The sequence below is a fragment of the Streptomyces sp. NPDC048523 genome (genome assembly GCF_043199815.1).
Classification (GTDB): Bacteria; Actinomycetota; Actinomycetes; order Streptomycetales; family Streptomycetaceae; genus Streptomyces.
The window spans coordinates 111,365-226,707 of sequence record NZ_JBICWQ010000009.1 but is presented as its reverse complement, the minus strand read 5'-3'; the positions used below and the strand labels follow the sequence as shown (position 1 = coordinate 226,707).

The window sequence follows — 115,343 nt, the reverse complement described above, 5'->3', positions numbered from 1 at the left end:
TTCGGCCCGGAAGAGCTCACCACGTATTCCGCCGTGGTGGTGGCGGACATCCAGCACGAACCGACCGCGCGCTTCCTTCGTGACGTCGGCATTCCGGCCCGCCCCAATCCCTGGTTCGACCTGGTGGACGGGACTCCGGAGCAGGTGAGGACGCTCGGCGACTGCTACGCCGACCTGCGAGAGCGGTGGACCGACCTGCCCGAGGGCGCCGAGGGCTGGCTTCTCCTCGGTATGGTCCCGTACGACGACATCGCTCTCGACGGGGTCACCGGGACCGTTTACTGCCTCCCCGGCGACGAGTCCGAGATCTATCCGCTGAACAAGGACATTAATTCCTTCGCCCATTTCCTGTACCTGCTGGAGAAAGAGCGTCCCCATTACGACTTCGAGTCGGAACAGGATTCGCTCGATCCGGAGGGAGCGGCGCGACGGCTCACCGGACAGATGAGGGAAATCGATCCGGCCGCGCTGGAAGTGGGTCATTCCCGGTGGCACGACATCCTCGAATATGTCGCCGAACCCGAGGCGAGGTAGGGCGATGAACGACAGCGATATTCGGCAGTTCGGGACCGGTGCGGTCACCGACCCGGCCGGCGCCCCCGAGAGCGTCCGGCGGCTCGCGCACCTCGCCCTCCCCCTGGCGGTCGGACCGTACTTCGCGACGGCCGAGTCCGACCCCCTGCTGCTGCAGGAATTCGCGGAGTCCGTCGGCCGTACAGTCGTGCTGGACGAGTGCCGGCAGTGGGCGCGGCTCGGCTCCGACCGCGGGTTCGAGATCTGTGCCGACCACGAAGGGGTCGTACGGGCCGTACTCCTCGACTGGACCGAGGAGTCGAGGTTCGTGAACGCCACTCCGGAGGCGTTCGCCCAGTCCCTCGCCGCGCTCGACCAGGCCCTCGCCGCGATCCTCGGTACCGACGAGCCGCAGCAGGCGTCCGCCGCGTACGCGGAGCTGGAGCAGCGGCTGCGGACCCTCGATCCCCGGGCGTTCGAGGGGCGGGAGCACTGGTGGCCGCTCGTCCTGGACGACATCCGGGACACCGCGAGCGCGGAGTGGTTCACCGCCTTCGAGATCGTGAACGACCAGGGCGAGAAGCAGATCGTCACGCAGGCCGGCGACATCGGCGTCCACCCGGAGGAACGGTTGTGGGCCCGGCTGCGGGCCGCGGGCGTCGAGCCGGAGCAAGTGCTGCGTGTGCACACCGAGTTGGAGGCCTGCTTCCTGCCGGGCCACTACTGCGCGCTGTGGCTCGGACAGGTCTTCCCCGAGGCGCAGCTGACGCACAACTTCCCCTACGGGGAGACGGCGGAGTCCCGCGCGGAGGGCATCCGGCAGCTGCGCGAGGCAGCCGCCCAGGGCGCCCAGTAGCCACAGCAGAGCGAAGCGAGGTTCCTGGTAGAGGGGATTCAGCACGTCATGACCGTTGGTGCCGTCACTGCGGACATCGCCTCCTGGCCGCCGATCGACGAGGCCGGCCGACCCTTCGGGCAGCGACTGCTCGCCTGGGCGGCCGACGGCAGCGGGGCCCGGCCCCGGCTGTGTCTGGTGCGCGGCGCCGGCGGCAGCGGCAAGAGCCGCCTGCTCGCCTGGTTCCTGGCCGGGACGGTCGAGCGGCCGGGGATCACGGTCCATGCCACGGTCCCCTCCGAGGGGCTGACCGCCGAGACCTTCGCCTGGGAACTGGGGCGCCAGCTCGGTTACGGCCCGCAGTCCCCGGCCCGCCTGCTGGACCAAGTGGCCCTGGACGAGCGTCCGTTGCTGCTCCTCATACCCGACCTGCACCGGGCAGGGGCGGGCCCCTCGGATCTGCCGGCGGCGGCACCGGAGACCCTGGTCGCCGAGGTGCTGGAGCCGCTGCTGTCCCTGCCCCATGTGCGCGCGGCGGTCGAGGTGGGCGACCGCGAGCTGCTGCCGGCGGACGGTGCGGAGGTCATCGAGCTGGGCGGCGGGACGCCGTACACCGACCTCCAGGGCGGCGGAACCTCGTACACGGACCTCCAGGACGGCGAAACCCCGTACCCGGAGCTCCTCGCTGCGGTCCCGCACACCTCCGGCGGCCGCCCGGACTGGTCCCGTGCGCCCGACCAGGTCCGCCGCCACATCCTCGACGCGGCACTGCGCGCCGGGGACCAAGGGGCAGCCGTGCGCGACCTGTTGACCGACCCCGGCTTCCTGGTCCACGGCTCGGCCGCCGCGCTCACCGCCCTCCTCGCCGACGAGCGCATCCCCGTACCCGGGCGGCTGCGCGAGGTGTGGAGGCGGGCGGCACCCGAACTGACGGCGTATCACACCGACAGCGCCGAACGGGCCGCCCTGCTGCACACCGCCGCCGTGGACACGGACCCGGCCCTGGCCGAATACCTTCAGCCCCTCGCCGAGCGTCACTGGTGGACCACGGCGTGGGCCCGGCCCGGCCTCGCGGTGAGCGCGCTCGCCCTGGTGCCGGGCGAGGAGCGACGGGTGCTGGCGACCGATGCCGCAGGGCGGTCACGGACCTACGAGGTGGACAGCGGTGCGCCGGCCGGAGCCCACGGGGCGGTCCATGGGGCGGTACGTGGGGCGGTACGTGGGGACGCCGGTTTCCCGCCGTCCTTCGTACGGCCGGACTCCGTCGCCCCGCGCGACGCCGGTTCGGTGCTGCTGCTCGACCGGTCCGGCGCACTGCTGCCGCTCGTGCCCGAGGACGACCCGACCGCGGCGTTCGTGCTCGGGCACATCGCCGAGCACCATGGCGCGGCAGCCCTCGCCGACGAGGAGTCCCAGGTCAGCGCGCTCGGCAACGGTGGCCCGCAGGGGCCGTACGCCGTCGTCGGCGACCAGGGCGGCACGGTCCACGTGTGGTCCCTGCGCGATTATCAGGACACCCCGCGCACCTGCCAGGTGCACGAGCATCCGGTCACCGCCGCCACCTGCGTCGACACCGCCGACGGGCTGACCCTCACCTTCAGCGCCGCGTCGGACGGCTCGGTGCGGCTGTGGGAGGCGTCCTCCGCCGAGCCGATGCCCGTCCCGGTGCAGCAGCGCCGGTATCGGGTCACCGCCCTCGGCGCGGCCGACACCCCGGCCGGTCCGGTGCTCGCCGTGGCCTGGAGCGACGGCGAACTGCACCTGTGGCACGTGCTCTCCGGGACCCTGCGCGTCCTGCCCCTGCTGCGGCCGTGCACCGCCCTCTCTCTCACACCCGGGGGGCGGCTCCTCGTCGGTGACCCCGAGGGTCTGTACGCCGTACAGCTGCGGCCGGACGCGCTTCGGGAGCGGTGAGACACCGCCTGTCCGGTTCTGCCGCGTCGAAGACCTCGGTGGACGAGGGCGTGCGGCATTGACCGGAAGCGACGCCCTTATAGGGTGTCATGAGCATTACGGGGGAACTGTTGATCACTTGAGCGTCATGCTCCATTTCTCTGCGGGCCCCCACGCATCATCGAGACTCATGGGGGACCGAGTTCATGTCTTACCCTCCGCCGCCCGGAGGGCCGGGCGGCGCCTATCCACCGCAGCAGGGCGGGTGGCCGCCGCAACAGGCCGGCGTGCCGTACCCGCCCCAGGCCGCGCCAGGTCACTACGGCCATCCGCCGCAACCGCCCGCCACGGCTCAGGGTTGGCCGGGACCGCCCCACACGCCGTACCCGTACCCGCAGTCGCAGCCTCCCGGCGGAGGCGGCGGTGACCAGGGCGGGAACGGCCTGAAGAAGGCCGTCATCGCCGTGGTCGTCCTGGCAGTCCTCGCAGTGCTCGGCATCGGCGGACTTGCCGCCTACCAGGCCTTCGGCGGCGACGCGTTGCCCACCGCGGCGGGCAACGCGCAGGGCGAGCAGTTGCTGAGCCCCGACGACATCCAGGAGTTGCTGGACGGCCGGAGCCAGGCGTTGCGGAGCGGTGCGGAGGACACGTATCTCGCTCCCTTCACCGGCGAGGCCAGGGACACGCAGAAGAGCCTCTTCGAGAATCTGCGCAAGATCCCCTTCACGCAGGCCGAGTACTCGATCCTCGACACCACGGGCACGAGCACCGACGAGTACGGCGACGGGGCCTCGGTCGCCCTCGACGTCGCCTTCGTCCACAAGATCCAGGACGTGGACGTCCGGCCGGTGTCCGAGTGGTACCGGTGGATCATCAAGCGGGCGTCGAAGGACGCCGAGCCGCGGATCACCAAGGTGGGTCCCGCGCCCGGTGCCTTCGGTGCCAAGGGCTATGTGTTCTACCCGGCTCCCTGGGACCTCTACGAGGACATGCACGTCGTCAAGAAGGCCCACACGCTGACGATCTCGGACAAGAAGCACGCCGCCGACACGGACCGCTACGCGCCCTACATCGAGAAGGCGGCGAAGGACGACATCGAGCTGTGGAAGTCGAAGGGGCCCGAGGACACCGAGACCCCCACGGGCTTCGTGACCGTCCTCGAACCCGACCGCAAGACCTACTCCTCCCTGTACGGCTCGCGGTCCGTCGACTGGGAGGCCGGCCAGAGCGTGGCGATGCCCACCTTCGACGCCGGGTTCGGCGGCGACGAGAAGGACCTGGAATACGGCGGCGCCCGGGTCAAGATGGACATGTCCGGGAGCCGCTTCACCAACGCGACGTACTGGCCGAAGCTCGTCCAGGAGATCTCCCACCACGAGTTCGCCCATGCCGTCGTGCAACCGCTGGAGGCCGCCTCGGGCGGATTCGCCACCGAGTCCAACACCCGCTGGTGGGTCGTGGAGGGCTTCGCCGACTACGTGGCGTTCCGCTTCGACAGCGAGCTCGGCGCGTGGAACATCCGCAACGACGTCACCGGCAAGAAGTTCAGCGGCTCGCTGCCCGAGGATCCCGGGGCCGGGGACGAGGTCTCCACGAACTACACGGTCAGTTACCTGGCCATCCGGTTCATGGCCGCGAAGAACGGCGAGGCCGCGGCTCTCCGGTTCGTCACCGACCAGTACCGCCACCCGAGCCGTCTCGACCAGCAGTTGCGCAAGGCCACCGGCATGGGGGAGAGCGAGTTCGAGGCCGCCTGGGCGAGTTACGTGAGGAGCAACAGCTGATGAGCGCAGACGGCAGCCAGGGGGGCGCCGGGCCGTACGGGCAGCAGCCGCCGCCGGTTCCTCCGCCGGTTCCTCCTCAGGGGTACGGGTATCCGCAGCAGCCGCCGGCACCGGCGCAAGGGGCGCCACCGCAGGGTCCGCCGCCGCAGGGTCCGCCGTCTGGGCCGTACGGCTATGGGTACGGCGGGCCGCAGCAGGCGCCCCCGCCGGGGTACGGGGTCCCGCAGGGCTACGGCCATCTCCAGCAACCCGGGCCGCAGGGCTACGGGTTCCCGCCCCAGCCTCCGCAGCCGTACGGGTATCCCGGGCCAGGCGGCCCCGGCGGTCCGGCCCAGCCCGGGAACGCGCGGAAGAAGCCGGTCGGGATGATCGTGCTGCTCGTCATGGCCGCGCTCGTGCTGTGCGGGGCCGGTTTCGGGGCCTGGTACATGCTGGTGGGCTCGGCGAGCAACAACGTGCTGTGGAGCGTGACCGCCAAGCAGCGGGGCGAGGACGTCGACGCGGTCCTCGGGGCGAAGACGCGGGGCACCTGGTTCACCGACAAGGCGGTGGTCCAGACGCTGCCGAACGGCGTGAAGGCGTACGACCTCGACACCGGCAAGCAGGTGTGGGCCACGGCCCTGCCCGGCGACAGCAGCGAGGCGTGCGTAGCGCCCGAGAACTCCTCCGGTGACATCGGGATCGTCGCCTACGGCGAGGGCAAGGCCTGCGACCACCTCGTGGCCTACGACCTCGCCACCGGCAAGGAGCTCTGGAACAAGGACCTCAAGCCCGGTGACACCACATCGAAGGACAAGGTGTCGGTCGCCCGGGCCGGCGAGGTGGTCGTCGTCAACGCGGCGAAGGTGACGCTCGCTCTGAAGGCGGCCGACGGCACGACGGCCTGGGACCCGAAGAAGTTCGCGACGCAGGACTGCCCCAGCGGCGAGTTCACCGGCGGCAAGGCCCTGATCCGGGTCCGTGGCTGCCACATCAGCGACTTCGACGACCCCAACTGGGGCCAGAACTGGGACGAGGTCTCGCTGATCGACCCGGCCACCGGGCAGGCCCGCTGGACGTACCACCACAAGGTCCCCAAGGACAGCTTCGGCGAGATCGAGGGCCGCGACGTCATCTCGACCTCTCCCGTCGTCCTGCTCCGGCACGGCGACGACGGTGACGCCCTCTTCTCCCTCGACGACGCGACGGGGAAGGTGCGCAGCCGGTTCTCCCCCGCCACACCGTCCGAGTACGTCATGACCCACGACTCACTGGGCGGCCCCTGGTCGGAGGCGGGCGTCTTCGGTGACACCTTCGTCATCGGCGTGAGCGGCGAGAAGAGCAAGGAGCTGCTGGCCGCGTACGACCTCGACAGCGGCAAGGAGCTGTGGAAGACCGACGCGGTCGAGTTCAGGTCGTTCTATCCGTTGCCCGCCGGTGGTGATCGGATCCTGGCCTACAAGACCACCAACGACAACGACAAGGGCCCCGAGCTGGTGGAGTTCGGCGCGAAGGACGGTGCGATGAAGACCGTCGTCGAGTACCCGGTGGACGTCCGCACGGGCATGTCGACAGCGGCCCGGCCCTACTGGCACGAGGACCGCCTCTACGTGTCCGAGCCGAACCCTTCGGTCGTCTACGGGGAGACGCCGTACACGCTGGTGGCCCTCCCGACCACGGATTGACGGAGGGGCTGTTGTTGCGCAGTAGGTTCCCGTCGCCGGTACATGGGCGACGGGAACCTACTGAGAGGGTCAGGACGACGGGTCGGGTCGGGGGGTCGGGGGCGTTGTTCGTCCGGTCAGGGCCTGCCGGGGCCGGCTTTTCCTCCGGTGCGGCCGATGAGAGAGAGGCCTGTTCACCGTCGCCTCTCACCCCTCCGCCGTGTCTCCGTCTCCGTGGTCCATCCTCGCCACGGCCTGGACGGTGAGACCGGCAAGGGGCGCCAAGACGCCTGCCACCGCCGTCCACACCCGCCAAGCGCCACCGTCCGGGACGAGCAGCAGCGCGGTGAGGCACGCCAGGGCCACCGCGAACCCCACGACCACCGGCGCGGACGCGGTCACGAGCCAACCGGCGCCGAGGTCCAGGGTCTGGACCCGCCGCTCGGGGTCCGGTCGGGCGGGTTCCATGACACCCGCCTCCTCGACCCGCTCAGCCACCTGGACCGGGACAGCACCCGGCAACTGCCAGCCGTCGTCACCGACGAGTTCGGCCAACACGTCTTCGCCACGGCGCTGTTGGGGATGCCAGAGCAGCCACCCCTGTACGCCGGTCAGGGCGGCCCCGGCTGCGTCCAGTCCCATCGGGACGTGGAAGGGGATCTCCCGGCCACGGCCCTCCAGCACAAGACATGGCAACTTACGGGTGTTTTCCCGGCGCTTCTTCTCATCAGCCGCGTCCGGGCTTCCGGGCGGTGGCTCGTCGGTGTGCTCTCCGGTGCCGCTGACGGCGACTCGCAGGGACTGCCAGGCCGGGTCGACGGTTCGGGCGGGGCGACGCAGACTTCCAGTCGCCCACGAGCCGATGCCCATGGCGAGAGTAGCCAGAACCCAGACCGCGCCGATCAGCCACGCGCTGCCATGCTCCAGAGCCCGCCCGGCAAGTTGGCGCTCTACCTCGGCAAGCTGATCATCGCCGATGGCGCCAAGTTCGGGCTGCCCCGGTACAGACGCCACGTACAACTTGCTGCCGATGCCCTGGCGCCGGTGGGTGTCCGCCCGGAACGTCACCGGCACGACTTCCCCTCCGGAAGAAGGGGGAAGCAGGACGGTGTAGTCGGCCGTCGCTGAGGAGCGGAAGCTGCTGCCCGCGTCCTCTTTCTCGATCTTCACGACAGCACGCTGCTCGATCACCGCACCGGCATCAGCCAGCACCGCGCTTGTGCCCGTTCCACGCGCGTCGGCGACGATGAGCGTCGCCCAGAGAGCAACCAGGGTGGAGCCGGCGACCAGGAGACCCTCGGAGCGAACCAACATGCGGCGGGTTCCGCCCAGTCTCAACGGAATGGTGCCCGCGGCGGAGCCCGCTCGCACCGAGGCGGCCTGCACGGCCCACTGGTAGGTCTCGCTGCGCGACTTAGCGCCTGCGTGTTTGACCGCCACCGCCCAGATCACCACGCAGGCGGTGAGCAGTGCCAGCGAGCCCCACAGCACGGCTGTGCGAACCGGCGTGGCCCCCAGGAAGAGCCAGGCGGCAGTCAGGGCCACCAGGGCGAGTGGGGTGGCCACGGTGACGAACGTCCCGCAGCGCGGGAAGTACCGGGCACCGCTCACCCCCTTTTCCAACGTCCATTCCTGGCTCATCCGAACGCTCCGTACCGCTGGGGGTCAGGCCGTCCCCGCAAGGCCCTGGCATCCTGACTCGCACCGTGCCGTGCGTCAGTGACTGCGCCGGGCTTGTCTTCTTCCTTGTCCGCGTTGGGATCGCCGTTGACCGCTCCGTCGGCGGCCTTGGTGAGGTTGCCACTAGCGCCGAGTCCGAAGCCGATAGGGGCATTGGTGGCCACATCGCCCACGAGGTTGTGCGCGGTTGAGAACGTATGCCCGTCTGTGGCTCGATGCACGGCCGCGCTCCCGGCTCCGCCGCCGAGCCCTCCGGCGAGGGCTCCAAGCGCCATCTGAGAGCCGTCGAACCGCTCTCCACTCCAAAGGTTGTTCAGGGTGTCACCGGCGACCGAAGACCCAATGCCCACCGTGACGCCATCCGCAACGTTCGCGATCGCGCCCCCACCGAGCTGTGAGGTCAGCCGACCCGCCACGAACATCCCGCCAACGGCGCCGACCGCGCCGTTGAGGGCGTTGCCGGCGAACTCAGGCTTCTCCCCCGTGGCCAGGTTCGTCGCGACTCCGGAACCTGTCCCTGCGGCCCACTGCACACCCAGTTCGACGCTCAGGCTCAACCACTTCCTCAGACCCACGTATGTGCGGATGCTTCGGAAGACACGAGCGGCAGCGCCGAGCAACTGCCCCAGCTTCGACGCGGCATTCGCCGCCTGCGCCGCCAGCCGCATGGCATTCGCAGCTCCCGCCGCCGCCGAGAAGCCGACCGTGACGAAGGACAGCGCGACGGACGCCGCGATCGAGACACCGATCTCGAGGTAGATCTGATGAATCTCGTCATTGATCTCCTCGATGTTGTCGGCAGCCTCCTCAAGTCCCTTCGCCGCCTGCTCGAAAAGCGGCGCGGTCTCCTCGACCGCTCTCCCGACCTTCTCCCAGTACTCTCGGAACGCCCCGGCGGATTCCCCCCGCCAATGCTCACCGAGAACGCCCCGCACCCGCCTGTCGAGCGCGCCGTACGCCTCCTCCAGCTCCTCCCCCATCGTGCGCCACCCCTTGGCCGCCGCACGCAGCACATCGGGACGGCCGCCGGGATTGACCACCTCGATCCCGGCTTCGTAGATCTTCTCGGCGACGCTCTCCTCGCTCACGGCTTCCCACCCTTGAACAGCCCGGCAAGAGCCTCGTCCGCCGCTTCGGAATTCTTCGCGTTGTCCTTGAGAGCCTGGTTCAGCTCCTCAAAGCTGCGAGCCAGATTCCCCAACGATTCGACCATCCCGGCGGCCAAGTCCACGTACGCCGACGTGACCTCTTCGGACTCCGTCAGAAACCCGAAACCATCGTGGATCTGCTCCGCCCCCGTCGTACGCTCAAATGCCCTGACCGCACTCGCCAGGTCATAGCCCCGCGTCTCGAACGCGCTGGCCAGCCGCGTCACTTCCTGCGGATCCAAGTAGAAGTCACCAGACATGCGCCGCTCCCCACTCCCTCTCTCCACGAGACTTCGCCGTGCACTTCCGCAACACGAGAGCGAGCGAAGAGTCACGTGTCAGCACACGAAGGAGGGACGGCGTCAACCCGTCGGCATGAGGCGTCTGTCCGCCCCGATCCGGGGTGCGGACCATGGCACCGCGCAGGATCGAATCGGCAAGTGATCAACGGTGCATTCGACAGCGTCTCGGCGAGCAATCTGCCGCCGAGGGCGCCTCTCACCAGGAGTTGTGCGGAGTGACCGCCAACCGAGATGTGAGCGGCCATCCCGGTCACCTGCAGCGCGCTTGGGCAACACCGGGTCGGAGAAGTTCACCCAGGCCGCCGAGCACTTCATCTCGTCCTGGGGTTGCGATATGGGCGGACTCGTCAAGGATGCCGGCATCATCACGGACAAGCTCCAGCAGACCATCGACGGTTACAGCGGCACCGACCAACAGATCGCCGATTCGATGCGGGGCGGAACCACACCCGGCGAGCGCAGCGCTTCCCAGCGCCCGGTAATCGTCTGGGCGGAGGAGCACGTTATCGAACCGACCGGCATCGACCTCTCCACGACATTCGGGGACACATGGAAGTCGGTGTGCGGATAAACGGGGCGATTGCGGCCGACACCGATCTGGTCCGGGCTGGCTTCCGTAACACAATGCCCCCGGCGGTCTCGACGTCAACAAGACCACGCCGGACAGCCCGTCCCGTGATCGACGTCCGTACTCAAGAGGGCAGAGCCGCCGGTGCACCGCAGCCATGGCGGGCCGCCGACCACTCCGCGAAGTGCTCCAGATCCGCTCTCTCCTTCTGGGTGAGCGGGTCCGACGTGAACCTGCGGTCGCTGCCTTCGACCGGCGAAGCGTGGTAATAGCCGATGCCCAGGGCACCCAGGCAGGTTACTGACGTCCAGGCCGTGGACCTGTCGACCCCCGACGGCTTGTCATGCCCCCCGTACTTGCCGTTGACGACCGCTTCGGACGCGTCGCTGAAGGGGCCGTAAGCGGCGACGAGTCGCAGACTCCCCACCAGGACGCACTCCTCCACCGGCGCTTTCGCGGCGGCAGTCTCGCGCACCGTCGACGCGGAAGTCATCCCCTTACAGGTTCCAGTGGCGGCACCGGCCGACACCGTCCGAGCGACGGTCACGGGAGCGGTCAGCTTTCCTGTGTCTCCCGGCTCAGTGTCGCAGCCGGTCTTGTCCGCCGCGCGCTGTGCCGTCCCCGTGGCGGCCCGGGCGAGCTTGAGGCGTACCGCCTCGGTGACGTCGACGTCGTACGGCGAATCGACCGTCACCAGGATTCCGCTGCCCTGGTTCGGCGACCAGTTCTTGCAGCTCAGGAGGACCGACGTGGTGGCCTCGTCGTTCTTGGTGACCATGAGCCCCTGCCACCCGCCGCTCAGGGGCACGGGGGTGGTCTTTTCATCGTCCTGATAGGCGCCGTAGGCATTCTGGGCGCCGGCCGCGGTCTCGACGGCGATCTCGATGCCGTCGACCGTGCATCGCGTCGCCAGACCGACGGGCTCCGTCACATCGCCCGACACGTCGAACTGCCGACTGGAGACGTCGAATCCCAGACCGAGCAAGGAGAGTTTCGACTTTCCCGCGAGGTCCAGTACCGAGTCGACCGCGAGCATCCCACTACAGGCTCGTGCCGTCCTGGCAGCCGGGTACTGGGCCTGAAATCCGTAGTACCCGGCCCCCAGGACAGCCAGCGTCACTGCGGAACCGATCAGCCGACGTCTTCCCGTTCCTCGGAACAGAGCCTGAGAGTCCCACTTCATCCGACATGATCCCTGTCTTTGTGACGAACGACCGAACCTGCATGCACCGCCGCGACCGCCGGGCCGCCTCAGGCTTCCCGGTTCAGCCCTGGCCCGTGCCCCTCTTGTCCTGGCCGTAACCATTCAGGTTGCTCTCGGCCGACTGGAAGCCCTGCTCGACCTCGTTGGCCAGGATGTTGTTGTAGTCGGCGACGTCTCCCTTGCCCTGGGCCTCCGCCGAGTTCTGGTAGGCGTCCTGGAGCACAGCCGTGGTGGAGTGCTTCGAGTTCTCCCAGTCCGCGCCGCTGGAGTACACCGTGTCGCCCAGAGTGTCCCGCTCGGATCCCTGGACGATCTGGTTGATCAGGTCTCCGGTCACCGTCGTGGCGATACCGCCCACTCCGGCACCGACGGCGGGCGTGGCGATAAAGGAGGTGCCCACGCCGATGCCGGTGCCCACGATGCCCGCCGCGTAGCTGCCCGCGCGCCCCATGGCGTCGTTGTACGACTTGTCGGCCTCCACACCGGTGCCGATGTCCGACTCCCGTCGGCCGATCGCGATGCTGCCCTGGACCTCGCCGGAGGACCTGGCGATCTCCCTGAGCGCGGTGTCCGTGGAGCCCTTGAAAGCGTCCGGGTGCTGGAGGTGGTAGTCGATGAGATTCGACGTGTACGCGCTCTCGCCGAGGTTGACCGCCGCGTAGCCGTCCGGGTCCTTCCCCACAGTCATCAGGAAGCGGGAGGTGTCCCGCTCGTCAAACACGGCCCGGGTGCCGGAGAGGGGATAGAACTCGCCCTTATTGTCGGACTGGTCGTTCGTCAGGGACTGGTGGATGTCCGGCATGTACTCACCGGCCATGCGTCCCAGACTGTCCTGCATCCCGTCGTGGGCCAGCCCGTCGTCCTTGGAAACGTCGTGGACGACCTTCTCCATGAGCGCGGCCTGCTGCTCGTTGTGCGCCGGAGTCTCCGCCGAAGGACTGCTGTCGTACGAGTGTCCCGTCACGGCGGATTCCAGGGCGTGACCGAGGTTGTTGTAGCCGCTGGGGTTCTTGGGGTCACCCGTGTAGGCCCCACCATCCGGCCAGTGCCGGTCCTTCATCAGGTAATCGTAGTGATCGACCTTTTCGCCGTTGACCGAGGTCTCAGAGCCGAAGAACTCGGTGGAGGCCTCCGGGTTGTGCCCCAGGGCGTCCATGTACCCGGCCATCGGATCGAGCGCCCCGATGTTGGTCGTACCCAGCGTCCGCGGGTACCCCCAGTAGGCGTCCGGGTTCTGCCCCGCGTTGGCGCCGTTCTTGTCCGCGGTGATCAGCGCGTCGCCGTAGTCCTGGAGGAAGTCCTTGTCCCACTTGCCCTCGCTCATCAGGCTGCTGGTGAGCTGGTAGCCGCTGAGGCCGTACGGCGACTCGGTGGGGTTGGCGTTGAAGTCGCGCTGGCCCGCCTTGAGCAGGTCGTTCTGGAACTTGGTAATCTCCGGGTCGGGGCCGCCCTTGCGGTGATCGTCCGACGTGGTCGCCGTTCCGATGGTGGTGCCCAAGTTCGCCTTGAGCTCCTTGAGTTGGGTCAGCTGCGCTTTGGAGAGCGTGGTGCCGACCGGCGGGCTCATGAGCTCGTTGTACTTGCCCAGCATGTTCTCGCCACCGGTCTTGACCGCGAAGTCCCTCGAGAACTCGGGGTCGTTCTTGTTGGCGGAGAGGAGCAGGTTGAGCTTCGTGATCTCGGCGTCGGAGAGGCGGCCCTTCTTGTTCATCAGGGCGGCGGCCTGGTCGGCCTCGACGGCGTCGAGGGTGGTGTAGACGCTGGTGTTGAAGGACTGGCTGTCGCCGTTGGCATCGCGTTCCAGGGCCGAGCTTGCGGCCTCGTCCGCGGCGGTGGCCACCTCCAGGACGCGCGTCAGCCGGGAGACGAGCGAGTCCAGCTTCTTCTTGCGTTCTTCGGCGAAGCCCGGCGAGGCGGAGGCGGTCGGGCTGTCCCAGCGCGAGTCGACGTCCTCGACGCGGCCGTCGTCGTACACCTTGTAGTGGTCGGTGCGGGCCTCGTCGAGCAGGGCGTGCAACTGCTTCTGGGAGGCGGCGAATTCGCCGTGCGCGTCCAGCAGCAGCTTGGCGATGCGCTCCGCCTCGGTGGCGGCGTTCTCGTACTCCGTACGGGCCTTGCCCATGGTGACGAAGGCGGCCTCGGCGGCGTCACCCTCCCAGTGGCCCTTGAGGTGGTTGATGACCCGCTGCTCGAACTCCCGCTGCAACGCGTCGTACTTGGCCGGCAGCGCCTTCCAGGAGGCGGCGGCGTCGGCCAGCGGGCCGAGGTCGGCCTTGTCGAGGTAGGGGATGGACACCATGTGCGACTGCTCCTTGTGAGGGGATTCCGGTCCGACTCGATGGGCTCGCCCAGGGCGGTACTACGACAGCCGCCCGGGCGGCCCCGCTCACCCGAAGGGCGTGCCGAGCGAGCGCTGCCGGGCCTGCTCCTCCTGCTCGGTGCTGGTGTAGTGGCCGGAGGTGGTGTGGAGCTTGTCGCTGATGTCCTGGAGCAGGCGCTTGAGGTTGATGACCTGGGAGCCCCAACGGACGTCCATGGTCACCAGAGAACCGGCGGTGGCCCAGGAACCCGCCTCGGCCATGCCCCCGGCACTGTGCTTGTTCAGCCCCCGGGAGGCGCTCAGGCAGTCGTCGTCGGCGCCGTTGTCGGCGTTCTCGGTGGCACCGCGCAGCTCGACGAGCGCGTTGGCTGCCTCGTCGAGGCGCTGGGTGTCGACGTTGGTACCGCCACCGCCGCTTCCGCTACCGCCCTCTGCGGGCACGGAGTTCAGCCGCGTCCGAGTGGATCCGCTGTGCTGCGGCGTATCGAAGGGAGTACTCATCCCTTGTCCCATCCCCGTTGTGAAAGTGGTGGACATGCCCGGTTCGCTCACTCGACCACGGATTTCGTCGCATCCGTACGACGTGAGGTGCCCACTCCGGCCGAAGCTCGCGCTCGGCGCCCCAGGCAAGGACATGCCAATCAGCAGGCCGAAAGATACCGGATCTTCCTTTCGGGGGCCCACTGTCGGCCGCACTGTGGGACGGGAGAGTGGAAGCGAATGGCCCGGCGGGCACCTGCCCGCCGGGCCGTCAGCCGCTCACCGAAGATCAGACGGCCGGCGCCTCCACGACCGGTCCGGCCGGCGCCTTCGCACCCACGGACCCGCCGAAGTCGGAGTTCGTGCGGTCCTGCATGTCGTCACGGGTGCTGTCCACCTTGATGAAGTACGGCTTGCCGGTGGTTGCCACCTACCACGTAACGGACTCCCCCTTCTCCGCCAGCACGACCGGAATCGCCTGCTGACCGTCCACCGTGGTCACCTTGCCCTTGGTCGCCTTGCTGCCGGCATCGAGCGTGTCGGGGGCAGTGAACTGCTCCTGGTGACACCAGCTGACGAGCTTCGCCATCAACGCGTTGCCCGGTGTCCCATGGGTCCACTTGCCGGTGGAGAAAGCGGTCTTGCCGAGCGCCGAGTTCATTCCCTTGGCGAACGTCGAGTCGGCCTTGGCCCAGATGTCGTTGCCTTTGCGGATGATCTCGAAGGAACCCTTCTCCGAAATCTCGACGGTACCCACACATCGCAGTACGCACACGGACCGAGCAGGACCGCCCTTCTCCCCCCAGATCCAACTGACCGTCGAGTGCGATGTCATTCGAGTAAGTCAGGCCCTGCCCACTACCCCGCCGCCCTCGGTCCACTGTTCGGTGGGGCTATCCGGCGCGGGCGAGGTTGTGCATGCGGGCGATGCCGAGCTCGGCACGGCGGACTCCGTCACCAACGAGTCGGAAGTCGCGGAGGATCTTCCAGGTCTTGGCTTGGAGGCCCAATCGACAATGCGCCGCGCTCAATCGCCCGAGCCGAGGGGCCCTGCCGTGGTGCCGGGCCAGACGCACTGAATTCCGACAGCCACTCGTTCTCGATCCCCACATCTTGCTGGACATAAGAGTGAGCGCCTCGTGAACCCTGCTTCGCCAGACGCCCATCTAGGTGCAACGAGGTGCAGAAAAACGTTGGCAGCGCAAGCAGACTATCAACTGCCGATACCCGGGAATTCCGAACGAACCCATGAAGCCCATTGCGACCAGAAGTTGTTTTCGTCCAGTCCGAACAGAGTTACGTAAAGCTTCCCTTCGCTCGCTGGGTCCGCATAAGAGAGTGCAACAAAACGGAGCGCCTTTCCCTCACCGTATTTTTCTGCCATGTATTGGATCGCCAGCCGAGACAGCGTGTAATTTCCCGCCCTCTCGCGTCCGTCATCCGAGTAGAAATCCTCGCCGCCGGACGGCGGAAGCCCTCTAAAGGCGTACCCGTTCAGCGAACCGGCATCCAGTCGGGCAGCACTGGGATTTCCCCGAAGCTCCATGAACTCGGCGAAACCTTCAGCGAGCCAAGTAGAGGGGTGTGAAAAGTGAGCGAGCATCGCGTGCGCGATCTCATGACGGCTGATGCGCTCCACCCCGTCTCGCCACGCACTAGACGTAAACCTACGGAGCGAAGAGTCCATGATCACCCGCGACCCGAATTGAAGCCTCTCCCTGGCTTTCGATTCGTACGCCGGCACCGATACGGTAGAACCAGCTTCCAGGGAGTCATTTTCCTCATCCCTTGAAAAGAACTGATTGTAAACCTTTCGGTTCGGCTCCAGAATCACCAATGCGCCCTTGGTTACGGACACATCCGATGGCCCCTTTTGGTCCCAGAAGGAGAAGTCTTCAGCACCCCCGCGGAAGATGTAGGGAGCATAACGCCGGGTACTATCTGCGTACCTCTTGTCCGAGACAACCAGTACTCTGCCCTGCTTGACGACAGTCATGTCGTCGTAGACGTCCCAGGGCGCGGGATAGTACGTCGCATCCAACCCCATCCAGGGGTCATCACTTTCACGGACCTCACTGACGGAAAACGGAGACTCAGAGTTGTAATCAAACTTCAGCTTCCACGTGTACTGCTCATACACGGGGACGACATCGACGCCCTCGATCTGATGAACAAAGACGACATCCTCGTAGCCCGCTGCTGCCGCCTCCCTGAGCGGCTCAAATCGCGCCACCACGAAAGGGACCTTTACCAGATTACGAAAAACCTTGCGCTGCTTGTCTTTGGCTGCACCGTTGAAGTGGGAGACAAAAGACGTCTCACTCTTCTGTTTGAGAGCCTCGTTAAGATCGTCAAAGAGCCTACCTACGGACGAAGCGTACTTCTCATCGTCCGAAGGCGCTTGGTAAGTCATTTTTCCATAAACGAGCAGGCTCGTGAGTGCGAGAACCGTAAACGCAACTACTCCGGCACCAGCGATGAGAATCTTGCGTAGAAGACTCCGGCGGGGAGGTGGTGGGGGCTGCGGCGGAGATTGCCAGGACGACTGCAAGAAATATTGTCGCTGATCGTCCTGCTGGGGCGCCTGCCCCGGCCAGTGGTCGCTAGGCGGCTGCACGGATGACACAAAACTCCCTACGAGTCTCAAAGTGGGCACTCAAGCCAGTTACTCGCACATTCATATGTCCATATGTTGACAACTCGGAAAGACGCGTCTCCATAATTCGAGTTGCCTGAGTGTCCCCAGAAATGCAAAAGAGAGCGGGCGTGATGCGACTGAGCACCAGACTCACCCGGCAAGTACCAATCAGGGGATCCACGGTGGCGACCTGCGGCTACTGCTGCGGAGGCCACTGATCTTGATGTGGGGTGGGCTGCTGCTGGTAGGGATTCTGCTGCGGCGGGAGGGGCTGACCGTATTGCTGGTAGCCGGCCGGCCCCCCGGGCCCATCATTGTTGTTCTTGTTCCGTCGGGACCGCTTCACAATCAGGAGCACGATGAGGCCGATAACTACCAGGGCTGCAATACCCAGGGTGACGAGGAAGAGCATTTGCTTCGAGTCTTCCTTTTCGTTTTCTGTAGCGGAGCCGACGTCGGACTGATCAGTGCCCGGCGCAGCGGAAGAGCTCTCAGCCCCTGAAACCTTGAGCGGTCCGTCCTGAGAGCCTGCGGGAATATCCTTCGTCAACGCCTCCAGCGGGTTGACGATACCGTAGCCGTACTTCGGGTCCGGGAGGGAAATACCCTTGGCTGATGCGGGGATGACGGCGGTCTTCACCAGCCGGTTGGCAATCTGTCCCGCCGTGAGATCAGGGAACTTCGCTCGAATCAACGCTGCGGCAGCAGACACGTAGGCAGTAGCGTCTGAAGTTCCATCTCCGATACTGAGCTTACTATTCCCTGGCCACCCTGCGTGCACAATGCGAGTAGCTGGCGCAGTCAGAAGTACCTCAGGCCCGTAGTTGGATTTCTCCCAGACTTTTCCACCATTGTCCACACCCCCGACAGTCAGCACGCCGGGGTATTTCGCTGGAAAATTAATATTGGAGCTACCATTATTGCCCGAACTTGCAACAATCAAGACATTGTGCGCGAGCGCGTACGCCACAGCCTCTCGGTCTTGTGGGAGATCCTGCGTCTGAAATTCGGAGATATTGATGATCGAGGCATCCTGATCCACGGCGTATCGGATCGCATCCGCATATCCATCTGTGCCCGACCGAATAGGGAGGATCTTAGCGTCCGGGGCCAACCCCTTGACGCCATCATCTCCTTCTGAACCATGCCCATGACCAGCAATAATCGAAGCCATTGCCGTGCCATGCCCCGACGTCGAATTATTTCCTTCAGGGCTTGCATCGTCGTCGTTGTCCTCGAAGTCTCGCCCTTGGAGCACGTTGTTCTTCAGATCGATATGGTCAGCGTTAACGCCATCATCAACGAGGGCGACAGTAACGCCCTTGCCGGTGGAGACCTTCCAGACCGATTCGGCTTGCAATGCGTCCAGCGCCCACTGGTCATCTCTGGTCTGGTCGGCAAAGGAAGCCGGAGCCGCTGCCAGGACCAGAGCGCCAGTCAATGCTGTAACACTCAGCGCACGTGCCGTTCGCTTGAAGGCCATTCCGTTTTCCATCTCCCGTTACCGAACGTGGGCGTGGTCTTCTGACCACGCCCACGCATCCTGTCACTTGCCACTGGACCTCAGACGACTACTCGATGACTCGAGGGGCCGCGTTGGTCTGCGGGGTCCAGGTCTCCTCGTCCTCGACCAGGTAGTCGGGACGCTCGCCCTCGTGCTGTTCGTCTTCCTTGCGGCGGCCTGTGCGCGAACCGGGGGCGCCAGCGATGCCCCCCTTGCGAACGGCGCTGGCTCCTCCCTTGCCTGCGGCACCGCGGCTGCTGTGTAGGCCCGAACCGCCGGCAGTGCCCCTGCCCGCGCCTGTACCGGACTTGGGCGTGCCACCCACTACGCCACCACGAGCCGTGCCTCCTACCCGTCCGGCTGCACCCTTGGCAGCGCCTGCGCCGCCCACACCGCCAGCACCAGCACGACCTGCCATACCCCCAGCAGCGCCAGCACGACCGACCATGCCGCCGCGAGCGGCGCCGACGCCTCCAGCGGTTCCGCCGACCGCACCGCCGACGACGCCTGAACCACCACCACCGACGCCACCGCCGCCAGCGGTTCCGCCACCGACCGTACCGATGCCGCCAGTTGTGGGCGCACCCGTGTGACCGCCGGAAACGCCGTCAATCGCAGTACCGATCTGAGGCTGTGAGACCGAGGGTTTGTGGGCACCGCCCGTAATGTCCGACGGCTTATGGGCACCACCCGTAATGCCCGATGGCGGGGACACAGCCTTGGACGAGCCGATCGTGCTGGTCTGTCCACCACTGCGAGCAGCGCCCGCCGTTACCTTTTGCGGGCTTCTTGTTGCGGTCCCTGTGGGCATGATCACGGGAGCAGGGGCAACGCCGCCGCTGGGATCGCCAGGATAGTCCTGGGGATCTTCAAGACGGCCCTTCCACTTCCCCATCTCAAGGGCCCGACTGTTGTAAGCCGCCCCCAAAATCTCCATCTGCTCAGCCATCTTGAGCTGAGCCTCTCGCCCTGCAGACAGACTGCCCTCTTTATTGGCGAGAACATCCCCCGAACTGGCCCCACTCCTAAGGGCGTTGTCAGCAGCCGGACCCCCATCCCGATCGCCAAGATCTCCTACGAAGTCCGCCGCGCTGGAGAGCTTGCCCGGCTTCTCCATCGCCATGACCGTTTCCCTGACCCTGGAAAGGATCGCAGCCGCGCCTCGGAGGGACGCCGCGACGTTGTCCGCGTAGCCAGCGCTATCGGTGATCGTTTTACTGATCTCCTGCGCCCGCTGCCTGAACAGGTCCGCGCTCTGACCTTCCCAATGCGCCAGAACGTGCTGCACAGCGGTTTCAAGGCTCTCCTTGATACCGCCACCTCCGATGAGGTCATGGCTGAGGTCGGCCCAACCCTGCGCCACCGACTTCACGGTTCCTGCATCCGCGCTCTGAACCATTGCTTTCATCTGGTCCATGTCGCACTCAAGCCCGAACTTCGTGGTGGGCTTTGCCGCGAAGCACTGGTTGGCCGGAACGTATTCCAAACTTCCGATGCCCTTGTCTGCCATGGCTAGTGTCCCCTCATCTCCATGTAGCAGAACACTTGTTACTTCCCCCGGAATGCGGCGTAGTTATCCGCTTCGGCATCACTGAACGCATCGTGCGTCTTCTTCGTCTTCTGCCCGAAGTCATCCAACAGGTCTTCCAGATACTGGACAACACCCTCAAGGACTTCCTTCATCTGGGCATGAGCCGTGTACAGCGTCTCGGCCTCCCCGAAGCCAGTCCCAAGAGCCCCCTGCGGCAGGTACGTCTTGTTCTGAACACTCGCCTTGGACGCGGACATGTTCTTGAGGACCGCGTTCAGCTTGGTGATCGTGCCTTCGATCTCACTCAGATCGACCTTGTACTGCTCAGCCATAATGCTCAGCTCCCCGTTGACTCCACGTTGTTACCCACACCCTGCTTGCGCCGCCAGTCGCTGAGGACCCGTCCGCCCCCGAACAGCAGCAGCACCAACGCGAATCCCGTCGCCAGGACGTACAGCGCGTAGCGTTCCGTTCGTTGCTGCTCGGTCTCGCCGAGGACCAGTGTCGCGGCCTGGACGTCGGCGCCGCCCGCGGGGCCGCCGGCCGAGTCCGGCTTCGGGCCGGCGGCGGAGGGTTCCGTCGTGTCGTCGTTGACCGCTGCCGCCGGGTCGATGACGCCCCAGCCCACGAAGTCGTCGCGGCCCGCCTTGGTCCGGTCCGCCGTCTGCTCGATCTGGGTGATGACCTGCTTGTAGGTCCACTTCGGGTGCTTGGCGCGGATCAGCGCCGCGACACCCGAGACGTACGGCGCCGCGAAACTCGTACCCTGGTCGACGCAGTTGCCGCCCACCGGGACGGTCGAGACCATGTCGATGCCCGGTGCCGCGACGCCCACGAACGGCCCCGACTGGGAGAAGGGGGCGCGGGCGTTGTTGCGGTCGGAGGCGGCGACCGCGAGGACACCCGGGTACGCCGCCGGGTACGTCTCCTTGACCTTGCCGTCCGCACCGTCGTTGCCGGCCGCGGCCACGATCAGCGCGTCCTTCGACTGGGCGAACTTGATGGCCGAACGGAAGGCGTCGTCGACCGACGGGTCCATCTTCGAGGCGGTGTCCTGCGAGATGTTGATGACCTGGGCGCCCTGCTCGGCCGCCCACCTGATGGCCTGCATCATCGTGCCGACGTTGCCGCTGCCCTGGTCGTCGTTCTGGCGGATCGGAAGGATCGTCGCTTCCGGGGCGAGGCCGACGAAACCGGTGCCGTCGAGCTTTCTGGCCGCGATGATGCCCGCCACCTTGGTGCCGTGGCCCACCTTGTCGGACTTGCCGTTGCCGCCGGGGTGCAGGAAGTCCTTGCCGTTGGCGACCGCGCCGCTCTTGAGCTGCGCGTTGACGGTGTCGACACCGGTGTCGATGACGGCGACCTTGACGCCCTTGCCCTTGGTGGCCTGCCACAGCTGGTCCAGGACCACGCGCTGCAGCGACCAGGGCGTTCCCTTGATGACGTCGGACGGGAACGAGCAGCTGGTGTCGTCGACCTGGAAGCGCACGTCGTCGTCGGCCAAGGTGGTCCGCACGCGCTCGGCGGCGGTGCTCGGCGTGGCCCCCGCCAAGGGCAGCCCACAGGCCAGCACCGCCACGGCGGCGGTGCCTGCGGCGCTCCGACGCGCGACGCGCGATGCCCCGGATCCCACTGTGTTACGTCCTCCCGTTTTGTTTCTGTACGGGACGCATGAACCGGCTTTGAGCGGAAAGGTCCGTACGCCCCGTGAATCGCCGATGGGGGCGAGTGCGCGACAGCGCACCCGCCCCCATCAAGCGGTCACGTCAGCCGCCCCAGATCTGGGCGTTCTTCGACTCGGTCGCCTGGTAGTTCTGGGCGGCGCTGTCGAGGGCCTTGGCGATGGCCTCCAGCGTCTGCTGCATGGAGGCGGCGCGCTGGTCCCACTCGGCCTGCTTGGCGCGGTAGGACTCCTGCGCCGTGCCTTCCCAACTGGCGGAGATGCGCTTGACGCCGCTCTCCAGCTCGTCAAGCTGCGTACGGATCTTGCCCGCGGTGCTGCGGACGTCCTGCGCGGCCTGGGAGATAGTGGCGAAATTTACAAGAATCTGCCCGGACATCTCTTCTATGTCTCCTCGGATGTGTGGATGGTCGGTCACGGACGTGCGCCGCGGCGCACGGGTCCGATCATCCGAAGGGGGACGAGGCCGCGATGTTCTGGATGGACGCGCGCTGCTCCTCTTCCGAAGCCGCGTAGGCCTTGGTGCTCTGGTCGATCGCTTCCTTGATGTCGTTCAAGATCTGGTTGATCTTGTTGGCATCCTGGTTCACCTGCGACTGCAGGTTGTTGTACGCGGTGGCCGCCGAGCCCTTCCAGCCGCCCGTGATCGTGTCGATCACAGTCTGCAGGCGGGAGATTTCGCCCTGGATCGAGGAGTTGACCGAGGAGATCTTGCCGCTGAAAGCGACCATCTCCTCCTCGGTCATGGTGAACTGCTGTCCAGCCATGTTGTGTCCCCCATGAGACGTAGGAGTTCTGAGTAGACCCTCACTCGGAACGCCGACACCGAATGGTGGCAGGCGTATCCCGTCCGGTCTGGTTCCACTCTAGTCGCATCCGCTGACGGAGCGAACATCAGTTGGGACTTGTATCAAGATCGCGATGAAGTCAACTCACCACGTTCACAAGTGCGTTCGTGAAGAGTGAGTGACTCGGAACCCGATGCGCGGGCTACGACCCCTGCGCCTGCTCCGCGTTGCCGCTGCTCAGCTCCGGCCCCGCCGCCAGCAGGTCCGCCCATGTCGCCGGGACCGACGCCGCGCGGATCTTGCCGTAACCGAGCCGGACCTGAGAGGTGTTGGTCTGCTGCTGGGACTGGTTGTCGGCCTTCTCGCCGCCCGTCACCTCGCTGTCGTTGCGAGCGGGGATCGAGTAGCGCAGGCCGGTGTCGGTCACCAGGAAGGTGCTGCCGCCGCCGGCGTCGGTGCCGGTGATGCGCTTGAAGAGCAGGCCGCTGCCAGGTGAGACGTAGGTCCGCGAACCGCTCTGGGAGACGTCCTTCGGGAAGTCCTGGCCGGTCCACACGGACATCAGCGGCCTGCCGGTCTTCGGGTTCTTCTCACCGCCGTGCCAGATGCTGCACGAGGTCTTCTCGCCGCCCAGCTCCCAGACGGTGTTGGCCTGCTTGACCGACTCGGCGGGCCAGTTCTTCTCCTTCAGCCACTCGCCCGTCTCCGGCTGGATGTCGTTGAAGCTCACCTTCACCGGCTCCGGGTCGGTGGCCGCGTACACGGCGCTGATGAAGGGGTTGCGCAGCCACATCTGCGCCGTGAAGTCGGAGACGGCCTTGACGCCGTCCTTCAGCACGATGAACTTCTGCGTCGAACTGCCGGAAGGCGCCTCCAGGACGAGGCCCACCTTGGAGTACTGGGGCAGAAGGCCCTCGATGTGCGCCTCCGAGCCCGCCTGCGCCCCCAGGTCCTGCAGGGTGGGGAAGTCGAGGGTGCCCACGGGGTTCAGCGTCTTGACGAAGGCCGCGCTGACCTTCTGCGGCTGCTTTCCGTCACCGAACACGGCACGCTCGATGTCCTGCATCTGGTCGTCGGTCATCAGCCGCCACAGCTTGCCGCCGATCAGATAGGCGCTGCCGTCGGAGGTCACCATGAACCGCTGGCCGTGCCCGATCGTCGGGTCCGTCGGACCCTCGATGTACAGCACCTGGTCCTGCTTCAGCCGGCCGCCGCTCTTCTGGAACAGCTTGGTGTCGTCGCTCTTGTCCAGCACGTACGTCGCGCTGACGGGCTGTCCGTCCTCACCCGGTGCCTGGCACAGCGCCCAGGTCTTCGCCGTCTTCGCGTCCTCCGCGGACGGCAGCCGGTCCGGGGCGAAGGGGATGCCGACGGTGGCGCCCATCGGGTACTTGCTGTTGTCGAGCACCGACTCCTTGACCTTCAGTACCTGGGGGTTCTCGCCGTTCAGCAGCAGCTTGGCGGACGCCAGGTTGAGGACCGGGTGCAGGCTGAGCTTGTTCTCGCCCTTGGTCTTCACCAGCACATAGCGCGTCGTCGACTCGCTGCCGACGAGGATGTTCTTGCCCTGCTGGTCCCAGCCCTTCGGCGCGGTCGGGCTGAGCATGCCCCAGGCGCCGAATCCGATGAGCACCAGCGCCGCCACACCGAGACTCGGCAGGACGGTCTTCAGGGGGCGCGGTGCCGCCTCTTCCGAACCGTGCGGAGACGGCTGAAGAAACGCCGCCACCGTGCGCCTGCGCGCGAAGGAGTAAGCGTTCAGCTCATCCCGACGTGTCGCCATCGATGGGTCAACTCCCCGTTTTTTCGCTTTGATTCCGAATGCGGAACTCCCCAGGGCCGCCCGGTACTCCGTGGCGTTTGCTCCTGCAGGGGCCTCTACTATGCCGTGTGACGATCGCACCGTACGGTACGGGGTACGGTGATCCGCCGCCAGCTCGAGTCGCGGCCAGACAATGCAAAGGGGTTGTACCGGGGGATGAGCACTGCGACCAGGTCCCGGCGCCGCAACGGCAGCCGTCGTACCCAGGAGAACCAGGGGCCAGGGCAGGTGCCGGAACCGGCACAGCGGTCCGCTCCCCCGAGTCCGGCCTCGCCGTCGCTCGCCCGGCGCCCCGGCAGCATCGGCCCGATCCGGGTCCAGCAGCTGATCGGCTTCGAACTGGCCGCCGCCGTCCTGCTCATCGGCTGGCTGCTGCGCCCCATCGGTCTCACCGTCGGCATCGTGCTCGCCGTACCGCTGGTCCTCGCCGGACTGCTGCGCCGGCGAGGCCGCCCGCTGCCCGAGTGGTTCAGCACCGCCCGCGCGCTCCGCGACCGCCGCAGGCGCAACGCCGAGCCCGTGCCCCCCGGCACCGACCCCGGCTTCGCGCCGGCCGTCGAGTGCGACCCGGCGCTGCGCACCTACAGCTTCCAGGACCGCGAGCAGCGCGAGATCGGCATGCTCGGCGACGGCACCTTCCTCACCGCGCTGGTCCAGGTGCAGGCCGCGGACACCCCCCTGCGTCCCTCCTACGGCACCGGCGACATCCCCCTCGATCTGCTGCAGGGCCTGCTGGAGGTGGACGACATCCGGCTCGCCTCGGTCCAGGTCGTCCAGCACACCCAGCCCGCGCCCGCCCCGCACCTGCCCCCGCAGGCCATGGCGGTCCGTTCCTACGGGCCGTTGCAGGCCCAGAGCATGACGCCGGGGCTGCGCATCACCTGGGTCGCGCTCAAGCTCGACCCGGAGCTGTGCCCGGAGGCCGTGGCGGCCCGCGGCGGCGGCATGCAGGGCGCCCGGCGGGCGCTGCTGCGGGTCGCCGACCAGCTGGCCAGCCGGCTCATGGGGGCCGGCATGCAGGCCAAGGTGCTGAGCGAGTCGGACATCTGCGGCGCCGTCGCGACGTCCAGCTGTGTCAACCCGATGGCCACCACCGGCGGTGCCGCCCTGGACGGGAGCCGCTCGGGCCGCCGTACGGCCGAGACCACCCGTACCTGGCGCTGCGACGACCGACTGCACACCACGTACTGGATCTCCAAGTGGCCGCAGTTCGGCGGCGCCGGGCCGGCGTTCCCCCGGCTGGTCGGCGCGCTGACCTCCGCGCCCACGCTCGCCAGCACCTTCTCGCTCACCCTCAGCAGGCAGCGGGGCAAGGTCCTGGCCCTGTCCGGACACGTGCGCCTGACCGGCCGCGGTGAGAACGAACTGGGCGAGGCCGCCGAGCACTTGGAGCGGGCGGCGTCCGCGTTCAAGGTCGGTCTCGTACGGCTCGACCGTGAGCAGCTGCCCGGAGTTCTGGCCACCCTGCCGCTGGGAGGTACCCGCTGATGTCCGCTCCCACCGTCCGCCCCTCCGGGCGCTCCGGCTTCGGATCGTCGTCGACCCCGGGCTTCCCCGGGCAGCGTCCCGGGCATCTGCCCCGCTCCCCCGAGCCCGCCCGGCTCGGTCCGGAGCGGCGGCTGCGCGAGGCCTTCGGTCTGCTCGGTCCCCGGCGTGAGCGTCACCTCGTCGACGCCGACGTCCTGGCGCAGCTGACCCTGCCCGTCGGCGACGACGGTCTGATCCTCGGCATCGACCAGGACAGCCAGCCCGCGGTGCTGGGACTGTGCCGCCCCACCCGCCTGGACATGGTGCTGGTCGGGGGTACCTGGATGGCCCAGGTCATCGCCCTGCGCGCGGCGGCGATCGGCACGCGCGTGGCCGTGGAGACGGCCCGTCCGCAGCTGTGGGCGCCGATGGCGCAGGCGGCCGGCGGCGGCCAGCAGTGTGTGACGGTGCACCAGGTGGGGCGGATCGCCCCGCAGGGCCCGTCCCCTGCCAGCCCGGTGCTCATCATCCGCGACCTGGGCATCCGCCCGCCGCGCAGCCGTCTCACCACGGCGCCCTGGCAGTCGGTGCTGACCCTGCTCCCCTACCTCGGCCCGACCGCGCCGCGACTGCTGGCCAACGCGGACGTCGTCGGCGTCCAGCGGATCTCTCCGCAGGAGTCCCAGGTGGTCGGCAAGTCCATGCGGTTGCCCCAGGGCGACGCCGCGTCCCTGCCGTCCCTCGCCGACAACGTCGCCCTGTGGTGCACACAGAAGCACCGGCAGTACGTGATGACCCAGCCCACCGACGCGGAAACCGGTCTGCTCGGGGCGCCCCGCCGTATGGACTGACGGGCCTCCCCGTGGCGCGGCCAAGGTCTCGGCCCTTCACGCGAGTTGGTGACCGAACCGTTGCGCTGTGTGAGGGGACCCAGGCCAAGTAGGGTGCTCCTGCACGAGGTTCGCTCATGAGAAAGGGCCCGCCGACCATGTCTGACACGGACGACATCGCCGCAAAGACGCCGGACGAGGACGTCAAGGCACGAAAGGCGAGGGAACGGGACGAGCTGTACGCCCTGGACATCTCCGGCGTCGAGTGGCTCAGCGCACCCGGCACCGAGGAGCACGAGGAGCGCGTCGAGATCGCCTACCTCCCCGAGGGCGCGGTGGCCATGCGGTCCTCCCTGGACCCGGACACCGTGCTGCGGTACACGGAGGCGGAGTGGCGGGCCTTCGTACTGGGCGCCCGCGACGGCGAGTTCGACCTTGAGCCCACCTCGCACAACGGCGGCCCGACCGCGGAGCAGGCCGAGTAGCGCGGCAGCCGAGCAGGCACCGCGGCCCCGGGCTCAGGACACGGACAACCGTCACAAGGCCGACATCAGGGCAGGCACCGGCCCGTTGGGCGCGAGCGCACAGCGGACGGGCCTGCCCCGCCGACGCCTGTGGCGTTTACGCTTGATGCGGGTGCGACGTAGGAATCCACGGGTGGGTTGTTCGCGTCCAGGGGACTTCAGTCGGATCGGACAACAGGAACGGTCGCCCCCAGCCCGGCACATGAGTGCCCACCCGGCACGAGGGTGCTCGACCAACCAGGAGGAATTGTGCAGAGCGATCGGGACGGGCTGCGCGCGGGCTGGACCACGCCCAGCGACGACCAGTCCGACGCGGAGTCCGCCACGGAGATGACGGGCGAGTTCACCATCGACTACGCCGCACCTGCCTGGTACACGCAGAGCGCCGCGCCCGAGGCCGAGCCGGCGCCTCCCGCGCCCGCCCCTGCCCCCACCACGCCTGCACCCCACCCCGGTTACCCCGATACGTCCGGTTCCGCACCGTCGGCGCCCGTCCCCGGCCCGCAGTTCGACCCGTCCGCGGGTGCGGCCGGCGCGACTGCGCCGCCGCCTCCGCCGCCGTGGGCGGGAAACCCCGCGGCCCCGCAGCCGCCGGCTCCTCCGCACCCGCAGAGCGGTTACGGCTACCCGCAGCCCCCGGCACCCCCGAACCCCCAGAGCGGCTACGGCTACCCGCAGCCGCCCGCGGCACCCAACCCCCAGAGCGGTTACGGCTACCCGCAACCGCCGGCGGCCCAAGCACCCGCGGCCCCGGCGCCTCCCGCGCCTGCCATGGCGTCGCCGGCGCCCGCACCCCCGGTCGCCCCCACGCCGCCCGCCGCCCCCGTGGCCCCCGCACCCCCGGGGCCGCCCGCCGCCCAGGGCGCCGACACCGCCGTACCTTCGGCCGGCGGGGACGCGGAAGGCCGTGGCGACACCCCGTCCGCCGCCGCTCCGACGACGAGCGCCCCGCAGCCCCCGGCCGCCCCGTCGGCGGACGCGCCCACCGATCCCGAGCCGTCGGCCTCCGGCGAGGCTCCACAGGTTCCCCCGGAGTCGGGTGACACCGCACCGGCCGCCCCCGCCCCCGCCCCCGAGCCGAGCGAGGCGGCAGCCGCGTCCGGCGACGACGGCGAACCCGGCACCGCCGGCCAGGACGCGGACACCCCCCAAGGCCCGCCGAGCGCGGAGGCCCCAGAACCCCCGGCCGACACCGCCGCCGGTGACGCCGAGACCGGTGCGGAGCCGCAGGCCGCCGCACCGGACGCCCCGGCCGCGCAGACGGCTGTACCCGAGCAGCCCCCGGCTGCCCCGGAGCAGCCCCAGCCCGCGCAGCCCTCCGCCCCGGAGCAGCCCGAAGCCCAGCAGGACGGCTGGCGGCCCCCGCCGGCTCCGCAGGGTGCCGTCCCGCCGCTCCCACCGCAGTTCGCGTCGGCGGACTCCGGCGCGGCCCCGCCGTCGGCCCCGGAGTGGTCGACCGGCGGACAGCCGCAGCCGCCCGCCGCGTACCCCGGCACCCCGCCCCCGCACGCCCAGCCGGCGGCCCCCGCGGCCCCGCCGCAGGCACCGCAGCCGGCCCCCTCCGGCTGGCCGGCCCAGCCGCCGCAGCCCGACGGCCCGGCGGGGCAGGGCGGTTACGGCTACCCGCAACCCCCCGCTCCCCAGCACCCGCAGAGCGGCTACGGCTTCCCCCAGCCCCAGCCCCAGCCCCCGGCCCCGCAGCCCGGCCAGGGCGGCTACGGCTACCCCCAGCCGCCCGCCCCGCCGAACCCGCAGGCCGGTCAGGGGTTCCCGCAGCCCCCCGCGCCCCCGAACCCCCAGAGCGGCTACGGCTTCCCGCAGGCCCCCCAGCCCGCCCCGGGCGGGTACGGCTACCCGCAGCCGCCCGCCCCGGCCCAGCCCCAGCAGCAGGCCCCGGGCCACCCCGGTCAGCCCATGCCGCCGGCCCAGCCGGGACAGCAGCCGCCGCAGGCACCGCAGGCACCGCAGGCACCGCCGGCACCCCAGCCCAACCCCTACGCGGGCGCCCCCGGCCAGCCGGGGGTGGATCCGCGTACCGGTGCCGCCTGGCCCGCCGCCGTCCAGCACGACCAGCGTCAGCAGGTCGCCGGCGCGGGCGCGCCGCTCGGCTACAACGCCGCGGTCGAGCTGACCTCGGACCGGCTCGTCAACAGCAAGAAGCAGAAGGCCAAGAGCAGCCGCCCCACTCCCGGTGGGTCGAAGTTCAAGATCGGCGGCAAGAAGGAGGAGCAGGAGAGGCAGCGCAAGCTGGACCTCATCCGCACCCCGGTGCTGTCCTGCTACCGGATCGCGGTGATCAGCCTCAAGGGCGGCGTGGGCAAGACGACCACGACGACCGCCCTCGGCTCCACCCTCGCCACCGAGCGGCAGGACAAGATCCTCGCCATCGACGCCAACCCGGACGCCGGCACGCTCGGCCGCCGGGTGCGGCGCGAGACCGGCGCGACCATCCGCGACCTGGTCCAGGCGATCCCGTACCTGAACTCGTACATGGACATCCGCCGGTTCACCTCCCAGGCGGCGTCGGGCCTGGAGATCATCGCCAACGACGTCGACCCGGCCGTGTCCACGACGTTCAACGACGAGGACTACCGGCGCGCGATCGACGTGCTGGGCCGCCAGTACCCGATCATCCTCACGGACTCGGGCACGGGTCTGCTCTACAGCGCCATGCGCGGGGTCCTGGACCTCGCCGACCAGCTGATCATCATCTCGACGCCGTCGGTGGACGGTGCGAGCAGCGCCAGCACGACGCTGGACTGGTTGTCGGCGCACGGGTACGCGTCCCTGGTCTCCCGGTCCATCACCGTGATCTCGGGGGTGCGCGAGACCGGCAAGATGATCAAGGTGGAGGACATCGTCACCCACTTCGAGCAGCGCTGCCGTGGCGTCATCGTGGTGCCGTTCGACGAGCACCTGGCGGCCGGTGCCGAGGTCGACCTCGACATGATGCGGCCGAAGGTCCGGGAGGCGTACTTCGACCTCGCCGCGATGGTGGCCGAGGACTTCGTGCGGGCCCAGCAGGAGCAGGGCCTGTGGACCGGGCAGGGCGGCCACCAGCCGCCGACCATGGCTCCCCCGATGCCGGGTCACCAGCAGGCCCCGGCCGCGCAGCCGCAACAGCCCCAGCCGCCGTTCCAGGGCTTCCCGGGCGCCCAGCCCGGCCAGCCGTGGCAGACCGGTCAGCCGGGTCAGCCCGGTCAGCCGCAGCCGGGGTTCCCGCAGCCGCCGTACGACCCGAACGCGGGCCGGCCGCCGCAGCAGTAGCACAACGGAAAAGAGGGCCGGCACCGTGAAGGTGCCGGCCCTCTTGTCGTGTCGTCTGTCGTGTCGTCTGTCGTCCCGTCGGTCAGGCCTGCGCGCCCGCGATCAGCTCACGGCACCGCTGCACGTCGCCGGCCATCGCCTTGAGCAGCGCGTCCAGCGAGTCGAACTTCTGCTGCCCGCGCACATAGGCGAGGAAGTCCACCGCCACGTGCAGCCCGTACAGGTCGAGCCCGACGCGGTCGATGGCGTACGCCTCCACCGTGCGCTCGGTGCCGTCGAACTGCGGGTTGGTGCCGACGGAGATCGCGGCCGGCATCGCCTCGCCCTGGGTGTGCAGCCAGCCGGCGTAGACGCCGTCGGCGGGGATGGCGGTGTGCGGGAGGGTCTCGACGTTGGCGGTCGGGAAGCCGAGTTCACGGCCGCGCTGGGCGCCGCGCACGACCACGCCCTCGACCCGGTGCGGGCGGCCCAGGATCTCCCCGGCGCCCTCCACGTCGCCCTCGGCGACCAGACGCCGGGTCAGGGTGGACGAGAACGGCTCGCCACCGCCCGCCGCGCCGGTCACGTACAGGTCGACGACCTCGACCTCGAAGTCGTACGTCTTGCCCTGCTGGACGAGGAAGTCGACGTTGCCCGCGGCCTTGTGGCCGAAGCGGAAGTTGGGGCCCTCGACGACCGCCTTGGCGTGCAGCTTGTCGACAAGGACCTTGACGACGAACTCGGCGGGCGAGAGCTTCGAGAACTCCGTGGTGAAGGGGAGGATCAGGAGCGCGTCCACGCCCAGCTCGGCCATGAGCTCGGCGCGGCGGTGGTGCGGGGCCAGCAGCGGCGGGTGGCTGCCGGGGCGGACGACCTCGCTGGGGTGCGGATCGAAGGTGACGACCACGGAGGGCACGCCCAGCTCGCGCGCCCGGTCCACGGCATGCCGGATGATCAGCTGGTGCCCGCGGTGGACCCCGTCGTAGGAACCGATGGTGACGACGCTGCGCCCCCAGTCCTCGGGGATGTCCTCCAAGCCACGCCAGCGCTGCACTGTGACCGCTCCTCGTCGAACCCGTGTCCGTATTGACTCTTGCGACTTACGCAGGTCTAAGGGTGCCATGCCGCGCGCCCGTCGCTCGCATCGGCATGGGGGCTGTGACCCGACGCACGCGGACCCGAGGGCTCCGGGGCCCGCCGAACTCGGCGGACTCACGCGGGAACCCGTACCCCCGCCAGGTTCTCGATCATCCGCCGGGTGCCGGGGCCGACCACCGCCGCCCACTCCTGCGGGCGCTCGGCGAGCCAGCCTGCCACCAGCCCCGCGAACCCGGGGACATGCCGGCCGAGGTCGACGAGGCCGCGGTCGAAGCGGGTCGCGCCGTCCGGGGTGCGGACGAGGAGGAGACCGATGCGGTGGACGAGATCGCGGATGTCGGCGTCCGCGCGGGCGGCGGCCGCGGGCAGCAGGGCGACCAGGACCGCGGGCTCGCGTTCCTGGTCCATGAGGACGTCGAGGAGTTCCTTGCGCAGCGGGCGGGAGACGGGGGTGCCCGGCCCGGCGAGTACGGCCGCCAGCGCGGCCCGCACCTCCTGCGGGCCGCCGTCCAGCAGGCCGGTGACCAGCGGGAGGAGCAGGGCCCGGGCGGCGGGGCCCTGGTCGAGGCGCCGGTCGACGTACGCGGCCACGTCCCCGGCCGTCTCCGGGCGCCGCTGCACCGCCTCCCGCACCAGCGCGGCCACCCGGCGGGCCAGGGCGGGCGTGGTGACGTCGGCGAGCGTGCGCAGCACCTCCCCGGCGCCCGGTCTGCGCAGCCGCGCCCTGAAGGCGTCCAGGACCGGTTCGGGGTCGGTGGCGAGCGCGGGGACCAGCGCGCTCGGCGGGAACTGCGGGTCGCCGGCCGCGAAGTGACCGAGCGCCTGCGGAAGATGACGGGCACGCGTGTGTGGATCGCGGACCAGCAGGGCGAGCGCGCCCCCGTGCAGGGTGCAGTCCTCGGGACGGGCCAGCAGAGTAAGGGCCACGTAGCGCAAGAGCTCGCGGTCGGCCTCGGTGCGCACGTGCGGGGCGGCACGCAGTCCGTACGCCACCGCCGCGACCCGCCGGGCCGGCCGCTCGTCGTGCGCCCACCGGTCCACGGCCCGGCACACCGTCGACGGCTCCTCCTCGGCCAGCACGGCGAGCAGCTCGTCGGCCCGCGGGTGCGCACAGCCGACGAGCACCTCCGCGAGGTCGTCCAGGGCCCGCGTCCGGTGCGTGTGCAACAGCGCCTGGGCGGCCCTCGCCACGGTGGCGTGCGGCGTCGCGGGCAACGGCCGCTCGTCGTCGAACCAGCGGGTGAGCTGCGGCTGTACGGCGGTGGGGTCGGCGGCCAGCAGCTCCGCGACGGCGTCCAGGAACCGGGGGCCGGGTTCGTGCGGCGGCCCGTCGGCGAGGACGAGACGCCGGAGCAGGTCGAAGCGGGTGCCCTGCGAAAGGCGCAGGGCGGTCCAGAAGGCGGGCCCGAACGCGGCCGGGACCGATTCCCCCTCGCTGCGCCGGGCCACCAGACGGTCGGTGAGCTGCCGCAGGACACCGGTGTACGGCGTCGCGTCGGGCACGCGCAGCAGGGTCTCGGTGAGCAGTCGGGCCGCCCACCAGGAGTGCAGGTCGGCGTCGAGGGCGTGCAGCAACTCCTCGAGCCGGTACGCCAGTTGCGGTGCGCCGTGTTGGCGGGCGACGAGGAGCAGGGCCTGGACGACGGGTCCGATGCGGTGGTGCGGGACGGGGAGGGGGTGTCGTCGGCCGGTGCGGGGGCGGTGGACCAGGGCGCGCAGGGCCTCGTCCAGGTCCAGGTGCATTCCCTGGATCCAGTCGGCGAGCTCCTCGTGGGCGAAGCGGTAGCCGCTGCCGGCGGGGACGAGGAGGCCCTCGGTGAGGACGGCGGAGGCCCAGCCGGTGCCGCCGAGCCGCTTGGGGGCCTGGCCCCAGGGGAACACCGCCTCGAACGACTCCCGGTCGAGTTCGCCCTGGCCGGGGCCGAGGCTGCGGCGGGCGGCCTCGTGGACCTGGCCGGAGACCTTGGCGGCGAGCCTGCGGACGGCGGCGCCGCGCAGGCCGCCCGGGGTGGCCAGCCGTACCGCGATGCGCAGGCACATCAGGTCGAGGTGGGCCTCGAAGACCTGGTCGCGGTCCACGGGGGCGTGGGGCGCGTGCGGGAGGGCGGCGCGGACCTCGGAGAGGAGGCGCAGGGTGAGGGGGTGGCGGGCGTCGGAGGCGGCGAGCGTGCCCTCGGGGAGGGCGTAGCGGGCCCTGGCGCGGCGGGCCTCGTCGTCGGTGAGGTCACCGAGCCGTACGCAGGGCGGGAAGTCGCCCTCCGGGTCGCCGTGCAGCAGCTCCTTCGGGAAGGCCGCCCCCTCCCAGTACTCCGCCCGGCACGCCACCACCAGCCGCGCCCCCGTCTCCCCCAGCCACTTCGCCGTGCCCTCGGTCCACTCGGCGAGGCGGTGGGCCAGGACCGGGGGCATCTCCTCGGGGCCGTCGAGGAGGAGGAACAGGGGGCGGCCCGCGGTGCGGGAGAGCCGGGCCAGCCGCTCGGGGGTGAGGTCGCCCAGGTCGGCGGGGACGGTGTCGGCGGAGGCCGCCACGATCCGGGCGGCCCTGGTGAGCGCGCGGCGGGCCGCGTCGGCCACCGAGGTGTCGGTGTCCTCCAGGTCGGCGCCGCGCAGCCAGAGCGTGGGGGCCGGGGCGGGGCCGCGGTGGCGGTGGTCGGCGAGGGACGCGAGCTGTGTCGTACGGCCGCTGCCGGGCGGTCCGACGAGGCCGAGGACGAGTGCCGGACCTTCGGTGAACGCGGCGAACTCCCTGATGACCGCGGCTCGTTCGACCGGCGTTGTCCGGTCGTCCGGGGATCCGTGACCGGCCGGGCCGTCCTGACCCACCGAGGTGGCCGTCAGCTCCAGCACACCGGCGAGATTGAGGTCGGCGCCGTACGCCGGGACCGTCGCGGCGTTCTCAGCGAGCAGGTCGGCGAGGGGGCCGGTGCGCAGGGAGCCGATCGGGACCGCGTAGCCGCCGGCGCTGTGGGCGCTGTGCAGGGCGGTGCCGAGGACGGCGACCACCGCGCCGGTGGCGGCGTCGAGCACGGGCCCTCCGGCGGCCCCGCCGCCCGGCCGCAGCGCGTCCCGGCCCGCGGTGCCGATCGCCAACTCCAGTGCGCCCTCGAGGAGATGGCTGCGGTCGGTGGCCGTGTAGGTCACGGCGGCCGCACCGAGGACCCGGGCCTCGCGCCAGCAGCCGGCGGGAAGCCTCACATAGGCGCCGGTCTCGACGGTGTCGCGCACGGAGAAGGGCAGCGGGTCCAGGTCGAGGCCCTCGGTCCGCACGAGTGCCAGGTCCAGCCCGGGCAGCGGGGTCACCGCGTCGGCGCCCACCTCGCAACTGCGGTCACCGGCCCGCAGAACGAGCCGGGCCGGCCCGGCGACGCTCTCGTGACTGGTGACGACGGTGCCGTGATGGTCGGCGACGAAGCCGGTTCCGCGCAGCCGCCCCGCCGGGTCGTGGATCCGCACGAGTTCCACGGCTCCCTGGACGGAGTCACCCCCTGCCACCATGGCCGACCTCCCCGCCGTACGCACGTTCCTGTTGTCGACGGTAGGCGTGCGGTGATCAGCGGGACAGAACGCGTCGTGAACGCGCCCCCTTCCACACCCCCGGTTCACTCCGAGCGCCTGCCCGCGCGGGTGAATGGAAGGGGGACGGCGGATACACCCTAGGGGTGGGGGAACCGAGGGGGGACCGTGGAGCGGCGGCACAACCCCGTGATCGCCGCTCCACGGGCAGACGGCCTCGGTGCCCCACGGTCAGGCGTCAGCCGAAGACGGCCAGGCTCTTCGCCTTGCCCTTGTGTTCCTCGACCAGCGCCAGGAAGTGACCCTCCGGGTCGAAGACGGCCACCGTGCCGGCGCCCGCGTACTCGTCCGGCATGTCGAGCCGTACGCCGTTGGTGAGCAGCTTGGCCCGGCGGTCGTCGACGTCCCAGCGCCGGAAGGCGGCTGCCGCGGCCTCGGCGATCGGCATCACCGTCAGCTCCTGCTGGAGCTGGTCGAGGGTCCTGGCCGCGTCCAGCTTGTACGGGCCCACACGCGTGCGGCGCAGAGCCGTCAGATGACCGCCCACGCCCAGGCCCGCGCCCAAGTCACGGGCCAGCGCCCGGATGTAGGTGCCGGAGGAGCAGACCACCGACACGACCAGGTCCACGACGGCCGTGCCGTCCTCGGCGACCGCGTCCCGGACGTCGTGCACCGCGAAGGACGAGACGGTGACGGGGCGGGCCGGGATCTCGAAGTCCTCGCCCTCCCGTGCCCGCTTGTACGAGCGCACTCCGTCGATCTTGATGGCGCTGACCTTGGACGGCACCTGCATGATGGCGCCGGTCAGCTGGGCGATCCCGGCGTCGACGGCGTCGCGGGTGACCTTCGAGGCGTCGACCGACCCCGTGATCTCGCCCTCGGCGTCGTCGGTCAGGGTCGTCTGGCCGAGCCGGATCGTGCCCAGGTACTCCTTCTCGGTCAGCGCGAGGTGCCCGAGGAGCTTGGTGGCCTTCTCGACACCGAGGACCAGCACACCCGTCGCCATGGGGTCGAGGGTGCCGGCGTGTCCGACGCGGCGGGTCCTGGCGATCCCGCGCATCTTGGCGACCACGTCGTGCGAGGTGAAGCCCGACGGCTTGTCCACGATGACAAGGCCGTCGGGCGTCCGGTTCTTCTGCGTCATTCGGCGGCGTCGTCCGTCTCGTCCTCGTCGTCCGGCTTCCGGTACGGGTCGGCGTCGCCGGCGTACTTGGCGCCGGCCGAGACCTCGCGCACCTTCTCGTCGGACTGGCGCGCCTTGTCGAGGAGGTCGTCGATGGTCTTGGCGGTGTCGGGCAGCGCGTCGGCCACGAAGGTCAGCGTCGGGGTGAACTTCACGCCCGCCGCCGCACCGACCGCGCTGCGGAGCACGCCCTTGGCGCTCTCCAGTCCGGCGGCCGCGGCCGCCCGCTCCTCGTCCCCGCCGTACACCGTGTAGAAGACGGTCGCCTCCCGAAGGTCACCCGTGACCCGGGTGTCCGTGATGGTGACGTGTGAGCCGAGCCGCGGGTCCTTGATCCCGCGCAGCAGCTTCTGGGCCACCACCTCTCGGATGAGGTCCGCCAGCCTCTTGGCGCGCGCGTTGTCGGCCACTGGTCCGTCTCCTTAAGTACTTACTTCTTGCTTCAGTCTTCGTCGCTGTGGAGCCTGCGTCGAACCGAGAGCAGTTCCACCTCGGGCCGCGCCGCGACCAGCCGCTCGCAGCGGTCCAGCACGTCGCTGAGGTGTCCCGTGTCCCCCGAGACCACCGCGAGCCCGATCTCGGCCCTGCGGTGGAGGTTCTGGTTGCCCGTCTCCGCCGCGCTCACCGCGTACTTGCGCTGGAGCTCGGCCACGATCGGACGGACGAGAGAGCGTTTCTCCTTCAGCGAGTGCACGTCGCCGAGGAGCAGGTCGAAGGACAGAGTCCCCACATACATACGTGTCCGGATGTCCCGCCGGTTCGGGGTACGGGCGCCACGCTTCGACGCCGATACGGGAACCGTACACGCAACGGCCGGGGCCGATCGACGGATATTACGTCCGCCGACCGGCCCCGATCGCGTGCTGTGACGATCAGCCTCGCGGCTTCTCGCGCATCTCGTACGTCGCGATGACGTCGTCGACCTTGATGTCGTTGAAGTTGCCGAGGTTGATACCGCCCTCGAACCCTTCGCGGATCTCGGTGACGTCGTCCTTGAAGCGACGCAGACCGGAGATGGTGAGGCTCTCCGCGACCACCTTGCCGTCGCGGATGAGGCGCGCCTTGGTGTTGCGCTTGACCTCGCCGGAGCGGACCAGGACACCGGCGATGTTGCCCAGCTTGGACGACTTGAAGACCTCGCGGATCTCCGCCGTACCGAGCTCGACCTCTTCGTACTCCGGCTTGAGCATGCCCTTCAGGGCCGCCTCGATCTCCTCGATCGCCTGGTAGATGACCGAGTAGTAACGGACATCCACACCCTCGCGCTCGGCCATCTGCGCGGCACGCCCTGCGGCGCGCACGTTGAAGCCGATCACGATGGCGTCCGAGCCCATCGCCAGGTCCACGTCCGACTCCGTGACCGCACCGACACCGCGGTGCAGGATGCGGATGTCGACCTCTTCGCCGACGTCGAGCTGGAGCAGCGAGGACTCGAGAGCCTCCACCGAACCGGACGCGTCGCCCTTGATGATGAGGTTGAGTTCCTGCACCAGACCGGCCTTGAGGGCCTCGTCCAGGTTCTCCAGGGAGAACCTGACTCCGCGCCGGGCGAAGTTGGCGTTGCGCTCACGCGCCGCGCGCTTCTCGGCGATCTGGCGGGCCGTACGGTCCTCGTCGACGACGAGGAAGTTGTCGCCGGCGCCCGGGACGTTGGTGAGACCGAGGACGAGGACCGGAGTCGACGGACCCGCCTCTTCCAGGTTGTCGCCCTTGTCGTCGAGCATCGCGCGGACACGGCCGTACGCGTCGCCGACCACCATGGTGTCGCCGACCCGCAGGGTGCCTCGCTGGACCAGGACGGTCGCGACGGCACCGCGGCCACGGTCGAGACGGGACTCGATCGCAATACCCTGCGCGTCCTGCTCCGGGTTGGCCCGCAGGTCGAGCGAGGCGTCCGCGGTGAGGACCACGGCCTCCAGAAGAGCCTCGATGTTGAGGCCCTGCTTGGCGGAGATGTCGACGAACATGGTGTCGCCGCCGTACTCCTCGGCCACGAGGCCGTATTCGGTCAGCTGACCGCGCACCTTGGTCGGGTCGGCACCCTCGACGTCGATCTTGTTGACCGCGACCACGATCGGCACGTCGGCCGCCTTGGCGTGGTTCAGCGCCTCGATCGTCTGGGGCATCACACCGTCGTTGGCCGCCACCACGAGGATCGCGATGTCGGTCGACTTGGCACCACGGGCACGCATGGCGGTGAACGCCTCGTGACCCGGGGTGTCGATGAAGGTGATCTTGCGCTCTTCGTCGTTGACCTGAGTCGTGACCTGGTACGCACCGATGTGCTGCGTGATACCGCCGGCCTCGCCCGCGACGACGTTCGTCTTGCGGATGGTGTCGAGGAGGCGGGTCTTGCCGTGGTCGACGTGACCCATGACGGTCACGACCGGCGGACGCGCGACGAGGAACTCCTCGCCACCCTCGTCCTCGCCGAACTCGATGTCGAAGGACTCGAGCAGCTCGCGGTCCTCCTCCTCGGGGCTGACGATCTCGAGGACGAAGTTCATCTCGTCCGCGAGAAGCCTCAGCGTCTCGTCGGAGACGGACTGCGTGGCGGTGACCATCTCGCCGAGGTTCATCATCACGCCGACGAGCGACGCCGGGTTGGCGCCGATCTTCTCGGCGAAGTCGGTGAGGGAGGCACCGCGCGACAGGCGGACGGACTGTCCGTTGCCGCGAGGCAGCATCACGCCGCCGACCGACGGGGCCTGCATGGCCTCGTACTCCTGGCGCCTCTGCCGCTTCGACTTGCGACCGCGACGCGCGGGACCGCCGGGACGACCGAAGGCGCCCTGCGTGCCACCACGGCCACCGGGACCACCGGGACGACCGCCGAAGCCGGGACGACCGCCGCCGCCACCGCCGGGACCACCCGGACGGCCGGCGAAACCGCCGCCACCGCCACCGGGACCACCGGGACGACCGGCGAAACCGCCGCCACCGCCACCGGGACCGGCCGGACGGCCGGCGAAACCGCCGCCGCCGGGACGACCGCCGCCACCGCCACCGGGACGACCTGCGCCGCCCGGACCGCGACCCCCACCGGGGCCACCGCCGGGACGCGGGCCGGCAGCGGGACGCTGCGGCATCATGCCGGGGTTGGGACGAGCGCCGCCGGGACCGCCGCCGGGACGGGGACCGCCGCCCTGCGGACGGGGCATGCCGCCCGGGGTGGGACGGGCGCCGCCCGGAGACTGCGGACGGGGACCGCCCGCCGCGCCCTGGGGACGGGGACCGCCCTGGCCCTGGCCCTGCGGACGCGGGGCGCCGCCGGGACGCTCACCGGGGCCGCCGGGACGCGGGGCACCGCCCGGACGGGGCGCCTGCGGGCGCGCCATGCCGGTGGAGCCACCAGAGGTGAAGGGGTTGTTGCCCGGACGGGGACCGGCCGGACGAGCACCGGGACGTGCGCCCTGGCCGCCCTGACGCGGAGCGCCGGGACGGTCGCCGCGCTCAGTGCGGCCCTGGCCACCACCCTGACCGGGACCACCGGCCGGACGCGGGGCGCCCGGACGCGGGGCCTGGCCGGCCGGACGCGGAGCACCGGGACGCGGGCCGGAACCCTGGGCCTGGCCCTGGCTCTGTGCAGCCGGTGCGGCGGGAGCCGACGGCGGTGCCGTGAACTCGGGCGTGGTCGGAGCCGGGGACGCCGGGGCGGGCCGCGGCGCGGGCTTCGGGCCCGGGGTGGGACGGGGGCCGGACGAGGCCGGCGCGGCGGGAGCCGCGGGCGTCTCGGCGGCGGCCGGCTTCGGGGCCGGCGGGCGCGGGGCGGCCGGACGGGCGGCCTGCGCGGGAGAGGGGGCCGCCGGACGAGCCGGGGCGGCCTTGCGTGCGGAGGCGGGCTTGCCGCCTCCGTTGCCCTGCTGGAGGGCGTCCGTCAACTTACGGACAACGGGCGCTTCGATGGTCGAAGACGCCGAACGGACGAATTCACCGAGTTCTTGGAGCTTGGCCATGACGACCTTGCTCTCCACTCCGAACTCCTTGGCGAGTTCGTATACCCGGACCTTAGCCACTTCGCTCCTTTTAGGTCCGGGTTGCGTCCGGACCGTCGCTACTTCATGGGCGTACTCATCGCGTGCTCATCGAGTGCTCATCGCAATCTCGACCTACTTCCAACTCGCGGGGTACCAGGGCCGCACGGGGGTTCCGCGCGACGCTTCTTACGGTGTTGCCTGCTCAGCAACTGTCTGTCTGCTCGACGTACTGGCGCAACGCCTTTGTGTCGAGTGCTCCCGGGGCGCGCAACGCCCTCGTGAACACCCGGCGGCGTACCGCCTGGTCGAGACAGACCAGGGCGGGGTGGATGTACGCACCCCGGCCGGGCAGCGTACCGCGATGATCGGGGACGCATGCGTCCTTGATCGCCACGATGCGCAGCAGATCGGTCTTGGCCGCTCGCTGCCTGCAACCCACACAGGTGCGTTCAGGGCATGCTCGGGCGGGCGTCCGGCCAGACACTCTTAAGTCTACCTCCCCGTAGCGACCTCACCCCTTGGGGGCGGCGATCGAACGGTTGTTGTCGTGATCTAAGCCACGTACGGCTTGGATCTATTCCCCGCCGCCGGTCCCGGCGCTACTCGCCGGCCTGCTCGGTGTCCGGACGGATGTCGATCCGCCAGCCGGTGAGCCGGGCCGCGAGCCGGGCGTTCTGCCCCTCCTTGCCGATGGCGAGGGAGAGCTGGTAGTCGGGGACGGTCACCCGCGCGGAGCGGGCCGCCATGTCCACGACCTCGACCTTGGAGACGCGAGCCGGCGAGAGGGCGTTCGCCACCATCTCGGCCGGGTCGTCCGACCAGTCGACGATGTCGATCTTCTCACCGTTCAGCTCACCCATGACATTGCGCACACGGCCGCCCATGGGGCCGATGCAGGCGCCCTTGGCGTTCAGACCCGAACGGGTGGACCGTACGGCGATCTTTGTGCGGTGACCGGCCTCACGGGCGATCGCGGCGATCTCGACGGACCCGTCGGCGATCTCCGGCACCTCCAGGGCGAAGAGTTTCTTCACCAGATTGGGATGCGTGCGCGACAGGGTGACGGACGGACCGCGGACACCCCTCGCCACCCGTACGACGTACGACCGGAGCCGCATGCCGTGCGGATAGGTCTCACCGGGCACCTGCTCCTGCACCGGCAGGATGGCCTCCAGCTTGCCGATGTCCACGAGCACGTTCTTCGGGTCGCGGCCCTGCTGGACCATGCCCATGACGATGTCGCCCTCACGCCCCGCGTACTCGCCGAGCGTCGCGTCGTCCTCGGCGTCGCGCAGCCGCTGCAGGATGACCTGCTTGGCGGTGGTGGCGGCGATGCGGCCGAAGTCGGACGGGGTGTCGTCGAACTCCCGGGGCTCCTGGCCCTCTTCGAGGTCCTCGGGGTCCTCCTTCGCCCACACGACCACGTGCCCGGAGTCCCGGTCGAGTTTCACGCGCGCGTGGCGGTGGCTTCCCTCGGTGCGGTGGTAGGCGATGAGGAGGGCCGACTCGATCGCCTCGACCAACAGGTCGAAGGAGATCTCCTTCTCCCGAACCAAGCCCCGCAGGGCACTCATGTCGATGTCCACGGCTACGCCTCCTCTTCCTGCTCGTCCTGCTGCTCTTTGCTGTCCTTGCGGCTGAACTCGACCTGCACGCGCGCCTTGTCGACGTCGGAGAACGCGAGTCTGCGGGCGGTGGCCTTGCGGCCCTTCACACCGGGCACTTCGAGGTCGAGCCCGTCGTCGTCGACCTTCAGGATCCTGGCGACCAGCTCGTCGCCCCCGGTCAGCTGGAACTTCACCAGCCGGTCCACGGCGCGCACATAGTGCCGGTGCTCCTTGAGGAGGCGCTCCGCGCCCGGGGTGCCGACCTCGAGGGTGTACTCCCCCGCGCCCATCGCGTCGGTCTCGTCGAGCTTCGCCGAGAGCGCGCGGCTCACATCGGCGATCTGGTCCAGGTCGGCACCGGTGTCCGAGTCGACGACGACGCGCAGCACTCGCTTTCGTCCTACGGAGTCCACTGCGATCTCTTCGAGATCCAGACCCTGGGAGGTGACGAGCGGTTCCAGGAGCTCTCGCAGCCTCTCGCTCTGGGTGGTGCTCATCCGGGTGACTCCTCGGCCGCGTGTGCTGTTGTGGGTAGGTCGCGTGTCTGGTCAAAGGGTATCCGGTCGCGGAGGGTGTTGCCGTCCAGGTGACACCGGATGCGCGGGTACCGTGATCGCCGGCGGGCCCGACCTCCCGCCCGTGTGTTCGTACGAGCTTTTGAGGACGTCTGTCGTGTCGTACCCGCCTTCGCCGCGCGTCCCCTCGGGGCCCCGCAGAAGATCCCTGCTCGCCTCGGTCGCCGGGGGCGCCCTTCTCGTCGGGTGCTCCGACGGGACCGGAAGCGGCGAGGAGGGCACCGCCGGCAGCCCGTCCGTCGTCGAGCGGGCACGCGAGCGTGCGGCTCGGGACAGCCAGGGGATCGTCGGGCGGTACGACGCCGTCCTCGCCGCCCATCCGGCGCTGGCGCCACTGCTGGGGCCGTTGCGGTGGGAGGCCGCGCGGCACGCGGAGGCGTTCGGGGCCGGCACGGCCGCTCCCACAGCCACTGCTTCCCCGACCCCGTCCCAACCTCCGTCCTCGTCCCCGCCGATGACTGTTCCCACGGCCGAGAAGGACGCCCTCGCCCAGCTCGCCGCCGCCGAGCGGGCGCTCGCCGACCGGCGGGCCAAGACCCTGCTGGACATGCCGGGCGAGCTGGCCCGCCTGCTGGCCTCGGTGGCGGCGGCCGGCGCGGCGCACGCCTATCTGCTGACGGAGGGTGCCCGATGAGCGAGAAGAGCGAGAAGCAGGAGCTGGAGGCCCTCCAGAAGGCGCTGGCCGCCGAGCACGCCGCCGTCTACGGCTACGGCGTCGTCGGCGGCCGGATCCGCGAGGACCGGCGCGTGGAGGCCAGGGCCGCCTACGACGCCCACCGGGCCCGCCGCGACGCCCTGGTGCGCGAGGTGCGGGGCCTGGGCGGAACGCCGGTGGCCGCGGCGGCGGCGTACGCGCTGCCCTTCCCGGTGCCGGACTCGGCCGCGGCGGTACGGCTCGCCGCCGGCCTGGAGGACCGGGTGGCCGGGGTGTACTCCGACGTGGTGCGGGCAACCGGGGGCGGGCGGCGCAGCACGGCCGCCGAGGCGCTGCGGGAGGCCGCGGTGCGGGCCGTGCGCTGGCGCGGCGGGAGCGTAGCCTTCCCTGGGCTCGCCGAGCGGGCGACCACGGGCTCGCCCTCGTCCTCCGCCTCGGTTTCTTAGGAAGGGAACGACTCGCGCATGGCTTTCGAACCACCACAGCGGTTGGTGCGGGCGCTCGGCGAGAGCGTGCCGGACACCGACGACTGGGTGGACAAGCTGCCCGAGACCGCCGGACAGGCCGTCGCGCGGCGCGAGTTGACCGTGGAGCGGGTCCAGGTGCCCGGCGGGCGCAGCAGCCTCGTCGTGCTCGTACGGCGGCCCGACGGGACGCCGGCCGTGCTCAAGCTGGCCCCGCCCCGGGCCCGTCCGGAGAGCGAGCGGGCGGCTCTCGCGCACTGGGACGGGCGGGGGGCCGTACAGCTGCTGGAGCCGTTCGTCGCCGAGGGTGTGCTGCTGCTGGAGCGGCTGCATCCCGACGTCTCCGTGCGGTCGCTGCCGGAGGCGAAGGCGTTGCTGGAGGCGGCGGGGGCGCTGCGGCGGCTGTGGGTCCCGCCGCCCGAGGGGCCGGTCTTCGAGACGGTGGCCGAGCGGACCGGGCGGCAGGCCGCCGCCATGCGCGGCGCTCCCGCACAGGTGGCGGGACTGGTGGACGCGGCTCTCTCGGCCCGGGAGGAACTGCTGGCCGCACCGCCCGAACTGCGGCTGCTGCACGGGACGTTCCGGCAGAGCAAGGTACTCGCGGGCGAACGGTCTCCCTGGCTGGCCGTGGGACCGGATCCGGTCGTCGGGGAGTGCGCGTTCGACCTGGCCCGGCTCGTGCGGGACCGGGTGGAGGACCTGATCGCCACGCCGTCGGGGGCGGCGACGACCCGCCGACGGATCAAGCGGCTCGCGGAGTCGCTGGAGGTGGATCAGGAGCGGTTGCGGGGGTGGACGCTGTTCCGGGCCGTGGAGTCGGGGGTCCGGGCGCTACGGGTGGGGCGGCCGAAGGATGCCGAGCTGCTGCTGGAGTTCGCCGGCTGGCTCTGAGGCCGTGGAGCGGCGGCCGCCGGTGCGACCACCGCCCCACGCTGCTTCTCAGACGGTCAGGCGGGCGATCGCCTCGTCCACCGTCAGCTCCTCGCGCTCACCGGTACGGCGGTCCTTGAGCTCCAGGACCCCCTCGGCGGAACGACGGCCCGCGACCAGGATCTTCGGTACGCCGATCAGCTCGGAGTCGGTGAACTTCACGCCCGGGGAGACGCCGGCGCGGTCGTCGACGAGGACCCTGAGGCCCGCCTCGCGCAGCTTCTCGGAGACGTCGAGGGCCAGTTCGATCTGCAGGGCCTTGCCGGCGGCGACGACGTGCACGTCGGCCGGGGCGACCTCGGCGGGCCAGCACAGGCCCTTGTCGTCGGCGGTCTGCTCGGCGAGGGCGGCGACCGCGCGGGAGACGCCGATGCCGTAGGAGCCCATGGTCACGCGGACCGGCTTGCCGTTCTGGCCGAGGACGTCGAGCTTGAGGGCGTCGGCGTACTTGCGGCCCAGCTGGAAGATGTGGCCGATCTCGATGGCGCGGTCCAGCTTGAGGCCGGTGCCGCACTTCGGGCACGGGTCGCCCTCCTGGACGACCACGACGTCGACGTACTGGTCGACCTCGAAGTCACGGCCCGCGACGACGTTCTTCGCGTGCGTGTGCTCCTTGTTGGCGCCCGTGATCCAGGCGGTGCCGGGGGCCACGCGCGGGTCGGCGATGTACTTCACCTTCTCGCCCAGGCCCTGCGGACCGACGTAGCCGCGGACGAGGTCGGGGCGGCCGACGAAGTCCTCCGCCGTCACCAGCTCCACGGCGGCGGGCGCGAAGTGCGCCTCGACCTTGCCCAGGTCGACCTCGCGGTCACCGGGGACGCCGACGGCCACGATCTCGCCGTCGACCTTCACGAGGAGGTTCTTCAGGGTGGCGGAGGCCTCGACGCCGAGGTGGGCGGCGAGGGTCTCGATGGTCGGGGTGTCCGGGGTCGGGATCTCCTCGAGGACCGGGACGGAGGCGCCGTCCACGGGCTTCAACTCGTACGTGATCGCCTCGGTGTTGGCCGCGAAGTCGCAGTTCGGGCAGTCGGCGAAGGTGTCCTCGCCGGCCTCGGCGGGGGCGAGGAACTCCTCCGACTTGGAGCCGCCCATCGCGCCGGCGGTGGCGGCGCAGATGCGGTAGTCGAGGCCGAGGCGCTCGAAGACCTTCTGGTAGGCCTGGCGGTGCAGCGCGTAGGACCGGGCCAGGCCCTCGTCCTCGGTGTCGAAGGAGTACGAGTCCTTCATCAGGAACTCGCGGCCGCGCAGGATGCCGGCCCGGGGGCGTGCCTCGTCACGGTACTTGTGCTGGATCTGGTAGAGGATGACCGGCAGGTCCTTGTAGGAGGACGCCTGGTCCTTCACCAGCAGCGTGAAGATCTCCTCGTGGGTCGGGCCGAGGAGGTAGTCGCCGCCCTTGCGGTCCTGGAGCCGGAACAACTCGGGGCCGTACTCGTCCCAGCGGCCGGTCGCCTCGTAGGGCTCCCGGGGCAGGATGGCGGGGAGCAGCACCTCCTGGGCGCCGATCGCGTCCATCTCCTCGCGGACGATCCGCTCGACGTTGGCCAGCACCTTCTTGCCGAGCGGCAGCCAGCTCCAGATGCCGGCGGCGGTACGTCGGACGTACCCGGCGCGCACGAGCAGCTTGTGGCTGAGGACCTCGGCGTCCGCCGGGTCGTCGCGCAGCGTCTTCGCCATCAACTGGGACATGCGCTGGACCGGTGCGTTGGCCATGGTTCTCGTACTCCTGCCGGAAAAGGGTGATGGCTGGGGTGCCCGGCAGACTCCCGCCGTCCGCCCGGAGGGCGGCCCCGGCGGCGTCCGCTGCGAGCGTGCGTGCCGGGCGTCGCCGGGCAGGCGGGAATGTGTCGGGCACCCCCCAGGAGGTTAGCCGGGCGGGCTGTAGGGGTGGAAATCCGGTGTTCAGTGGCGGCGCAGCGGGAGGGGGGCGCCCATCACGGCGTACGGCTTCGGGGCGCTCGGGAAGAGGACCTGGCGGGCGAGGTCCTGGTAGCCGAGGGAGCGGTACAGGCCGCGGGCCGGGCTGTCGGTGTCGATCGCGGAGAGGATCGAGCGGGGCTCGGTGGCGCTGTCGGTGATGGTGGTGATCAGGGTGCGGCCGATGCCCCGGTTCTGGTGGTGCGGGTGGACGTGCAGCTCGGTGATCACGAAGGAGTCGTCGAGCCAGATGTCGTTGTGCTGGGCGCGCAGGTAGGGCTCGACGACGGTGGACCACCAGTGCGTGCGGTCGTTGGGCATGCCGTACACGAACCCCACGAGATGGCCGCCGACCGTCGCGCCGAGCGCTCTGGCTCCGGGGTAGGTCATGTGGCGGAGGACGATCTGGCGGCGGACCGCTACCTCGTCGGCGCCGAGGCCGAAGGCGATGGCCTGTACCGCGAGGGCCTCGTCCACGTGGGCGGACAGGTCCAGGGGGCCGATGACGAGGTCCATGCGGGGAGCGTACAGGGGAGTTCCGGTCGTGTGCCGGGTGCGGGTGGCTGCGGGCCGGCCGGTGACTGCGGGCCGGTTCAGAAGAGGACGCTCATGAACGCGCCCACTTCCCGGAAGCCCACCCTCTTGTACGTCCTTCTCGCCGCCGTGTTGAAGTCGTTGACGTAGAGACTGACCACCGGGGCCACGTCCGCGAGGGCGTAGCGCAGTACCGCGGCCATCCCCGGCGCGGCCACTCCCCTGCCGCGGTACTCGGGAGCCACCCACACGCCCTGGATCTGGCAGGCCCGGTCCGTCGCGGCGCCGATCTCCGCCTTGAAGACGACCTTGCCGTGTTCGTCGAGGCGGGCGAAGGAGCGGCCGGAACCGACCAGTTCGGCGACGCGGGCCTGGTAGAGGAGGCCGCCGTCACCGGCCAGCGGGGAGACTCCGACCTCTTCCGTGAACATCGCCACACACGCCGGCATGATCGTCTCCATCTCGTCCTTGCGGATGCGGCGGACGTACGGATCCGGGGCTGTGTCGGTGGGCATGCGGTCGGTGACCATGAGGGGCTGGTGGGCGCGGACGTCCCGGGCCGGGCCCCAACTGTGTTCCAGCAGGCGCCAGAGCTGGGCGGTGGGTTCGGCGGGACCGACGATGGAGGAGCACCGGCGCCCGGCCCTTCTCGCCCGGTCGGCGAAGGCACGGACGGCTCGCGGGGTCGCGCAGATCGGGACGAGGTTGGCGCCGGCGTAGCAGAGGGACGTGAGCATGCCGTCCTCGTACCAGCCCCACATCTCGCCGCCGAGTCGCCAGGGGTCGAGTCCGGCGACCTGGACCCTCGATGTCACGAAGGCGTTCGCGACCGGATCGCGGTCCAGGACGGCGAGCGCGGCGTCCAGGTCGCTCGGTTCGAGGACCCGGGAGGTCGTCTGGGTCAACACGGGCGGGCCTCACACTGGGGTCTGCTGATCTCCGCACTGTACCTGCGGAAGCCGAGCCGCGCCGCCCTGCGTTCGGTTACCGCTCGCACAGCGGTGGCCCAGGCGTGCCCTGCCCGTTGAGGGCTGTCGCCCCGGACGCTCGGATCAGCCCGCGACCGACACCGAGGGCTCCCCGGAGGTGACCCCCTCCGCCTCCATCTGCTCGGCCAGCTTCATGGCCTCCTCGATGAGGGTCTCCACGATCTTGGACTCGGGGACGGTCTTGATGACCTCGCCCTTGACGAAGATCTGGCCCTTGCCGTTGCCGGAGGCGACGCCGAGGTCGGCCTCGCGGGCCTCGCCCGGGCCGTTGACGACACACCCCATGACGGCGACGCGGAGCGGGACATCCATGCCGGTCAGGCCCGCCGTGACCTCCTCGGCCAGCTTGTAGACGTCCACCTGGGCACGGCCGCAGGACGGGCAGGAGACGATCTCCAGGCCGCGCTGCTTGAGGTTCAGGGACTCCAGGATCTGGTTGCCGACCTTGACCTCCTCGACGGGGGGTGCCGAGAGGGAGACGCGGATCGTGTCGCCGATGCCCTGGGAGAGCAGCGCGCCGAAGGCGACGGCCGACTTGATCGTGCCCTGGAAGGCGGGGCCGGCCTCCGTGACGCCCAGGTGGAGCGGGTAGTCGCACTGCGCGGCCAGCTGCTTGTACGCCTCGATCATGATGACCGGGTCGTTGTGCTTCACCGAGATCTTGATGTCCCGGAAGTCGTGCTCCTCGAAGAGCGACGCCTCCCACAGGGCCGACTCGACGAGCGCCTCCGGGGTCGCCTTGCCGTACTTCTGGAGCAGGCGGCGGTCCAGTGAGCCCGCGTTCACGCCGATGCGGATCGGGGTGCCGTGGTCGCGCGCGGCCTTCGCGATCTCCTTGACCTTGTCGTCGAACTGCTTGATGTTGCCGGGGTTCACCCGGACCGCCGCGCAGCCCGCCTCGATGGCGGCGAAGACGTACTTGGGCTGGAAGTGGATGTCGGCGATCACCGGGAGCTGCGACTTGCGGGCGATGGTGGCGAGGGCGTCGGCGTCGTCCTGGGTCGGGCAGGCCACGCGGACGATCTGGCAGCCGGAGGCCGTGAGCTCGGCGATCTGCTGGAGCGTGGCGCCGATGTCGGACGTACGGGTCGTCGTCATCGACTGGACCGAGACCGGGGCGTCACCGCCCACCGCGACCGTGCCGACCTGGATCTGCCGGCTCTTCCGGCGCTCGGCGAGCTTGGTCGGAACGGACGGCATGCCGAGAGAAATCGCAGTCATCTGCTGTGCAACCCCAAGTCGTGGATCAAGGTCCAGGTCCCGTCAGCGGCGGGCTCCAGGCTTCGAGATTACGGCACCGCCCGGGGCACGAGCACATCCCGGCCCTCAAACCCACCCAACGGATGGTGGCCCGCCATGAACCACACCGGGCCACCGCCAACGCCGTACGACCAGGAGTTCTCACCCGGTCAACGACACGGGCACCGAGTGAGGCACTCGACCGTGGCTCAGCGACAGGCCCCGAACTGTCGATGCACTTCCCGGGATCCCGTGCGTCTCCACGAACGTTCGAGTGGCCGTACGAATAAGCCTCGCCTTCCACTCGTGCGAGCTACCCGAGTGAAAGGCGAGGCGTCATTGCAACCGCAAATGACCGATTCTCAGCTGATTTTGACCGGATTAACGACGTCCGCGATCAGAACGAGGACTGTAAAGCAGATGAAGATCCCCGCCACCACATAGGCGACCGGCATCAGCTTCGCCACGTCGAACGGGCCCGGGTCCGGGCGCTTGAGGACCTTGGCGAGGTTGCGGCGCAGGGACTCCCACAGGGCGCCCGCGATGTGGCCGCCGTCCAGGGGCAGCAGCGGGAGCATGTTGAAGAGGAACAGGGAGAGGTTGAAGCCGGCGACCAGCATCAGGGCCATCGCCAGTTGCTGGGTCGGGGGGATGTCGAGGGTGAAGATCTCGCCGCCGACGCGGGCCGCGCCGACCACGCCCATCGGGGAGTCCGGCTCGCGCGGGGCGTCGCCGAAGGCCGCGTTCCACAGGGCCGGGATCTTGCCGGGCAGGGCGGCGAGGGAGTCGACGGCGTCGCCGACGCGTTCCCCCATCCACACCACGGAGTCGCCGAAGTCCTGCTTGACGATGCCGGTGGCGGCGCTGAAGCCGAGGAAGCCGGCGGTGACGTACTCGCCCTGGACGTACTGGCCGCTGGAGTCCTTCTTGGCGACCTGGTTGCTGGCGATCTTCGCGGTGAGGGTGACGTCCTTGCCGTCGCGCTCGACGACTATCGGGACCGTCTTGTCGGGGTTGGCGCGGATGAGGTCGGAGAGCCTGTTCCAGTCGTCGGTCTTCACGCCGTTGAACGCGATGATCTTGTCCCCCGCCTTGAGGCCGGCGGCCGCGGCCGGGGAGGCGGGGTCGGAGGCCTTGCAGTTCTCGCGGTTCTGGCTCTGGGCGATCACGCACTTGGAGACCGAGCTGACCGTGTTGGTCTGCTGGGAGATGCCGAAGCCCATGAGGACCGTGAGGAACAGGGCGACCGCGAGGATCAGGTTCGCGAAGGGGCCCGCGAACATCACGATGACGCGTTTCCAGGGCTTACGGGTGTAGAAGAGGCGTTTCTCGTCGCCGGGCTGGAGCTCCTCGAAGGCGGCCGAGCGGGCGTCCTCGATCATGCCGCGCCAGGGGGACGTCGAGCGGGCGCTGATACGGCCGTCGTCGCCGGGCGGGAACATGCCGATCATGCGGATGTAGCCGCCGAAGGGGATGGCCTTGACGCCGTACTCCGTCTCGCCCTTCTTCCGCGAGAAGACGGTCGGGCCGAAGCCGACCATGTACTGCGGCACGCGGATGCCGAAGAGCTTGGCGAAGGACAGGTGCCCCAGCTCGTGCCACGCGATCGACACCAGCAGGCCGAAGGCGAAGAGCCCTATGCCGAGGATGAACATCAGGGTCGTCATGCACGGGCCTCCGCCGTCTGTGCCGTCAGTTCCCGGGCCCGGGTCCGCGCCCAGGTCTCCGCTTCGAGGACGTCCGCGACGGTGAGCGAGGTTCCCCCGCGCGGGGTGCCGTGCTCGTCCACCACCCGGGTCACGGTCTCCATGATCCCGTTGAACGGCAGTGCGCCGGCCCGGAAGGCCTCGACGCACTCCTCGTTGGCGGCATTGAACACCGCCGGGGCCGTGCCCGCGAGCTGTCCCACGTGTCTCGCGAGGTTGACCGAAGGAAACGCGTCGTTGTCGAGCGGGAAGAACTCCCAGGTCGACGCCTTGCTCCAGTCGAAGGCGGGCGCCGCGTCGGGGACGCGCTCGGGCCAGCCGAGACCGATGGCGATCGGCCCCCGCATGTCGGGGGGCGTCGCCTGGGCGATCGTGGATCCGTCCGTGAACTCAACCATCGAGTGGACATACGACTGGGGATGCACGACCACCTCAATGCGGTCGAAGGGAATGTCGTAGAGGAGGTGTGCCTCGATGACCTCCAGACCCTTGTTGACGAGGGTCGCGGAGTTGATCGTGATGACCGGGCCCATGGCCCAGGTGGGGTGGGCGAGGGCGTCCTCGACGGTCACCTGGGCGAGGTCGGCTTTCGTACGGCCGCGGAAGGGGCCGCCGGACGCGGTGACGACCAGCTTGCGTACGTCGGCCCGGGTCCCGGAGGCCAGGGCCTGGAAGAGGGCCGCGTGCTCGGAGTCGACGGGGATGATCTGCCCGGGCTTGGCGAGGGCCTTGACCAGCGGGCCGCCCACGATGAGCGACTCCTTGTTGGCGAGCGCGAGGGTGCGGCCCGCCTCCAGGGCGGCGAGGGTGGGGGCGAGTCCGATGGAGCCGGTGATGCCGTTGAGGACGGTGTGCGCGTCGGAGGCGGCGAGCTGGGTGGCCGCGTCCGGGCCGGCGAGGATCTCGGGGAGCGGCTCGCCCGTGCCGTAGAGCCCGGTGAGCGCCTCGCGCAGCTGCGGTACGACGTCCTCGCGGGCGACCGCGACGGTCCGCGCCTTCAGCCGGTGCGCCTGCTCGGCGAGGAGCGCGACCCGGCCGCCGTTGGCGGAGAGCCCGGTCACCCGGAACCGGGCGGGGTTGCGCAGCACGAGGTCGATGGCCTGGGTGCCGATCGAGCCGGTGGAACCGAGGATCACCACGTCCTTGGGTCCGTCGCCCGCGACGGGGTCGTAGACCAGGTGGGGGTCGGCGAGGGGGGCTGGACTGTCGCTCATCCCTCCATTGTTGCCGTAAGGACGGTGTGTGGGGACAGCGCGTCCCCCTCTCGGGGGGCGCGCTGTCGTGAGGGGTCAGCGGACGGGCCGGTGGACGTTCTCCTTCTCGGAGGGGCCGGGGGTCGTGTCCGCGATCCAGACGCCCTCGCCGGAGGGGTCGACGATGCCGTCCTCCAGCCAGGTGTAGATGCCGGACATGACTCCCTTGACGACCTTGTGGTCCTGGTCGTCGGTGTTGTTCCACAGGCGGCCGAAGAGTTCCTCGACGCGCAGGCGGGACTGGTGGCAGAAGGCGTCGGCGAGCTGGTAGGCCTCGCGGCCGTGGGACTCGGTGGTGTAGAGGAGTTCGGCGCGTACGCAGGCCGCGCTCATCGCGAAGAGTTCGGCGCCGATGTCGACGATCCGGCCGAGGAAGCCCTGCTTGGTCTCCATGCGGCCCTGCCAGCGGGACATGGCGTAGAAGGTGGAGCGGGCGAGTTTGCGGGACGTTCGTTCGACGTAGCGCAGGTGCGGCGAGAGGTCCACCTCGCGTTTGAACTCGGCGTACGAGGTGGGGAGTTGTCCTGGTCCGGCGACCAGTTTCGGGAGCCACTTGGCGTAGAAGACGCCCGCGTTCGCGCCTGCCTTCGCCTTGTCGCCGAGGGACTTCTCGGGGTCGATGAGGTCGCCGGCGACGGAGAGGTGGGCGTCGACGGCCTCGCGGGCGATCAGCAGGTGCATGATCTCGGTCGAGCCCTCGAAGATGCGGTTGATGCGCAGGTCGCGCAGCACCTGTTCGGCGGGGACCGCCTTCTCGCCGCGGGCCCTGAGGGAGTCGGCGGTCTCGAAGCCGCGGCCGCCGCGGATCTGGACCAGTTCGTCGGCGACGAGCCAGGCCATCTCGGAGGCGTAGAGCTTGGCGAGGGCGCCCTCGATGCGGATGTCGTTGCGGTTCTCGTCGGCCATCTGGGAGGACAGGTCAAGGACGGCCTCCAGGGCGAAGGTCGTCGCCGCGATGAAGGAGATCTTGGAGCCGACGGCCTCGTGGTGGGCGATCGGCTTGCCCCACTGTTCGCGGGCCGCGGACCATTCGCGGGCGATCTTCAGGCACCACTTGCCGGCGGCCACGCAGGAGGCGGGCAGGGAGAGGCGGCCGGTGTTGAGGGTGGTCAGGGCGATCTTCAGGCCCGCGCCCTCGGGGCCGATGCGGTTCGCCACCGGGACCCGGACCTGGTGGAAGCGGGTGACGCCGTTCTCGATGCCGCGCAGGCCCATGAAGGCGTTGCGGTTCTCGACGGTGACGCCGGGCGAGTCGGCCTCCACGACGAAGGCGGTGATGCCGCCCTTGTGGCCCTCGGACTTCGGGACGCGGGCCATGACGACGAGCAGGTCGGCGACCACGCCGTTGGTCGTCCACAGCTTCACTCCGTCGAGGATGTAGTCGTCGCCGTCGGGCACCGCGCTGGTCGCGAGGCGGGCCGGGTCGGAGCCGACGTCCGGTTCGGTGAGGAGGAAGGCGCTGATGTCGGTGCGGGCGCACCGGGGCAGGAACTTCTCCTTCTGTTCCTGGGTGCCGAACAGCTTCAGCGGCTGCGGTACGCCGATCGACTGGTGGGCCGAGAGCAGCACGCCGATCGCGGGGCTCGCGGAACCCGCGAGGGCCAGTGCCTTGTTGTAGTACACCTGGGTGAGGCCGAGGCCGCCGTACTTGGTGTCGATCTTCATGCCGAGGGCGCCGAGCTCCTTGAGTCCGGCAACGACGTCGTCGGGGATCCGGGCCTCGCGTTCGATGAGGGCGCCGTCCACCTTGGTCTCGCAGAAGTCGCGGAGCTTGGCCAGGAAGTCCTCGCCGCGCTGGGCGTCCTCGTCGGGGGGCATCGGGTGGGGGTGGATGAGGTCGAGCCGGAAACGCCCGAGGAACAGTTCCTTGGCGAAGCTGGGCTTGCGCCAGTCCTGCTCCCGGGCGGCCTCCGCCACTTCGCGGGCCTCGCGCTCGGTGACGATCGGCTTGGTGGACGGTGCGGACATCAGGCTCACCTCGTCGTGAATCGGGATCATGGGGGCCGTATGGTTACCGACGGGTGCTACCCGATCGTATGTACCCGATCCCGGGCGAGGTCACCACCCCTCGCGCGGCCGTTCGGCCGATGTCGACGGAAGACGACCGGGTGTCCAGTGGGCCCCCGCCGCCCGTTCCCGCGGGCCGGACACCCGGCATGGACGCCCCCGGCCGCAGCCCGCCCACCGGCCTGGTCAGCTTCTTCTTCGCCGCCGACCCCACCGACGCCCTGCGCGGCCACAAGATCATCGCGGCCGCACGTCAACAACCCCGACGAGGGCCGGAGCGCCGACGACTTCACCCCCGAGCGCTGCGTCGACCTGGTCCGGGCCGCCGTCGGCATCCCCGACCTGCGCCCCCGCCGCGCGTCCGTGCGGGTCGGTCCACCGGCCGGGCTCCGCGTGCCCGGTCCATGGCCCCCCGGCGGCCGGCCGTGGTAGGCAAGAGGCCCGCGGTCCGCGGAGGCCGGGAACGGCCGGGCCGGCGTGGGTCTGTTGCCTGCGGATCCTCCTGCGTGCGGTGCGTACTCCGCAGTCCTTGTCGAAGCGCTTCGACAACCTATGGACACCCACTCCCGGGGGAGCTACTGTCGAACCACCCCCACCCACACCTGTTCGCACTGCGCACTGTCGAAGCGCTTCACAAAGCTTGGAGAGCTGGATGGTCACCCTCGCCGAGGTCGCCCAGCACGCCGGAGTCTCGGCGAGCACGGTGAGCTATGTCCTCAGTGGCAAGCGGTCCATCTCGACGAGCACCCGGCAGCGGGTCGAGGAGAGCATCCGCGAGCTCGGCTACCACCCGAACGCCGGTGCCCGCGCGCTCGCCAGCAGCAGGTCGAACATCATCGCGCTGATGATCCCGCTCCGCACCGACATGTACGTGCCGGTGATGATGGAGATCGCCATCGCGGTGGCCACCACCGCGCGGACGCACGGCTACGACGTCCTGCTGCTGACCGGCGAGGAGGGCCCCGACGCGGTGCGACGCGTCACCGGCAGCGGGCTCGCCGACGCGATGATCCTGATGGACGTCGAACTCGACGACGAGCGACTGCCGTTCCTGCGCGGCACCGACCAGCCCTCCGTGCTCATCGGCCTCCCCGCCGACACGTCCGGGCTCACCTGCGTCGACCTCGACTTCCGGGCCACCGGCGCCCTGTGCGTCGAGCATCTCGCGAAGCTCGGTCACCGCGACATCGCTGTCATCGGCGAGGCTCCAGCGGTCTACGAACGGCACACCGGTTTCGCCGAGCGCACTTTGGACGGACTCCGGTCGCGCGCCCAGGAGTTGGGCGTACGGCTGCTGCACCGGCCGTGCGAGGGCGGGTACGACGCGATGGCCGTGACCCTCGCCCGGATCCTCGACGAGCGTCCGTCCACCACGGGCTTCGTCGTGCAGAACGAGCAGGCCGTGGAGCCGCTGCTCGCGCTGTTGCGCCAGCAGGGCCGGGCCATTCCCGAGGACGTCTCGGTGGTCGCGATCTGCCCCGAACAGGTCGCCGTGCAGGCCTCGGTGCGGCTGACGTCGGTCGCCATCCCCGCCCAGGAGATGGGCCGGCACGCCCTGGAGCGGCTGGTCGCCAAGCTGGAGGGCCGCGGTGAGGACGAAGTCGTCCTGATCGAGCCCGAGTTGACGGTCCGGGCGAGCACGGGCCCGGCACCTTCGGTGTCCTGACACCTCACCCACCGGACCTCACACACCACGCATCGCGTGCCTGTGCGGCACGCCCCTGTCTGCATTCCCTCAGGAGCACTCCTCGTGAATCAGCCTGCCGAAATCCAGCCCAAGGTCAGTCTCGCGCAGTCGTCCCCCACCGTCGGCACGTTCCGGGAGCGGGACGGCGCGCTGGAGTGGAGCGGGCGCCAGGAGACCGTGCGCATCGAGCCCTGGGGCCCGGACGCCGTGCGGGTGCGTGCCCGGCTCGGCGGGCCGATCCTGGAGGGACTGCCGGGCGCCCTGCTCGACGAGCCGCCGGCCACCGAGAGCACGGTCAAGACCGGGGACGGGGAAGCCTGGTTGACGGTGGGCGCGCTGACCGTCCACGTCGACGCCGAGGGGCAGCTCCGCTTTGTGCGCAGCGCGGACTCGGCCGAGCTCCTCGCGGAGGCCCGCGCCCACTTCTGGTGGCCCGGCTCGCGTCTGTACACGGCGGTCGGCAACGGCCACCACCGTCTGGAGCAGCGCTTCGCCGCCTACGACGACGAGAAGCTGTACGGCCTCGGCCAGCACCAGCACGGCAAGCTGGACCAGAAGGGCCTGGTCCTCGATCTGATCCAGCGCAACGCCGAGGTCGGCATCCCGGTCCTCGCCTCCAGCCGCGGCTACACCCTCCTCTGGAACAACCCGGCGATCGGCCGCGTGGAGCTGGCCCGCAACGGCACGCGCTGGGTGGCCGACTCGGCCCGCCAGATCGACTACTGGATCACCGCGGGCACCCCGGCCGACGGCCAGCGCCGCTACAGCGCGGTGACCGGCCGTACGCCGATGCTGCCGGAGTGGGCGGCCGGTTTCTGGCAGTGCAAGCTGCGCTACCGCACCCAGGAGGAGCTCCTGTCGGTGGCGCGGGAGTACAAGCGGCGCGGGCTGCCGCTCTCCGCGATCGTCTGCGACTTCTTCCACTGGACGCACCTCGGCGAGTGGAAGTTCGACCCGGCCGAGTGGCCCGACCCGGCGGCGATGGTCCGTGAACTGGAGGAGCTGGGCGTCAAGTTGGTGGTGAGCGTGTGGCCGTCGGTGTCGCCGCTCAGCGAGAACCACGCCCTGATGGAGCAGCGCGGCCACTTCATCGGCACCCAGTACGGTCCGATGGCGCACGCCGACTGGCCCGACAAGGGGGTCGCCTCGACCGTCCAGGTCGCCTTCTACGACGCCACGAACCCGGAGGCCCGGGAGTTCATGTGGTCGAAGATCCGCGACAACTACCTTGCCCCGTACGGCATCACGGCCTTCTGGCTGGACGCCTGCGAGCCGGAGCTCAAGCCCGGTTTCCAGGAGAACCTGCGCTACTGGGCGGGTCCCGGTCTGGAGGTCGGCAACATGTACCCGGCCGAGAACTCCCGCACCTTCCACGAGGGCCTGACGGCCGCCGGCGAGGAGGTCATCACCCTCAACCGCTCCGCCTGGGCAGGCAGTCAGCGCTACGGCGCCGCCCTGTGGTCCGGTGACATCGGCACCGACTTCCCGACCCTGCGCGAGCAGATCGCGGCCGGCCTGAACACCGCGATGTCCGGCATCCCGTGGTGGAACACCGACATCGGCGGCTTCCACGGCGGCGACCCGGACGACCCGGCGTACCGCGAGGTCATGGTCCGCTGGTTCCAGTTCGGCGCGCTGTCCCCGCTGATGCGGCTGCACGGCTTCCGCGACCCGGGCATGCCGCTGGGCCCGGACATGACCGGCGGCCCGAACGAGGTGTGGTCGTACGGCGAGGAGGCCGGCGCGATCCTCGAGAAGTACCTGCGGCTGCGCGAGCGGCTCAAGCCGTACGTCCTGAAGGTCATGCGCGAGGCCCACGAGGAGGGTCTGACGCCGATGCGCCCGCTGTTCCTGGAGTTCCCGGACGACCAGGCGACGTGGACGGTCGACGACGCGTATCTCTTCGGCGCGGATCTCCTGGTCGCCCCGGTGCTCACGGCGGGGGCGACGGCCCGTACGACGTATCTTCCGGCGGGCGCGACCTGGACGGACGCGTGGACCGGGCAGACGTACGAGGGTGGCAGGACGGTGACCGTGGACGCCCCGCTGGACCGGATTCCGCTGTTCCTGCGGGACGGCGCGCAGCTTCCGGTGGCGGAGTAGCGACACCGACAGCGGCCGGTCCCACGGGGGTGGACCGGCCGCTTCGTCGTGTGGGGGTATGGGGATCAGCTTCCGCAGACCGAGCGCAGGGCGCGGGCCAGGGCCCGGGTGTGCAGGGCGTCGAGGTGGTCCTCGTGGTGGACCTGGAGGCCGGCCAGCGCAAGTTCGGGGCGGCAGGTGAACGCGTCCCGGTCGTCGGCGGTGGTGGCGAGAGCCTCGACCAGGGCGCTGGTCACGCGGTTGATCTCCTGCCGTACGACGCTCAGGTCGGGCTTGGTCGTCGGCGCCTGGTCGGGGTGGTCGGTCCAGCGCTGGAACAGGCCGCGCTGGACGAGCTTGTTGGCCTCGATCTGGTCACGGAAGACCACGCGGATCTCGTCCGGGTCGGCGCCGAGCTGCTGGGCCTGGGCGGCGACGTTGTCGAGGACCTGCTGTTCGCGGGCGGGGTCGTCGATGGGGCTGTCGGTGCCCCACTTGGCGGCGGCGACCAGGTCGGCGGTGGCGAGGCGTTCGGCGGCGAGTTCGACGACGGGATGCAGGGCGGAGAGGGGGTGGGCGATGGCGTGGGGTGCCGCGGCCGTCCCGGAGACGGGAACCGCGACCGCGGAACCCGTCGCGGTGAGAACGACGGCCGCGGTCGCGGTCACGGTGATCAGGGCGCGTCGGAGGGGGGTGGTGGTACGCATGCCCCCATCAAACCCGACCCTGCCCCACGATCAGGTCAACTGCTGCTTACGGTCAGGTTGTTGGCGGTGAAGTTGAGGCCACCGGACGAGCTGGTGATCTCGAAGCCGAACTGCACGTCGCCGATGGTCTCGTTGCCGAACCAGCCCTTGGTGTCCTTGATCCACTTCAGGATCGGGAGGATGTTGACCGTGCCGGAGCTGGAGTTGGAGGTGCGGACGAAGGAGAAAACCTGGTTCGCTCCGTTGGTGCCCTTGTAGACGGTCCAGGTGTGGCCGCCGAGCGTCACGTTGCCCTGCGAGGTGCCGAGCGGGCCGACGGCTCCGGTCTTGTTGACCCAGAGCATGATCTCGTAGTCGTAGTCGGTGTCCCAGATGTCGTACGACGTGTTGTACGCGCCGGACGAGGGGACCGAGACGTTGTAGCTGCTGGAGAGCGAACCGAGCGAGGTGATCGACTTGTTGATCACCTTCTTGGAGTTGGGGTAGGACTTGATGCCGCCGGTGTTGGGGTGGTTGGCGTTGACGCCCCAGTTGGTGCCGGAGTTGGCCCAGATGCACTGGCTGCCGGCGCCGGAGCCCCAGATGTTGTTGTAGAGGGTGTAGCCGTTCAGGCTCGTGTTGGCCCACTGGTCGCAGGAGCTCCAGACGGCGGCGGACGCGGGGGCCGAGGCGAGTCCGACGGTGGCGCCGAGGGCCATCGCCGGGGCCAGTACCGCCATGGTGATCTTGCGTAGGGTGCTTGCCATGGTGTCCCTTTCCATGGGTGGGGGGAAATGCGGGGGGAGTTACCACGCCTCCAGACGGATGACGTGGTCTTCTCCGGCGACGAGGTCGAGCGGCTCGGTGCCGGAGGAAGTCCTCAGTTCGACGCGGTGGCTGCGGGTGGGGCGCAGCACCACGGTCGCTTCGGTGGGGCTCCAGGTGAGGTCGAGTGCGGCCCCGAACCTGGTGCGGATGCCCCGGAGTTCACCTCGGGGGCAGCTGGTGGGGAGTGCCGGGAGGAGCACCAGCCGGTCCGGTGTCGACTGCACGAGCATCTCGACGAGGACGGCGGGCAGGGTGTGGGCGGCGTCCGCGTTGTAGACGTTGCGGTGCGGGTAGTGCGCGCTCATCAGCGAGGCGTGGAAGAAGTCGCCCTTGAGGACCTGGCCGAGGGCGTGCGCGACGCGTTCGCCGTCTCGCAGGCGGGCCGCGACGAGGGCGTGGTGGAGGTGGCCGTGGGCGGAGTCGTTCTCGGAGCCGCGCAGTTCGAGGGCGCGGTGGGCGGCCCGGGCGAGGTCGGGGGTGTCGTAGGGGGTGATCTCGTCGAGCGGCCAGACGCCGTAGAGGTGGCTGAGGTGGCGGTGGTCGTAGGTGTCGTCGAGGCCGGGCCAGGCCCATTCGGCGAGGGCTCCGTCGGCGTTGATCCGGTGCGGTGGGAGCCGGTCGGCGAGGGCCCGCCAGACGTCCGCCTTCTCCGGGTGGTAGGCGGCGGCCGTGAGCAGGGCGTGCCGGGCGGCGGAGAGGTCCATGGCCGCGTTGATCGCGCCCCAACTGGCGTTGGCCGGTCGGTTCTCCGGCGAGTAGGAGGGGACGACGACGAGATGGCCGTCGGCGTCCGTGCGGGTGAGGAAGTCCTCGTAGAAAAGGGCGAGTTCGGCGAGGGCGCGGGCGGTGCGCGGGTCCTGTTCGCCGCGGGTCTCGTCGTGGTCGACGAGAGGCTTGAGCAGCCAGTCGGCGCCCGCGGTCCACAGGTGCAGCGGGTACTCGCGGCTGAAGTGGTACGTCAGCCCCGACTCGCCGTCGGAGTGCGGCGGGGCGACGACACCCCGGGCGCCGAAGATCTCGCGGGCGTTGTCCTGCCAGTCCGGCAACTGACGGTCAATCAGACAAGCGAGGGCTTCCGTCACTTCGGGAAGGGCCGCGGACGTGGCGGACGCGGTCTGGAGGTTGACGTTGGCGTCGCTGGTGAAGGCTCCCGACCATGCCGTGTCCCAGTCGCCGGTCCACAGGCCGGTGAGGCGGGGCGGGAAGAGGCCGCTCGAAGAGAGCAGGTGGTAGCGGCCGGCGGCGAAGAGGCGTTCCAGGAGGGCGGGGCTGTCGGGCCTCGCCAGCAACTCCGAGCCGGGCAGGGCGCGTTCGTCGGGGTCGGCGGCGAGGTCGAGGGTGACGCGTTCGTAGGCGGTGCGGTGGAGGGTGGTGTGTCTGTCGAGGAGCCGGGCGTAGGTGACGGACCCCGGCTCGGATCCGGACCCGGATCCGGACCCGGATTCGGACTCGGTCTCGGGGACCAGGTCGCGCAGGGCCTCGACGTGGGGTGCCGTGTCCAGTTCGCCGGTGTGGCGTACGACGCGGGTCAGCAGCAGGACGGACTCGGCGCCGGTGACGTGGGCGCCGGGCGGGATGAGCGCGGTGCGGCCGCCCGTGGGGACGACCAGGGTGATGCCGGTGTAGCGGCGGTCGCTGTCGGGATAGCGGACCCGGAGGGTGAGGAGGGCCCCGCCGGCGGCACGGACGATGCTCTGGCCGATCATCAGGGTGCCGGGGGCGCCCGGGAGCCGGTGGTCCAGTGAGACGACCAGGTCCGCCGCCTCGACGTGCTGGACGATGACGTCGTCCGCGCGGGAGACGAAGACCTGGCCGCGCCACTGCTCGCACTCGGTGCGCAGGACGCCGGTGGTGAAGTCGACGGACCTGCGGTAGCCGGCGACGGCGGCGCGCGGACGGCGCAGCCTGATGTGGAAGGCGGGGTGGAAGGGCTGCACCCACTGCAGCGGGCGTCCGTCGGTGAAGCGCTCGGCGGCGTCGAGCTCGCCGGCGAGCAACCGGTCCTGCAGCGCGGGGAGTTCGGCGGCGAGACGGGGCGGGCGGGCGTGTTCGGCGCCGTTGGGGCGGACCAGGGTGTGATGGGTGACGACGACCCGCTCGTCGTTCGGCTCGCCGAAGAGGAGGGCGCCGTGGTGGCCGTTGCCGCTGAGGAAGCCGTCCTCCCAGCGCGCGGCCGGTTCGGGTTCCCAGGTGCCGTGGACGGGTCCGTCGGTCATGGCCGCAGCACCGCCACGCCGTAGCGGCCCAGCGCGACCCGGTCCGTGACGGAGTGCCCCGTCAGCAGGTCCTGGTGGGTGCCGGTCACGTCGACCGTCACCGGCTCGCGGCCGTGGTTGAGCAGGAAGAGCAGGTCACCGCGGCGGACGGCCTCGACCTGGTCGGGCAGTCCGGCGAGGACCGGTCGTACGCCCGCACCCGCGGCGATCCCGGTGAGCAGCTCGCGCAGGGCACCAGGCTCGGGAAGCGTCGAGAGGTACCAGGCGCGACCCTTGCGCAGCACGGCGGGCAGCCCGTCGAGCTCACCGCCCTTGTACGAGGCCTCCGCTGTGGCGTCCTCGGTCTTGTCGATCTCCTCCGACCACAGGGTGCCGTGGAAGCCGCCTGCCGAGCCGTCGCATTCCGCGTGCTCCCCCGCGTCCAGCGGCCACCACTCGTGCAGGGTGCGGATGCCGAACAGCTCGCGCAGCCGGGCGTCCATGCCGCCGGGACGTACCCGGTCGTCCTCGTCGGCGACGCCGGTGAGGAAGCCGGAGACGAGGGTGCCGCCCTGGCGGACGTAGGCGAGGAGGTTGTCGATCGCCGCGTCGGTGAGGGCGTAGAGCTGGGGGACGACGACCACCTTGTAAGCGGTGAGGTCGTGTTCGGGGTGGGCGAAGTCGGTGGTGAGGTGGGCCTCCCACAGGGCGCGGTGCCAGGCCCGCAGCACGTCCGGGTAGTCGGCCTCGTGGGAGAGCCGGCCGTCCTGGGCGCCGGCCCACCAGGCGTGCCAGTCGTGCAGGACGGCGATGTCGTTGGTGGAATGACTGTCCGTCACATATCGCGCTATGACGGCCAGTTCGGCGCCGAGTTGCTTGACCTCCTGGTAGGTGCGCCCCTCCTCCCCCGCGTGGCTGACCATCCCGGAGTGGAACTTCTCCGCGCCCTGCCGGGACTGGCGCCACTGGAAGTAGCAGACGGCGTCGGCGCCGCGGGCGACGGCCTGCAGGGACCAGAGGCGGTTCAGGCCACGGGGCTTGGGGTGGTTCACACCTCGCCAGTTGACCGGCCCCGCGGCCTGCTCCATGAGCATCCAGGGACCGCGTGCCTGCGAGCGGGTCATGTCCTGCACGAGCGCGCCCTGTTGTGCGCCCAGGGGATCACGCGGATCCGGATAGAGGTCGACGGATACGACGTCCTCCTCCTCGGCCCAGCGCCAGGCGTCCTGGCCGACCCACATCGGCATGAAGTTGGTGGTCACCGGGGTGTGCGGGGTGGCCCGGCGGACGATGTCCCGCTCGGCGAGGTAGCACTCCAGGAGCATGTCGGAGGTGAACCGCTTGAAGTCCAGCACCTGGGTGGGGTTCTTCATGTAGTGGGCCTGGCGGGGTGTGTGGATCTCGGCCCAGTCGCCGTAGCCCTGGCTCCAGAAGGCGGTGCCCCAGGCGGAGTTGAGGGCGTCGAGGGAGCCGTACCGGTCCTGCAGCCAGGTGCGGAAGCGGGCGGCGGCCTGGTCGCTCCAGTCGTAGGTGCAGTACTCGTTGTTGATGTGCCACATGGTGAGGGCCGGGTGGCCGCCGTAGCGGGCGGCGAGGTCCTCGGTGATGGCGGCGGCGTAGCGGCGGTAGGTGGCGCTGGAGTGCGAGAAGTGCTGGCGTCCGCCCCAGTACTCGGTGCGGCCGTCCTCGGTGACGGGCAGGGTGTCGGGGTGCAGGTGGCCCAGCCACGGCGGCGGGGAGGAGGTGGGGGTGGCGAGGACGACCCCGATGCCGTTGTCGTGCATGAGGTCCATCAGCCGGTCCAGCCAGCCGAAGTCCCGCTCCCCGGGCCGCGGTTCGAGCTTCGCCCAGGAGAAGACGCCGAGCGTGACGGAGTTGACGCCGGCGGCCTTCATCAGCCGGACGTCGTCCTGCCAGGTCTCCTCGGGCCACTGCTCGGGGTTGTAGTCGCCGCCGTAGAGGATGCGGCCGTTGGTCACCGCGCTCAGCCCGGCCATCAGACGGGCTCCCCGTACTGGATGCCCCGGCCGTTGGTGGCGATGTAGACGCGGCCGTGGATCCGCGGGTCGGCGGCGATGGCCGCGCCGATCCAGCCCCACTGGTGCCGGTCGTCGTTGACGCGCACCCAGCTCTTCGCGCCGTCGTCGGAGCGGTACACGCCGGTGATCGCCTCGGTGGAGCCGACCATGTAGATCGCGGGCTGGTCGGCGCCCTTGGCCGCCTTGCCGAAGGCGAGGGTGTGCGAGGCCCAGCAGCTGGTGAGCTTGGTGAAGGTCGCTCCGCCGTCGGTGGACCGGTACAGGCCGTTGGTCTTGGTGCTCAGCCACAGGTCGCCGGAGCGCCCGGGAGCCGCGGTCAGCTGGAACTGGCTGTCGCCGGAGGGCAGTCCGCTCGCGCGCCCGGTGAAGGTGAGGCCGCCGTCCGTGTTGGCGAACAGGGTGCCGGTGTCGGTGTCGAACGCGTAGAAGCGCGCCGGGTCGACGGGGTCGGCGAGCGGGGTGGCGCCCTTGGGGTAGCCGGCGACCTCGGTCCAGGTCGCTCCGTTGTCGGTGGAGCGCTGGGCGGGGTACTTGGTGCCGTCCCAGTGCACGAAGGTCCACAGCAGCACGCTGCCGTCGGTGTTGGTGGCGATCGGCCCCGGCGCGTCCTTGGCCTGAGCCGGCTGGGCCGCGAAGGGCGCCCACGTCCTGCCGCCGTCGTTCGAGAAGGCGCCGTTGCCGTGGTCGCCGAAGCCCGTGCGGACGACGTACGAGGGCTTGGCCGCGGCCTGGGCGAGTCCCGTCGCCGACCCGAACACGGGGTTGCTCGCCATGCCGCGTGACGGTGACGCCGTGAGCCGCTCGTGGTACATCACCCCGATGTCCCCGAGCCCGCTGAGCAGGTGCGCCTCCCCGCTCGGGGGCGAGATCAGCTGCCGTACGGAGGTCTCCTCCAGGCCGCGGATCTGCGGGGCCCAGTGTTTCAGGTCCCGGGTGCCGTAGAGGGTGGCGCCGGTGCCGTAGACGATGTGCTTCGAGTCGTACGGGTCGACGGCGAGGGCCTGGATCCACCAGCCGAACTTGGGTTCGTCGGCTCCGAAGGTGAGGAACGGCGTCTCGGAGACGTCGAGGACCGCGGAGTCCTTCAGGGAGGTCCAGGTGCGGCCGCCGTTCGTGGTCCGGTACAGGGTGTCGACGGCCGCCCAGCGGTTGTTGGTGGAGACGACCACCGTGCCGGGGCGACGGGCGTCGACGGCGACTCCGCCGTAGGCGAAGGTGTCGGAGGAGCCGTCGCTCGTGGTCCCGCCGGGCTTCACGGGCGTGACGTCGCTCCACGTGCCGCTCGCCGTGGCCAGCTTGTGCACACTGCCGTCGGACTGCCCGTTGGGGCCGGGCGCGTTGGCGTAGGTGACGTACAGCTCGCGGGTGTGGCAGTCGTACGCGGCCCGGATCGGCACCTTGGCGGAGGTACCGGAGGGCTGCTCGGGGACGGCTTCCCAGGTGGTGCCGTCGGAGGTGCGGTACAAGTTGGCGGCGGTGCCGTCGGAATCGCCCCAGCCGGCGTAGACGCTGCGGCCCGCGGCGACGAGGAGGGTGATGCCCTGGCCGGCGGCGCTGGGGGTGGCCGGGAAGCTCACGGCCTTCCAGGTCGCGCCCCGGTCCGTGGACTTGAGCAGCCCGTCGTGTCTGGTCCCCAGCCACAGCGTGTCACTGTCCCGCGGATCGACGAGCAGCCGCTCGCCCGCCCCCCGCCCGTCCTCGTTCCCACCGAGCTTGACGGTGAGATCGGTACGGGCCCAGGTGGCACCACGGTCCTCGGACCGCAGGACCGCCCCGTTTCCTGCCCAGGACTGGGCGTAGGTGCCGAGCGCGAGGTAGACCCGGTCGGGGTGGGCGGCATCGACGGCCATGGCCTCGACACCGAGGAGGTTCCAGTCGTCCCAGCCGAGATCGTCGTTGAGCGGAATCCAGCGAGCGCTCCGCTCGTCCCAGCGATAGGCCCCGCCGATGTCGGTACGGGCGTAGGCGAGTCCGCGCACGGAGGGGTGGAAGAGAACACCGGTGACGAATCCGGTCCCGCCGATGGCTACTTGGCGCCAGCGGTAGGTGGGGGTGGGTGAGGCGGCTTCCGCACGCCCTTGGAGGGAGGGAACGGTGGTGAGCGCGGCGGCAGCCGCGGTCCCGGCCAGAACAGCACGCCGGCTAAGCCTGGACGTAAGCATGACAAACCTCGCTCTGAACTAAGGGAAAGTGAGCCCCCTCAGGGGCGCGGGACTGCATCGATGTGCGGCTCCGCCGCGTGGGCGCGACCAGCCACCACGAACCCGCAGCCGCCGGACGATCGAAAGCCCCCCTGATCAGGCGCAGGTCACCCCTTCACCGCGCCCGTCAACATGCCCTTCTTGAAATGCCGCTGCACAAACGGAGAAGCAATCGCCACCGGAATCAACGCCAGCACCATGACGGCCATCTGCAATCCCAGCGCCGACAACTGCCCCGTACGAACCGCCTGCTGCAACCCCGTCGGATTCGCCGTGTTCTTCTGCACCAGCTGAATGAGCACGTTCTGCAACGGCATCATGTCCTGGTCGCTCAGATAGATCGACGCGTTGAACCACGCACTCCAGTAACCGACCGCGTAGAACAGTGAGATCACGGCCAGCACGGCCCGGGACAGCGGCATGATGATAGTCAGCAGGATCCGCACGTCCCCGGCCCCGTCGATCCGCGCCGACTCGGTGAGTTCGGGTGAGATCCCCATGAAGAAGGCCCGCAGTACGAGGATGTTGAAGACGCTGACCGCGCTCGGCAGGATCAGGGACAGGTAGGTGTCCGTGAGTCCGAGCGACTGCACCAGCAGGTACGTCGGAATGAGCCCGGCGCCGAAGAACATCGTCGCCATCATGGTCACCAGGAAGAAGCGGTGCCCCAGACTCCCCGGCCGGGACAGTCCGTAGGCCGCCAGTACCGACACCGCCATCGAGAACAGCGTGCCGAAGAGGGTGACCCCGACGGACACCATGATGGCCCGGCTGACCTGCCCCCCGCTGAGCAGTTCCGTGTAGTTGACGAAGGTGATGCCCTGCGGGATCACGACGAGTCCGCCGACCCGGTCGATCACCGGCTTCGGGGAGAGGCTGGTGACGATGACGATCCACAGCGGACCGAGCACGCCCAGGCAGCACAGTGCCAGGAAGCCGCTCTTCGCGGTGATGCCGGCCTTGCTGGGCTCCTCCTCCCACGCGGGTCGGGCGGGGGCCTTGAGGCTGCGGACGAGCTGCGTGTTGAGGCTCACTTCTGGTACACCCCCTGCTCGCCCAGCAGGTGTGCGAACTTGTTCGCGGCCAGGACGAGACACACTCCGATGACTCCCTTGACGAGGCCGACCGCGGCCGCGTAGCTGAAGTCGCCGTTCTGGATACCCATGTTCCACACGTAGGTGTCGAGGACCTCGCTGGCCCCCACACCGACCGCGTCCCGCTGGAGCAGGAACTGCTCGAAGCCGACGCTGAGCGCGTCGCCCACCCTCAGGACCAGCAGCAGTGCGATCACCGGGCGCAGCGCGGGCAGCGTCACGTGCCACATGCGGCGCCAGCGCCCGGCGCCGTCCATGGCGGCGGCCTCGTACAGGTCGGTGCTGACGGCGGCCAGCGCGGCGAGGAAGACGATGATCCCCCAGCCGGCGTCCTTCCAGACGGCCTGCGCGGTGACCAGGTACTTGAACAGGTCCGCGTTGGTCATCAGGTCGAAGCCGGTCCAGCCGTGGTCCTCCAGGGTCTGGGCGATGATGCCCGCGCCGCCGAAGATCTGCTGGAACACGGTGACGACGAGGACCCACGAGAAGAAGTGCGGCAGGTACATGATCGCCTGCGCCACGGCCCGTACCCGGGGCCGGATCACGCTGTTGATGAGCAGCGCGAGGGCGATCGGGATCGGGAAGAACAGCACCAGTTGGAGCACGAACAGCAGGATGGTGTTCTTCGCGGCACCCCAGAACAGCGGGTCGTCGACCATCCGCGAGAACTGCTCCACGCCGACCCAGGGGCTGTGGAAGATCGCGGTGACGCCGTTGCTGGAGATGTAGGGGTCGTAGTCCTGGAAGGCGACGATGTTGCCGAGCAGCGGGACGTAGTTGAAGAGCAGGAGCAGGACCATGACGGGCAGCGTCATCAGGATGAGCGTGCGGTCACGGCGCAGCCGGGTCCGGAACGGGACCTTGCCGGCCTTGCTCGCCCTGCGCGGTATCCGCTCCTTGACCACCGCGGCGGTGACCGCGGCCGTCGGCTCCTCGACGGCCGCGGGAGGACGAGTCCCGTCGGGCCTGCTCCCGGCCGTGAGAGACATCAGTTGCCGCTGCCGTTCTTGTCGATGAGCTGCTTGTACCAGTCGCGCAGCTTGTCACCGCCGGAGGACTTCCAGGTGGAGATGGCCGACTGCACGTCGGACAGCTTCTTGTGGCCCCGGACGTAGTCGATCTCCAGCTGCTCGAACTGGCTGGACAGGTTGGCGTAGCGGGTCGGCTCGACGATGTTCATGCCGAACGTGGACGTCTTCTTCATGAAGGCACCCATCCGCTGCTGCCACTCGACCTGCTTGCGGGCGACCTCGGGGAAGTCGGGGTGGGCGAAGTACGCGGCCGGCGCGGCCAGCATCACCCAGGCGTTGAGCACCTCGGAGTTGCCGAGGTCGTTCTTGACCGGGATGCCGTCCTTGACCGTGTAGTGGGTGCCCTCGACGCCGTAGTCGACGAGCATCCGCTCCTTGGTGCCGTAGGGCGCGGCCGAGAAGTTCGCGGCGGCCAGCGCGTTCTCGATCGTCGTCTTCGAGGCGCCCTTGCGGATCAGCGACCAGATGGTGGCGGGCTGGGACGCGTACAGCTTCGGATTGCCGCCGTCGGCGCCGAAGATGTCCATGGCGTCGATCACGAGGTCCGGGTTGGACTGGGCCTGTTCGGAGACCTTCCCGTACCAGTCGGCGATGTTGGTGCACCAGACCAGGGTCTGCCCGGCGGTGAACCGCTGGCCCGGGTCACCCGAACGCGCCTTGTCGTCGGGGTGGACCACACCCGCGTCGTACAGCTTGCGGACCCACTCCAGGGCTTCCAGGTACTCGGGCTGCTCGACGCGGTACGTGAGCTTGCCGTCGGAGCCGATGTCCCAACCGATCGTCCCGGAGCCGCGGACACCGAAGATGTTCCACGCGGACCAGGTCATGTCACCGCAGGCCCACACCTTGGCCTTGGAGCTGGTGGCCTCCTTGGCCCAGCTCATGAACTCGTCGGCCGACTTGGGTACCGAGTAGCCCTTCTTGTCGAAGACGTCCTTGCGGTACAGGGACGCGATCCAGTTCGCGGTGGCGGCCGGCATCGGTATGCCGCGCAGCGCACCGCCGAAGATGCCCATGCGCCAGGCGTCGGAGGGGATCGCGGCCAGGTTCGGGTACTTCTTGACCTTGTCGCCCGCCAGGTAGGGGCCGAGGTCCATGAACTTCGCGGTGACCGCGTTGGAGATCTTGCCGACCAGTTCCCAGCCGGGCACGACCACCATGTCGGGTATGGAGCTGGAGGCGAGGACGGCGCCGAGTTTCTGGCCGTACGTGTTGCCGTCCTGGTTCTGCCAGGTGATCTTGGTGCCCGCGGCGGCGTCGAGCGCCTTGTAGTAGGCGCAGCCGGCCTTCGGCGGGGAGCCCCAGAACGGCGACATGATCTTGACGGGGGCGCCGGTGCCGAGCTTGTCCGGGACCGAGGCCTTCAGGGCCGCGAGGTCGACCTTGCCCGTGTAGCCGGCGGCCGAGCCGTTCTTGGACGGCAGGTCCGGGTTCGCGACCGTGCTGGCGACGAACGCCGGGAGCAGCTTGTCCGCGGCCTTGCCCGACGTGGTCCCCTCGCGCTCGCCACCGCCCGAATCCCCGCAGGCGGCAAGCAGCGGCATCCCGCCCGCCACCGCTGCGGTGGCGACCGCGGTGGAGGCTAGGAAGCTTCTCCGGCTCGGCCCGGAAGGACCTGAGGAGGGGGCGGCGGCGTTCGGCGTCATTGCGTCAACCCTTCATGGCGCACCAGGACACCCGGCGGTGGAGCCGTCGGCTGCGGTGTCTTGAGTGGAACTGGCTGAGCTGAAGCGATGCATCGACCATGACGACGGAATCCGTAGTCGAAGCGCTTCGATGTTGCTGTGAGGTTAAGTGAACACCCAGGGGTGCACAAGGGTCGATCCCAAGATTCCTCCGCGGTAGGAGAGGTGACCTTTTCTTATGCACCGCTTGAAGTGACGGTGTGGATCTCTTGACACCCACCCCGAAGTCGAATGAGCATCGAAGCGCTTCGAAAGCATCGAACCGATCCATCACAAGGGGATCCCCACGTGACCGCACACCCGCCGCACACACCGCCATTTCGCGATCCGCACCTGCCGTTCGCGAAGCGCATCGACGATCTGCTGTCGCGGCTGACCCTCGACGAGAAGATCGGATTCCTGCACCAGTTCGCACCGGCCGTCGAACGGCTCGGCATCGCCGCGTTCCGCACCGGCCAGGAGGCGCTGCACGGCGTCGCATGGATGGGCCCGGCGACGGTCTTCCCGCAGGCGGTGGGCCTCGGCGCGACCTGGAACACCGATCTGGTACGGCGGATCGGCGAGGCGGTGTCCAAGGAGGTCCGGGCGATGCGCGCCCGCGACGACCGGGTCGGCCTCAACATCTGGGCGCCGACGGTCAATCTGCTCCGCCATCCGCTGTGGGGCCGTAACGAGGAGGGCTACTCGGAGGACCCGAAGCTCACCTCGGCCATCGCCACCGCCTACACCCAGGGGCTGCGCGGCGACCACCCCACGTACTGGCGCACGGCCCCGGTGCTCAAGCACTGGCTGGCCCACAACAACGAGACGGACCGGGCCACCTCGTCGAGCTCGGTGCGTCCCCGGGTGCTGCACGAGTACGACCTGCGCGCCTTCCGCGAGGCGGTCGAGGCGGGCGCGGTGGCCGGCGTGATGCCGGCGTACAACCTGGTCAACGGCCGCCCCAACCACGTCTCGCCATATCTGCGCGAGCAGCTGCGCACCTGGACCGAGGAGGAGCTGCTGGTCTGCTCGGACGCGGGCGCGCCCTCCAACCTGGTCGACCACGAGCACTACTTCGACACCCACGAGGAGGCCACCGCCGCCTCCCTCAGGGCCGGGGTCGACAGCTTCACCGACCACGGCACGGACAGCTCGCAGATGATCGCGCGCATCCAGGGGGCCCTCGACCAGGGCCTGCTGACCGAGGCCGAGATCGACGCCGCGGTCCGCCGGCAGCTCTCGGTCCGCTTCCGGCTCGGTGAGTTCGACCCGCACGACGACCCGCACGCCGGCGTCAACGACTTCGACACCCCGGCACACCGCGCGCTCGCCCAGGAGGCCGCCGAGCAGGCGATCGTGCTGCTCGGGAACGACGGCGTGCTCCCGCTCGCCCCCGGCACCCGGCTCGCCGTGGTCGGCCTGCTCGCCGACGAGTGCAAGCTCGACTGGTACAGCGGCGCGCTCCTCCACCGCTCCACCCCGTTGGAGGGGCTGTACGAGCGGTTCGGCGCCGAGCGGGTGGAGTTCGCGGAGGGTGTGGACCGGGTCCGGCTGAAGACCTCCGCCGGTACGTTTCTGCACGTCCTGGCCTCCGAAGCTGGCGAGGACGAGGCGCGCGGTGCCGAAGGCGCCCTGGACCCGGCGCTGCTCGCGGGCCGCACGGACCTGCCGCCGCTGACGACCGACGCGACCGGCACCGAGTTCGCGCTGATCGACTGGGACGAGGGCGTCCTCACGCTCCGCGCCCCCGACGGCCGCTATCTCTCCGTCGCCGAGGACGGCTATCTGCGTGCCTCCGTCGACCAGCCGGGGGGCTGGATCGTCCAGGAGACCTTCCGTCTGGAGCAGCACGGCAGCGGTCACCTCCTCAGGCACATCGGTACGGGCCGCCACGTCTGTGTGGCCGCGGACGGAGTAAAGGTTGCCGACGAGAACCCGGAACCCCGGGCGCAGCCGGAAGTCTTCGAGCTGATCATCGCCGAACGCGGCGAGGACGCAGTGACCCGCGTCACGTCCGAGGCCGACGTCGTCCTGGTGGTCGCGGGCAACGACCCGCACATCAACGGCCGCGAGACCGAGGATCGCGCCTCCCTGCGGCTCCCCGCCCACCAGGAGCGCCTGCTGCGGGCGGCGCGCGCCGCGAACCCCCGCACGGTCCTGGCCCTGGTCTCGGCCTACCCCTACGCGGTCGACACGTCCGGCCTGGCCGCGGCCCTGTGGACGGCTCACGGCGGCCAGGCGGCCGGTACCGCCCTGGCCCGCGTCCTGGCCGGGGACGTCTCCCCCGCCGGCCGCCTCCCGCAGACCTGGTACGAGAGCGACGCGGACCTGCCCGGCCTCCTCGACTACGACGTCATCGGCAGCCGCCAGACGTATCTCTACTTCGAGGGCACGCCCCTGTTCCCGTTCGGCCACGGGTTGTCGTACGCGTCCTTCTCGTACGGCGATCTCACCTCCCGCGTGGCGGAAGGGACGGTGCACGTCTCGTTCACGATCACGAACACCGGTGACGTCACCGCCGACGAGGTCGCCCAGCTCTACACCCGCGCGATCGACCCGGCCCTGCCCCGCCCGCGCCGCGAACTGGTGGCCCACCGGCGCGTGACGCTCACCCCGGGTGCCAGTCAGGAGCTCTCCTTCGAAGTAGCGCTGCACGCCTTCGAGTTCTGGGACGTGGCAGAGGGCCGGTGGCGTCTGGAGCCGGGCCCCTACGAGCTCCTGGCCGGCGCCTCCAGTGAGGACATCCGGCTGCGGGCGACGGTGGTGCTCGACGGCGAGCCCGGCGCACCGCGCCCCGTGCTCCAACGGGGCCTGGAGGGCGCGGACTTCGACGAGCAGAGCGGTGTCGAGATCGTCGACCGGACCAAGACGGCGGGCGACGCGGTGACGGCCGCCGAGGGCCGTACCGGTGAACTGGTCTACCGGCACTGCGACTTCGGCACCGGCGTCAGCGAGGCGACGGTGACGGTGTCCGGCGAGGGCTCGGTCGAACTGTCGCTGGACGGGGGCGCGGTGCTCGCCGCCTGGGAGGTGGCGGAGTCCGGCTCCGGGCCGTACGACTACACCACCGTCGGCGCCGGGTTCGTCGCCGAGGGCGTGCACGACGTCCACCTCAGGCTGCGCGGCCCGCTGCGGCTCGCGCAGGTCGGCTTCTCCGGTTGAGGGACCGGACCGGCTGACGACAAGAAGAGGCCCGGCACCGGAAGGCATCGGCGCCGGGCCTCTTCGAGGACCCTATATGGAAATGGTTCCCATTAGCTAGAGAGCGAGCCCCGTCAGCACCAGTACCCGCTCGTACGTGTAGTCGTCCATCGCGAACTTCACGCCCTCGCGGCCCACACCGGACTGCTTGACGCCGCCGTACGGCATCTGGTCGGCGCGGTAGGAGGGCACGTCACCGATGACCACGCCGCCGACCTCGAGGGCGCGGTGGGCGCGGAAGGCGGCCTGCAGGTCGTGGGTGAACACACCCGCCTGGAGGCCGTACTTGGAGGAGTTGACCGCGGCGAAGGCCGCCGCCTCGCCGTCCGCCTTCTGCACGGTCAGGACGGGCCCGAAGACCTCCTCGCAGGAGATCGTCGTGTCGGCCGGGACGTCGGCGAGGACGGTCGGCGCGTAGGAGGCGCCGTCGCGGTCGCCGCCGGTGAGCAGGGTGGCGCCCGCCTCGACGGCCTCCTTCACCCACGCCTCGACGCGCACCGCCGCGTCCTCGCTGACCAGCGGGCCCACATCGGTCTTGTCGTCGGCCGGGTCGCCGGTGACCTGGGCCTCGACGGCGGCGACGATCCGCGGGAGCAGCCGGTCGTACACCGACGCGTCGGCGATCACCCGCTGCACGGAGATGCAGGACTGGCCGCCCTGGTAGTTGGAGAAGGTCGCGATGCGGGTGGCGGCCCAGTCGAGGTCGGCGTCGGAGGCGTAGTCGCCGAGGACGACCGCGGCGCCGTTGCCGCCCAGCTCCAGCGTGCAGTGCTTGCGGGGCACCGAGTCCATGATCGCGTAGCCGACCTTCTCGGAACCGGTGAAGGAGATCACGGGCAGGCGCTCGTCCTGGACGAGGGCGGGCATCCGGTCGTTCGGGACGGGCAGGATGCTCCAGGAACCCGCGGGCAGCTCGGTCTCGGCGAGGAGGTCGCCGATGATCAGCCCGGACAGCGGGGTCGCCGGGGCCGGCTTCAGGATGATGGGGGCGCCGGCCGCGATCGCCGGGGCGATCTTGTGGGCACAGAGGTTGAGCGGGAAGTTGAAGGGCGCGATCCCGAGCACGACGCCCTTCGGGAAGCGCCGGGTCAGCGCGAGACGGCCCTGACCGCCGGGGTCGGTGTCGAGGCGCTGGGCCTCACCGCCGTTGAACCGCCGGGCCTCCTCCGCGGCGAACCGGAACACCGAGACGGCACGGCCGACCTCCCCCCGGGCCCACTTGACCGGCTTGCCGTTCTCCGCGGAGATCAGCTGGGCGATCTCCTCGGTGCGCTCGACGAGCCTGCGGCTGACGTGGTCGAGGGCGGCGGCGCGGACGTGGGCGGGCGTGGCGGCGAACTCGTCCCGTACGGCGTACGCGGCGGCCACGGCCTCCTCGATCTGCTCGTCGTCCGGCACGGCGACCTTGCCGACGAGCCGGCCGTCCCACGGGGAGGTGACGTCGAAGGTGTCCTCGCCGGTGACCTGGCGGCCGGCGAGCCAGAAGGCGTGGGTGGAAGTCATGTCCCCACGGTAGGCCCGCGGGGGCGGGATCGAATTTGTCCGGGGTGGCGCAGCGGAGGCCGCGGACACTCCGGTTCGGCACTCCCGGCTCCCGGCTCCCGGCTCCCGGCTCTCGGCTCTCGGCTCTCGGCTCTGTCTATTCCGCCGAGGCCGTCTTCAGTGCCAGCCACAGCTCCATCCGTACGTCGGGATCGTCCAGCGACCGCCCGAGGATCTCCTCGACCCTGCGCATCCGGTACCGCAGGGTGTGCCGGTGGACGCCCAGGTCGGCGGCGGCCGCGTCCCACTGGCCGTGCCGGGAGAGCCAGGCCCGCAGCGAGGCGACCAGGTCGCCCCGGCCGGTCGCGTCGTGCTCGTACAGCGGCCGCAGCAGCCCGTCCGCGAAGGCCCGTACCGCGTCGTCGGCGAGCAGCGGCAGCACCGATCCGGAGGCCAGCTGTTCGTGCTCGACGCAGACCCGGCCGCGCCGCCGGGCGACCGAGAGCGCCTGCTCGGCCTGCTTGTAGGCGGCCGCGGCGGCGATCGGTCCGGCGGGGGCCGAGACGCCGACGACCAGTTCCGCCTCGTCCCCGGCGCCCACCTGCTCGCGGGTCCGCGCCGCCTCCAGCGCCACCGCGTACTCCCCGCACGCGGTGAGGGCGGCCCCGCCGTCCGCGGCCAGCACCACCAGGCGCTCCCGCTCGGGCACCACGAGCACGGTCTCGCCGGAGCGGGCCGCCGCGGACTCCACGATCTCGGTGAGCGCCCCGAGCGGATCGCCGTGCGTGTCGGCGGCCGCGGCGAGGGCGGCGGCGGAGGGGACCCGGGCGGGGGCGTCGGCGGCGATCCGCACGGACGACACGGCGACCGTCTCCGCCACGATCAGCCGGAAGGGCGCGTCCAGGAGACCGCCGTACAGGTCGCCCGCGACCGTGCGCGCGTGCTCCGGCTCCCCCGCGAGCAGCATCCGCAGCACGGCCGCCCCGATCCGCTGCTCGGCGGCGTGCAGGGAGCGGGAGCGCTCGGTGGTGAGCGTCAGCAGCGCGATCGCCGAGTGCACCGCGTACCGCTCCGCCGTACCGAGCGCGGCAGCCGTCCCCACCGCCAGTGCCGCCCGCGGCCGCCGGCCGGTACCCAGGGAGTGCAGCTCCACGCGGTCGTCGTTGTCGGAAGTGCCGGCTCCCCCGACCACGGCGGAGGCGGGTGCGGGCCGCTCCCGCAGCCGTTCGACGTCGGCGGTGATGCGCGCGGCCCGGCGCCCGGCCCACTCCGGCGCGGCGGCGACGACGGCTCCCGAGGCGTCGTAGAGCGCCGCCCAGCCGTCCACCTGGGAGGCGAGCGCGGCCAGCAGCCCCTCCGGGCCGTCGGTCAGGGCCTGCCTGGTCAGTTCCCGCTGGGCGGCGAAGCCCGCCGTGACGGAGCGGTACTGGTCGGCCGCGATCGCCGCGGACACGGCCTTGCTGATGGCGAGGAAGGGGGTGCGGCGCGGCACCTCCAGCAGCGGGAGCCCCTCGTCGCGGGCGGCGTCGACAAGGGCCTGGGGGATCTCGTCGTAGGTGACCCCGACGGCGAACCCGAGCCCCACCACCCCCGCCCCGGCCAGCCGCTTCACATACCGCCGCATCGCCTCCGGATCCGCCGCGTCCAGCTTGAGCGCGGTGATCAGCAGCAGCTCCCCGCCCTCCATGTAGGGGACGGGGTCGGCGAGCTCGCTGACATGCGCCCAGCGCACGGGCACGTCCAGCCGGTCCTCCCCCGCGCGCACGGTCAGCTTGAGCGCGGAGTGGTGGACGAGCGAGGCGAGGGTGGGTGGCATGGGGCCTGGGACCTTCGAAGAGGTGTGCGAAGAAACCTGCGGGGAGGTGTGATCTTTTGGCCGGTGTGTATGAACGGCCTGTGACGATTCTGCCTCACCGTACGGTCCTCAGGTCACGCCCTCACGTCGTCATCCCCGCAGATCCACCAGCAGCGGCGGCGCGTGCTCACCCGTCACCGTGGTCAGCGACAGCACCGCGTGCCCGGGCGGCACCCCGTGCGCCAGCTCGGACGCGGACCACCGCTCCCGCTCGACCTGCCGCACGGTCACCGCCCGCGCGGTCGGCGCCTTGCCGGTGATGACCCGGCGCACCGCGTGCAGCGCCTTGCCGGCCGGCGTCTCGGCGATGATCTGCCGGTCGGTGACGTCCCGCGCCTCGATCCACTCCTTGCCCCACACCTCGGCGAAGTCCTGCCCGTCCCACGGGGTGAGCCCGGACAGCGCCATCCGGCACCCGATGGCGCCGAGCAGAGGCCCGCGCAGTGGCCGCGGTACGTCGTCCAGGGTCCGCAGCGTCAGCACCACTCCTGCATTGCCGGAGCGCAACCGCTGCACGCCCCGTACGGCCTCCGGCGTCACGACCCCGGTGGCGTCGTCGACGACCAGGCAGGCGAACAGCGACCGGTCCTCGCGCACCGCGACGCTCGCCGTGAACTGTGCCAGCACCAGCCGCGCCAGGATCCGGGAGGCGTCGGCGTGCCCGCGCTGCGGCAGGTCGATCCGCACCCGGACGGGGTGGTCGAGGGCCTTCAGCGAGAACGGCCGCGACTGCCCGGACGAGTCGGAGCCCGCGCTCTGGAAGAACGTGGCGAAGGCGGGCCGGTCGAGCAGCGCGACCCGGTCCGCGAGAATGCCCCCCACATCCCCCGGGTTCCCCATCTGCCGCTCCCGCGCGTCGAGTTCGCGCAGCAGCGACTCCTGCCCGGAGTCCTCGAGGCCCTTGCGCAGCGCGGCCATCGGCCGGGGCGCGCCGTCGAGCAGCTGCCGCAGCTCCGGTACGGAGGGGAAGCGGCCGTGGACCGCCCGGAACGGTCCGAGGAGCTGGGCGAGCACGGTGGTGGAGCGCCGGGTGTCGCCCCCCTGATGAGGCTCGGCGAGGTCCCCGACGAGCGCCTCGGCGAGCACGGCCGCGGCTTCGTCCGGATCGGTCGTCCCCCCGTACAGGTCGAGGTCGTACACCGACTCGGGATTCCCGATCTGTACGACGACGTCGTAGGCGTCGGCCGGTCCGAGCCCGGCGCCCGCGGCACCGACCACCACGACGGCGGCCCGCCCGGCGAGCGCGTGCAGACACAACGACTCGGCGATCGGCCTGACGACGGTCCCGGTCTTCCCGGACCCGGCCGGCCCGACCGCGAGCAGCGAGGTCCCGAGCAGCTCGGGGCCCAGCCCCAGTCCGGCTCCCCGATAGGCGTACGGGTTGCGGGCGTCGTCGGCGGTGGTCCCCAGCCGTACCTGGCCCGTGAGGAGGTCGTGCCGGGCGAGCCGTGCGGGCAGATCCCGCTCCCCGGAGGGGTGCACACAGGCGGCGGCGCCCTCCTGGAGCACGGCACGGGTGAACGTGGCGAGGCTGAACCGGCCACTGCGTACGCCTTGCCAGGCCCGCGCGATCCGGGCATGGTCCACGTCCCGCATCAACCCGGCCCTGGCCTCGGCCGCCAGCCGCTCGGCAGCGTCGACGGCACCGACGGCACGAAGCTGGGACCATTCGGCGGGATCCTGTTCGGGGGCGGGCGGCGGCTCGTGGGCGGGAGCGGCTTGCCGCCAGGCGGGGGGCCCGAAGCGACGCCAGACCTCGCCCCAGCGGCCGAGTCGACCGACGGTGATCATGATCGCAAGGGCGATCATGAGGTACCAGGCGTAGCTGATGATCACACGGCCGAAGGAGTGCGGATCCGTCCAGGAATCCGGGATCATCACATAGAGCGGTAGAAGCCACCACCCACCGAGGTACCCGTTCCACAGCAGCGACCAGATCAGCCAGCCCACCAGGAACGCGATCACCGCTCCGCTGACCAACTGCCGTGCCGGAATCTGTTCGCGCTCCTCATGCGCCCGCGCCTTGTGCCCGAACCTCCACACACCCGGTGCGGCATCCGGCCGGGGCGTGCGCAGCCACGTCAGGAAGGCCGACCCGTCCGGAAGCGGCGGCACCCCAGGCGCCTGGGACGGCATCGGCGGCATCCCCGACCGTGCCCGCGGCACAGGATTCGCATGCGTACCCCGCGCGTCCTGCGTCCCGTCGCTGTCCATCGCCCCTGCTCCCTGACCAGCCGTTCCGTCCACCGTCAGCGGCCAATCTAACGCCCCCGCCAGGGGAGTTCACTGCTTACGCGGCCGGGCGTCGTGGCCGGCGCCATGTCCACCGCGGACAACCCGTTCTCCGGACAACGCCCACATGGAGCATGCCCACCCCCCGGTCCCCGGCCTAGCCTGCGAGAAGAGAAGCAAGCGCCCGCACCACCCCAGGAGCCCCTCATGACCGCACTTCCGCAGGAGCGCCGCGTCGTCACCGACATCCCCGGACCAAAGTCGCAGGAGCTGCAGGCCCGCCGGGTCGCCGCGGTCGCGCAGGGTGTGGGGTCCGTGCTGCCCGTCTTCACGGCACGCGCGGGCGGCGGGATCATCGAGGACGTCGACGGGAACCGGCTGATCGACTTCGGTTCGGGCATCGCCGTGACGTCCGTCGGCGCCTCCGCCGAGGCCGTCGTACGCCGCGCCACGCAGCAGCTCGCCGACTTCACCCACACCTGTTTCATGGTCACCCCGTACGAGGGCTACGTGGAGGTCGCCGAGGCGCTGGCCGAGCTGACCCCCGGCGACCACGCCAAGAAGTCGGCCCTGTTCAACAGTGGCGCCGAAGCCGTCGAGAACGCCGTGAAGATCGCGCGGGCGTACACCAAGCGCCAGGCCGTCGTCGTCTTCGACCACGGCTACCACGGCCGCACCAACCTCACCATGGCGCTGACCGCGAAGAACATGCCGTACAAGCACGGCTTCGGGCCCTTCGCGCCCGAGGTCTACCGCGTCCCCGTCGCCTACGGCTACCGCTGGCCCACCGGCCCCGAGAACGCCGGTCCCGAGGCCGCCGCCCAGGCCATCGACCAGATCACCAAGCAGGTCGGTGCCGAGAACGTCGCCGCGATCATCATCGAGCCCGTCCTCGGCGAGGGCGGCTTCATCGAGCCGGCCAAGGGCTTCCTGCCGGAGATCGCGAAGTTCGCCACGGACAACGGCATCGTCTTCGTCGCCGACGAGATCCAGTCCGGCTTCTGCCGCACCGGCCAGTGGTTCGCCTGCGAGGACGAGGGCATCGTCCCGGACCTGATCACCACGGCCAAGGGCATCGCCGGCGGTCTCCCGCTCGCCGCCGTCACCGGCCGCGCCGAGATCATGGACGCCGCCCACGCCGGCGGCCTCGGCGGCACCTACGGCGGCAACCCGGTCGCCTGCGCCGGCGCGCTCGGCGCCATCGAGACGATGAAGGAGCTCGACCTCAACGCCAGGGCGAAGCACATCGAGACGGTCATGAAGGCCCGCCTCACCGCCATGGCGGACAAGTTCGACGTCATCGGCGACATCCGCGGCCGCGGCGCCATGATCGCCATCGAGCTCGTCAAGGACCGTACGACCAAGGAGCCGAACCCGGAAGCGACCGCCGCGCTCGCCAAGGCCTGCCACCAGGAGGGCCTGCTGGTCCTGACCTGTGGCACCTACGGCAACGTCCTGCGATTCCTGCCCCCGCTCGTCATCGGCGAGGACCTCCTCGAGGAGGGTCTCGACATCATCGAGCAGGCCTTCACCCGCATCTGACCGCACAGGGAATTCAGGGGCTGCGGTGGCCAGCGGCAGAGGGTGTGAAGAAGGTGTGCGAGGTGGCGGTGAGGATGGGATTCCGCCTGTCGTACGCCGCCGCCCTGCCGTAGGTTCTACCCAGATGAGAGATACACCCCGCCCACAGGGGACTGTGGGCGACATCAGGACGGGGCCTCCCCAGCTTCGCCCTGGTCGTGCCCTCGCGCACACAACTGGAGCCTCTGGCTCCGGATCTCCTCACCGATCGGACAGTCGCCCGCCCCAAACCCCCCGGGGCGGCCGACCATCCGATCCGATCGGCCGCCCCGGAACCACCCCCCCTGTTCCGGGGCGGCCGGCCTTCCTCATCCTCCTTCTCGGAATTCCGGCCCTCCTCTTCGCCCTGATCACCTGGCAGGTCGTCGAGGACGGGCCGCTTCTGCGTGTCGACGAGCGGGTCAGCCGCGCACTGATCCACCCGGACCGCGTCTCGGCGGCCCTCGCCGACCTGGGCAATGTCGAGGCCGCGGTCCCGGTCCTGGTCGTGGCCCTCCTCTTTGCGGCCTGGCGGGCACGCAGCACTGGTACAGACCGATGGTGGCCGCCGTCCGCCGCCGCGGCCGTCCTGATGGCCCTGGTCCCCGCCCTGGTCGTCCCCCTCAAGGAACTCACCGACCGCCCGGGCACCCCGGTCTCATCCGGGACCGGCTACTACCCCTCGGGACACACCGCCACGGCCGCGATCGCCTACGGCGCCGCCACCCTCCTCGTCCTCCCCTGGCTCCGGTCCACCCGGGCCCGCCGCGCGCTCGTCATCGGCTGCGGCCTTGTCGTCCTCGGCGTCTCCTTCGGCCTGGTCCGCCGCGGCTGGCACTGGCCCCTGGACGTGGTGGGCAGCTGGTGCCTGTGCACGGTCCTGCTGCTCGGGTTCCGGCTCTTCCTGGCACGGCTGGACCGTCGCTGAACCCCTGGGCGCACTGGGCGTCGTCGCTGCCGGCGGGGGACGCCCGCAGCGCCGCACTCCCACTGGGCACAGGAGTCGTCGGGTCCGCGTCGGCCGCACGGGCGGCCGACGAGAGCGTGGTGGAACCGCCGGCTCAGCCGTTGCCCTCCGTCGCCAGGCCCGCCGCCGCCTCGTGCATCGCCAGTTCGAGCAGCGCCGGATCGACGAGAATGCCGGAGCCGTCGGGCGGCACCAGCCAGCGCACCCCTCCCCCGGCCACCCGGCCCGGATACGGCACGACGATCCAGGTGCCGGCGCCGGCCGTACGGACACCGGTGCCGAGCCAGCGGGCCGCGGTGCCCGGCGGCACGAAGAACCCCATGCGCGCGTCGCCGAAGTCGACGAGCACCGGGCCGAGCCGGTCGAGGATGCGAGTGAGGACGTCGAGCGTCGGATAGCCGAGCTCACCCGGCAGGATCAGTACGTCCCAGGCCTTGCCCGCCGGAAGCAGTGCGACCCCCAGGGGGTTGCGCTCCCACTCCCAGCGGCAGGCCTCGGGATCCGGTGCGACGGATGCCAGCCACTCGACCGCCGTCTTCGCCCCTGTCATGAGAAGACCTCCCTTTCTCTCGTCGACACTGGTTGCGTCACGAGAGAGAGGGAGGTTTCCCGGCGAGCATTACGCGGGTTCTGACCACTCGTCGGAGTGAATCGGATCACCTACGACCGTTCAGCTGTCGAATCCCAGACCGAACTTGTCCATGGTCCGCAACCACAGGTTGCGCCGCCCGCCGTGCGCGTCGGCACGGGCCAGCGACCACTTGGTGAGGGCTATGCCGGTCCAGGCGAAGGGTTCCGGCGGGAAGGGCAGCGGCTTCTTGCGGACCATCTCCAGCGAGGTCCGCTCGGTGGCCTCGCCGGACAGCAGGTCCAGCATCACGTCCGCCCCGAACCGGGTCGCCCCGACGCCGAGACCCGTGTAGCCGGCCGCGTACGCCACCTTGCCCTGGTGGGCGGTGCCGTAGAACGCGGAGAACCGGGAGCAGGTGTCGATCGCGCCGCCCCACGCGTGCGTGAAGCGGACGCCCTCCAGCTGCGGGAAGCAGGTGAAGAAGTGCCCGGCGAGCTTGGCGTACGTCTCCGGCCGGTCGTCGTACTCGGCGCGCACCCGGCCGCCGTACGGGTAGACCGCGTCGTAACCGCCCCACAGGACGCGGTTGTCGGCGGAGAGCCGGAAATAGTGGAACTGGTTCGCCGAGTCCCCGAGTCCCTGGCGGTTCTTCCAGCCGATCGACGCGAGCTGCTCCTCGCTCAGCGGCTCGGTCATCAGCGCGTAGTCGTAGACCGGCACGGTGTACGCCCGGACCCGCTTGACCAGGTTCGGGAAGATGTTCGTGCCGAGCGCGACCTGCCGGGCCCGGACCGAGCCGTACGGAGTGCGTACGGCCATGCCGGCGCCGTACGGCCTCAGGGTGAGCGCGGGGGTGTGCTCGTAGATCCGGACGCCGAGCCGCAGGCACGCCCGCTTCAGGCCCCAGACGAGCTTGGCGGGATTGAGCATGGCCACGCCCCGGCGGTCCCACAGCCCCGCCTCGAAGGTCGGTGAGGCGACCTGTTCGCGCACCGCGTCGGCGTCCAGGAATTCGACGCCGTCGGCGAGGCCCTTCTCCTGGAGTTCCTCGTACCAGTCGCGCAGTTCCCGGGCCTGGTACGTCTCGGTCGCCACGTCGATCTCGCCGGTGCGCTCGAACTCGCAGTCGAGGTCGTGCCGGGCGACCGCCTTCTCGATCTCGTCGAGGTTGCGGGCGCCCAGCTCCTGGAGCTTGTGGATCTCGTCCGGCCAGCGGGTGAGCCCGTTGGGCAGGCCGTGGGTGAGGGAGGCCGCGCAGAAGCCGCCGTTGCGACCGGAGGCGGCCCAGCCCGTCTCACGGCCTTCCAGCAGGACGACATCCCGCCCGGGATCGCGCTCCTTCGCGTTGAGCGCGGTCCACAGCCCGCTGTAGCCACCGCCGACGACCAGAAGGTCGCAGGTCTCGGCGCCGGTGAGGGCGGGCTCGGGGTGGGGCCGGCCGGGGTCGTCCAGCCAGTACGGGATCGGCTGGGCCTCGGAAAGGGCCTTTGTCCAACGGCTCATGGCTCACGCCTTTTGCTTGTTGCGGCGATTGCTGACGACCATGGAGGTCAGAACCAGAAGTACGGCGACGAGGAACATGGTCGTGCCGATGACATTGATCTGAACGGGCGTTCCGCGTTGTGCCGAACCCCAGACGAACATGGGGAAGGTGACGGTCGAGCCCGCGTTGAAGTTGGTGATGATGAAATCGTCGAAGGAGAGCGCGAAGGCGAGCAGCGCGCCCGCGGCGATTCCCGGGGCGGCGATCGGCAGGGTGACCCTCAGGAAGGTCTGCGCGGGACCGGCGTAAAGGTCCTGGGCCGCCTGCTCGAGGCGCGGGTCCATCGACATCACGCGCGCCTTGACCGCCGTCACGACGAAACTCAGGCAGAACATGATGTGGGCGATGAGGATCGTCCAGAAGCCGAGCTGCGCGCCCATGTTGAGGAACAGGGTGAGCAGCGAGGCCGCCATGACGACCTCGGGCATCGCCATCGGCAGGAAGATCAGCGAGTTCACGGCGCCGCGGGCGCGGAAGCGGTAGCGGACCAGTGCGAAGGCGATCATCGTGCCGAGAACGGTCGCCCCGACCGTCGCCCAGAACGCGATCTGGAGGCTGATGGAGAGCGAGCCGCACATGTCGGCGACCCCGCAGGGGTCCTTCCAGGCGTCCGTGGAGAACTGCTGCCACTGGTAGTTGAAACGCCCCTTCGGTTTGTTGAAGGAGAACACCGTGACGACGACGTTGGGGAGCAGCAGATATCCGAGCGTGATCAGTCCCGCGATGACGACGAGACGGCGCTTGAGCCAGTTGACGAAGGTCATTTAAACCAGATCCTCCGTGCCGGACCTACGGATGTAGAACGTGACCATGAAGAGAATCGCGGCCATCAGGATGAAGGAAAGGGCCGCGGCCGTCGGATAGTCCAGAATCCGCAGGAACTGCGTCTGGATGACGTTTCCGACCATGCGGGTGTCCGTGGAGCCGAGCAGGTCGGCGTTGACGTAGTCGCCGGCCGCCGGGATGAAGGTCAGCAGCGTCCCGGAGACCACGCCCGGCATCGACAGCGGGAAGGTGACCTTCCTGAAGGTCGTGACCGGCTTGGCGTACAGGTCGCCCGCCGCCTCGTGCAGCCGTCCGTCGATGCGCTCCAGCGAGGTGTAGAGCGGCAGGATCATGAACGGCAGGAAGTTGTACGTCAGACCGCACACCACCGCGAGCGGCGTGGCCAGGACGCGGTCGCCGGTGGTCCAGCCGAGCCAGTTGGTGACGTCCAGGACGTGCAGTGTGTTGAGGGCGCTCACCACCGGGCCGCTGTCCGAGAGGATCGTCTTCCAGGCGAGGGTGCGGATCAGGAAGCTGGTGAAGAACGGTGCGATCACCAGGACCATGATCAGGTTCCGCCAGCGCCCCGCGCGGAAGGCGATGAGATAGGCGAGCGGATATCCCAGCACCAGACAGAGGACCGTCGCGGCACCGGCGTACAGGATCGAGCGCAGGAACTGCGGCCAGTAGTTGGCCAGCGCGTCCCAGTAGGTCGCGAAGTGCCAGGTGACCTTGTAGCCCGTCTCCAGGGAACCCGTCTGCACGGACGTGGAGGCCTGGTAGATCATCGGCAGCGCGAAGAAGACCAGCAGCCACAGGATGCCGGGCAGCAGCAGCCAGTACGGCGTGAGGCGGCCCCTCCTGCGCGGGGGCTTCTTCTCGGGCGCGGCCGGGGTCAGAGGCGGCGGCGCCTCGGTGAGCGTCGCCATCAGAGCGTCGCCTCTTCCTGGATACCGGCGTCGATGTCCTGGTCGGCGTCCAGGCCGAAGGTGTGGGCCGGGTTCCAGTGCAGGACGACCTCGGCGCCGGGTACGAGCCGGTCGTCGCGGTCGATGTTCTGGGCGTAGACCTCGAACTCGGGGCAGACGGGGCTGTCGATGACGTACTGCGTGGAGACGCCGATGAAGGAGGAGTCGGCGATCTTCCCCGTGATCCGGTTGCGGCCCACGGGGATCTCCCCGGCCTCGTCGGCGTGGGTGAGGGAGATCTTCTCGGGCCGGACGCCGACCAGCACCCTGCCGCCGGTCGTGGCCGGCCCGGCGTACCGCGTCTCGGGCAGCACCAGCTTTCCGCCGCCCGCCTTCAGCACGATCTCGCCGCCGCTCGTGGAGTCGACCTCGGCCTCGATGAGGTTGGAGGTGCCGAGGAAGTTGGCGACGAAGGTGGTGTTCGGGTTCTCGTAGAGATCGGTCGGCGAGCCGAGCTGCTCAACGCGGCCCGCGTTCATCACGGCGACCGTGTCGGCCATGGTCATGGCCTCCTCCTGGTCGTGCGTGACGTGCACGAAGGTGATGCCGACCTCGGTCTGGATGCGCTTGAGCTCCAGCTGCATCTGGCGGCGCAGCTTGAGGTCGAGAGCGCCGAGCGGTTCGTCGAGGAGCAGCACCTTGGGCTTGTTGATCAGCGCCCGCGCCACGGCGACCCGCTGCTGCTGGCCGCCGGACAGCTGGTGCGGCTTCTTCCGCGCCTGCTCCCCGAGCTGCACGAGCTCCAGCATGTCCTCGACCTGCTTCTTCACCGACTTGATGCCACGCCGGCGCAGACCGAAGGCGACGTTCTCGAAGATGTCCAGGTGCGGGAAGAGGGCGTACGACTGGAAGACGGTGTTCACCGGCCGCTTGTAGGGCGGCAGCCGGGTGACCTCCTGGTCGCCGAGGTGCACGGTGCCCGTCGTGGGCTCCTCGAGACCGGCGATCATGCGCAGGGTGGTGGTCTTGCCGCAGCCGGAGGCGCCGAGCAGGGCGAAGAAGGAGCCCTGGGGCACGGTCAGGTCGAGCGGCTGTACGGCGGTGAAGCCGTTGTCGTACGTCTTGCTGATGCCGGAGAGGCGGACGTCGCCGCTGTTGTCTGTGCTCTTGTTCGTCACGGTGATCACGCCCCAGTCAGCTTCGCGAACTTCTCTTCAAAGGCCGTCTCTTCCTTCGCGCTCAGGGAGCGGAAGGCGTGGGACTTCGCGGCCATGGCCTTGTCGGGGATGATCAGCGGGTTGTTCGCCGCATCCGGGTCGAGCTTCTCCAGCTCGGGTTTCACACCGTCGACGGGAGACACGTAGTTGATGTACGCGGCGAGTTCGGCGGCCGGCTTCGGCTGGTAGTAGAAGTCGATGAGCCGCTCGGCGTTCGTCTTGTGCCGGGCCTTGTTGGGAATCAGCATGTTGTCGGTCGACGTCATGTATCCGCTGTCCGGGATGATGAAGTCGATGTCCGGACTGTCCGCCTTCAGCTGTACGACGTCCCCGGCCCAGGCGACACAGGCCGCGAAGTCGCCGCTGGTCAGGTCGGAGGTGTAGTCGTTGCCGGTGAAGCGGCGGATCTGCCCCTTGTCGACGGCCTTCTGGAGGCGCGCGATCGCCGCGTCGTAGTCGTCGGCGGTGAAGTGCGCCGGGTCCTTGCCCATGTCGAGCAGGGTCATGCCGATGCTGTCGCGCATCTCCGACAGGAAGCCGACCCGCCCCTTGAGCTTGGCGTTGTCTAGCAGGTCGGAGATCGACTTCACCTCCTGGCCGTCGAGGGCCTTCTTGTTGTAGGCGATGACGGTCGAGATGCCCTGCCACACATAGGAGTACGCCCGTCCCGGGTCCCAGTCGGGGTCACGGAACTGCGCGGACAGGTTGGCGTACGCGTGGGGCAGGTTGGACGCGTCCAGTTTCTGCACCCACCCCAGCCGGATGAGCCGGGCGGCGAGCCAGTCCGTCAGCACGATGATGTCGCGTCCGGTGTCCTGTCCCGCCGCCAGCTGGGGCTTGATCTTCCCGAAGAACTCGACGTTGTCGTTGATGTCCTCGGTGTACTTGACCGAGATGCCGGTCTGCTTCTTGAACTGGTCGAGCGTGGGGTGGTGCTTCTCGCTCTCGTCCACGTCGATGTACTCGGTCCAGTTGGAGAAGTTGACGGCCTTCTCCTTGGCCGAGTGGTCCTCCGCGGAGACGCCGCCCTGGGTGTTGCCGGCCGCGGGGATGCCGCAGGCGCTCAGCGTCCCGAGGCCGCCGACCGCGAGCGCGCCGCCCGCGGAGGCACGCAACAGGGACCGCCGGGTCATGGCGGCCCGGCCATTGCGGAAGCTGCGCCGCACGGCGGCCACTTGGGCCGGTGACAGGCGGTCGGGCTCGTACTGCTCCATGCGCTGGTGCCCTTTCGGGAAGGTGGCGGCCGCGGGTCGGGCGGCCTGAGTACGGCTATCGGTCCCCGAAGATCGTGCGGTGCCAGTCCTTCCTGACAACCGCCGTATTGTCGAACATAACGTGCTTGATCTGGGTGTACTCCTCGAACGAGTACGAGGACATGTCCTTGCCGAAGCCGGACGCCTTGTATCCGCCGTGCGGCATCTCGCTGATGATCGGGATGTGGTCGTTGACCCACACGCACCCGGCCTTGATCTCCCGGGTGGCCCGGTTCGCCCGGTAGACGTCCCGGCTCCAGGCGGAGGCGGCGAGCCCGTAGGGCGTGTCGTTGGCGAGCCGGATGCCCTCGTCGTCGCTGTCGAAGGGCAGCACCACGAGCACCGGCCCGAAGATCTCGGACTGGACGATCTCGCTGTCCTGGGCGGCGTCGGCGACGAGCGTGGGCTTGTAGTACGCCCCCTTGGCGAGCTCCCCGCCCGGCGCCTCTCCGCCCGCCACCACGCGCGCGTAGCCACGCGCACGGTCGACGAACCCGGCGACGCGGTCCCGCTGGACGTGTGAGATGAGCGGCCCGAGATCGGTGCCGGCGGCGAAGGGGTCCCCGAGCCGCACGCTCCCCATGAGGGCGGCGGTCCTCTCGACGAACGCCTCGTACAGGGGCCGCTGTACGTACGCGCGCGTGGCGGCCGTGCAGTCCTGCCCGGTGTTGATGAGCGCGCCCGCGACGGCCCCGTTGACGGCGGCCTCCAGGTCGGCGTCGTCGAAGACGACGAAGGGAGCCTTGCCGCCGAGTTCCAGGTGCAGCCGCTTGACGGTGGCGGTGGCGATCTCGGCGACACGCTTGCCGACGGCCGTCGACCCGGTGAAGGAGGTCATGGCCACGTCGGGGTGCCCGACCAGCCGCTCCCCGGCCTCCTTCCCGGTCCCGGTGACGATGTTGACGACACCGTCGGGAATCCCGGCGTCGGTCGCGGCCTGGGCGAACAGGAGCGAGGTCAGCGGCGTGATCTCGGCGGGCTTCAGAACGATGGTGTTACCCGCGGCGATCGCCGGAAGGATCTTCCAGGCGGCCATCTGGAGCGGATAGTTCCAGGGCGCGATGGACCCCACGACACCGATGGGCTCACGCCGCACGTACGACGTGTGATCCCCGGAGTACTCGCCGGCGGACTGCCCCTGAAGATGCCGAGCGGCACCGGCGAAGAAAGACGTGTTGTCGATGGTCCCCGGAACGTCGAACTCACGGGTCAGCTTCAGTGGCTTCCCGCACTGGAGCGATTCCGCGCGGGCGAAGTCCTCGGCACGCTCGGCGAGCACGGCGGCGAACCGGTGCAGGGCGTCGGACCGCTCACCGGGAGTGAGGGCCGCCCACCCCGGGAAGGCCGCACGGGCCGCGGCGACGGCGGCGTCCACGTCCTCGACGCCCGCCGGCTCATAGGTGAAGACCTCCTCACCGCTCGCGGGATCGACGACCGCGTGCGTACGACCGGAGGTCCCCTTCGTGAGACGCCCTCCGATGAACTGCGCGCCGTCGGTGAACCGCTCCTGTGCCGCGAACCGGTCCGGGGTGGAACTGCCCGGGTTGTGCATGTCGCTCTCCTCCGCCGTCACCCCGCGGCTACCGCGGGCGGGTGGCGTAGCTCCAGCTCGATTTGAGTGCCGATCCTGGCAGAGCAATGGCACTCATACAAGGGATTCCGTTGTTGCCTTTGGGTTACGCGACGGAATCTGTCGACCAGGTGTCGAGTCGGTCCTGAAAAGAAAGGACGGAGTGTCAGTGGTTCCTGCCAGACTCGGGTGCATGGGGAAGATCACGGGGACGATCGATTCACAGGATGCCCTGGTCAGGCAGGTCCGGGCCGGAGCGACGATCAAGTATCTGCACTTCTGGGGCCACCGCCCGCGCCCGGACGGCCGGGTCGGCGCGAGCTGTCTGAGCCAGTGGTGGCCGTCACCGTTCGTGGTCGACGGAGTGACCTACGCGACCGCCGAGCACTGGATGATGGCGGCGAAGGCGCGCCTTTTCGAAGACGAGGAGGCGGAGCGCCGCGTACTGGCCGCCGGCCACCCGTCCCAGGCCAAGAATGCGGGCCGCCTGGTCCGCGGCTTCGACGAGCAGACCTGGCGGCGGGAGCGCTTCGGGAGCGTCGTCGAGGGCAGTGTCCACAAGTTCACGGCCCACGAGGACCTGCGGGCGTTCCTCCTCGACACCGGTGACCGGGTCCTGGTGGAGGCCAGCCCGGTGGACCGGGTGTGGGGCATCGGGCTCGCGGCGGACGACGAGGCGGCGAACAACCCTGAGTGCTGGCGAGGCCCGAACCTCCTGGGCTTCGCCCTCATGCAAGCAAGGGACCGCCTCAGAAACGCCTGAAGGGGACCACCGAAACCCGGCGGCCCCCTTTCTTCGACGGGCGCTACACCACCGGTGCGACCGCCACAACGGCGAGGGATCCGTCGTAGTAGTCGGGCTCGTCATCCGAGTTGATGGCGGCGGTGATGCCGATGGCGAGCAGGACGAGCACGGCGACCCCGAGGATCGTCCCGATGATCCCCATGATGAACCCGGCCTGCGCCTGCCCGTGGTTGGTGGCCTCACCCAGCGCGGCCCGCTTTCGCCCCTTGATACCGAACACGATGGCAAGGACGCCGAGCACCAGCGACAGAATCCCGTACATGCAGAACAGGGCGCAGGACAGGATGCCCAGCACCATCGCGGCGACACCCATGCCGTTCTGCGGCGGCATCGGCGGTGCCCAGCCGCCGTACCCCTGCGGACCTTGCGGATAGCTGGGGTAGCCGTAGCCGACGGGAGCGCCGGGACCCTCGGGCCCGATGGGCGGCGGCGGCACGGAGGCGGGCCCACCGATGGGCGCGCCTTGCTGGGGGGCGGGGTACCCGTAACCGGGAGCGGGAGGCGGAAAGCCGTAGCCGTCGTTCGGCCCCGAGCTCACGGTGGTCTGATCATGCACAGCAGGCGACGGCGAGGGGCTCTTCTCCAACGAAGGCCCACTCTCCGGCGGCGCCCACGGATCCCGACCGTCCCCGCTCGGCTGCGTTCCGTCCGTCATGCTCACGTCCCCCTAGGTCGTTCGTGCGGCCATGTTACGGCTCGGCCAGGCGCCTAGGGGGTGCCGGGTGAGGTTGTCGGGCGGGTGCGGGCCGGTGGGGGCTGGTCGCGCAGTTCCCCGCGGTCCCGCTGCGCTGGGCTTGAACCGGGCGCCTAGTCGGATGCCGGGTCAGGTTGTCGGGCGGCTACCGGCCGGTGGGGGCCGGTCGCGCAGTTCCCCGCGGTCCCGCTGCGCTGGGCTCGAACCGGGCGCCTAGGGGGTGCCGGGTGAGGTTGTTCGGGCGGGTGCGGGCCCGTGGGGGCTGGTCGCGCAGTTCCCCGCGCCCCTGGGGGGTTGCGGTCACCTGCGCCAGGACGGACCGTTCGCCAGCCACCGACCCGCACTCGCCCCCACCCGACCGGAACAGGCCGCCGCAGGCATCCAGGGGCGCGGGGAACTGCGCACAACGCCCGCCCCCGCCGAACCCGCACCCGAAACCGAACCCGACCCCGCCTAACATGTTCCGCACCGATCAGCCGATCACCGCACCCCGCGCCCCGCGCCCACCAAGGGGAGGCCCCATGACGCCGCCGACGACGACCATCAACCCGCACGCCTTCATCGCCGACCTGCCCAAGGCCGAACTCCACGTCCACCACGTCGGCTCCGCCTCCCCCCGCATCGTCTCGGAACTGGCCGCCCGCCACCCCGACTCCAAGGTCCCCACGGACCCCGAGGCACTCGTCGACTACTTCACGTTCACCGACTTCGCCCACTTCATCGACGTCTACCTCAGCGTCGTGGACCTCATCCGCACCCCCGAGGACGTACGGCTCCTCACCTACGAGGTCGCAAGGGACCTCGCCCGCCAGCAGGTCCGTTACGCCGAGCTCACCATCACCCCGTTCTCCTCGACCCGCCGCGGCATCGACGAGCGCGCGTTCATGGAGGCCATCGAGGACGCCCGCAAGGCGGCGGAGTCGGAGTTCGGAACCGTACTGCGCTGGTGCTTCGACATCCCCGGCGAGGCGGGTCTGGAGGCCGCCGAGGAGACGACCCGCCTCGCCACCGACGACCGCCTGCGCCCGGAGGGCCTCGTGAGTTTCGGCCTCGGGGGTCCCGAGATCGGCGTCCCCCGCCCCCAGTTCAAGCCGTACTTCGACCGGGCCATCGCCGCCGGCCTGCGCTCGGTCCCGCACGCCGGCGAGACGACGGGCCCGGAGACGGTGTGGGACGCCCTCACCCACCTGCGCGCCGAACGCATCGGCCACGGCACGAGTTCCGCCCAGGACCCGGCGCTCCTCGCCCACCTTGCCGAACACCGTGTCCCGCTGGAGGTGTGCCCCACCTCCAACATCGCCACCCGGGCCGTCCGCACCCTCGACGAGCACCCGATCAAGGAGTTCGTGAAGGCAGGGATCATCGTCACGATCAACTCCGACGACCCCCCGATGTTCGGCACCGACCTGAACAGCGAGTACGCGGTGGCGGCGCGGCTCCTGAACCTCGACGAGCAGGGTCTCGCCGCACTCGCGAAGAACGCGGTCGACGCGTCCTTCCTCGACGAGCCCGGCAAGACGAGGATCAAGGACGAGATCGACACGTACACGGCAGCCTGGCTCGCACAGTGACCTCGCTGACGGCCGTGGCACACCGCGGCGACCCGTACCGCGCCCGTGAGAACACGATCGACTCCCTGCGGTCCGCGCTCGACCGGGGTGCGGACGCGGTGGAGATCGACGTACGTCTCACCAGGGACGGCGTACCGGTGCTGCTCCACGACGACACGCTGAAGCGGCTGTGGGAGCACGACCGCCCGCTGCTGTCCCTGTCGGCGGACGAGGTGCGAGGCCTGACGGACGGCCGGGTGCCGACACTCGCGGAGGCCCTCGAAGCCACCGCCGACAGCGGCGACGGAAGCGGCAGCCGCCTGATGCTCGACCTGCCCGGCACCAGAGAGGTGCGGGTCGCCCGCCGCGTGGTCGACGTGGTCCGCGAGCACCAAGCCCAGGACCGCGTCTACTACTGCGCCGGCGCCACCGCCATGCTCGCCGTCCGCGAGGCCGACCCGTCCGCGGAGATCGCGCTCACCTGGACGACCCTCGCGCCCCCGCGCCCGGTCCTTCTGGACGCGGTCAGGCCCCGCTGGCTCAACTACCGTTTCGGCCTGATCGACCGGGACCTCGCGGACCGTATCCACGCCGACGGCTACCTGGTCTCCGTCTGGACCCCCGACACCCGCCGCTCGATGCGCCGCCTGGCCGCCGCGGGCGTCGACTCGATCACGACGAACCGGGTGGACGTACTCTGCGCGCTGAGAGCGCAGGCGAACGGGAGTTAGGCCCCCGAGTACGCCCGCGGCGTCGTCCCCGCACAGCGGCACCGCGAGGGTTCGGCCGTCGAAGACGGGCGGGGTCAGCCGCCAGACGTCCTCATGGCACAGGTTGAAGACCTTCACGACGTACGCCCAAGGTGCGGCGGCGGCGATGCGTTCGGCCCCCGACGGCCCGCCCGAGCGGCTCCCGTGACCACGTCATGCCCGGCCCGCCGCCACTGCGTGCCCAACGAACTGACCGCCCTGGGGCGGACGTTGCTCGCGTCGATCGAGGCGTTCGGTGTCTGGGCGCACGACCACGGGGACGAGGTGACGGACGCCCAGGAGCGTTATGGCGCCGGCATCGCGCCTACACCCGGGACCGCTGAGGGACGGTCGCCGGGTCGGCGGGAGTCGAGCGGGTGACGTACTGCGGCACGGGGGTGTCGTCCCGGCCCGTGTCGCGGACCAGGCCGTAGCGCTTGACGCCCTGGTCGGGGCCGGTGGTGATGTCCTTGTCCGCCGCGTCCCAGCTGGACGGGAAGACGCTGAGGCCGTAGTCGGCGCCGCGTTCGTTGACCGTGAGGGTGACACTGCCGTCGACGTAGAAGTACTCGTTCTGCCACATCTGCTGGGTGCCGGCGGGCGGGACGGCGTAGCCGACGGTGGAGTTGCCCATTCCGGTGGCGCTCGCGTCCGTGGCGCTGACGGGATCGTCCATACGGCGGCCGCCGCCCGAGGCGACGTGGAAGAGCTCGCCCTTGAGGCCGGTCCAGGACGGCATGACCAGGCTGCCGGCCCGGTACTGGGGCGAGATCTGCCAGCGGACGAGGACGTAGCCCCGGCCGGTGAGCGTGACGCTGTCCCCGCGGTGGTTCATGACGGCGTGCGCGCCGCCGGTGCTGGTGATGCTGGTCTCGGGCCGGTGCGGCAGGGCGGCGGGCGGGGTGTCGGGGTCCGGGGCCCGGTCGACGGCGTCGACGACACTGCCGTAGCGGACGGTCTTCGCCGGTGTCGCCGAAGGGGAAGGGGACGGGGGCGGCGAGGCCGACGGTGTGTCCGGCACCGGGGGCGGCCGGTACGTGCTCGCCGCAGTGGGGGAGACCGCCACCCGCGGCGCCGGGGCATCCGGGGTCCGTGTGACGACGTACGCGCCGCCCGCGACGATCGTCGCCCCCGCGGTGACCGCGACGAGGGGCTGGGTGAGCGCGCCCAGCACCTTGGCGGACCAGCTCACGGAGGCGACCGTGGCGGTGGCGGCCGCGGCCGTCTTGCCGCCGAGGGCCAGCGAGAGGGCGAACCCGACCGGGACGGGCACCAGTGCGATCCCGACCAGCAGCCGCTCCGCGGGTACGACGGCCTCGCGGGTGTCCCCGCAGTAGCCGCAGCCGCGGATGTGCCGGGCCAGCCGCTTGCGCCAGACCGAGTCGGGGCGGCCGTTCCAGCGGGCGGTGAGTTCGCGCAGGTCGGGGCAGGCGCCGTCGAGGGCGCGGACGATGCCGCGGGAGGTCTCCAGGCGCTCCTTCATCCGCTGGACGCGCACGGCGGCGTGCTGGCGGCTGATGCCGACGGCGGCGGCCAGTTCACGCCGGGTGAGTTCGCCCGCGACCTCCAGCCACCACAGCGACAGCAGTTGCCGGTCCTCGTCGTCGAGCCAGCGCACGGCCTCCGCGACCTCGCGCCGCTGTCCCTCCAACTGGAGTCGCAGCACGGTGAGTTCGGCGAAGTCGGCGGCTTCGCGCGCGGCCGACTCGTCCAGCGGGGCGGAGGTCCTGCGGCGGGCCCGGTCGCGGATCTGGCGCATCGCGATGGCGACCAGCCAGGACCGGAAGCTGTCCGGGTCGCGGAGACTGCCGAGGTTGCCGACGGCCCGCAGCATGGTCTCCTGGACGACGTCGTCGACGTCGGCGTGGCCGTTCAGGGCGCGGCCCACGATGTTGTACACCAGCGGCAGCCAGCCCTCGACGAGCTCGTCCAGCGCCCGCCGGTCGCCGTCCTGCGCCGCCGCGATGGTGTCGCGCCACTGCCGCGTGTCCACGTCGTCCTTTCCGGCCGGTTCCCCTTCCCACGTGGAGACGGAGTGAAGGGCTCCGCGATAACACTTTTCCGCCCCCTAGGGGGCTTCCCGGGGCAACTCCCCTACACACAGCGGAAGTTGCTGGGGGCCCCACCAGGGTCGGGGCCCTACTCGCCGACGATCCCGCCGTCGCGTCGGCCTCGCAGGATGATCACACACATCCCACACCCCTGGAGCCGACCCATGCGTGACCTCCGTCGCAGAAGCCTTCTCGCCGGTGCCCTCGCCGTCCCCCTGACCGCCGGCCTGCCGGTCTCGACGGCGAACGCGCGCACCGCCTCCGCCCCCGACGCGAGGGCGTTACGCGCCGCGATCGCGGGGCTGCCCGACGCGAACGCCACCGCGGCCCTGGTCCGGGTCGGCGGCAGGGACGGCTCCTGGCGCGGCAGCTCGGGCGTGCACGATCTGGAGAGCGGGCGGCCCGCCGATCCGCACGCGCGGTTCCGGGCCGGTTCGACGACGAAGGTGGTCACGGCGGCGGCCGTACTGCGCCTGGTGGCCGAGGGCCGGATCGACCTGGCCACGCCCGTCCAGCACTACCTGCCCGGCCTCCTGGGCCCCCGGTTCCGGCCGGTCACCGTGCGGCAGCTGCTCGACCACACCAGCGGCATCCCGGCCGGCGACGGTCTCGGCGACACCTTCGAGGAGGTCTACGCCCACCGCTTCGACACGCTCGGCCCCCAGCGTGTCGCCGCGTCCGCGGGTGCGAAGAAGCCGGAGTTCTGCCCGGGGAAGCAGCAGCACTACCTCAACATCAACTACACGTTCCTCGGCCTGCTGATCGAGCGGGTGACCGGGCGGTCGTACGCCTGTGAGGCCGGCCGGCTGGTGCTGGCTCCGGCCGGGATGCGGGACACGTACTTCCCCGGCACCGACCCGCGCATCCTCGGCCCGCACAACCGGGGGTACCAGGCGGTGAAGAAGGCCGACGGGACGACGGAGTTTCTGGACGTCACGGAGTGGAACCAGGCGGACCGGTTCGCGGCCGGAGACATGATCTCCACGACGGCGGACCTGGAGCGGCTGCTCACCGGCCTCTTCCGGGGCCGGATCGTCGAGCGGCCGCAGCTCAAGGAGGTGTTCGCGGTCCCGTCGGGCATCACCGGCGCGAGCTACAGCGCGGGCGGTCTCCAGCGCTTCGAGTCCGACGGAAAGGTGTACTGGGCCAAGTCCGGCGGCCGGTACGGCTACAACTCGGCGATCGCCGCCACCTGCGACCTGAGCCGTACGCTCGTGTACTCGGTCAACTCCACCGACGCGAAGAGCGAGGACGCGAACCCGGTCGTCGGCCGGATCATCACGGCCGCGCTCAAGTAACCGGCACGGGGCGAGCGGCAGGCGCGGTCAGCCGCTCCAGCCGCTTGATCTTTTGCCGTACGACGTAGAGCGGGAGCACTCCGAACACCCCGAACGCCATGTCGATCACGCTCCACCAGACCGGGATGCCCCGGATCGGTCCGCAGATCAGGGCGAGCGGGACGATGCCGGCGCAGGCGATCATGCCGAACTCGACGACCCAGATGTTGCGGACCGGGTCGCGGTAGGGGCCGTAGAAGGCGACCGCGATGACCAGGTGGGCGAAGGCCAGCCAGTCCGTGCCGTAGAGGAGGAACGGGTAGTCGGAGTCGGCGGTGTCGAGCCCGCGCCGGACACGCGTGATCCACTCCGTCAGCGCGTCCGGCGCGGGAAGGTGCCGCAACACGTCCTCGGTCCAGCGCAGTTCGTGGACCAGGGGGAAGGCCGTGGCCCCGCTGAGCACCAGGCAGACGACGAAGAAGGCCAGCCATACGCGGATGCCCCTGAGTTGGGCGGCTCTGTCGCTCATGGCAGCAGCGTACGCCTGGAATTGAACATGTTCAAAAGGTTGGTCAGGAGGCGGCGGTCTCCGCCAGCTTCTGGAACTCGCCGAGGTCGTAGTTGGCGAGTGCGGAGTCGAGGTTCGTGAGCGCGCCGAGGTGCTCGATGAACCCCTTGGGGTCGTACTCGATCTGCAGCGTCACCCGGCTCGTGGTGTCACCGAGCCGGTGGAAGGTGACGACGCCGGCGTGGTGCACGCCCTCCACGGTGTGCCAGGCGATGCGCTCCTCGGGGATCACCTCGGTCAGTTCGGCGACGAAGTTCTTGTCGGCGCCGGGCAGTTGGAGCTGCCAGGCGAACCGCCGCTCGTCCAGCGGCTCCACCAGGCGTACGTGGCTCAGAAAGGCCGGCCACCGGGTCACATCGCTCCACAGGGCCCACGCGACAGCGACGGGAGCCTCGATATCGACCGTTTCCACGAGGGACGCGGACATGGGGTACCTCTCTTCCGACGGTTGCGGTGCGAAGCGGATACCCGCCTCGGAGCGGCACACACGGTCCGACCGGCGGCCGGGGCACCAGCGCGAGGAGGACGACGAGGAGGACACTCGATCCCTGGCCGGGGAGCACCGAACCGGCGACCTGCCTCACGACGAAGACCCCGTCTGCCCACGTCGTGGGCGGCGGGGACGGGGCAGACGCAGCTCACCCTGGCGGCGAGTTCCGCGGGGACCTCGGGGGCGTAGCCCTGCATCAGCGGCGCGAAGGCCTCCTCGGGACCGGAGAGCAGAGTGACCCCGCCCTTGAGGTCACTCGCCCAGCCCGGCCGTACGAGCCGCGCGCACCTTCGCGCCGGTCTGCCGGCGGTTCATCAGCGTGGGGCTGATCTTGAAGAACTTGGCCCTATCACTGTGCGGCTACCGCCGCGCGGGCGCGCCCAGCCCCACGCGCCCGCGGCCGAAGAACCACACACCCACTTACGCGTCCAGCGACGTCATCACATGCTTGATCCGCGTGTAGTCGTCGAAGCCGTACCCCGACAGATCCTTGCCGTACCCCGACTTCTTGAAGCCGCCGTGCGGCATCTCCGCGACCAGCGGAATGTGCGTGTTGATCCACACGCATCCGAAGTCCAGCTTCTTGGACATCCGCATCGCGCGGCCGTGGTCCTTGGTCCACACCGAGGACGCCAGCGCGTACTCGACGCCGTTGGCCCACGACACGGCCTGCTCCTCGTCCGTGAAGGACTGGACCGTGATGACCGGCCCGAAGACCTCCTTCTGGATGATCTCGTCGTCCTGCTTCAGCCCGGACACGACGGTCGGCGCGTAGAAGTACCCCTTCTCACCGACCTGGTGACCTCCGGCCTCGACCTTGGCGTGCGCGGGCAGCCGCTCGATGAACCCGGAGACCTGCTTGAGCTGGTTCGGGTTGTTGAGCGGGCCGTACAGCACGTCCTCGTCGTCCGGCTGCCCGGTCTTGGTGTCGGCGGCGGCCTTCGCCAGCGCCGCGACGAACTCGTCGTGGATCGAGGACTGCACCAGCACGCGCGTGGCCGCCGTACAGTCCTGCCCGGCGTTGAAGAAGCCCGCCACGGAGATGTCCTCGACGGCCTTCGGGATGTCGGTGTCCTCGAACACGACGACCGGAGCCTTGCCGCCCAGCTCCAGGTGCACCCGCTTCAGGTCCCTGGACGCGGACTCGGCGACCGACATACCGGCCCGCACCGACCCGGTGATCGACGCCATCGCCGGCGTCGGGTGCTCGACCATCAGGCGCCCGGTGTCGCGGTCACCGGTGATGACGTTGAAGACGCCCTTCGGCAGGATCGAGCCGATGATCTCCGCGATCAGCACGGTCGACGCGGGCGTCGTGTCCGACGGCTTCAGCACCACGGTGTTGCCCGCCGCGATCGCCGGGGCGAACTTCCACACGGCCATCATCATCGGGTAGTTCCACGGCGCGACCTGCGCGCAGACCCCGACCGGCTCGCGCCGCACGATGGAGGTCAGGCCCTCCATGTACTCACCGGCCGACCGCCCCTCCAGCATCCGCGCCGCGCCCGCGAAGAAGCGGATCTGGTCGATCATCGGCGGGATCTCCTCGGACCGGGTGAGCCCGATCGGCTTGCCGGTGTTCTCCACCTCGGCCGCGATGAGCTCCTCGGCCCGCTCCTCGAAGGCGTCGGCGATCTTCAGCAGGGCCTTCTGCCGCTCGGCGGGGGTCTTGTCGCGCCAGACCGGGAAGGCCGCGGCGGCCGCCGCCATCGCCGCGTCCACGTCCGCCGGCCCGGACAGCGGCGCGGTCGCGTACGCCTCGCCGGTCACGGGGTTGACCACCTCGGTGGTCCGCCCGTCGGCGGCGTCCCGGAACTCACCGTCGATGTAGTTGCGCAGACGACGCAGCTCGGTGCTCACTGCCGGCCTCCTGGAAGGGTTGAAACGGGGGGTGAAATGGGGGGTTGAAAACTGTCCACTGACTGAGACACCCACCCTAATCGCCAGGCCCACGTTTTCAACACCCCCGATCGCGTCAAGGCTGCGAAATCCGCAGGTATCAGTCACGTGAACAACGAATTTCATCGCCCCAACCTTGCGAAACCGACGAGACCTCGTGCACAGTGAGCTCGTGGCCAGTCGAAGCGCAGACCCCAGGGACTCCCGCGAGTCCAGGAGCGAGGCCCGGCACGAGTCCAGGAACGGCAGCAGCCCGAATCTGGACGCCGTCTCCCTCGCCATCATCGAGCAGCTCCAGGAGGACGGCCGCCGTCCGTACGCCGCGATCGGCAAGGCCGTGGGCCTGTCCGAGGCGGCCGTGCGCCAGCGCGTCCAGAAGCTGCTCGACCAGGGCGTGATGCAGATCGTCGCCGTCACGGACCCGCTCACCGTGGGCTTCCGGCGCCAGGCGATGGTCGGCATTCACGTCGAGGGCGATGTCGAGTCCGTGGCCGACGCGCTGAGCGCCATGTCCGAATGCGAGTACGTGGTGATGACGGCCGGCTCCTTCGACCTGATGGTGGAGATCGTCTGCGAGGACGACGACCACCTGCTGGAGGTCATCAACCGCCGCATCCGGGCCATCCCCGGAGTGCGCTCCACCGAGAGCTTCGTCTATCTGAAGCTCAAGAAGCAGACCTACATGTGGGGAACCCGATAACCGTGAGGACCCGATAACCGTGAGCTCCAAGGACCTCAGCCGCACCGCGTACGACCACCTGTGGATGCACTTCACCCGCATGTCCTCGTACGAGAAGTCCCCGGTCCCGACCATCGTCCGGGGCGAGGGCACCTACATCTACGACGACAAGGGCAAGCGCTACCTGGACGGTCTCGCGGGCCTGTTCGTGGTCCAGGCCGGCCACGGGCGCGTCGAGCTCGCCGAGGCGGCGTTCAAGCAGGCGCAGGAACTGGCGTTCTTCCCGGTGTGGTCCTACGCCCACCCGAAGGCCGTGGAACTCGCGGAGCGCCTCGCGCAGCACGCGCCCGGCGACCTCAACAAGGTCTTCTTCACCACCGGTGGCGGTGAGGCGGTCGAGACCGCCTGGAAGCTCGCCAAGCAGTACTTCAAGCTGGTCGGCAAGCCCACCAAGTACAAGGTCATCTCCCGCGCGGTCGCCTACCACGGCACCCCGCAGGGCGCCCTGTCCATCACCGGTCTGCCGGCCCTGAAGGCCCCGTTCGAGCCGCTGGTCCCGGGCGCCCACAAGGTCCCGAACACCAACATCTACCGCGCCCCGATCCACGGCGACGACCCCGAGGCGTACGGCCGCTGGGCCGCCGACCAGATCGAGCAGCAGATCCTCTTCGAGGGCCCGGAGACGGTCGCCGCTGTCTTCCTGGAGCCGGTCCAGAACGCGGGCGGCTGCTTCCCGCCCCCGCCCGGCTACTTCCAGCGCGTCCGCGAGATCTGCGACCAGTACGACGTGCTCCTGGTCTCCGACGAGGTCATCTGCGCCTTCGGCCGCCTGGGCACCATGTTCGCCTGCGACAAGTTCGACTACGTCCCGGACATGATCACCTGCGCCAAGGGCATGACCTCGGGCTACTCCCCCATCGGCGCCTGCATCATCTCCGACCGCCTGGCCGAGCCGTTCTACAAGGAGGACAACGTCTTCCTGCACGGCTACACCTTCGGCGGCCACCCCGTGTCGGCCGCGGTGGGCCTCGCCAACCTCGACCTGTTCGAGCGCGAGAACCTCAACCAGCACGTCCTCGACAACGAGGGCGCCTTCCGCGCCACCCTGGAGAAGCTGCATGACCTGCCGATCGTCGGCGACGTCCGCGGCAACGGCTTCTTCTACGGCATCGAGCTGGTCAAGGACAAGGCGACGAAGGAGTCCTTCAACGACGAGGAGACCGAGCGCGTCCTGTACGGCTTCCTCTCCAAGGCGCTGTACGACAACGGCCTGTACTGCCGTGCCGACGACCGCGGCGACCCGGTCGTCCAGCTCGCCCCGCCGCTGATCTCGGACCAGGGGACCTTCGACGAGATCGAGCAGATCCTGCGCGCGACCCTCACCGAGGCCTGGACCAAGCTCTAACGCCCGCCGATACAGCGGCCCGTACGGCCCGGAGTGCGCCCGTCCGAGTGACAGGCACGCACCCCGGGCCGTGTGCTGTACGGCGTCCCGCCCCCGCCTCCTTAGCGTGCCTGGTAACCGATCGGCCCTGCTTTCGTTCCCCCGCTCGGGGGATTGCAAGGCACAACGGACCAGAACGAGGTGTACGCCCATGGAGGCCCCGCCGGACAACGACGTGCTCTGGGCACGCTCTTTGCACTTCACCCACCGCGACGGCTCGCCGGCGCTGCAGGGTGTCTCCCTGGGAGTGCGCGAGGGCGAGATCCTCGCCGTCAGCGGGCCGCGCGGCAGCGGCAAGACCGCGCTGCTCAGATGCCTGTCGGGACTCACCCCCGCCCAGCGCGGCGAGGTCTGGTTCAACAGCGTGCCCGTGCACACCATGGGTCCGATGACCCGTGAGCGCCTGCGCCGCGACCGCTTCGGCTGGATCGACCCGTCCCCGGTGCTCGTCCCCGAGCTCAACGCCTGGGAGAACGCGGCCCTCCCCCTCATGCTGCGCGGCACGGGCCGCCGGCGCGCCAGGACGGCCGCCGTGGAGTGGCTGGAGCGCCTCGACATCGGCGACCGGACCCGCTGCCGCCCGCACGAGCTGACCCAGTCGGAACGCCAGCGCGTCTGTGTCGCCCGCGCCCTCGCCCCGGCTCCGTCGGTCCTGTTCGCGGACGAGCCGACGGCTCCGCTGCACCGGGCGGAGCGCGCGCACGTCCTGCGCACGCTCACGACGGCCGCACGCTCCCACGGCATCACCGTGGTCCTGGCGACGCACGACGCCGACACCGCAGCCCTGGCGGACCGCACGGTCACCCTCCTGGACGGACGCCGGGTGAACACCGTGCACCTGCCCCCGATGGCCGACTCGGAAGGCCGTACCGCGTGCTCGCTCTCCGTCTGACCTGGGGCGCCCGTCCCGCCGTACAGCTGCGCCGCCTCCTGGTGGCGCTCGCCTCGGCGGGCACGGGCTTCCTCCTCCTGTGCACCCTCGGCCACGCGATCAGCCACCCCGAGGACCCGTCCGGCGCCGCACTGCGTCTGGCGTGGTGCCTGACACCCGTGGCGGCGACGGTCCACTTCGCGCTGGCGGTCGCCCGCACCGACCCGGGCACCCGCCCCCGCCCCGGTCTCGCCGCGATCGGCCTCGGCCCGGCCCGCCTGATGGCCGTCACGGCCACGACGACGGCCCTGTCCTGCACCCTCGGCTCGATGCTGGCGCTGCTGTTCTTCCTGCACCTGCGCGGCGACCTGACGGGTATGCCCTTCGACGGAGCGGCGGCGGACTTCCTGGCAGCGGGCGCCCCCCTCCCGTTGCCGGCGGCCCTGACCCTGCTGGGCCTGGTCCCGGCGATCGCGTCGGTGACGGTGGCACTCGTCCTGCGGCCACGGGACGACAGGCCGGCGGCGGCGAAGCGGGAGGCACGGTCGTACGGCCGCTTCGGGGCGTACGGCAGGACGACGGCCAGGGAGCCCTTCGGCGCGTACGGCCGCTTCCGCGCGCGCCGGACCGCCGGTGAGCCCGCCGTCCCGGCCGACGACACCCCCGCGGCCACCCCCACCGACGAGAACCCGGCCCCGGACCCCGGCCAGGACAGCGCTCTGCCCCCACTTCCCCGGGAAGCGCCCAAAGGCCTCCCCTGGGGTGTCGCGGTCCTCGCCGCGGGCCTGGCCGTGGAGGCCTACGCCAACCGTCAGGGCACCACCCCGGCCGCCCCTCTCCCCGGCGGCCTCGCGGGCGCCCCCTCCGTCCTCATCGGCTGGCTGCTGACCGCCGTGGGCCTGGCCGTCGCCGGGCCGGGCCTCACCCACCTCTGCGGCCGTCTCCTCCAGTCCACCCGGCCCGGTGCCCTCCGCCTCCTCGCCGGACGGGTCCTCATGGCGGAAGCCGCCCGTATCGGCCGCCCCTTGGGCATCGTCTGCGCGGTGACCTCCGGTGCCTACGCCATGGCCAGCCTGTACGACACGGCAGGACCCGAAGTGGGGCCCCTCACCACCCTCGGTCTGCTCCTCGTGGCGAGCTGCACGCTCGCCACGCTTCTGACCGCCGCCGTGGAGGCGAAGCACGCGCGGTCGGACACCACGGCCGCACTAGTCCGCCTCGGCGCCCCCGCGACGATGCTCCGCAGCGCCGCGGCCCTCCGTGCGGGCGCCCTGCTGGCCCTCTTCGGCCCGCTGACCCTGGTCGTGGCCGAGCTGGCGGCCCTGCCCCTGTCCTCCTGAACCGGACACGGAAACTCGTACGAAAAAAATCTCCAGTCGCCGATGATTTCCGCCGGCCCCACCCGTCTAACCCACCGAACAGCACGCACCCCGATGGGAGAGACTGAGATGACCTCGCCGACGTACCAGCAGATGATCTTCGTGAACCTGGCCGTGAACGACCTGGACGCCTCGAAGAAGTTCTTCACCGAGCTCGGCTACTCGCTCAACCCGCAGTTCAGCGACGACAACGCGGCATCCGTCGTGATCAGCGACACCATCGTCGCGATGCTGCTGAAGAAGCCGTTCTACTCGACCTTCACCAAGAAGGAGATCGCGGACGCGACGACGACCAGCGAGGTCCTGATCGCGCTGAGCGCTCAGAGCCGCGCGGAGGTCGACGAGCTGGTCGACAAGGCGCTCGCGGCGGGCGGCACCCCGGCCGGCGAGACCCAGGACCACGGCTTCATGTACGGCCGCTCCTTCGACGACCTCGACGGCCACACCTGGGAGGTCATCTGGATGGACCCGGCGGCGATCCAGGGCTGACCCACGGGCCGCAACTCGGCGTGCGAGCATGGGCGGGTGCAGACGAGCCCCGCCCATGCGGCACACCACGACGACCGTGAGATCGAGACGCTGGAGGAGTTCGACGCGGTCGTACCGGCCCGCGGCACCCTCACCGGTTTCCGGGTCCAGTCCGTCGATCTGACCGACCGCACACGGGAGTTGCTCGCCACCGACACCTCGGGGGCCGTCTTCCTGGGCTGCCCGATGCGGGAGAACGCCACGGCCAAGCTCCGCGCGGACGGCGCCCTGGTCTTCCCGCCCGTCCCGCACCTGCCCTTCGACCCGTACCGGGGACTGCTCTACTCCCCCGACGAGTTGTTCGACGGCCTGGAGAAGGGGTACGAGCAGACTCCCGACGCCCTCGCCTACGACTGGTTCCAGCGCACCAGGGCCGACGGCGACATATACGCGTCGATGCTCCGCTCCCTGCACGACGACGCCGTCTCCGACGCCCTCGACGAACTCCTGCGCGCCACCCAGGTCGTGGGCGTGATGGGCGGCCACGCGATGGCCCGCGGCACACGCGAATACGCCGGTGCCGCCCGCCTCGGCCGCGAACTGACCCGCGCCGGATTCACCGTGGCCACCGGTGGCGGCCCGGGCGCGATGGAGGCGGCCAATCTCGGCGCCTACGCGGCCCTCTTCGAGGACGCCATGCTCGACGAGGCGTGCGAACTCCTCGCCGCCGCACCGTCCTTCACCCCGTCGATCACCGACTGGGCGCGCGCCGCGTTCCGGATCCGGGCCCGCTGGCCCCGGGGCGGTCACTCCGTCGGCATCCCGACCTGGTTCTACGGGCACGAGCCGCCGAACGCCTTCGCCTCGCACATCGCGAAGTACTTCGCCAACGCCACCCGCGAGGACGGCCTGCTGGCCCGCTCGAACGCCGGTGTGGTCTTCCTGCCGGGTGCCGCCGGCACCGTGCAGGAGATCTTCGACAACGCGACGCCCAACTACTACGAGTCGCGCGGCGAACCCACACCGATGGTCCTCGTCGACCACGTCCACTGGACGGAGAAGCTGCCCACCTGGCCGCTACTGCAGGCGCTCGCGCGGGAGCGGTCGATGGAGGCCCGCATCGCCCTGGTCGACCGGATCGAGGACGCTCCGGCGGCACTGAAACGTCTCACTGTGTAATAAGAAGGCAAAGTCAACGGTTGTAAGGCCCCTGCACGTTGACACTTCTTATGCAGCGCTTATAGACCTGTGAGACTCCTGGGGTTGGTGATGTCGTATCACCAACCTTTCAACCCCCCGCATTTGCGCACCCCGTGAAGGATGAACGTGGCATTCACGCCCATATCCCGCCGCACCTCCCGCGCCGCGCGCTTCCTCGGCGTCGCCGCCGCCTCGACCGCGATCGTGCTCGGCGCCTCCGGCAACGCCCTTGCCTGCAACATCAACGAGTTCTCGGCCGAAGCGAAGTGTGACGGCACCCAGGGCGTCATCACCGTCACCGACGTGGACAAGACCGGCGTCGAGGCGACGGTCTCCGTGTTCCTGCAGAGCAACGGCGCCGACGCGAAGAAGGTCGGCGAGCAGACGGTGAAGGGCTCCAAGGAGGGCACCACCATCACCTTCAAGGAGGACTGGGCGCCCAACGCGGAGTACCGCATCCGCGTCGTCGCCAAGCCCTACGTCGACAAGGACATCACGCCGAACCTGACCACCCCGGCGACCGCCTGCAAGACCGAGGACACGCCGACTCCGACTCCGACGCCCACGCCCACCCCGTCGGACTCCGCCAGCACCCCGGCCGAGGAGTCCTCGACCCCGACCCCGTCGGCCTCGGAGGGCACCACCGCTCCGGCGACCGTCGAGAGCAACGCCCCGTCGCCCGCGGCCGGCGACTCCAACCTCGCCGAGACCGGTGCGAACTCCAACACCGGCCTCATCGCCGGGATCGCGATCGCCCTGGTCGCCCTCGGTGGCGGCGCCGTGTTCTTCGGCCTGCGTCGCCGTGGCGCCGGCAGCCGCTGACACCCACAGCAGTTCGGTGGCCCGTCCCCTCAACGGGGGCGGGCCACCGCCCTGTTCACCCGAAGGTCGTCCGCTCCAGCCAGAACTCCAACAGCTCCCGCTCCCCGAGGACTTCCAACTCCGGGTGATCCAGCGGCAGTCGCCGGTAGAAGGCGAGCATGACGAAGGTCAGCGGCCCCCGCAGCGCGACGGTCGCCTTCTCGTGCCCGCGCCGCCAGACGATGACGTCCTCGGTGAGCTCGACCACCCACTCGGCGTGCAGCCCGGCGGTCGCGTCGGTGGCATGCAGATGGATACTGCGCCCGGGGCCGCGCAGTTCCCTCGCCCCGTCGTGCGGCATGGCCCGCTGCACGAACTCCACGATCTGGAGCCACTCGTCGATCACGTCGACGGCGATGTCCGCGGCGACGTCGTACGGCAGCCCAGCGGCGAGCGCGGCGTCGGCGCGGTGGATCGTGAGTTCGTGGGCCATCCGGCGGGCCCAGAAGCCCGAGGTGGGGATCCCGGCCCAGGACCACACGGCGGCGTCCGGCCCGGCCTCCCGGAGCGTGGCGACGAGCGCCTCGCCGGTCTCGGCGAGCCACGCGTCGAGATCGGCGGCGTTCTCGGGCCCCTCCCCCAGCGGCACCTTGTCGTCGGCAACTGCCTCCCGCGCCCGGGTCCGCACCATCGACTCCGCCCAGCGCAGGGCGCCCCCGGTGTGCCGCACCAGCCGCTGCAACGACCAGTCCGGGCAGGTCGGCACGGTCACGGACAGATCGGCCCCGGAGGTCACCACGGCCCTCAGCAGGCCGACCTGATGGGTGATCTCGTCGCAATAGCGATCGTGTGACAGCGGGCTCATGCCCCGCACTGTAGGGCCGCCCCCGTCAGCCCAGCACCACAATTTCGGCGGCGTCGAACTCCACCCCGACCGCATCCCCCACCTCCGGCGCCTCGCGCAGCGCACACGCGGCCTCCAGCCGCGGCCCGCCCCCTTCCGAGGGATGCAGGTGTACGGCGACATGCGTGCCCTTGAAGGTCCGCGCGCCGACCGTGCAGCGCAGCCCCTCGTCGGCCGCCACGAGCCGCACCCCCGCGGGCCGCACCAGCACGCTCCGAGCCCCCTGGGCGGCTCCCGAAGGCACCGGCACCTTGCCCCACACCGTGTCCGCGGCCTCGCCCGTCACCGTCCCCTCGACCACGTTCTCGAAGCCGAGGAAGCGGGCCACGAACTCGTCCGCCGGCCGCTGCCACACCTCGAGCGGCGTACCGGACTGGGCGATCCGCCCGTCCCGCATCACCACGACCCGGTCGGCGAGCGCGAAGGCCTCCCCCTGGTCGTGGGTCACCGCGAGCACGGTGGTGCCCAACCGTCCGAACAGCTCGCGCAGTTCGACGACCAGCCGCTCCCGCAGGGAACGGTCCAGCTGCCCGAGCGGCTCGTCGAGCATCAGCAGCCGGGGCCGGGGAGCGAGCGCCCGGGCCAGCGCGACCCGCTGCTGCTCACCCCCGGAGAGTCCGGCGACGGCCCGCCGACCGGCCCCCGGAAGCCCGACGAGGTCGAGCAACTCCCGCACCCGCTCGTCCTGTCGAGCCCTGGAAACCCCCTGCATCCGCAGCCCGAAGGCCACGTTGGCGCCCGCGTCCCGCTGTGGGAACAGCTGATGGTCCTGGAACATCAGCCCGACTCCGCGCCTGTGCGCCGGCACCCCGCCTTGGTCACGCCCGTCGAGCAGGACCCGTCCCTCGTCGAGAGGTTGAAGCCCGGCGACCGCCCGCAGCAGTGTCGACTTCCCGCTGCCACTGGGCCCGAGCACACACACGAGCTCGTGCTCGGCGACATCGAGACCGACCCCGTCGAGGACGGCCCGCCCGCCGAACCGAACCGTCGCGTCCTCGAGGCTCAGCAGCATCAGAACTCCCCGGTCCGGTCGGTCCGCAGCCGTTCGAGCACCAGCAGCGCCACCGCGCACACCACCATCAGGATCGTCGAAAGGGCCATCGCCTGGCCGTAGTTGAGGTCGCCGGCCCGCCCGAGCAGCCGGGCCACGGCAACCGGCAGGGTCGGGTTGTCGGGCCGTGCGATGAACACGGTCGCCCCGAACTCGCCCAACGACACGGCGAAGGCGAAGCCCGCCGCGATCAGCAACGCCCGCCGCACCATGGGCAGATCGACCTCCCGCCACACCCGCCACGGGGAGGCCCCGAGCACCGCCGCGGCCTCCCGCAGCCGGTGGTCCACGGCCCGCAGCACCGGCAGCATGGTCCGCACGACGAAGGGCACCCCGACCAGCGCCTGGGCGAGCGGCACCAGGATCCAGGACTGCCTGAGGTCCAGCGGCGGCTCGTCGAGGGAGATCAGGAACCCGAAGCCCACGGTCACCGCGGACACCCCGAGCGGCAGCATCAGCAGCGCGTCGAAGCCCCGTACGAACCGCCCCGCGTCCCGCCGCGTCAGCGCGGCCGCCGCCAGGCCCCCGACCGCCACCGCGATGGCGGTCGCGGCGAGGGCGTACTCCAGCGAGTTCCCGACCGCCTCGATCGGCGCGACGAGGAAGATCCCGCCGTCGCTGCGGGTCAGCGCCCGGTAGTAGCCGAAGCCGGGGGCATCCAGCGACCGCTGGACGAGCACCGCGAGCGGCAGCACGAGGAGTACGGCGACACAGCCCACGACCCCGGCCAGCAACCCCCGCTCCCCCGCGCCGCGCGGCCGCCGGGCGGTCAGCGACGCGTCCACGAGCCGCAGCGCGGTCTCCCGGCGCCGTACGGTCCACGCGTGCAGGGCGAGGACCGCGCCCACCGCGACGAACTGGATCAGCGTCAGCACGGCGGCCGTGGACAGGTCGAAGATCTCGGAGGTCTGCCGGTAGATCTCCACTTCGAGGGTCGAGAAGGTCGGCCCGCCGAGGATCTGCACCACGCCGAAGGAGGTGAAGGTGAAGAGGAACACCATGAGAGCGGCGGCGGCCACGGCGGGCCCGAGTGCCGGGAGCGTGACCGTCCGCCAGGCCCGGAGCCGGGACGCGCCCAGCATTCGCGCGGCCTCCTCCTGACGCGGATCCAACTGGGCCCACAGGCCGCCGACGGTCCGTACGACGACCGCGTAGTTGAAGAAGACATGCGCGAGCAGGATCGCCCACACGGTGGTGTCCAGCCGTACGCCCCACAGGTCGTCCAGCAGCCCGCCGCGTCCCACCAGCGCCAGGAAGGCCGTACCGACGACGACCGTCGGCAGCACGAAGGGGACGGTGACCACGGCCCGCAGGATCTGCTTGCCGGGGAAGTCGAAGCGCGCGAAGACGTACGCGCCGGGGAGCGCGATCAGGAGCGTGAGCGCGGTGGAGGCGAGCGCCTGCCAGGTGGTGAACCACAGGACGTGCCGGATGTCCGGCTGGGCGAGGACGTCGGCGATCCTGCCGAAATGCCAGGTCCCGCCCGCCTTGAGTCCGCGCGTGACGATCGCGGCGACGGGATAGGCGAAGAAGACGGCGAAGAACGCGACGGGCACGGCCACGAGTCCGAGCCGGGCCGCCGCGTTCTTGACGCCCTTGCGGGGCCTTACTTCAGTACGAGCGAGGTCCATGACTTGACCCAGTCGTCACGGTTGTCGGCGATCTTCGCCGGGTCCATGGTCTCGGGATCCTTGGCCTGCGGACCGTAGGCGGTGAACTCGGCCGGCACCTGGGCGCCGTCGATGACCGGATAGACGAACATGTTGAGCGGCATGTCCTGCTGGAACTCCTTGGTGAGCAGGAAGTCCACGAGGGCCTTGCCGCCCTTGGTGTTCTTCGCGTTGCTCAGCAGTCCGGCGTACTCGATCTGCCGGAAGCAGGTGCCCTGCGCGACCCCGGTGGGGGCGGTCTTCGGCTTCGGGTCGGCGTAGATCACCTCGGCGGGCGGCGAGGAGGCGTACGACACGACGAGCGGCCGGTCGGCCTTCGCCTTCTTGCCCCCGGCGGAACCGGAGAACTCCTCGTTGTAGGCCTGCTCCCAGCCGTCGACGACCTTGACGCCGTTGGCCTTGAGCTTCTTCCAGTAACCCTGCCAGCCGTCGTCTCCGTACTTCGCGGCCGTGCCGAGGAGGAAGCCGAGGCCCGGCGAGGAGGTGGAGGCGTTCTCGGTGACGAGGAGGTTCTTGTAGGCGGGCTTGATCAGATCGTCGTACGACGTCGGCGGCTGGAGCTTGTGCGCGGTGAAGTAGGCCTTGTCGTAGTTGACGCAGATGTCACCGGTGTCGATGGGCGTGACCTTGTCCCCGTCGACCCGGTACCCGGTCTTGATCCGATCGGCGCCCTTGGCCTCGTACGGCTGGAAGAGGCCGTTGTCGAGCGCGCGGGACAGCAGCGTGTTGTCGACACCGAAGAAGACGTCGCCCTGCGGGTTGTCCTTGGTGAGGATCGCCTTGTTGACGGCCTGCCCGGCGTCGCCGTCCTCCAGGACCTTGACCCGGTAGCCGGACTTCTTCTCGAAGTCGGCGAGGACGCTCTTGGAGACGGCCCACGAGTCGTGGCTGACGAGCGTGACGGTCTTGGAGCCGGAGCTTGCGGAGTCGTCGGACGACGAGCCGCACGCGGACAGCGTGACCAGGCCCAGGCCGACGACGACAGCACAGAACTTCTTGTTGTTCACGGTGATGACCGAACTTCCTACCCAGAATGACCTGGGCGAGGTTCAGAGGGTCTGCGGCCCGATTGCCGCACTCTCAGCGCTGTGGCGCTCCCCTGTCGGATATGAAGATGTACGTACGTACGGTCGTCAGACTACCGCTCGGTGGCCGCGAGCTGGCCACAGGCCCCGTCGATCTCCTGCCCACGGGTGTCCCGGACCGTCACCGGCACACCGTGGGCGGCGATGGCCTCCACGAAGGCCTTCTCGTCCTCGGGCCGGGAGGCGGTCCACTTGGACCCCGGAGTCGGGTTCAGCGGGATGAGGTTGACGTGTACCGGCTTGCCCTTGAGCAGCCGTCCCAGCCGGTCACCGCGCCACGCCTGGTCGTTGATGTCCCGGATCAGCGCGTACTCGATGGACAGCCGGCGCCCGCTCTTCTCGACGTACTCGAACCCGGCGTCGAGGACCTCGCGCACCTTCCACCGCGTGTTCACGGGGACGAGGGTGTCGCGCAGTTCGTCGTCGGGGGCGTGCAGGGAGATCGCGAGCCGGCACTTGAAGCCCTCGTCGGAGAACCGCTGGATCGCGGGCACCAGCCCGACGGTCGACACGGTGATACCGCGCTGCGAGAGCCCGAGCCCGTCGGGGGCGGGATCGGTGAGCGCGCGAATGGAGCCGACGACACGCTTGTAGTTGGCGAGCGGCTCACCCATGCCCATGAAGACGATGTTGGACAGCCGAGCGGGCCCGCCCGGAACCTCCCCGTCCCGCAGCGCCCGCATCCCGTCCACGATCTGATGCACGATCTCGGCGGTGGACAGATTGCGATCGAGCCCGGCCTGCCCGGTGGCACAGAAGGGGCAGTTCATGCCACAGCCCGCCTGCGAGCTGATGCACATGGTCACCCGGTCCGGGTACCGCATCAGCACCGACTCCACGAGCGTCCCGTCGAACAGCCGCCACAGCGTCTTGCGCGTGGTCCCCTGGTCGGTCGACAGATGCCGTACGACGGTCATCAGCTCGGGAAGCAACGCCTCCTGGAGCTTGCCGCGCGAGCCCGCCGGGATGTCCGTCCACTGCGCCGGGTCGTGCGCGTACCGCGCGAAGTAGTGCTGCGAGAGCTGCTTCGCACGAAACGGCTTCTCCCCGATCCCGGCCACGACCTCCTTGCGCTCGGCGGGCGTGAGGTCGGCGAGATGCCGCGGCGGCTTCTTGGCTCCGCGGGGGGCGATGAAAGTGAGTTCTCCGGGTGCAGGCATAACCCTTCCAGTGTGGCAGATCAACTCGCGGAGCCCAGGCCAGAGCGGGGTGGGGGTGGTCACCCGTGGGTGCCGACTGTCGACGTTGGTCGGCTTCGGACGGCCCAGGGACGGCCCAGGGACGGCCCAGGACTTAGCCATGCCTTCAACTGCCAGAACCCCGAGGTAGTCCCGTCTCGACCATGCTGGCCTTCCGGTCGACCCCTCGATGTCGGTGCCGTCTGGGATGCTAATGATCCATTGAGAGGAAGGTGCCGTCGCAATGATGTCGACAAATAGGCGTGCAGAAATCGAACGACTGGTCGATGAGGCCTACGAAATCGAATCACTTGTTTCTAAATGGCAACAGCGAGGAACTGTAACGCGAGACGAGCTAAGGGCAGGGCAGGAGAGGTATCAGTCTTGGTACGTGCGAGCCACCCCCCTCATCTCAGAGATTTCCCGCGAGCAGTTCAAAGATATGTACGAAGGCGGCGCGGTTATCAAACGAATCAAGTCGTTCCTTGCAAAGCCTCTAGAAGTGAACCAATTCTACGATCCCACATCGCCAGATTCGCCATTTCCGAAGTGGTCCCATCCGTATTCTTCGACTTTCCTCGAATGTTTCCACACTCAACGCTCACTGCTTCAGGCGGAGATCTACACAGTCGCCGAGGTCTCCCCACTGCTGGCGGAAATCGCAGAAGCGTTCACCAGGTTCCCGAGTTTTTTGCAGTCCTTGCAAAACTCAAAGAAGCCGAACGTGCCACCACCCACGATCCAAAAGGAAGAAGATCTACAGGTGCTGGTGGGTGCTTGTCTTCGTTTGATGTACGACGATGTCCGCCCAGAGGACTACGTACCGGAGCATGGAGGCGGCCGGTCTCGGGTTGACTTCCTCCTGCCAACAGTTGGCATTGTTGTCGAGACGAAGATGACACGTGAATCACTTACCGATAGGAGAGTGGGCGAAGAACTTGCAATTGACTGGAACAGATACGCAAAGCATCCAGACTGTCGGGGTATTTTTGCTCTGGTGTACGACCCGAACCGATACTTGACCAACCCCGCCGGACTGCAATCCGACTTGACACAGGATCAAGGAAACCCTGCAACCAGAGTTCTAGTGATCCGCTGAGTCAGAGGTCGAATGATTCTCAATGCCCAAGTTGAGCCCACGGGGCCGCTAGTTGGTGGAGTACGACCCCGTGCGGTACACAGAATTTGCGGTTTGACGTCATCCTTATCAGGTCGATCACGGGCCCCATGGGAAGTGGCGAGACCCTAATCTGGTGAGGTTCTCTCGACCGTTGGGGGCTGCTCTCGTACACGCGTGTCCGCTGCTGTTGGTGTCAGCCGTTGATGTCAGACATCAATCAGTGGCTTGACAGTTCCCTGCGTCCGTCCCGCCGAGCAGCCTCTACGTTGGGTTGCGTAGTACTTCACCCGCAATAGCAACGAACGAGTTGTACGTGGGCCCAAGCTCAAGGTGCTCGTAACACGCCTGGCGTACTGCTATGTCGGGCGCCGATGTTTCGACGGCGTGAGCCCACTCCTTCATCAGGTAGACGGCAGCCATCACTGTAGCCATGAGCTCACCCACTGCGCTGCGTAGCTCAGGTGGTCCCCACAGATCCAGTTGACGGCTCACCGGTGCCATGGAGACCGACAGAGTGTCCACGGCCTGGTGATGTTCGTCAGCGGGCAGTTCCCCGCGTCCAAGAGCGCCTACCGACCGCGCCAAGGCTCCAGTCAGCTCCGAGTAATGCTCCATGAGCTGTGAACACGCCGACCGTCGATGCTCCCGCGCCCAATGACGGTGTTCAATCTCTGCCTGATCCTGCGTCTGCTTCAGGAGAGCCGCAGAGGTCTTCTCTGCGCCGATTCGCGCCCCGCGCACTGCGGCTACACCTCCAGCCACAGCGCCTCCGAGTGCGCCGACCATGCCAGCCACACCAGCAATAACCGCTGCCACCCCCGCGTCCATCCATCCATAGTGGATCACCGCGAAGGCAGTTGAGAGTCGTTCCTACAGATTGAGGGTGGCCGCCTCGCGACCTGCTTCACCCACCACTCACCCCAGCTCCCATCCCGTCCGCCGTCGACCCACACACTGTGGAGCGGGCGTGGTTCATGGCGTCCAGGTGGAGCGCGCCACTGTACGAACGACCTGGACGCCATGGGCCGCGTCTGCTCGGCTCTGCCTGGGTCGATGGTGGACGGGATGGGAGCACCCTGCGCACGCCCCTACGGACCCGCGGCCTCGAACGGCGCCCCCTCCATCCCGGTGCCGGCCGATCCCCCGCCGGAGGCATCGTTCTGACCGTGGCCATGCCCGTCTAGGGCTCTACCAACTGGGCCGTAACATGCTTGCGGCCCCAGGGCCAGGCCCCGGCGCCGAAGGCGCAGAGGGGCCAGGCCCAAGGGGCCAGCCCGCGCTTTGCGCGGGCCCTTGATGAGGTAGAGAAACCTGTAACAGGTCCCAGGACCGATCGAAGATCAATTGCCAAGTAGCGGTGACAGATCGTGGCCGTGATGCGTTCGGATGGGCGGCGCCTCGTCGCTCAAGGGGTCTGTGGTGAGCACCGCGCGGAACGCACTCATCGCCGCTTCTCGTTCTTCCGGGGCCGAGCCACGCAACGGGGGCATCATGCGGAGTGCTGGTCAGTAGCGAGAAGTCGGCTGGTGAAACCCTCGTGGCACAGCCGCTCGTACGCCTCACGCACGTCATCCGGTACCGGCTGGCTGATCATGTACCCCTGTTCCGGGTAGACCAAGAGACGCTGCAACGCCCCCACCAGCATGTCGATGACCAACCGAGCATCCTGGATCGAGTCCGCGTACTCCTCAAGCGTCATCGGCGTGGACGCGCTGACGAACTCGACCTCGGGCCAGAGCTTGCGTGCCGTGGCATACGCGCGTCGCTCCTCGTAGGGCTTGCTGATGAGAAGCACCGAGGAGACCTCAATCCCGGCATCCTCAAGCACCGCCTTGGAGAACCGGATGTTCTCGCCGGTGTTGCGGGCCTTGGGCTCCACGAGCACGGCTGAGCTGGGAACGCCGAGTTCGAGGGCCCGTTCGCGGTAGTGGACGGCTTCTCCCCGCGGCATGCGTTCCCGCGTCGTCGGACTGGTGGCTCCCGTGAACAGAAGTAGGGGAGCCAGGCCGCGCTTGTAGAGATCTACGGCCGAATCGGCCACACCCAGGTCATGGCTACCCAACCCGATCGCGACCGAGCACGGACGCAAGGCGTGCCCCATCTGGTGGTAGTCCCACAGGCGCCGCGCGTCGGCCCATGCCTGAGTGGAGATCATTCCTACCCCTTCTCGCCCTTCGCCGAGTCCGGCACCTGGAAGTCGTACTCCCAGGCGAAGCGCGAAGCCGCGTGTACACCAATGGCGAACTCCACCACTGTGCCAGAGGCCGTGTAGGTCGTCCGATGCAGCTCGACGACGGGTTCACCTGGCGGCAACTGCAAGAGCTTCACCTCGTCGGCTGTGGCGGCCCTGGCGAAGATCTGCTCTTTCATGTGGTCGATCTCGTAACCGGCGTCGTACAGCACCCTGAATCCTCCGCCGCGGCCGGCCGGTCCCGGGGTCGGGTCCACCAGCCGGGTCCCCTCGACATGTTCGGGTCGGTAGTAGCTCGTGAGGGTGTGGGTCGGCTGGTCGCCTTCCTTCACCAGCCGTGCTCGCGCGTACACCTCCGCCCCTTCGGGGAGGCCGTGTGCAGCGGCGACCGCGGGCGGGGCTTCGACGCGACTGACGGTCTGGGTCTGCTCGTTCCGGCGGTAGCTGCGTCCAGAAGCCACGCGGTCGGCGATGAAAGCCACCTCGTCGCCATCGCGCCACTTCGCCTTGTCGTACCGGCTAATGCCGAGTCGCTTA

92 protein-coding genes, 2 pseudogenes and 1 riboswitch (2 of these 95 running past the window's edge) are annotated in these 115,343 nt (G+C 69.9%); of the genes and pseudogenes, 30 read left to right on the top strand and 64 right to left on the bottom strand.

Features of this window, described 5'->3' with window-relative positions:
- The 5 genes from ACGFWE_RS36565 to ACGFWE_RS36545 form a co-directional block, all read left to right on the top strand.
- A protein-coding gene (locus ACGFWE_RS36565) for an SUKH-4 family immunity protein (protein ID WP_352389541.1) crosses the window boundary here: on the top strand, window positions 1–534 show its 3' portion. 39 nt of this gene lie to the left of the window's left edge; 534 of the gene's 573 nt are visible here — the last part of the coding sequence; its start codon lies off the left edge, out of view; its stop codon occupies window positions 532–534.
- A 4-nt stretch (window positions 535–538) separates the two neighbouring features.
- Window positions 539–1,369, top strand: a complete 831-nt coding sequence (locus tag ACGFWE_RS36560; RefSeq protein WP_352389540.1) for a nucleic acid/nucleotide deaminase domain-containing protein — start codon at window positions 539–541, stop codon at window positions 1,367–1,369.
- Window positions 1,370–1,417: 48 nt separating this feature from the next.
- The gene (locus ACGFWE_RS36555; RefSeq protein ID WP_393604450.1) at window positions 1,418–3,262 is read left to right on the top strand and encodes a hypothetical protein; all 1,845 of its coding nucleotides are present in this window, start codon (window positions 1,418–1,420) and stop codon (window positions 3,260–3,262) included.
- Between the two features lie 185 nt (window positions 3,263–3,447).
- Complete coding sequence (locus ACGFWE_RS36550) at window positions 3,448–5,025, top strand: hypothetical protein (RefSeq protein WP_393604448.1); 1,578 nt, start codon at window positions 3,448–3,450, stop codon at window positions 5,023–5,025.
- Window positions 5,025–6,689 (top strand): PQQ-binding-like beta-propeller repeat protein, encoded by a 1,665-nt coding sequence (locus ACGFWE_RS36545; protein WP_393604446.1) that lies wholly within the window; start codon window positions 5,025–5,027, stop codon window positions 6,687–6,689. Before ACGFWE_RS36550 ends, ACGFWE_RS36545 begins: the two co-directional genes overlap by 1 nt.
- Before the next feature lie 186 nt (window positions 6,690–6,875).
- Here ACGFWE_RS36545 and ACGFWE_RS36540 read toward each other — a convergent pair whose 3' ends face one another.
- The 3 genes from ACGFWE_RS36540 to ACGFWE_RS36530 all read right to left on the bottom strand — a co-directional run bounded on the left by ACGFWE_RS36540 (window position 6,876) and on the right by ACGFWE_RS36530 (window position 9,756).
- Complete coding sequence (locus ACGFWE_RS36540; RefSeq protein WP_393604444.1) at window positions 6,876–8,213, bottom strand: hypothetical protein; 1,338 nt, start codon at window positions 8,211–8,213, stop codon at window positions 6,876–6,878.
- A 92-nt stretch (window positions 8,214–8,305) separates the two neighbouring features.
- Window positions 8,306–9,436 (bottom strand): WXG100 family type VII secretion target, encoded by a 1,131-nt coding sequence (locus ACGFWE_RS36535; protein WP_352389535.1) that lies wholly within the window; start codon window positions 9,434–9,436, stop codon window positions 8,306–8,308.
- Window positions 9,433–9,756 carry a hypothetical protein gene (locus ACGFWE_RS36530; RefSeq protein ID WP_393604442.1) on the bottom strand — a complete coding sequence of 108 codons (324 nt, stop codon included), beginning with the start codon at window positions 9,754–9,756 and terminating at the stop codon, window positions 9,433–9,435. Before ACGFWE_RS36530 ends, ACGFWE_RS36535 begins: the two co-directional genes overlap by 4 nt.
- A 307-nt stretch (window positions 9,757–10,063) precedes the next feature.
- Between ACGFWE_RS36530 and ACGFWE_RS36525 the strand changes: the two genes are divergently transcribed.
- Window positions 10,064–10,369: a hypothetical protein gene (locus ACGFWE_RS36525; protein ID WP_393604440.1), complete on the top strand. Its 306-nt coding sequence runs from the start codon at window positions 10,064–10,066 to the stop codon at window positions 10,367–10,369.
- A 121-nt stretch (window positions 10,370–10,490) separates the two neighbouring features.
- Here the strand turns inward: ACGFWE_RS36525 and ACGFWE_RS36520 are convergent, their stop codons facing one another.
- The 14 genes and pseudogenes from ACGFWE_RS36520 to eccB form a co-directional block, all read right to left on the bottom strand.
- The gene (locus tag ACGFWE_RS36520; RefSeq protein ID WP_393604438.1) at window positions 10,491–11,402 is read right to left on the bottom strand and encodes a hypothetical protein; all 912 of its coding nucleotides are present in this window, start codon (window positions 11,400–11,402) and stop codon (window positions 10,491–10,493) included.
- A 229-nt stretch (window positions 11,403–11,631) separates the two neighbouring features.
- Window positions 11,632–13,869: a hypothetical protein gene (locus ACGFWE_RS36515; RefSeq protein WP_393604436.1), complete on the bottom strand. Its 2,238-nt coding sequence runs from the start codon at window positions 13,867–13,869 to the stop codon at window positions 11,632–11,634.
- An 87-nt stretch (window positions 13,870–13,956) separates the two neighbouring features.
- A complete protein-coding gene (locus ACGFWE_RS36510) occupies window positions 13,957–14,391 on the bottom strand; it encodes a hypothetical protein (protein ID WP_352389529.1) in 435 nt (144 codons plus the stop codon).
- A gap of 268 nt (window positions 14,392–14,659) precedes the next feature.
- A complete protein-coding gene (locus ACGFWE_RS36505) occupies window positions 14,660–14,800 on the bottom strand; it encodes a hypothetical protein (protein ID WP_393604434.1) in 141 nt (46 codons plus the stop codon).
- On the bottom strand, window positions 14,801–15,127 hold the full coding sequence (locus ACGFWE_RS36500) for a hypothetical protein (protein WP_393604432.1): 327 nt from the start codon (window positions 15,125–15,127) through the stop codon (window positions 14,801–14,803).
- Between the two features lie 136 nt (window positions 15,128–15,263).
- Window positions 15,264–15,365: pseudogene (locus ACGFWE_RS36495) on the bottom strand (IS5/IS1182 family transposase); the annotation flags it as partial.
- A 218-nt stretch (window positions 15,366–15,583) separates the two neighbouring features.
- Window positions 15,584–16,783: a hypothetical protein gene (locus tag ACGFWE_RS36490; RefSeq protein ID WP_393604430.1), complete on the bottom strand. Its 1,200-nt coding sequence runs from the start codon at window positions 16,781–16,783 to the stop codon at window positions 15,584–15,586.
- 421 nt (window positions 16,784–17,204) lie between these two features.
- On the bottom strand, window positions 17,205–18,491 hold the full coding sequence (locus ACGFWE_RS36485; RefSeq protein WP_393604428.1) for a S8 family serine peptidase: 1,287 nt from the start codon (window positions 18,489–18,491) through the stop codon (window positions 17,205–17,207).
- Window positions 18,492–18,579: 88 nt separating this feature from the next.
- Window positions 18,580–20,022, bottom strand: a complete 1,443-nt coding sequence (locus ACGFWE_RS36480) for a WXG100 family type VII secretion target (protein ID WP_393604426.1) — start codon at window positions 20,020–20,022, stop codon at window positions 18,580–18,582.
- Between the two features lie 38 nt (window positions 20,023–20,060).
- Window positions 20,061–20,375, bottom strand: a complete 315-nt coding sequence (locus ACGFWE_RS36475) for a hypothetical protein (protein WP_393604424.1) — start codon at window positions 20,373–20,375, stop codon at window positions 20,061–20,063.
- A 5-nt stretch (window positions 20,376–20,380) separates the two neighbouring features.
- On the bottom strand, window positions 20,381–21,676 hold the full coding sequence (mycP, locus tag ACGFWE_RS36470) for a type VII secretion-associated serine protease mycosin (RefSeq protein WP_393604422.1): 1,296 nt from the start codon (window positions 21,674–21,676) through the stop codon (window positions 20,381–20,383).
- Window positions 21,677–21,809: 133 nt separating this feature from the next.
- Entirely contained in the window at window positions 21,810–22,103 is a 294-nt protein-coding gene (locus ACGFWE_RS36465) for a WXG100 family type VII secretion target (RefSeq protein WP_057616722.1), read from the bottom strand.
- A gap of 67 nt (window positions 22,104–22,170) precedes the next feature.
- Entirely contained in the window at window positions 22,171–22,491 is a 321-nt protein-coding gene (locus ACGFWE_RS36460) for a WXG100 family type VII secretion target (RefSeq protein WP_007385064.1), read from the bottom strand.
- A gap of 223 nt (window positions 22,492–22,714) precedes the next feature.
- On the bottom strand, window positions 22,715–24,295 hold the full coding sequence (eccB, locus tag ACGFWE_RS36455) for a type VII secretion protein EccB (RefSeq protein ID WP_352389523.1): 1,581 nt from the start codon (window positions 24,293–24,295) through the stop codon (window positions 22,715–22,717).
- Window positions 24,296–24,490: 195 nt separating this feature from the next.
- Between eccB and eccE the strand changes: the two genes are divergently transcribed.
- From eccE to ACGFWE_RS36435, 4 genes are all read left to right on the top strand, one after another.
- Window positions 24,491–25,822, top strand: coding sequence for a type VII secretion protein EccE (eccE, locus tag ACGFWE_RS36450; RefSeq protein ID WP_393604419.1), 1,332 nt, complete (start codon window positions 24,491–24,493; stop codon window positions 25,820–25,822).
- Complete coding sequence (locus ACGFWE_RS36445) at window positions 25,822–26,652, top strand: hypothetical protein (protein ID WP_393604417.1); 831 nt, start codon at window positions 25,822–25,824, stop codon at window positions 26,650–26,652. Before eccE ends, ACGFWE_RS36445 begins: the two co-directional genes overlap by 1 nt.
- Window positions 26,653–26,789: 137 nt before the next feature.
- A complete protein-coding gene (locus ACGFWE_RS36440; protein WP_352389521.1) occupies window positions 26,790–27,116 on the top strand; it encodes a DUF397 domain-containing protein in 327 nt (108 codons plus the stop codon).
- Between the two features lie 288 nt (window positions 27,117–27,404).
- Window positions 27,405–30,422 (top strand): SCO5717 family growth-regulating ATPase, encoded by a 3,018-nt coding sequence (locus tag ACGFWE_RS36435; protein WP_393604415.1) that lies wholly within the window; start codon window positions 27,405–27,407, stop codon window positions 30,420–30,422.
- An 82-nt stretch (window positions 30,423–30,504) separates the two neighbouring features.
- Here ACGFWE_RS36435 and ACGFWE_RS36430 read toward each other — a convergent pair whose 3' ends face one another.
- From ACGFWE_RS36430 to rimP, 9 genes are all read right to left on the bottom strand, one after another.
- Window positions 30,505–31,455: a bifunctional riboflavin kinase/FAD synthetase gene (locus ACGFWE_RS36430; RefSeq protein WP_352389519.1), complete on the bottom strand. Its 951-nt coding sequence runs from the start codon at window positions 31,453–31,455 to the stop codon at window positions 30,505–30,507.
- A gap of 158 nt (window positions 31,456–31,613) precedes the next feature.
- Window positions 31,614–34,994 carry a trypsin-like peptidase domain-containing protein gene (locus ACGFWE_RS36425; RefSeq protein ID WP_393604413.1) on the bottom strand — a complete coding sequence of 1,127 codons (3,381 nt, stop codon included), beginning with the start codon at window positions 34,992–34,994 and terminating at the stop codon, window positions 31,614–31,616.
- 256 nt (window positions 34,995–35,250) lie between these two features.
- Window positions 35,251–36,156, bottom strand: a complete 906-nt coding sequence (gene truB, locus ACGFWE_RS36420; protein ID WP_352389517.1) for a tRNA pseudouridine(55) synthase TruB — start codon at window positions 36,154–36,156, stop codon at window positions 35,251–35,253.
- Window positions 36,153–36,605: a 30S ribosome-binding factor RbfA gene (rbfA, locus tag ACGFWE_RS36415; protein WP_352389516.1), complete on the bottom strand. Its 453-nt coding sequence runs from the start codon at window positions 36,603–36,605 to the stop codon at window positions 36,153–36,155. The genes truB and rbfA overlap by 4 nt, the downstream gene beginning before the upstream one ends.
- A 32-nt stretch (window positions 36,606–36,637) precedes the next feature.
- Window positions 36,638–36,931 (bottom strand): DUF503 domain-containing protein, encoded by a 294-nt coding sequence (locus ACGFWE_RS36410; protein ID WP_352389515.1) that lies wholly within the window; start codon window positions 36,929–36,931, stop codon window positions 36,638–36,640.
- 136 nt (window positions 36,932–37,067) lie between these two features.
- Window positions 37,068–40,211: a translation initiation factor IF-2 gene (infB, locus tag ACGFWE_RS36405; protein ID WP_393604410.1), complete on the bottom strand. Its 3,144-nt coding sequence runs from the start codon at window positions 40,209–40,211 to the stop codon at window positions 37,068–37,070.
- A gap of 163 nt (window positions 40,212–40,374) precedes the next feature.
- The gene (locus ACGFWE_RS36400; protein WP_352389513.1) at window positions 40,375–40,656 is read right to left on the bottom strand and encodes a YlxR family protein; all 282 of its coding nucleotides are present in this window, start codon (window positions 40,654–40,656) and stop codon (window positions 40,375–40,377) included.
- Window positions 40,657–40,771: 115 nt separating this feature from the next.
- Window positions 40,772–41,758, bottom strand: coding sequence for a transcription termination factor NusA (gene nusA, locus ACGFWE_RS36395; RefSeq protein WP_352389512.1), 987 nt, complete (start codon window positions 41,756–41,758; stop codon window positions 40,772–40,774).
- Window positions 41,759–41,760: 2 nt separating this feature from the next.
- Window positions 41,761–42,276, bottom strand: coding sequence for a ribosome maturation factor RimP (gene rimP, locus ACGFWE_RS36390; RefSeq protein WP_393604407.1), 516 nt, complete (start codon window positions 42,274–42,276; stop codon window positions 41,761–41,763).
- A gap of 175 nt (window positions 42,277–42,451) precedes the next feature.
- Here rimP and ACGFWE_RS36385 point away from each other — a divergent pair, with 175 nt between their 5' ends.
- Genes ACGFWE_RS36385 through ACGFWE_RS36375 form a run of 3 tightly spaced genes read left to right on the top strand, consistent with a single transcriptional unit; the run spans window position 42,452 to window position 44,364 of the window.
- A complete protein-coding gene (locus ACGFWE_RS36385) occupies window positions 42,452–42,988 on the top strand; it encodes a hypothetical protein (RefSeq protein ID WP_393604405.1) in 537 nt (178 codons plus the stop codon).
- Window positions 42,985–43,455 (top strand): ferritin-like domain-containing protein, encoded by a 471-nt coding sequence (locus tag ACGFWE_RS36380; protein WP_352389509.1) that lies wholly within the window; start codon window positions 42,985–42,987, stop codon window positions 43,453–43,455. Before ACGFWE_RS36385 ends, ACGFWE_RS36380 begins: the two co-directional genes overlap by 4 nt.
- Window positions 43,456–43,473: 18 nt before the next feature.
- On the top strand, window positions 43,474–44,364 hold the full coding sequence (locus ACGFWE_RS36375; protein ID WP_393604403.1) for an aminoglycoside phosphotransferase family protein: 891 nt from the start codon (window positions 43,474–43,476) through the stop codon (window positions 44,362–44,364).
- Between the two features lie 48 nt (window positions 44,365–44,412).
- Here the strand turns inward: ACGFWE_RS36375 and ACGFWE_RS36370 are convergent, their stop codons facing one another.
- From ACGFWE_RS36370 to ACGFWE_RS36340, 7 genes are all read right to left on the bottom strand, one after another.
- Complete coding sequence (locus ACGFWE_RS36370; protein ID WP_352389507.1) at window positions 44,413–46,116, bottom strand: proline--tRNA ligase; 1,704 nt, start codon at window positions 46,114–46,116, stop codon at window positions 44,413–44,415.
- Window positions 46,117–46,305: 189 nt separating this feature from the next.
- Window positions 46,306–46,836, bottom strand: coding sequence for a GNAT family N-acetyltransferase (locus ACGFWE_RS36365; protein ID WP_393604401.1), 531 nt, complete (start codon window positions 46,834–46,836; stop codon window positions 46,306–46,308).
- A gap of 77 nt (window positions 46,837–46,913) precedes the next feature.
- Window positions 46,914–47,762 carry a GNAT family N-acetyltransferase gene (locus ACGFWE_RS36360; protein WP_352389505.1) on the bottom strand — a complete coding sequence of 283 codons (849 nt, stop codon included), beginning with the start codon at window positions 47,760–47,762 and terminating at the stop codon, window positions 46,914–46,916.
- 144 nt (window positions 47,763–47,906) lie between these two features.
- Window positions 47,907–49,064 carry a flavodoxin-dependent (E)-4-hydroxy-3-methylbut-2-enyl-diphosphate synthase gene (ispG, locus tag ACGFWE_RS36355; RefSeq protein ID WP_352389504.1) on the bottom strand — a complete coding sequence of 386 codons (1,158 nt, stop codon included), beginning with the start codon at window positions 49,062–49,064 and terminating at the stop codon, window positions 47,907–47,909.
- A 380-nt stretch (window positions 49,065–49,444) separates the two neighbouring features.
- On the bottom strand, window positions 49,445–50,737 hold the full coding sequence (locus ACGFWE_RS36350) for a site-2 protease family protein (protein ID WP_352389566.1): 1,293 nt from the start codon (window positions 50,735–50,737) through the stop codon (window positions 49,445–49,447).
- An 8-nt stretch (window positions 50,738–50,745) separates the two neighbouring features.
- Window positions 50,746–52,002 (bottom strand): 1-deoxy-D-xylulose-5-phosphate reductoisomerase, encoded by a 1,257-nt coding sequence (gene dxr, locus ACGFWE_RS36345; protein WP_352389503.1) that lies wholly within the window; start codon window positions 52,000–52,002, stop codon window positions 50,746–50,748.
- Between the two features lie 75 nt (window positions 52,003–52,077).
- Window positions 52,078–54,009 (bottom strand): acyl-CoA dehydrogenase family protein, encoded by a 1,932-nt coding sequence (locus tag ACGFWE_RS36340; protein WP_393604398.1) that lies wholly within the window; start codon window positions 54,007–54,009, stop codon window positions 52,078–52,080.
- 691 nt (window positions 54,010–54,700) lie between these two features.
- Here ACGFWE_RS36340 and ACGFWE_RS36335 point away from each other — a divergent pair.
- Together ACGFWE_RS36335 and ACGFWE_RS36330 are read left to right on the top strand one after the other, a co-directional pair.
- A complete protein-coding gene (locus ACGFWE_RS36335; RefSeq protein ID WP_393604396.1) occupies window positions 54,701–55,714 on the top strand; it encodes a LacI family DNA-binding transcriptional regulator in 1,014 nt (337 codons plus the stop codon).
- Window positions 55,715–55,798: 84 nt separating this feature from the next.
- Window positions 55,799–57,838, top strand: a complete 2,040-nt coding sequence (locus ACGFWE_RS36330; protein WP_393604394.1) for a TIM-barrel domain-containing protein — start codon at window positions 55,799–55,801, stop codon at window positions 57,836–57,838.
- 65 nt (window positions 57,839–57,903) lie between these two features.
- On the opposite strand, the gene ACGFWE_RS36325 is transcribed toward ACGFWE_RS36330, so the two are convergent.
- From ACGFWE_RS36325 to ACGFWE_RS36290, 8 genes are all read right to left on the bottom strand, one after another.
- Window positions 57,904–58,524, bottom strand: a complete 621-nt coding sequence (locus tag ACGFWE_RS36325) for a chorismate mutase (protein ID WP_393604392.1) — start codon at window positions 58,522–58,524, stop codon at window positions 57,904–57,906.
- Window positions 58,525–58,559: 35 nt separating this feature from the next.
- Window positions 58,560–59,270, bottom strand: a complete 711-nt coding sequence (locus ACGFWE_RS36320) for a hypothetical protein (protein WP_352389498.1) — start codon at window positions 59,268–59,270, stop codon at window positions 58,560–58,562.
- Between the two features lie 39 nt (window positions 59,271–59,309).
- Window positions 59,310–61,547, bottom strand: coding sequence for a glycoside hydrolase N-terminal domain-containing protein (locus ACGFWE_RS36315; protein ID WP_393604391.1), 2,238 nt, complete (start codon window positions 61,545–61,547; stop codon window positions 59,310–59,312).
- Complete coding sequence (locus ACGFWE_RS36310) at window positions 61,544–63,523, bottom strand: beta-galactosidase (RefSeq protein WP_393604389.1); 1,980 nt, start codon at window positions 63,521–63,523, stop codon at window positions 61,544–61,546. The genes ACGFWE_RS36315 and ACGFWE_RS36310 overlap by 4 nt, the downstream gene beginning before the upstream one ends.
- Complete coding sequence (locus tag ACGFWE_RS36305) at window positions 63,523–65,727, bottom strand: WD40/YVTN/BNR-like repeat-containing protein (RefSeq protein ID WP_393604387.1); 2,205 nt, start codon at window positions 65,725–65,727, stop codon at window positions 63,523–63,525. The genes ACGFWE_RS36310 and ACGFWE_RS36305 overlap by 1 nt, the downstream gene beginning before the upstream one ends.
- Before the next feature lie 146 nt (window positions 65,728–65,873).
- A complete protein-coding gene (locus tag ACGFWE_RS36300; protein WP_352389494.1) occupies window positions 65,874–66,800 on the bottom strand; it encodes a carbohydrate ABC transporter permease in 927 nt (308 codons plus the stop codon).
- A complete protein-coding gene (locus ACGFWE_RS36295) occupies window positions 66,797–67,849 on the bottom strand; it encodes an ABC transporter permease (RefSeq protein ID WP_393604385.1) in 1,053 nt (350 codons plus the stop codon). The genes ACGFWE_RS36300 and ACGFWE_RS36295 overlap by 4 nt, the downstream gene beginning before the upstream one ends.
- Window positions 67,849–69,537: an extracellular solute-binding protein gene (locus ACGFWE_RS36290; protein WP_352389492.1), complete on the bottom strand. Its 1,689-nt coding sequence runs from the start codon at window positions 69,535–69,537 to the stop codon at window positions 67,849–67,851. Before ACGFWE_RS36290 ends, ACGFWE_RS36295 begins: the two co-directional genes overlap by 1 nt.
- Window positions 69,538–69,864: 327 nt before the next feature.
- Between ACGFWE_RS36290 and ACGFWE_RS36285 the strand changes: the two genes are divergently transcribed.
- On the top strand, window positions 69,865–72,720 hold the full coding sequence (locus tag ACGFWE_RS36285; RefSeq protein ID WP_352389491.1) for a glycoside hydrolase family 3 C-terminal domain-containing protein: 2,856 nt from the start codon (window positions 69,865–69,867) through the stop codon (window positions 72,718–72,720).
- A 96-nt stretch (window positions 72,721–72,816) separates the two neighbouring features.
- On the opposite strand, the gene ACGFWE_RS36280 is transcribed toward ACGFWE_RS36285, so the two are convergent.
- The 3 genes from ACGFWE_RS36280 to ACGFWE_RS36270 form a co-directional block, all read right to left on the bottom strand.
- Entirely contained in the window at window positions 72,817–74,262 is a 1,446-nt protein-coding gene (locus ACGFWE_RS36280) for an aldehyde dehydrogenase family protein (RefSeq protein WP_352389490.1), read from the bottom strand.
- A gap of 136 nt (window positions 74,263–74,398) precedes the next feature.
- The gene (locus ACGFWE_RS36275; RefSeq protein WP_352389489.1) at window positions 74,399–76,057 is read right to left on the bottom strand and encodes a PucR family transcriptional regulator; all 1,659 of its coding nucleotides are present in this window, start codon (window positions 76,055–76,057) and stop codon (window positions 74,399–74,401) included.
- A gap of 129 nt (window positions 76,058–76,186) precedes the next feature.
- Window positions 76,187–78,310 carry an ATP-binding protein gene (locus ACGFWE_RS36270; RefSeq protein ID WP_393604382.1) on the bottom strand — a complete coding sequence of 708 codons (2,124 nt, stop codon included), beginning with the start codon at window positions 78,308–78,310 and terminating at the stop codon, window positions 76,187–76,189.
- A 225-nt stretch (window positions 78,311–78,535) separates the two neighbouring features.
- Here ACGFWE_RS36270 and gabT point away from each other — a divergent pair, with 225 nt between their 5' ends.
- Window positions 78,536–79,870, top strand: coding sequence for a 4-aminobutyrate--2-oxoglutarate transaminase (gene gabT / locus ACGFWE_RS36265; protein ID WP_393604380.1), 1,335 nt, complete (start codon window positions 78,536–78,538; stop codon window positions 79,868–79,870).
- A 154-nt stretch (window positions 79,871–80,024) separates the two neighbouring features.
- Complete coding sequence (locus tag ACGFWE_RS36260; RefSeq protein WP_352389486.1) at window positions 80,025–80,816, top strand: phosphatase PAP2 family protein; 792 nt, start codon at window positions 80,025–80,027, stop codon at window positions 80,814–80,816.
- A gap of 133 nt (window positions 80,817–80,949) precedes the next feature.
- On the opposite strand, the gene ACGFWE_RS36255 is transcribed toward ACGFWE_RS36260, so the two are convergent.
- The 7 genes from ACGFWE_RS36255 to ACGFWE_RS36225 all read right to left on the bottom strand — a co-directional run bounded on the left by ACGFWE_RS36255 (window position 80,950) and on the right by ACGFWE_RS36225 (window position 88,664).
- The gene (locus ACGFWE_RS36255; protein WP_393604378.1) at window positions 80,950–81,405 is read right to left on the bottom strand and encodes a hypothetical protein; all 456 of its coding nucleotides are present in this window, start codon (window positions 81,403–81,405) and stop codon (window positions 80,950–80,952) included.
- A gap of 120 nt (window positions 81,406–81,525) precedes the next feature.
- On the bottom strand, window positions 81,526–82,929 hold the full coding sequence (locus ACGFWE_RS36250; protein ID WP_393604376.1) for an NAD(P)/FAD-dependent oxidoreductase: 1,404 nt from the start codon (window positions 82,927–82,929) through the stop codon (window positions 81,526–81,528).
- A 3-nt stretch (window positions 82,930–82,932) separates the two neighbouring features.
- A complete protein-coding gene (locus ACGFWE_RS36245; RefSeq protein ID WP_352389483.1) occupies window positions 82,933–83,733 on the bottom strand; it encodes an ABC transporter permease in 801 nt (266 codons plus the stop codon).
- A complete protein-coding gene (locus ACGFWE_RS36240) occupies window positions 83,734–84,663 on the bottom strand; it encodes an ABC transporter permease (protein ID WP_352389482.1) in 930 nt (309 codons plus the stop codon). It abuts the gene before it with no gap.
- Window positions 84,663–85,829 (bottom strand): ABC transporter ATP-binding protein, encoded by a 1,167-nt coding sequence (locus ACGFWE_RS36235; protein WP_393604374.1) that lies wholly within the window; start codon window positions 85,827–85,829, stop codon window positions 84,663–84,665. The genes ACGFWE_RS36240 and ACGFWE_RS36235 overlap by 1 nt, the downstream gene beginning before the upstream one ends.
- The gene (locus ACGFWE_RS36230; RefSeq protein ID WP_393604372.1) at window positions 85,826–87,073 is read right to left on the bottom strand and encodes a PotD/PotF family extracellular solute-binding protein; all 1,248 of its coding nucleotides are present in this window, start codon (window positions 87,071–87,073) and stop codon (window positions 85,826–85,828) included. Before ACGFWE_RS36230 ends, ACGFWE_RS36235 begins: the two co-directional genes overlap by 4 nt.
- 55 nt (window positions 87,074–87,128) lie before the next feature.
- Window positions 87,129–88,664: a gamma-aminobutyraldehyde dehydrogenase gene (locus ACGFWE_RS36225; RefSeq protein WP_393604370.1), complete on the bottom strand. Its 1,536-nt coding sequence runs from the start codon at window positions 88,662–88,664 to the stop codon at window positions 87,129–87,131.
- 211 nt (window positions 88,665–88,875) lie between these two features.
- Here ACGFWE_RS36225 and ACGFWE_RS36220 point away from each other — a divergent pair, with 211 nt between their 5' ends.
- Window positions 88,876–89,445, top strand: a complete 570-nt coding sequence (locus tag ACGFWE_RS36220; RefSeq protein WP_393604368.1) for an NADAR family protein — start codon at window positions 88,876–88,878, stop codon at window positions 89,443–89,445.
- A 43-nt stretch (window positions 89,446–89,488) separates the two neighbouring features.
- Here ACGFWE_RS36220 and ACGFWE_RS36215 read toward each other — a convergent pair whose 3' ends face one another.
- Complete coding sequence (locus ACGFWE_RS36215) at window positions 89,489–90,142, bottom strand: DUF4190 domain-containing protein (protein ID WP_393604366.1); 654 nt, start codon at window positions 90,140–90,142, stop codon at window positions 89,489–89,491.
- Between the two features lie 560 nt (window positions 90,143–90,702).
- Between ACGFWE_RS36215 and ACGFWE_RS36210 the strand changes: the two genes are divergently transcribed.
- Complete coding sequence (locus ACGFWE_RS36210) at window positions 90,703–91,752, top strand: adenosine deaminase (RefSeq protein WP_393604364.1); 1,050 nt, start codon at window positions 90,703–90,705, stop codon at window positions 91,750–91,752.
- Window positions 91,749–92,462, top strand: coding sequence for a glycerophosphodiester phosphodiesterase (locus ACGFWE_RS36205; RefSeq protein ID WP_393604362.1), 714 nt, complete (start codon window positions 91,749–91,751; stop codon window positions 92,460–92,462). Before ACGFWE_RS36210 ends, ACGFWE_RS36205 begins: the two co-directional genes overlap by 4 nt.
- A 9-nt stretch (window positions 92,463–92,471) precedes the next feature.
- Here ACGFWE_RS36205 and ACGFWE_RS36200 read toward each other — a convergent pair.
- Both ACGFWE_RS36200 and ACGFWE_RS36195 read right to left on the bottom strand, forming a co-directional pair.
- Window positions 92,472–92,633 (bottom strand): annotated as a pseudogene (locus tag ACGFWE_RS36200) (NADP oxidoreductase); the annotation flags it as partial.
- 172 nt (window positions 92,634–92,805) lie between these two features.
- Window positions 92,806–94,473 carry an RNA polymerase sigma factor gene (locus ACGFWE_RS36195; RefSeq protein WP_393604360.1) on the bottom strand — a complete coding sequence of 556 codons (1,668 nt, stop codon included), beginning with the start codon at window positions 94,471–94,473 and terminating at the stop codon, window positions 92,806–92,808.
- Window positions 94,474–94,695: 222 nt separating this feature from the next.
- Between ACGFWE_RS36195 and ACGFWE_RS36190 the strand changes: the two genes are divergently transcribed.
- A complete protein-coding gene (locus ACGFWE_RS36190; RefSeq protein WP_352389473.1) occupies window positions 94,696–95,829 on the top strand; it encodes a serine hydrolase domain-containing protein in 1,134 nt (377 codons plus the stop codon).
- Here the strand turns inward: ACGFWE_RS36190 and ACGFWE_RS36185 are convergent.
- The 3 genes from ACGFWE_RS36185 to ACGFWE_RS36175 form a co-directional block, all read right to left on the bottom strand.
- Window positions 95,822–96,337 (bottom strand): hypothetical protein, encoded by a 516-nt coding sequence (locus tag ACGFWE_RS36185; RefSeq protein WP_393604358.1) that lies wholly within the window; start codon window positions 96,335–96,337, stop codon window positions 95,822–95,824. The two genes, ACGFWE_RS36190 and ACGFWE_RS36185, sit on opposite strands and share 8 nt — an antisense overlap.
- Window positions 96,338–96,380: 43 nt before the next feature.
- Window positions 96,381–96,803, bottom strand: coding sequence for an SRPBCC family protein (locus tag ACGFWE_RS36180; protein ID WP_352389471.1), 423 nt, complete (start codon window positions 96,801–96,803; stop codon window positions 96,381–96,383).
- A 483-nt stretch (window positions 96,804–97,286) separates the two neighbouring features.
- Window positions 97,287–98,726, bottom strand: coding sequence for a gamma-aminobutyraldehyde dehydrogenase (locus ACGFWE_RS36175; RefSeq protein WP_352389470.1), 1,440 nt, complete (start codon window positions 98,724–98,726; stop codon window positions 97,287–97,289).
- A gap of 196 nt (window positions 98,727–98,922) precedes the next feature.
- Between ACGFWE_RS36175 and ACGFWE_RS36170 the strand changes: the two genes are divergently transcribed.
- From ACGFWE_RS36170 to ACGFWE_RS36140, 7 genes are all read left to right on the top strand, one after another.
- Window positions 98,923–99,465 (top strand): Lrp/AsnC family transcriptional regulator, encoded by a 543-nt coding sequence (locus ACGFWE_RS36170; RefSeq protein WP_352389469.1) that lies wholly within the window; start codon window positions 98,923–98,925, stop codon window positions 99,463–99,465.
- A gap of 19 nt (window positions 99,466–99,484) precedes the next feature.
- Complete coding sequence (locus tag ACGFWE_RS36165) at window positions 99,485–100,849, top strand: aspartate aminotransferase family protein (protein WP_393604355.1); 1,365 nt, start codon at window positions 99,485–99,487, stop codon at window positions 100,847–100,849.
- 190 nt (window positions 100,850–101,039) lie between these two features.
- Window positions 101,040–101,780, top strand: coding sequence for an ATP-binding cassette domain-containing protein (locus tag ACGFWE_RS36160; RefSeq protein ID WP_352389467.1), 741 nt, complete (start codon window positions 101,040–101,042; stop codon window positions 101,778–101,780).
- A complete protein-coding gene (locus ACGFWE_RS36155) occupies window positions 101,762–103,099 on the top strand; it encodes a hypothetical protein (RefSeq protein ID WP_352389466.1) in 1,338 nt (445 codons plus the stop codon). Before ACGFWE_RS36160 ends, ACGFWE_RS36155 begins: the two co-directional genes overlap by 19 nt.
- A gap of 108 nt (window positions 103,100–103,207) precedes the next feature.
- Window positions 103,208–103,627, top strand: coding sequence for a VOC family protein (locus ACGFWE_RS36150; protein WP_352389465.1), 420 nt, complete (start codon window positions 103,208–103,210; stop codon window positions 103,625–103,627).
- A gap of 36 nt (window positions 103,628–103,663) precedes the next feature.
- Window positions 103,664–104,785, top strand: coding sequence for an LOG family protein (locus tag ACGFWE_RS36145; RefSeq protein WP_393604352.1), 1,122 nt, complete (start codon window positions 103,664–103,666; stop codon window positions 104,783–104,785).
- 147 nt (window positions 104,786–104,932) lie between these two features.
- On the top strand, window positions 104,933–105,628 hold the full coding sequence (locus ACGFWE_RS36140) for an LAETG motif-containing sortase-dependent surface protein (protein ID WP_352389463.1): 696 nt from the start codon (window positions 104,933–104,935) through the stop codon (window positions 105,626–105,628).
- Between the two features lie 55 nt (window positions 105,629–105,683).
- On the opposite strand, the gene ACGFWE_RS36135 is transcribed toward ACGFWE_RS36140, so the two are convergent.
- The 5 genes from ACGFWE_RS36135 to rlmN form a co-directional block, all read right to left on the bottom strand.
- Entirely contained in the window at window positions 105,684–106,472 is a 789-nt protein-coding gene (locus tag ACGFWE_RS36135) for a maleylpyruvate isomerase family mycothiol-dependent enzyme (RefSeq protein ID WP_393604350.1), read from the bottom strand.
- 25 nt (window positions 106,473–106,497) lie between these two features.
- Entirely contained in the window at window positions 106,498–107,523 is a 1,026-nt protein-coding gene (locus ACGFWE_RS36130) for an ABC transporter ATP-binding protein (RefSeq protein WP_352389461.1), read from the bottom strand.
- Window positions 107,523–109,193: an iron ABC transporter permease gene (locus ACGFWE_RS36125; protein WP_352389460.1), complete on the bottom strand. Its 1,671-nt coding sequence runs from the start codon at window positions 109,191–109,193 to the stop codon at window positions 107,523–107,525. The genes ACGFWE_RS36130 and ACGFWE_RS36125 overlap by 1 nt, the downstream gene beginning before the upstream one ends.
- Window positions 109,169–110,239 carry a thiamine ABC transporter substrate-binding protein gene (locus ACGFWE_RS36120; protein WP_352389459.1) on the bottom strand — a complete coding sequence of 357 codons (1,071 nt, stop codon included), beginning with the start codon at window positions 110,237–110,239 and terminating at the stop codon, window positions 109,169–109,171. Before ACGFWE_RS36120 ends, ACGFWE_RS36125 begins: the two co-directional genes overlap by 25 nt.
- Window positions 110,236–110,343, bottom strand: a riboswitch (TPP riboswitch). Its footprint overlaps the gene before it by 4 nt.
- A 27-nt stretch (window positions 110,344–110,370) precedes the next feature.
- Window positions 110,371–111,477 (bottom strand): 23S rRNA (adenine(2503)-C(2))-methyltransferase RlmN, encoded by a 1,107-nt coding sequence (rlmN, locus tag ACGFWE_RS36115; protein WP_393604347.1) that lies wholly within the window; start codon window positions 111,475–111,477, stop codon window positions 110,371–110,373.
- A 262-nt stretch (window positions 111,478–111,739) separates the two neighbouring features.
- Between rlmN and ACGFWE_RS36110 the strand changes: the two genes are divergently transcribed.
- Window positions 111,740–112,594, top strand: coding sequence for a hypothetical protein (locus ACGFWE_RS36110; RefSeq protein ID WP_393604345.1), 855 nt, complete (start codon window positions 111,740–111,742; stop codon window positions 112,592–112,594).
- A gap of 1,510 nt (window positions 112,595–114,104) precedes the next feature.
- Here the strand turns inward: ACGFWE_RS36110 and ACGFWE_RS36105 are convergent.
- Window positions 114,105–114,770: a YdcF family protein gene (locus ACGFWE_RS36105; protein ID WP_393604343.1), complete on the bottom strand. Its 666-nt coding sequence runs from the start codon at window positions 114,768–114,770 to the stop codon at window positions 114,105–114,107.
- A 2-nt stretch (window positions 114,771–114,772) separates the two neighbouring features.
- Window positions 114,773–115,343, bottom strand: the 3' portion of a protein-coding gene (locus tag ACGFWE_RS36100) for a GntR family transcriptional regulator (protein WP_393604341.1). The gene runs 218 nt beyond the window's last position; 571 of the gene's 789 nt are visible here — the last part of the coding sequence; the start codon falls outside the window, past its right edge — the gene reads right to left on this strand; its stop codon occupies window positions 114,773–114,775.

Coding starts and splice junctions, on each gene's coding strand:
- ACGFWE_RS36150 (WP_352389465.1), top strand. CDS start 103,208: ATGACCTCGCCGACGTACCAGCAGATGATCTTCGTGAACCTGGCCGTG.
- ACGFWE_RS36465 (WP_057616722.1), bottom strand. CDS start 22,103: ATGTCCGGGCAGATTCTTGTAAATTTCGCCACTATCTCCCAGGCCGCG.
- ACGFWE_RS36190 (WP_352389473.1), top strand. CDS start 94,696: ATGCGTGACCTCCGTCGCAGAAGCCTTCTCGCCGGTGCCCTCGCCGTC.
- ACGFWE_RS36135 (WP_393604350.1), bottom strand. CDS start 106,472: ATGAGCCCGCTGTCACACGATCGCTATTGCGACGAGATCACCCATCAG.
- ACGFWE_RS36220 (WP_393604368.1), top strand. CDS start 88,876: ATGGGGAAGATCACGGGGACGATCGATTCACAGGATGCCCTGGTCAGG.
- ACGFWE_RS36350 (WP_352389566.1), bottom strand. CDS start 50,737: ATGTTCATCCTCGGCATAGGGCTCTTCGCCTTCGGCCTGCTGGTGTCG.
- ACGFWE_RS36130 (WP_352389461.1), bottom strand. CDS start 107,523: ATGCTGCTGAGCCTCGAGGACGCGACGGTTCGGTTCGGCGGGCGGGCC.
- ACGFWE_RS36510 (WP_352389529.1), bottom strand. CDS start 14,391: ATGAGTACTCCCTTCGATACGCCGCAGCACAGCGGATCCACTCGGACG.
- ACGFWE_RS36550 (WP_393604448.1), top strand. CDS start 3,448: ATGTCTTACCCTCCGCCGCCCGGAGGGCCGGGCGGCGCCTATCCACCG.
- ACGFWE_RS36410 (WP_352389515.1), bottom strand. CDS start 36,931: ATGTATGTGGGGACTCTGTCCTTCGACCTGCTCCTCGGCGACGTGCAC.
- ACGFWE_RS36545 (WP_393604446.1), top strand. CDS start 5,025: ATGAGCGCAGACGGCAGCCAGGGGGGCGCCGGGCCGTACGGGCAGCAG.
- ACGFWE_RS36325 (WP_393604392.1), bottom strand. CDS start 58,524: ATGCGTACCACCACCCCCCTCCGACGCGCCCTGATCACCGTGACCGCG.
- ACGFWE_RS36275 (WP_352389489.1), bottom strand. CDS start 76,057: ATGCCACCCACCCTCGCCTCGCTCGTCCACCACTCCGCGCTCAAGCTG.
- ACGFWE_RS36365 (WP_393604401.1), bottom strand. CDS start 46,836: ATGGACCTCGTCATCGGCCCCCTGGACCTGTCCGCCCACGTGGACGAG.
- eccB (WP_352389523.1), bottom strand. CDS start 24,295: ATGGCGACACGTCGGGATGAGCTGAACGCTTACTCCTTCGCGCGCAGG.
- ACGFWE_RS36180 (WP_352389471.1), bottom strand. CDS start 96,803: ATGTCCGCGTCCCTCGTGGAAACGGTCGATATCGAGGCTCCCGTCGCT.
- ACGFWE_RS36110 (WP_393604345.1), top strand. CDS start 111,740: ATGATGTCGACAAATAGGCGTGCAGAAATCGAACGACTGGTCGATGAG.
- ACGFWE_RS36475 (WP_393604424.1), bottom strand. CDS start 20,375: ATGGCTGAGCAGTACAAGGTCGATCTGAGTGAGATCGAAGGCACGATC.
- ACGFWE_RS36320 (WP_352389498.1), bottom strand. CDS start 59,270: ATGGCAAGCACCCTACGCAAGATCACCATGGCGGTACTGGCCCCGGCG.
- rlmN (WP_393604347.1), bottom strand. CDS start 111,477: ATGCCTGCACCCGGAGAACTCACTTTCATCGCCCCCCGCGGAGCCAAG.
- ACGFWE_RS36290 (WP_352389492.1), bottom strand. CDS start 69,537: ATGACGCCGAACGCCGCCGCCCCCTCCTCAGGTCCTTCCGGGCCGAGC.
- ACGFWE_RS36240 (WP_352389482.1), bottom strand. CDS start 84,663: ATGGCGACGCTCACCGAGGCGCCGCCGCCTCTGACCCCGGCCGCGCCC.
- ACGFWE_RS36230 (WP_393604372.1), bottom strand. CDS start 87,073: ATGGAGCAGTACGAGCCCGACCGCCTGTCACCGGCCCAAGTGGCCGCC.
- ACGFWE_RS36490 (WP_393604430.1), bottom strand. CDS start 16,783: ATGACTTACCAAGCGCCTTCGGACGATGAGAAGTACGCTTCGTCCGTA.
- ACGFWE_RS36340 (WP_393604398.1), bottom strand. CDS start 54,009: ATGTCCGCACCGTCCACCAAGCCGATCGTCACCGAGCGCGAGGCCCGC.
- ACGFWE_RS36185 (WP_393604358.1), bottom strand. CDS start 96,337: ATGAGCGACAGAGCCGCCCAACTCAGGGGCATCCGCGTATGGCTGGCC.
- rimP (WP_393604407.1), bottom strand. CDS start 42,276: ATGAGCACCACCCAGAGCGAGAGGCTGCGAGAGCTCCTGGAACCGCTC.
- ispG (WP_352389504.1), bottom strand. CDS start 49,064: ATGACTGCGATTTCTCTCGGCATGCCGTCCGTTCCGACCAAGCTCGCC.
- ACGFWE_RS36310 (WP_393604389.1), bottom strand. CDS start 63,523: ATGGCCGGGCTGAGCGCGGTGACCAACGGCCGCATCCTCTACGGCGGC.
- ACGFWE_RS36560 (WP_352389540.1), top strand. CDS start 539: ATGAACGACAGCGATATTCGGCAGTTCGGGACCGGTGCGGTCACCGAC.
- ACGFWE_RS36245 (WP_352389483.1), bottom strand. CDS start 83,733: ATGACCTTCGTCAACTGGCTCAAGCGCCGTCTCGTCGTCATCGCGGGA.
- ACGFWE_RS36380 (WP_352389509.1), top strand. CDS start 42,985: ATGAGCGAGAAGAGCGAGAAGCAGGAGCTGGAGGCCCTCCAGAAGGCG.
- ACGFWE_RS36555 (WP_393604450.1), top strand. CDS start 1,418: ATGACCGTTGGTGCCGTCACTGCGGACATCGCCTCCTGGCCGCCGATC.
- ACGFWE_RS36280 (WP_352389490.1), bottom strand. CDS start 74,262: ATGACTTCCACCCACGCCTTCTGGCTCGCCGGCCGCCAGGTCACCGGC.
- ACGFWE_RS36530 (WP_393604442.1), bottom strand. CDS start 9,756: ATGTCTGGTGACTTCTACTTGGATCCGCAGGAAGTGACGCGGCTGGCC.
- ACGFWE_RS36440 (WP_352389521.1), top strand. CDS start 26,790: ATGTCTGACACGGACGACATCGCCGCAAAGACGCCGGACGAGGACGTC.
- ACGFWE_RS36210 (WP_393604364.1), top strand. CDS start 90,703: ATGACGCCGCCGACGACGACCATCAACCCGCACGCCTTCATCGCCGAC.
- ACGFWE_RS36460 (WP_007385064.1), bottom strand. CDS start 22,491: ATGGCTGGACAGCAGTTCACCATGACCGAGGAGGAGATGGTCGCTTTC.
- ACGFWE_RS36485 (WP_393604428.1), bottom strand. CDS start 18,491: ATGGCCTTCAAGCGAACGGCACGTGCGCTGAGTGTTACAGCATTGACT.
- ACGFWE_RS36335 (WP_393604396.1), top strand. CDS start 54,701: ATGGTCACCCTCGCCGAGGTCGCCCAGCACGCCGGAGTCTCGGCGAGC.
- eccE (WP_393604419.1), top strand. CDS start 24,491: ATGAGCACTGCGACCAGGTCCCGGCGCCGCAACGGCAGCCGTCGTACC.
- ACGFWE_RS36480 (WP_393604426.1), bottom strand. CDS start 20,022: ATGGCAGACAAGGGCATCGGAAGTTTGGAATACGTTCCGGCCAACCAG.
- ACGFWE_RS36105 (WP_393604343.1), bottom strand. CDS start 114,770: ATGATCTCCACTCAGGCATGGGCCGACGCGCGGCGCCTGTGGGACTAC.
- ACGFWE_RS36160 (WP_352389467.1), top strand. CDS start 101,040: ATGGAGGCCCCGCCGGACAACGACGTGCTCTGGGCACGCTCTTTGCAC.
- ACGFWE_RS36425 (WP_393604413.1), bottom strand. CDS start 34,994: ATGGTGGCAGGGGGTGACTCCGTCCAGGGAGCCGTGGAACTCGTGCGG.
- ACGFWE_RS36255 (WP_393604378.1), bottom strand. CDS start 81,405: ATGACAGGGGCGAAGACGGCGGTCGAGTGGCTGGCATCCGTCGCACCG.
- truB (WP_352389517.1), bottom strand. CDS start 36,156: ATGACGCAGAAGAACCGGACGCCCGACGGCCTTGTCATCGTGGACAAG.
- ACGFWE_RS36520 (WP_393604438.1), bottom strand. CDS start 11,402: ATGCTCGCGGTCGACTCGGTACTGGACCTCGCGGGAAAGTCGAAACTC.
- gabT (WP_393604380.1), top strand. CDS start 78,536: ATGACCGCACTTCCGCAGGAGCGCCGCGTCGTCACCGACATCCCCGGA.
- ACGFWE_RS36515 (WP_393604436.1), bottom strand. CDS start 13,869: ATGGTGTCCATCCCCTACCTCGACAAGGCCGACCTCGGCCCGCTGGCC.
- ACGFWE_RS36295 (WP_393604385.1), bottom strand. CDS start 67,849: ATGTCTCTCACGGCCGGGAGCAGGCCCGACGGGACTCGTCCTCCCGCG.
- ACGFWE_RS36375 (WP_393604403.1), top strand. CDS start 43,474: ATGGCTTTCGAACCACCACAGCGGTTGGTGCGGGCGCTCGGCGAGAGC.
- ACGFWE_RS36250 (WP_393604376.1), bottom strand. CDS start 82,929: ATGAGCCGTTGGACAAAGGCCCTTTCCGAGGCCCAGCCGATCCCGTAC.
- ACGFWE_RS36270 (WP_393604382.1), bottom strand. CDS start 78,310: ATGGACAGCGACGGGACGCAGGACGCGCGGGGTACGCATGCGAATCCT.
- ACGFWE_RS36225 (WP_393604370.1), bottom strand. CDS start 88,664: ATGCACAACCCGGGCAGTTCCACCCCGGACCGGTTCGCGGCACAGGAG.
- ACGFWE_RS36445 (WP_393604417.1), top strand. CDS start 25,822: ATGTCCGCTCCCACCGTCCGCCCCTCCGGGCGCTCCGGCTTCGGATCG.
- dxr (WP_352389503.1), bottom strand. CDS start 52,002: ATGAGCGACAGTCCAGCCCCCCTCGCCGACCCCCACCTGGTCTACGAC.
- ACGFWE_RS36305 (WP_393604387.1), bottom strand. CDS start 65,727: ATGCTTACGTCCAGGCTTAGCCGGCGTGCTGTTCTGGCCGGGACCGCG.
- ACGFWE_RS36315 (WP_393604391.1), bottom strand. CDS start 61,547: ATGACCGACGGACCCGTCCACGGCACCTGGGAACCCGAACCGGCCGCG.
- ACGFWE_RS36370 (WP_352389507.1), bottom strand. CDS start 46,116: ATGGCCAACGCACCGGTCCAGCGCATGTCCCAGTTGATGGCGAAGACG.
- ACGFWE_RS36215 (WP_393604366.1), bottom strand. CDS start 90,142: ATGACGGACGGAACGCAGCCGAGCGGGGACGGTCGGGATCCGTGGGCG.
- ACGFWE_RS36125 (WP_352389460.1), bottom strand. CDS start 109,193: ATGGACCTCGCTCGTACTGAAGTAAGGCCCCGCAAGGGCGTCAAGAAC.